Raw genomic sequence first — 112,077 nt, forward strand, 5'->3', positions numbered from 1 at the left:
ATGCCGCTCCGGTATGGGTGAGGCTCTCGGACGGCCGCTGGTGGCGCCCGACCGACATGGCCGGCCACTCCAATCCGGGCGTGATGACGCTGCGCGATGCGCTCATCCGCTCGCGCAACACGGTGACCACGCGCGTGATGCAGCAGGTGGGCCTGCCCAGCATCGTGGGATTGGCGCGCGGCCTTGGGGTGAAGCACAGTCCGCTGGCGGTCGTGCCTTCGCTTGCGCTGGGCACCAGTCCGGTGACCCTGTTCGAAATGGTGAGTGCGTATTCCAGCATTGCGAGGCAAGGCGTGTACAAACAGCCGATGCTCATCCGCCGCATCGTCGATCGAAACGGACAGGAGGTAGTACGTTTTGGTGCGCCGCCGCCGACGCAGGCGATGTCGCGCGACGCTGCCGTCGATCTCATCGACATCATGCGCGGCGTGGTGACGCAGGGCACCGGTTATGCCATCCGGGGGCGCTTCGGTATCACCGCCGATGTCGCCGGCAAGACCGGCACCACACAGAACAACACGGACGGCTGGTTCATCCTGATGCATCCTCAATTGGTGGTGGGGGCGTGGGTCGGCTTCAACGATGCGCGCGTGACCCTGCGCAGCAGCTATTGGGGGCAGGGTGGGCACAACGCCATCATGCTGGTCGGGGATTTCTTCTCGCAGGCGCTGGGGCGTGAATGGGTCGATGTGTCGGCACGCTTTCCGCGAGCCGTGCATGCGGCGCCGGCGCCTCCGCCGCCGCCTGCGTTCGATGATCCGCCAGCGGCGCCGATCGCCACGGATGTGCCCATCCAGACCAACAACGGCGGCGGGCACATCGTGCCGCTCGATATGGCGCCTTTGCAGCCTGCGGAGGTGCCAACGAGCGCAACGCCGACGGCGGCTGTGTCGCATCTGCTGGACCGGTCCGATCTGAGCGCAGGGCGCCCCGTGGAGGCGCTGCCCTGAGCGCGGCACGGGGTTTGCTCCACCAGGGGCTACATGCAACCACTGGAGGGCAAGGCCATGGACGCCCAGACATCTTTCCGACTGCAGCATCCCTCGTCACAGGAGGAGCCGCCTCCCGAACCGTCTACGCCGGACGAACTCGTCGGCGACGATGACGAAACGCTGGAACATCCAGACGACGAGCTCGACGTCGACGACGCTGACTGAGCGTTCCGTCGCTCCACCACGATCAGTAAACTGACGCGGCGCCCGAGGGCGCCGTTTGCGTGTCTACGTCGCCATGCGCGAATGCAGGGCGGGGCGAATGCGCGTTCGCCACGTACTGCGCGGCGTTTCCTCGACCCGTTTGCTGTCGCCTGCAACGCCATCTGCGCAGCGCCCCTGGCGTGGCTCCGATGCTCGCCGTGTAGAAACGCGCGGCCGTTTGAAAGAACCGACACGGGCGTGAGCGAACTCGATGGATTCTGACGATTTTTGCGAATTCCCCTTTCTGCTTTGTAAATGAATGTAACCAAATTGGCATGGTTCCGGTCACATTTCCAAATGGTGCCGGTCACATATTGTGCGATGCGGCACGGACCTGTTGGGGCTGTTGGCGGTCGCCGGGTATGGCGATGGCATGGCGCCCAGGAGTTGCCAGACTTTCCGAGCGGCGCGCGCTATCTGTCCGCGCGCGATCGAGACTCGCCCGCACGAGATTGTTCGACATGAGCGCGGGCGTTCGACGGCATTGCGTCGTCGAAGCGATGGTGTCATGCAAAAAATGCGGTTCGCATAGGCGACAGAATTTGTATCAATGCGAATAGTCTCATTTCATACCCTCCTGCCTTGCGAGTGCATGCCGGCTGACTAGATTGCAGAAGTCCTCATCCGGGGACGACCGGTCACATACGTTGTTTCCTATAGGCCGGCTCAAAGCGCTGTTCTCAGGACACCAGGAGGGAATACATGTTTCGCAAATTCATCATCGGCTTGCTTGTCGCGCTGGCGTTCACCGCCGCGCAGGCGGCCACCAACCGGCCTTCGGGCTACAAGACGATCTGTTCGATCGGTCAGACCTGCTACGTGGTCGGGTCGGTCAGCGTGGCATTCGGCGCTGCCGACAAGTTTGTCTACAAGACGCTGTCCGGCACGTTTACGTGCTCGGTGGCGACCTTCGGTTCGGACCCCAATCCGGACAAGTCGGTGAAGGAGTGCTCGATTCCGACCAGCGCCACGGGCGGTACAGGAACGGGGGGCGGTTCGTCGAGTTCGAGCTCAAGTTCGAGCAGCTCGAGTTCGTCGTCGTCCAGTTCGTCGTCGACCGGCGGTTCGTCGGCGTGCAAGGCCGGCAGCACGATCAGCGGCACGGTCGACTGCGGCGGCATCACGGTGGGCACGGCCTGCAACGGCCAATCGGAAAGCCAGCAGCCGGTATTCACGCTGGCCGACGGCGCCACGATCAAGAACGTGCGCATCAACGCCAACGCAGCCGACGGCATCCACTGCAAGGGCAACTGCACGTTGCAGAACGTGGTGTGGGAAGACGTGTGCGAAGACGCCGCCACCATGGAAGGCGGTTCGGGCAAGGTGATGAACATCACTGGCGGCTCGGCGGCCAACGCCGACGACAAGGTGTTCCAGCACAACGGCATCGGCTCGACGATGAACATCAGCAACTTCACCACCACGGGTTCGATCGGCAAGCTGTACCGTTCCTGCGGTGATTGCGATGGCAACGGCGGCCCGCGCAAGGTGAACATCACCAACGTCAAGATCGAGAAGGCCGGTTCGGTAGTGGGCATCAACACCAACTACGGCGACGTCGCCACGATCCGCAGCCTGCAGATCAAGGGCTACAAGTCGGGTAGTCCGTCGGTGTGCGTGGCCTACAAGGGCGTCACCGACCACAACGGCGAATCGAGCAAGATCGGCGAGCAGTGGAACACCGCCAACTGCAACGTCAGCCCGAGTGATGTGACGGCGTATTGATCGGGGGCGAGGACTCGTCATGCGCGTGTCCTCGCGCAGAAGGGTCGGGCGGGCGGATCGACGGTGCGCCATGCGCGCGCCGGCGGAGCGCTCCGCAACATGCGCGCGGCGAACTTCACATGGAGTTCGCCGCTTTTCTTTCGCGACGGCGAGACAAAAAAAACGGCGCCGGTGAAGGCGCCGTTCTTGGTCACGCAGCGTGGGCGATTACAGCTTGCCCGCGCCCGCGTTGGCCTTGACGTAAGCCGGGACCTGGTCGGTCGGCATCGGCTTGGAGCCATACAGCGTCGGCTTCCAGCCTACGTCCGGCTTGACCTGGTTCTTGGGGTTCGGCTTGTTGGCCGCGGCGACGAGGTCGACCGGCTTGCCGTTGAACCACGAACCGTCATCGAAGAACACCGTGCCGCCCTGGATGGCGACGGCATAGATCGGATCGCTATTCTTGATCTCGAAGTAGTTGTTCTCCGAGTAGATACGCGAATCCTTGCCGATGCCGAAACCGGAACGGAAGATGTTGTTGTCGCCGTGTTCCTTGATGGCCTTCTCGTGGTTCTGCGCGTCGGTCAGCTTCGGATCGGGCGCGCCGGACGAGTCGCCGGTGATGTAGTTGTTGTAGGTGTGGACCTTGCCGAAGCGCACGCGCGGCAGACGCTGGCCACTGTTGTCGAACCAGTTGTGGTGGTAGGTCGTCGACAGCTTGCCCGGGTCGAGCTTGTTGCTGTCGCTGCCACCGATCAGCGACGTCTTGTCGTGATCCTTGAACAGGTTGTACGACAGGGTGACGAAGTCGCCGCCGTTGGTGATGTCGACCAGGCCGTCGTGATGCTGGACCTTCTGTTCGACCTGGTTATGCGGGTACGGGAAGACCGGCGGATACAGCTTGTCCGGACGATCGCCGTCGTTGAACGTGCAGTGGTCGATCCACACACGCTTGCCGCCGTTGACCGAGATGAGGTCGTATTCCGAGTTCCAGCGGCCGCCCGGGCACATCTGCGGGCCGGTCTTGGCGTCGACGAAGGCTTCCTGGCAACCGGCGTAGCTCTTGTCGATCTTGAAGCTATCGCCCGGATCCCACTGCGGGAAGTAGTCGAAGGCGTCCTGGAACGTGATGTTGCGGATGATGACGTTCTCGGTGCCTTCACCGATCCACAGGTTGCCCTTGACGATCTTGGCATCGCTGCCGACGCCGATGATCGACGTATTGGACGGGATGTTGATCAGGATGCGCGCCTTCTGCGCCTTCTGGCCCTTCTCACGCAGCTCTTCCTGCGGACCCGTCAGGTCGCGCACGGGACGCCCCTTTTCGAGCTTGACGTTCCACTTGGCGGGCGCGTAGTCCTTCTTGTACTGCTCGAAGTCGTAGCCGGCGGGGGCGTAATCCTTTTCGAACAGTTCCTTGTTGTTGTCATCCACCGACAGGTTGACCGTGCCCTTGATGAACACGATCTTGGCCACGTTCGGATTGCCGCCGGCATTGAGCGCCTTGACCAGTTCAGCACGATTGGTCGCGGTGTAGACGTTCTCGGCCTTGGCCTTCGAACCACCGTCAGTGCCCGGGCCTTGTGCCGCCCAGCCGTCGTTGGCGGGCAGCGCTTGCCTCGCGATCTGCTCGGCAGTCAGGCCACCGGCGGGTTTGGATGCGTCCATGCCCGAGCAGCCGGCGAGAATGCCGACCGACACGAGCGCAGCGCTCAATGCGCAAAGTTTCATAGATGCGTCTCCTGGAATTTTCGGTCCTCCCCGCTTGCGCGGGCGGACGCTAGGGTAACCCCCGTCAGGCGATGCCGGCAACCGTCCTTCGGAAAGCCGCATCACAGCGGGGAGTTATCGGTCTCATGGCGCGGTGCACAATTTCGTGCAAAACAATTCCGGCCAGCCAGGCATTGTGATCTGTTCGGAAATTTGGAAAGACGGGTTTTATCAGAAAAATCGCTGAATTCGAGCGCGCTTCAGGCCGGGCATTGCCGATCAATGACTTGCCGAGTTTTCCCGTGAGTTACCCACAGGATCATTCACAAAAACTGTGAACAACCTGCCAACTCGTGCTCCGTGCCGATGCCGTCGCTCGTTGGGGCTGGCTTGCGCCGCGGACGGCAACTAGAGTTCATACGATCAGTGCAATGAGTGAACGGCGACGGGAGATATGCATATGGCAAGCGTGAACGTATTTCACGGCTGGGCGGCAAGCGGGCCTCACCAGCCCTTGGAGCCGCTGCAGTTCGATGCCGGCGAACTGGGCGACGAGGACGTCGAGATCGAAATCGACTATTGCGGCATCTGTCACTCGGACTTGTCCATGCTCGACAACGAATGGGGCATGACCACGTACCCGTTCGTGCCCGGGCATGAAGGCGTGGGGCGGGTAGTGCGGCTGGGCTCGCATGCCAAGGGCCTGAGCGTGGGACAGATGGTGGGCGTGGGCTGGAACCGCGGCAGTTGCATGCATTGCCATTCATGCATGAGCGGCGCGCATCATCTGTGTGATGGGGTCGAGGCCACCATCGTCGGGCGCCACGGCGCTTTCGCCGACCGCATCCGTTGCCATTGGGCGTGGGCCATTCCGCTGCCCGACGGGCTGGACCCGGCCGAGGCCGGGCCGCTGTTCTGTGGTGGCATCACGGTGTTCAGTCCGCTGGTCATTTACGACGTCAAGCCAACCCAGCGCGTGGGCGTGGTGGGCATCGGCGGGCTGGGTCATATGGCCATCCGCTTTCTGCATGCCTGGGGGTGCGACGTCACGGCATTCACTTCATCGGCGGCCAAGCGCGACGAGGCGTTGGCCTTGGGCGCCGACCATGTCGTGTCGAGCATCGACAGCGCAGCGCTGGCCAGCGTGGCCGGCACGCTCGATATGCTGCTGGTGACGACGAACCAGTCGCTGGACTGGGGCGCCTATGTCGCGGCGCTGGCGCCAAAGGGACACCTGCATATCGTCGGGGCGGTGCTCGAACCGATTCCGGTTTCGGTATTCGCCCTGATGGGCGGGCAAAAGAGCATGGGCAGTTCGCCGACAGGTTCGCCGTCGACGATGGCCGATATGCTGGCCTTCTGCGCACACCACGGCATCGTGCCGCAGGTCGAGCACTTCCCGGTCAGTCGAATCAACGACGCCATGCAGCATCTGCGCGACGGCAAGGCGCGCTATCGCGTCGTGCTGGACATGCGCGCCTGACCCATCGCGAGTATTCCTGGAGCATCCATGACGACTTCTCCTTCCATCCAGTTGAACGACGGACGCCTCATGCCGCAGCTTGGCCTCGGCGTGTGGCAGGCCAGCGTCGCACAGGCGCGCGAGGCGGTCAGGACGGCGCTTGAATGTGGCTACCGTTCGATCGACACGGCCGCCATCTACGAGAACGAAGAGGGCGTCGGGCAAGGATTGGGCGATGCGGGTGTACCGCGCGACGAGGTTTTCGTCACCACCAAGCTGTGGAACGAATCGCAGGGGTATGACGAGGCGATGCGCGCCTTGCCGGCGAGTCTCGATCGGCTCGGGCTCGACTATGTGGATCTGTTCCTCATCCACTGGCCGGCGCCGCAGCGGGGGCGCTATGTCGATAGCTGGCGCGCGCTCGCGCATCTACGCAATGAAGGGCGCGTGCGTTCCATCGGCGTTTCCAACTTCACGCCGGCGCATCTGCAAAGGTTGTTCGATGACACAGGGATCACCCCGGCCGTCAATCAGGTCGAGTTGCATCCGTACCTTCAGCAGCGTGAGTTGCGCCACTTTCACGCGCGCTTCGGCATCGTGACCGAGGCCTGGAGCCCACTGGGGCAGGGACAGGCGTTGAATGACGACGTCATCATCCGCGTCGCCCGCAAGCATGGCCGCACGCCGGCCCAGGTCGTCATCCGCTGGCATCTCGAATGCGGTCAGGTGGCCATTCCGAAATCGGTGACGCCGGAACGCATCCGCGAGAACTTCCGGGTCTTCGATTTTCGGCTCGATGCCGACGACATCGCGGCCATCGACGATCTCGATCGCAATCACCGCATCGGGCCGCATCCCGACAGGTTTTTCTGACGCCTCTGCCGCAGAGCCTGTCGGATACTGGGTGCCTGCCCAATTGGGCAGGTTCGGTAACGCATTGGCGTATTTCACTTTTGTTGATTAATAAGGGTTTCTCCTAGGTATTGTCGATTTTGGTCGAATGATATTTGTCGCCCTCGCGGCGATTGGGACCAGTAACATGCGCCGCGCGGAGACCTCCAAGGGCGTCGTCTCCGGACACATAGAGGCGTGCCAATGAGCATTGCCCACTACTGGCAACCAGGAGGAGACAAATGTCCGACCACACCATGTGGCGCCTCGGCGCTGCAAGCTTTTTCTCGATCGTGCTCGCCGCGTGCGGCGGGGGAGGGGGCGACGGCTCGCCCGATTCGCAGGGCCAGGGCTCTAGCAGCGTCAGCAGCTCGAACGGCTCCAGCAGCTCAAGCGCAGGATCGTCCGATTCTTCCAGCAGCGCGAATTCCTCGGGCAGCTCACAGTCGTCCAGTTCGTCGTCCGTCGCAGGCAATTGCACGGCGCCGTCGGCACCGCGCGACTACACCGTGCCTGCCGGTTACATCGACGCCAAGTCACTGACCGACACAAGTGCGGCGCTCTACTGGAGCGGCTTTAGCAAGATGGGCGTGCGGTCATACCTGCCGGCCAGCGATCCGATCAATACCGACGGTCACGTGCCCACCGCAACGCCGGCACCGGGTACGCCGACGGTATATCCAACCATAACGTCCGACCCGACCGGCGGTTGCCTGACGATCGAGCGCGAAGTCGCTCCGCTCAATGGCTGGCACAGCTTTTACCGCGGCAACAACACGGTCGACAACCACAAGCAGGTGTTGGTGACCGGTGGCGCTTCGGCCGCCGACAACCGCGTCTACACATGCGGCACGAAGCAGTGCATTTTCGATGCGATCCGCGAAGCCAAGAACGAACCGAAGATCATCCGCGTGTACGGCAACATCGACATGCGCGTCGAGACCGACGGGTTCAAGGACTTCACGAGCTGGGACGACCAGAAGGCTTCGTCGATCCTGCTGCCGTCCAACACGACGCTGGTCGGTATCAACGCGCCGGACGGCTCTCCCGCGCGCCTGATCTCCGCCCAGATCGAAATCGGCAAGGAGTTCCCCAGCACGGTCAATAACAAATTGGCCGACTACGAGTACTGGATCAAGACGCTGAACAAGCCGCAGGAAGACTACCCGGGCTGGACGCGCAACGTCATCGTGCGCAACCTGTGGATCCAGACCAACTGGGACGTGCAGCCCGAGGGCAGTGCTGACGCGTATTACGACGGCATGGCGATCGCAATGGCGCAGCAGGTGTGGGTCGACCATGTGACGATCACCGACGGCCAGTACAACGATGTGTTCGTCAAGGCCAACGGCGGCGGCACGCGTCATGACGGCGCGCTCGACATCATCCGCGGCTCGGACTACATCACCGTGTCGAACAGCTCGTTCATCGATCACGGCAAGACCACGCTGGTGTCCAACAGCGATTCGGGCCGCCAGTGGAGCGATGAAAACCGCTTCCACGTGACCTTCTACGCCAACCACTACAAGGACACCGGACAACGTGTTCCGCGTGTGCGTTGGGGCCAGGTGCACATCTTCAACAACTACGTTGAAGGCGATCGCGATGCCACCACCGTCACCGAATATGAAGGCGGCGTGGGCCTGGGCTATCGCGGCGACGTGCTGATGGAGAGCACGATGTGGGAAATCCAGCCGACCAAGCAGACCGAGGCGTGCAGCAAGATCATCGTCAATCACGGCAGCGGTACCAGCTTCCGCCAGAGCAACACCTGGCTGAAGAGCACCAAGTACCTGCCCAACGGCATCGACGTGACGGCGACCCTCAACACCTGTGGTTTGCCCACCGATGTGAAGTGGACGCCGCCGTATGGCTACACGCTCGAAGCCAATCCGCTGAACCTCGCGGGGATCGTCAAGGCCAACGCGGGCGCTGCGCGCATCGGGATGTTCGCGACCGACGGCGGTGGTAGTTCGTCGTCGAGCAGTTCGTCCTCGTCGAGCAGCACGTCGTCTTCGGCGGGCAGTTCGTCGTCGGCATCGTCGTCGTCGTCGTCGTCGTCCTCATCCTCATCCTCGTCGAGCAGTGTGCCGGCGGGCGTGACGGGTTCCTGGACGGAGAACTTCACTGCTGGCGATTCAGCCCAGTTCTTCACCGCCAACTATTTCCCGTTGCCGGGCGATTCGAGCAAGCCGATGTACATCAATACGGGTGGCGGCAGCGCCATCACCGTCAGCGGCGGAGTCATGACGATCAATGGCGGACGTTTCACCATCGGCGCGCTGGGCAACACGGGCACCACATCGACGAGCACGCCGGGCGGGGTGTTCACCATCGTCGGCAAGCAATGCACGATGACACTCGGTGTGGCGACTGCCGGCACGGGCGACAAACTGGTGCAGGTCTACGTGGACAACAACACCACGAGCGGGGGCAATTCTGTCCATGGGAGCAGCTCCAAGGTATGGGAGGCCAAGGCCTCTACGATCGGCGTGGGGCAGCAGTCGATCACCATCGACACCTCGAAGCTCAGCAGCAGCTTCACTGGCGGATCGTTCATCGCGCTCCGACTCGAATCCGGCGCGACCATCGGCCTGAATTCGGCATCGCTGACGTGTAACTGAGCCACAGCCCGATCCGGCGAACTTGTCGGATCGGATTGCAGCAAAAAGGGCAGACCTCGGTCTGCCTTTTTTTTGTCAGCCACCGCATGGTTTGCGGCCGTGTGTTGTCGCCATCGCGTTTGTCGTGCCGTCCGCCATCGCCGCTGCGATGATCAGGGGAGGTGCCATCTTCGTGATGTCTGTCAACAACGGCTCGTTGACAGTGCATCGTTTAAGTGACGTAATGGCCGCGAGTCCTTTTTTTTAAATCCCTGTATGTAAACGTTTGCATATGCAACGTCGCAATATGCAAACGTTTACATGGCGAAAAAACGAATATGGCCAGAGCGCCCAGAACGCCAACCAAGACTGCGACCATTCGAGATGTCGCACGCGTCGCCAAGACGTCCACGACCACGGTCTCTTACGTTCTCAGCAACGAAAAGCGCTATATCCGCCCCGAATTGCGCGAGCGGGTAATCCAGGCGGCAGAGCAGGTCGGCTACGTAAAGAACGCCGCGGCCAGCAGCATCAAGGGCAAGCAGAAGAAGGTGCTGGCGGTGGTGGTGGCGCAATTTGGCAATACGTTCTTCACGCGGATGTGCGTCGAGATCGTGTCGATCGCGCGCCAGGCGGGCTACGTCGTCATGCTGTGCAACAGCGACGAAGACCCGGAGCAAGAGAAGGAAATCATCCAGCGCCTGATCGCGCAGCGCATCGACGGCTGCATCGTCAGCCCGGCGTTGTCGCAGATCGACAACCTCGCGCTCCTGCAAAAGCAGCACATCCCCTACGTTGTCCTGGAACGTTCCGTCCCGGGCGCGATCACCGACCACAACTTTGTCAGCCACGACAACGTCCAGTCCGCGTATCTGGCGACCCGGCATCTGCTCGATGCCGGCCATCGCCACATTGCGTTCGTGGCCTGGGATTCGCCCATCCCCAACGTGCGGGAACGCGTGGAGGGATACCGCGCCGCGCTGCGTGAGTTCGGCGTCGTGCCGCGGGAGGACTACATCCTGAATGGGCCGCTGGCGGAGTCTGCCGGCGTCGAGATCGCCGAACGGCTGTCGACGCTGCCCGTCACCGCCATCGTCTTCGCCCAGCACGACCTCGCCAAAGGCGCGTTGCGCTACTTCCAGAACAACGGCATCCGCTGGCCGGACGACTACTCGTTCGTTGTCGTCGGCACGCCGGAATGGGCCGAGGTGATCGTGCCCCACGTCACATGCATTCAGCGCCCCGAGCAACAGATGGCAAGGGCGGCTGCGTCGTTACTTCTCCACGCCATCCAGGACCCGGATCGCCCGACCGAGCAGCACGTCTTTCCGAGCACCCTGGTGGAAAGCCAATCCGTTCGTTCAATAGAGACAGCCCATCATGAATGAGTATCCGAAGCTGCGGTTCGGCATCGTCGGAATCGACCACCGGCACATCTACGACCAGGTCAACAGCCTGTTCAATATCGGCGCTGAATGCGTGGGTTACTGGAGCCATGACGGCGATGTGCGCACGCGTGAGGGATTTGCCGAGCGTTTCCCGCATATCCCGCGCGTGGCGGATCGCCGGCAACTGCTCGAAGACGCGGACATCCATCTGATCGTGTGCGCCGGCATTCCGTGCGACCGCGCGGATTTTGCGGTCGAGGCCATGCTGCATGGCAAGGACTTCATGGTCGACAAGCCGGGTGTCATCACCTTCGAGCAACTCGACCGCGTCAAGCAGGTGCAGCGGCAGACGGGGCGCATCTGGTCGGTGAACTTCACCGAGCATTTTGAAGTGCGCGCCGTCACGACCGCGACAGAACTCATCCGGCAGGGCGCGATTGGCCGCGTCCTGCAGACCGTCGGGCTGGGGCCGCATCGCCTCAATCGCCACACGCGCGCGGACTGGTTCTTTGACCCCAAGCAGTACGGCGGCATCCTTGCGGACATCGCTTCGCACCAGATCGAGCAGTTTCTGCATTTCGCGGGGGCGAACGACGCGCGCATCGTCGTGTCGCGCGTGGGCAATCTCGGCCACCCCGAGTACCCGGACTGGCAGGACTTCGGTGAGCTCATCCTCACCAACGGGCCGGCCAGCGGCTACATCCGCCTCGACTGGTTCACGCCCGATGGTCTGGCGACCTGGGGTGACGGCCGTCTCACCATTCTCGGCACCGACGGTTACATCGAACTGCGCAAGTACATCGACATCGCCGGCCGTCCGGGCATCAACCACCTGTTCATCGTCAATCACGAAGGCACGCGATACATCGATTGCTCGGACGCCGAACTGCCGTACTACACCGACCTGCGCAGCGACATCTTCAATCGCACCGAAACCGCCATGACGCAGGCGCACTGCTTCAAGGTGTGCGAGCTCGCGCTGCAGGCCCAGGCACAAGCGGAAAGGGCCGGAGCATGATCGACGGGACAATGCCCATCGGGTTCGGTCTGGTTGGCGCCGGCATGATCGCCAACTACCACGCGCTCGCCATCCGCGCACTGGCCAGGCAGCACAACCTGCGCCTGATCGGCGTACTCGGGGTCACGCAGGACGAAGCCGTGCGCTTTGCGCAGAAGCATGACATCCCCTTCGCCACTGATGATCCGCAAGCCTTCTTCGCGCGGTCCGACATTCACGTCGTCTGCGTCGTCACCCCCAGCGGCGCGCACCTCGAACCGGCGCTGCAGGCGGCGCGTGCGGGCAAGCATCTGATCATCGAGAAGCCGCTGGAGATCACGGTCGAGCGCGTCGACGCGCTGCTCGACGCCGCCGCCAACGCCGGGGTGAAAGTCGCAGCGATTTTCCAGTCGCGCCTCACGCAGGGGGCGCAAGCCGTCAAGAAGGCCATCGACGAAGGGCGTTTCGGACGCCTCGTCCTGTGCAGCGCATATGTGAAGTGGCATCGCGCCGAGACCTACTACACGGGCTGGAAAGGCTCGCTCGCCCTCGACGGTGGCGGCGCGGTCATGAATCAGGCCATCCATGCCGTCGACCTGCTGCAGTGGTTTGCCGGCATGCCCGCCGAGATCGCCGCCTGGAAAACGCGCCGCGTGCATCTGGGCATCGAAGCCGAGGACACCGCTTGCGCGGCCATCAGGTTCGCCAATGGCGCGCTCGGCACGCTGGAAGCGACCACTGCGGCCTATCCCGGATGGGAACGTCGTATCGAAATCTGCGGCGAGCGGGGCTCGGCCGTCATCGAAGACGATCGCATCGTGCGCTGGGAATTCCGCGACGCGACACCGCAGGACGCGCAGCTCCTCGCCGAGGCATCCGGCAAGGGCGGCGCATCCGGCGCGAGTGCTCCCGATCAGATCAGTTTCGAGGGGCATCAGAAGCAGATCGAAAACATGATCCTGGCCCTGCGCGGCCAGTCCACGTTGCTGGTCGATGGTGCGCAGGCCCGCAACGCGGTCGCGTTCGTTCGCGCGCTCTATGAGTCGGCAGACAAGGGGGCGCCGGTCACGCTGGTTGCATCAAGCACGTAGTTGACTCGTTCCACACGCAAAGAGGCATCTCTAGGAGACAGACAATGAAACACCTCTTCAATCTCAAGTACGCCACGGCGATGGCGCTTGCCTGCGTCGTTGCGCTGCCGGCATCCGCCCAGCAATGGAAGCCCAGCCACCCGATTCACCTCATCGTGCCCTGGGCAGCCGGTGGTGCCACCGACCAGGTGTCGCGCATCGCCGCCGCCGAAATGGAAAAAGCGCTGGGCCAGACCATCGTCATCGTCAATCAGCCCGGCGCGTCCGGATCGATCGGCACCAAGAGCGCGCTGGATGCACCGAAGGACGGCTACACTTGGACCGCGGGCGCGGCACAGGATCTGGGCAGTTACGAGACGATGGGCACGCTCAAGACGCGCATCGCCGATTGGCACCTGTTCCTGACCGTCGCCAACATGCAGGTGTTGAGCGTCAACCCGGCCACGCCTTACCAGACGCCGAAGCAATTGCTCGACGCCATGAAGGCCAATCCCGGCAAGATCTCGGTCGCCACGGCCGGCATCGGCACCGCGGGCCACAGCGCGATCGACCTCGTCGCCAAGGCCGCCAACATCACCTACAAGCATGTGACGTATGACGGTGGCAACCCGGCCGTGATCGCAACCGTGGCTGGCGAAGCGCAAGTCACGTCGCAGTTGGCCGGCGAGCAGGCCGACATGATCCGCGGCAAGCGCCTGCGCGCACTCGCCACGATCAGCGACAAGCCGCTCAACCTGGAAGGGTACGGCACCATTCCGCCGCTGTCGGACACCATTCCCGGCTTCACCGCGCCATTGAACTACTTCGGGATCTTCATCCCAAAAGGCGTGCCGGATGAGGTCGTGAAGACCGTCGAGAAGATCTGGACCGACACCATCGCCAAGAGCGACGCCCTCAAGAAGTACGCCACGAGCCGGGGCGCCTTGTTCTCGCCGATGTATGGCGACGCCGCGCAGAAGGCCGTCATGCCCGCGGTGCAGGCCAACGCCTGGACGCTCTACAACAGCGGCAAGGCAAAGGTGTCGCCCGACACGGTGGGGATTCCGAAGCTCTGACTTCAAGCGATTCATCGATTCACTGACAGGGGCCGGCCAAGGGGGAGTGCCCGCCGGGGGTGCCGCTTGCAAGGGCGGCGCCTCCGGCCGGGGCGTGCTCCATATATCAGGTGCGTGCCCCGCACAGGCTTTCCGTTGCCACGTTCTCTAGCTCGTACAGGTGCACCATGACCGAACAGGTATCCGATCGGCCCGATCTCCCCGTCGTTGACCACGGAGGAGGCGAATTCAAGCCGACAGCGCGATCCGAAATGACAGAAGGATTAGGGTGGATGGTGCTCGGCATCGCGATCCTGATCGGATCCTTGCTCATGGATCGCCTCGAAGAGCAGGACATCAACCCCTACACGATTCCGGGCCTGCTTCCGGCGTTGCTGGGCATTGCCATGACCGCACTCGGCTTCCTGGTGTTCATCAGGAAGTGGACGCGCTTCAAGGGGGTCGTCGCTGCGCGTGCGCCGTTGTCGGTCGACAAGCGGACAGCGATGAACCGCATGCTGCTCGTGCTCGGCATCTGCGTCATCTTTTGCGCGGGACTGCTGGGACGTGGCTTGCCCTACTGGCTGACGGGCGGCGTCTTCGTCACGGCCTGCATCCTCTTGCTCGACAACCGGCGACGGGCCGCGGGGGAGGGGAGATTCACATCCGGGAAAATCGTGAGGGCTGCCGTCATCGGGTTCGTCGCCAGCATCGCCATCACGCTGGTGTTCGAGCAGATCTTCATGATCCGCCTGCCCTGATCGACATTGGAGATCATCATGTTTGAAGGTCTTTCTCATCTGGGCACGGCCTGGGCCGGCTTCATGAACATTCACTCGATCCTGTACGGGCTCGGGGGCGCTTTCATCGGCATCGTGGTCGGCGTCATTCCGGGTCTGTCGGCCACGCTGGTGGTGGCATTGCTCACGACGCTGACGCTTAAGGTCGACACCAACAACGCCATCCTGCTGCTGATGTGCTCCTACGTGGGCACGCTGTACGGCGGATCGCGCACGGCCATTCTGCTGAACATTCCGGGCACGGCGGCCAACGCGGCTTCGTGCGCGGACGGCTACGCGCTCGCCAAGCGCGGCGAAGCAGGGCGCGCGATCGGCATCGCCACATCGGGCGCTTTCACGGGGACGCTGTTCGGCGTGCTATGCCTGGCGACCTTTGCGCCGCTGCTGGCGGAGGTCGCGCTCAAGTTCGGCGCATTCGAATTCTTTTGGCTGGCACTGTTCGGCGTGGCCATGTCCGGCATGATCGTCGGCGACGATCCAGTCAAGGGCTGGCTCATGGGCGTGCTGGGTCTGTTCGTCTCGCAGATTGGCCAGGACGGCCTCTATGCGCACGACCGGTTCACCTTCGGCTGGGATCAACTTGCCGGCGGTATCGATCTGATCCCTGCGCTGGTGGGCGCATTCGGGCTGGCCGAAGTCATCACTTCGCTGGCCAATCCGCTTCAGCAGAAAGTCATCGACGTCAAGGATTCGGTGCTGCCGCGCTTCCGCGAGGTCGCGCAATACTGGCGTACGGTGTTGCGCTCGGGCGTCGTGGGCGTGTTCACGGGCCTGCTGCCCGGTGTGGGCGAAGATACCGGCGCGTGGATGTCATATGCCGCCGCCAAGGCCGCCAGCAAGGAGCGCGACCAGTTCGGCAAGGGCTCCATCGACGGCCTGATGGCGGCGGAAACGGGCGACATGTCGTCCATTCCGGCGCACCTGGTGCCGTGTCTGTCGCTCGGGATTCCAGGCTCGGCGCCTTCTGCCGTGCTGATGGCGGCCATGATCATCCATGGCGTGCAGCCTGGACCGATGTTGATGGTCACCCATCCGCAGTTCATCTATGACGTCGTTGCGATGACGACGCTGGCCACCATCACCATCCTGATCTTCGGCCTGTTCTTCATCCGACCGCTGATCTACGTGCTGCGCGTGCCGTACGTCATCCTGATGCCCATCATCTTCCTGCTCTGCGTGGTGGGTGCCTACGCGGGCGCGTCGCGGCTGTTCGACGTCTACGCCATGCTGTTCGTCGGCGTCGGCGCGTTCTTCCTGCGTCTGCGCGGTTACTCGATGGCGCCGTTCGTGCTCGGCATGGTGCTCGGCGGCATTCTCGACAAGAGTCTGCGGCGCGGACTGGTGCTGTCGGACGGCAGCCTTGGCCCGTTCTTCACGCGACCGATCTGCATGGTCTTCGCGACGGTGACCATCTTCACCATGCTGCTGTACATCCCGGTGTTCCGGTCGGCGGTGAACAAGATCGTCACGCTCTGCGTGTCGTCGGTGCGGGCGCTCTTCGCCAGGACGGCCTGAACCGGAGCGACGAATCGTTCGACCAACCCGGGATTGCAGCATTCACCTGCCCTGACTATAGTTAGCTGTATGGCTAACTATAGTGTCTCGGTCAGCGAGGTATTCCACGCACTCGCTGACCCCACCCGCTGCGCAATCGTCAGCTCGCTGGGCTACGGTGCGCAGACGGTGACCGCGCTGGCAGCGCCATTCGACATGGCGCTGCCTTCGTTCATGAAGCACCTGACCGTGCTCGAACGCAGCGGCCTGATCCGCACCAGCAAGCTCGGACGTACACGTACGTGCGAACTGGTGCCGGAGACACTCTCCCGAGCCGAAAAATGGATAGCCGGGCAACGTGCCATGTGGGAGGCAAGATCCGACCGCATGGTCGAGTTCGTCGAACGACTTCACCAACAGGAGCAACCCCATGTCACAAAACGCAGGAGAAAAGACTGATCCGCGCGACCTCGTGATCTCGCGCGTGTTGCGTGCACCGCGCGAAGCGCTGTGGCGCGCCTGGTCCGAGCCGGAACTGCTCAAGCAGTGGTGGTGCCCCCGTCCGTGGACGACCGACGTCCGGGCCTTCGATCTGCGGCCGGGCGGCGCTTTCCATACCTTCATGCAGGGGCCCGACGGCGGCACCAGCGACAATCCGGGCAGCTTTCTGGAAGTCGTACCCCAATCGCGCCTCGTGTTCACGTCGATGCTCACGGCGGGGTGGCGTCCGAACACGCCGTGGCTCGGCTTTACGGCCATCATCACGATGACCGACGAAGGCGATGGGTGCCGTTACGTGGCGCAAGTGATGCACCCGGATATCGCCTCGTGCGAGCAGCACGAGAAACTGGGCTTCTTCGACGGCTGGAACACCGCCATCACCCAACTGGAAGAGTCCGCCACCGCGCCGCGCTGACTGCGAGTGGAGGCGCGATTCCCACAACATGTGCGGAGCAATCCTCCGAGGCGTCTCCATTCTTCCCGCCCGGCACGCGCCGTGCGCTGAGATTCACCCAGCCTGATTCCCGCCGCGCTTTACCGCGACAGGACGGGTTCTCTCTAGCACTCCATTGCGATTGTGATGGACCCCGGGGTCAGAGCCTGGCGGGCGGTCCCTCTTTCCCGCTGGCCGCGCTGGCGGTGCCTTCCTTCAGTCGTCCACGCCGGCACGGGCGCTTACGACTGCCTGCAACTATTACGAGTTGCTTTCAAACAATTATGTTGACAATGATTGCTCAGGCAACCAAAATTTGAGCCGTGTCAAAACCAACCCCAACCCCTACAGAAAGTCACAACGGCGAAGACAGCGTCGGCATGCTGATGCACTACGTCCGCATGGGTCTCATCCGCCACCTCGAACGCGACCTCGGCGCCACGGGGTGCGATGTCAATTTCAGCCAGTTCCGTGTCCTCAAGGCGCTCGCCCACAGCGACGGCATGAATGCCACGGAGCTTGCCCGCCGCGTCGAGCATGACGCCGGCGCGCTCACGCGAATGCTCGATCGCCTGCAGGAGAAGGGCTACGTGATCCGCCGCCCGTGCGAAGGCGACCGCCGTGCGGTAGACGTGACGCTGACCGAAGCGGGCCGTGTGCTGTGGTCGTCGATGAACCGCGTGGCGAGCGAATTGAATGCCTACGCCGTGTCTGACTTGACTGAAGAAGAGCAGAAAACTCTGACGGGATTCCTCCAGCGCATTCGCGCCACCGTCGAGCGCTGAACCTTCAATTGCCGAAGCAAATACATGAAATCTCGTAACCTGTGGCCCGCCATGGCCATGCTGTTCCTGGCGGCTGGCTGCGCCAACATGCGCGGACTCGCGCCCGAAAATGAGCTGACGGATATCCATTCGCTGTCGGCCGACAAGAGCCTTGCCGGCGCCAGACTGTCGGCCACGGCTTGGCCAGCCACCGATTGGTGGCGTCAGCTCGGCGACGCGCAGATGGATGCCGTCATCAGCGAAGCGCTGCAAGGCAATCCGGACCTCGCCATCGCCGATGCGCGAGTGCGCCAGGCCGCCGCCGAATCGCTGGGTGCGGACGCCGCGCGTTACCCGAAGATCGACGCCAAGGGCAGCTTGCCTGGCGCCCAGATTCCCGAGGGCGTGATGCCCGAGCTGGGTGGCAATTACGCCACCATGAAAATGCTGTCCGTCGGCGGCAGCTACACCTTCGATCTGTGGGGCGGCGAGCGTGCCGCATGGGAGTCCGCACTGGGCGCCCAGCGCGCCACCGAAATCGATGCCCGGGCCGCGCGCCTGACCATTTCGACCAGTGTCGCCAGCGCCTACAGTGCGCTGGCCTACGCGTTCCAGTCGCACGATATCGCGCTGGCCGACCTGGATCGCGCCAACAAGCTGCTCGACCTGACTCGCCAGCGTGTCGACGCGGGCGTCGATAGCGTGGCGCAGTTGCGACAGGCCGAATCGGTATCGGCCAGTGCGGAACAGAAAGTGGCGCAGACCGAGCAGGAGATCGAATCCAGCCGCACGCAACTGTCGGTGCTGCTCGGCAAGGGGCCCGACCGCGGGCGCGATATCCAGCGTCCGCAGGCCCTGCACGCCAGCGAACTGGCGTTGCCCGACAACCTGCCTGCCGAATTGCTCGGCCGCCGGCCCGACATCGTGGCCGCGCGCTGGCGCGTGGAATCGGCCCGGCGCGGCATCGACGCCGCCAAGGCGCAGTTCTATCCCAACGTCAATCTGTCGGCCACGCTGGGGCTGCTGTCGGTACACACCGCCGATCTGTTCCAGGCATCCAGCCGCTTCGCGCTGGTGACGCCGGCAATTTCTCTGCCCTTGTTCGACGGTGGCCGCCTGCGCGCCAACCTCGCCGGACGCGACGCGCAATACGATCTGGCCGTCGCCCAATACAACAAGACGCTGGTCGGCGCGCTCAACCAGGTGGCCGATTCGCTGTCGCGCCTGCGTTCGCTGCAGACGCAGGAATCGGCCCAGCGACGCGCATTGTCGAGCGCGCAGCAAGCATTCGATCTGTCGATGCAGCGCTATCGCAACGGTGTGGGCGCGTACCTCGAAGTGCTCATCGTGCAGCAGTCGCTGCACCTGGCCGAGGACCGCATGGCCGACATCCAGACCCGGCAGATCGAAACCTCGATCGAACTGATCCGCGCACTGGGCGGCGGCTACCGCGCCGAACAGCCCGTTCCGACCGCCACTGCATCGACGAAATAACAGGAAGCCGCCATGAGCGCCAACCAAGACAACACCAACCTCCAGGCCTTTGCCGCCCCCGCCAATCGCCGCCGCCGCGTCATGCTCTCACTGCTGGCCGGCGTGATCCTCTTTGCCGCCATCGGCTACGGCTCGTACTACTATCTGCACGGCCGCTGGTTCGAGGAAACCGACGACGCCTATGCCAACGGCAACGTTGTGCAAGTCAGCCCCCAGATCGCCGGCACTGTCGTGACCATCGGCGCCGACGACAACGCGCTGGTGCACGCCGGCCAGTCGCTGGCCGCCCTCGACCCGACCGATGCATCCGTCGCGCTGGAACAGGCCGAAGCGAACCTTGCCCGCACCGTGCGGCAGGTGCGCGGTCTCTACACCAACGTCGGCAGCCAGGAGGCCGATCTGGCCGCGCGCCGCGCCGCACTCGAACGTGCCCGTGCCGACTTCGACCGCCGCCAGGGGCTCGCCGCCACAGGCGCGATTCCGGCCGAAGAACTGGCCCACGCCCGCGAGGCGCTGGCCACTGCACAGAGTGCGCTGGCCGCCGCCGAGCAGCAATTGGCCACCAGTCACGCCATGATCGAAAACACGGGCGTGCTGACGCACCCCGAAGTCAAGGCCGCCGCCGCCGCCGTGCGCCGCGCGTATCTCGATTACGTGCGCACCAGCATGGTCGCGCCGGTCACCGGCTACGTGGCGCAACGCAGCGTGCAGGTCGGCCAGCGCGTGCAGCCGGGTACGCCGTTGATGGCGGTCGTGCCGCTCGATCAGGTCTGGGTCGATGCCAACTTCAAGGAAACCCAGCTCCAGCACATGCGCATCGGGCAAGAGGTCGAACTGACTTCCGACCTGTACGGCAGCGACGTGACCTTCCACGGCAAGATCGCCGGTCTCGGCGTGGGCACGGGCAGCGCGTTTTCGCTGCTGCCGGCGCAGAACGCCACCGGCAACTGGATCAAGATCGTGCAGCGTGTGCCAGTACGCATCGCGCTCGATCCGAAGGAACTGTCCGCGCATCCGCTGCGCATCGGTCTGTCAATGCGCGTCGAAGTGAACATGCATGATCGTCGCGGCCCGATGCTGGCGCAGGCGCCGGTGAGCGCTCCGGTGTTCACCACCGATGTCTACGCGCGCCAACTGGATGAGGCCGAAGCGCGCATCGCCAGCGTGATCCAGGCCAATGCCGGGGGCCGTGTTGCCGCCGCGCCCGCAGCCAAGCCTGCGGCCCGCAAGATCGAAGCCGTCCAGGCCCGAAAGATCAGCTCATGAATCCGCCGTTCCGCCCCGCCAACCTGGGGCTGTGCACCGTCGGTCTGGCGCTGGCGACTTTCATGCAGGTGCTCGACACGACGATCGCCAACGTCTCGCTGCCGACCATCGCCGGCAACCTTGGCGTGAGCTCCAACCAGAGCACGTGGGTGATCACCGCCTTTGCGGTGAGCAACGCGATTGCCTTGCCGTTGACCGGCTGGCTCACGCGCCGCTTCGGCGAAGTGCGCCTGTTCGTTGCCGCAACGCTGCTGTTTACGCTGGCTTCGCTCCTGTGCGGCATCGCGCAGAGCATGGGCATGCTGGTGGGCTTTCGCGCGTTGCAGGGCTTCGTCGCCGGGCCGATGTATCCCATCACGCAGGCGCTGCTGATCTCGATCTACCCTGCGAACAAGCGGTCCCAGGCCTTGGCGCTGCTGGCCACGGTGACCGTGGTGGCGCCCATTGCCGGCCCGATCCTGGGCGGGTGGATCACCGACAACTACAGTTGGCCGTGGATCTTCTTCATCAACGTGCCGATCGGTATCTTCGCCGCCTCGGTGGTGTGGAGCCAGATGCGCGCCAAGCCGTTCCAGAACGAAAAGCCGCGCATGGATTACGTGGGGCTGATCACGCTCGTCGTCGGTGTCGGCGCGCTGCAACTGATGCTCGACAAGGGCAACGAGGAAGACTGGTTCAACTCGAGCTTCATCGTCGGCACCGCCATTGTCTCGGCCATTGCGCTGGCGATCTTCATCATCTGGGAGATCACCGACCGCGACCCGATCGTCAATCTGCGCCTGTTCCGTCACCGCAACTTTACGGCCGGCACATTGGCCCTGATGCTGGCGTATGGCGCGTTCTTCTCGGTCGGCCTGCTGGTGCCGCAATGGTTGCAGACCCAACTGCACTACACGGCCGTGTGGTCCGGGCTGGCCGCGGCACCGCTCGGGATATTCCCCGTGCTGCTCACGCCTTTCGTGGGCAAGTACGCCTCGAAGATGGACTTGCGCCTGCTGGCGTCGACGGCGTTCGTCGTGATGGCGGCCACCAGTTTCATCCGTTCGGAATTCATCACCACCATCGACTTCCAGCGTGTGGCCGAAGTGCAGCTCATGCAGGGCTTGGGCGTGGCGTTCTTCTTCATGCCGGTGCTGACCATCCTGCTGAGCGACCTGCAGCCGCACGAGATTGCCGCCGGCTCCGGTCTGGCGACGTTCCTGCGCACGCTGGCGGGGAGCTTCTCGGCATCGATCACCACGTACCTGTGGAGTCGTCGTGCCGTCGTGCATCACGCGCAGATGAGCGAGACGTTCTCGCCCTTCAACCCGCACACGCAAGGGGCCATCCAGCAGTTCGGGCACGGCGACCTGCACGTGGCTGCAGCCAACCTGGAGCGCATCATCACGCAGCAGGCCTACCAGATTTCGTTCAACGAGATCTTCCACGCGCTGGGGTGGTTGTTCCTCGCGCTGGTGGCCGTCGTGTGGCTCGCCAAGCCACCGTTCCACAAGAGTGCGCCGGGCGGTGCCAAGTCCGTCGGCGGCAACGAAGCCGCCGCTGCCGCCCACTGATCGCCGCCTCGCCACAAACAAAAAGCCCTGGTTCAAAACCAGGGCTTTTTGTTGGGTTCGCGGAAGACCGCGTCAGCTTTCCAGTCTTTCGCGTAGCGCGGTGCACGCTTCGCCGATCTTGGCTTCGATGCGGGCATTGAAGAATCGGTCCATCGAAGTCGGCGTGAGATTGATGATCGCCGCCGGAACGCCTGCATGTGCGGCTTCGGCCGGGATCAGGTTGACCGGGCCGACCTCGAGCGAAGACCCCATCACCAACAGGACGTCGGCGCGCGCCGCCAGCCGGAAGGCGCGCTCTACCAGCGGCACCGCCTCGCCATACAGCACCACGTCGGGTTTGATGATTTCGCCGCACTCGCGGCATTCGGGAATTTCATGGTCCTGCACATAGCCCACGTGGTAGACCTCGCCGCAGTTCAGGCAGTGTGCCGTCATCAGCGTGCCGTGCAGCTCCAGCACCTCGTGGCTGCCGGCCTGCGTGTGCAGGCCATCGATGTTCTGCGTGAGCACGCTGACGCGCTTGCCGCGCGACTCCAGCCAGGCGAGGAATTCGTGTCCCGCGTTCGGCTGGTAATGACCGGCGAGCTTGATGCGGAAGATGTCGCGAAAATCTTTCCAGAAACCGACCGGATCGGCCTGGAAATAGTCGATCGACACCACCTCGGCGAATGAGCGATTGACAGTGAACAGGCCCTTGGCCGAGCGAAAGTCCGGAATGCCCGACTCAGTGCTCATGCCGGCGCCCGTCAGCACGGCAATGTGCTGGGCGCCCTCGATCATGGCAGCGACGCGCTGGATGCTGGAATTCATGGTGCAGGCGGGTAATGCGAAGGCGCATGAGCATAGCAGAGCGGCCGGCCGCGTGTTTTTGCGCTGCGTCGGCCCGCCACGGTCAACGCCCGAGCTGTGCGACCACTTCGGCCGCTCTCATCGTGCGGGCGCCGCGCTGGCGCATGGCGCCGAAAAAGTCGCGCGCCTGGGACTCAAACCCACCCACCGGACTCATGCAGTCTTCGATCAGCACCAGCTTGCGCACGCTGGCGCCAAGCGCGTCGGCGACGTGTTCAACGGTGGCTTTTACGCAATGGCTGGCCGCCTCGCCGGCAACGAAAATCTCGTCGGCCGAAGCCAGCGAGGACAGCAGCACCATGTTGGCCTGCGTGGATACATCGTCGTTCGGCACTTCGGCGCGGATCGCGCTGTAGTGCTCGGTCCACGGATTGGTGCCCTTGATGACCTTGTCGACGTTGCGCAGCGCGCGCTCTTCCCACCGGTCGCACGCGGCCAGCACGGCGGCGTGGATGTTGTGGCCCCAACTGCCGATTTCACAGTGCACCGGCCACACCATGTGCGTGTAGCGGCCGGCGGCTTCGAGCGCGTCGAGATACGCGACAACCCGGCCGCGAGCATCCTCGCGTCGCGGCACGATGCGCCCGGCGCGTACGTCATCGGCAGTCACCTGGGTGAAGGGCGTCACTGCGCTGCCGTCGCCGCGTATCCAGAAAGTGGGGTGGCCGATATCGATGCGCTGGTGCGAATCGAGCGTGACGGTGATGGCATCGAACGCCTCGCCCGCTGCGTCGATGACTTCGGCCAGACGCAGCATGTCCGCGTGCGCGCCCGCCACTGGCAACGCCGGCGCGACGCCAGGCGGACGCCAGTCGGGCGGCAGGTCGCAGAAATCGTTTTGCGGATCGATGACGAGGAGGTGGCGGCGTGGAAGCGGCATGATCTAGACGAGGGGCGTGAACAAAATCATTGTAGCGCCGTCGCTCGCAAGCCGCGTCAGAGACCCGGCGCGCGCTGACGCGTCTGCGGTCCTGTGCGGGGGGCGATACGCCGCGTATCGAAAGATCCTCGCGCATCATCGACAGCATGCCTTGCGCGGCGACGGACAACGCCCGGTCCTTGCTCCACGCGATGTGAATCGATCGCGCAATACCCGGCGGCTCCAGCGGGATTGCATTGGACATTTGCCTGGTGCCACACCCGGCATGCCGAGCAGCTTTACAAGGCCGGCCATGTCGAGGACGCTCTGCTGGCACTTCGGCGTGCGTCTTGTCTGGCTGAAGAGTCCAAGAACATAAGCCGCCCGTACGCGACATGAAGCGTGCGAGCTTGTCGGGGCGGTGAATTTGCGGCGCTTCCGGCTTGGCGGCGACCGCGTGGGCGGTCAGCCTCAGCAGACCCAGTGGGTCGGATCAAGCCGCGGAGGCCAGCGCAACCGCGTCCGCCTGCGCGTGTGCCAGAGCGTGGCCGATCAGGATCACCGATGGACTGGCGAAGCCGAATGCATGCGCATCGGCGGCCAGTTGGTCCAGGCGCGTGACAAGCCGCCGCTCGTGCGCCGAGCCCGCCCATTGCACGACGGCGGCCGGCGTGCCGGCAGCGAGATGTTGCAGCAGGTTCCCCGCGATACTGTCGACGCGGCTCATGCCCATGTAGATGGCGAGTGTGGTGCCGGTAGCGGCCAGTGCCCGCCAGTCGGGTTCCGAATGGTCATGCGCGTGCGCCGTCACGAAGGTGACACCGCGGCAGTGATCGCGATGCGTGAGCGATGCGCCGAGCGAAGCAGCGGCCGCCAGCGCGGAAGTCACGCCGTTGATGATGTCGACTTCGATACCCGCCGCACGCAGAAAGTCGATCTCTTCGCCGGCGCGCCCGAACAGCAACGCTTCGCCGCCCTTGACGCGCACCACGTACCGGCCCGCCAGCGCATAGCGGCGCATGAGTCGCTGAATGAAGTCCTGCGGCGTGGAGCGGCAGCCGCCGCGCTTGCCCACGCGGACGACACGGGCCTGAGGCGCCAGCGTGACGATGTCTGGATTGGCAAGATCGTCGAGCATCAGCACGTCGGCGCGCGCAAGTGTTTTCACCGCGCGCACAGTGAGCAGGTCCAGATCGCCGGGGCCGGCGCCAAGAAGGGTGACTTTGCCGATCGTCATGAGGTGCTCTCCGGGGGATGTGTCATGCCGCCTGCGTGGCGGAGGCGCACATTTGTTTGAGTTCGGGCACGCACGATCCGCACACCGTGCCGCAGCCGAGCGTCGTTTTCAGTTCGTTGAATCCGGCGCCTTTCGCCAATTGCGCGCGAATGGTCGATTCCTTGACCTGCTTGCAGTTGCAGACCGTGCGATCGCGCGGTGCCGTCGCGCGCTGGGCGAAGACCGTCATGCGCGGGCCTTGCCATGGTTCGCCGTCGATGAGTCTAGCGAGCAGGGCGTCGGCGCCGGTAACGTCACCCGCGAAGACCAAGCCGTCGAGCCGATCGCCGCGCCAGCCCACCCGCTTGACGACACCGCGCCGCGCGTCGCTGTATTCGAGGACATCCGCGCCGGGTTGAAGGTCGAGTGCGGCGGAAAGTCGTTCGAGCCAGCCGGCGGGCGCCGCCACGCACGCCGCACGCACGACCAGCGCGTCTTGGCCTTGCAGACTGATGGCGGCGTATTCGCATTCGGCGAGCAACGGCTGCACCGCCGCATGTAGCGCATGCAGATCATCGCTGCGCCGCGCCGCTACCACTTGCCACGTGAGCGTTGCGCGCTCCACGCGCACGGCGGCGTGCTTCAGTTCCGGCTGCTGCGATTTGTCGTCGACGGCCGGCAAGCTGGTTTCGTTGACGCCACCCGAGTTCAGGAATTGACCGTTCCAGTGCATGGCGGCAAACACGCTGCCGCTGGCGACCTCGTCCGATACCTGCAGCGGCAGCACGAAGCTGCCGCGTTTGCTCGCCACCCGCACCAGATCACCGGCCTTGAACCCGCGCCGCTCGGCGTCGGCCGGATGCATGCTCAGCGAAGGTTCCGGCGCGTGCGCGAATAGCGCCGGCACGCGGCCAGTGCGACTCATGCCGTGCCATTGGTCGCGCAGACGCCCGGTCAGCAGATGAAAGGGAAAGCGCGCGTTGGTCGCTTCCGCCACCGGTCGATAGGGCAACGCATGAAAGCGGGCGCGGCCATCGATGGTGGCGAAAACGCCATCGGCATAACGACGAGCGAGGCCTTGCGACTGGCCCGCTGGCAGCGGCCATTGTTGCGGACCTTCCGCTTCGAGCCGTGCGTAATCCAATCCGCCGATGTCGAGATCGCGCCCCACGGTCAGCGCGCGGTGTTCATCGAAGATCGCTTCACTGTCGGCGTAGGGGAACAAGGTCGGTAGTGCTGGGCGCAGGCGCTCTTCAATGCGGCGCGCCACCTCCGCTGCGATCCACCAGTCCGCGCGTGCTTCGCCTGGTGCGTCGATGGCGGCACGCACCCGCGAGATGCGTCGCTCGGAGTTGGTGACGGTGCCGCTCTTTTCACCCCACGTGGTGGCGGGCAGCAGCACGTCGGCATAGGGCACGGTATCGGTGTTGGCGAAAGCCTCTTGCAACACGACGAACTCGGCGCGCGCCAGTGCTTCGCGCACGTGCGGGACGTCCGGCATCGAGTGCGCCGGGTTGGTGCACGCAATCCACACGGCCTTGACGGTTCCTTCGAGCAAGGCATCGAATAGCGCCACAGCAGGCAGGCCGGGGCGGGCAGAGAGGAATTCCGGTATGACGCCCCAGTGGGCGGCGACTTCGGCGCGGTGCGCTGCGTTGCCGATGTCACGGTGCGCGGCCAGCATGGTGGCCATGCCGCCGACTTCGCGGCCGCCCATGGCGTTGGGTTGGCCGGTGAGCGAAAACGGCCCCGCGCCGGGACGGCCGATCTGCGCCGTTGCCAGATGCAGGTTGATGAGGGCGAGGTTCTTGTCCGTGCCATGGGCCGACTGGTTCAGCCCCATGCAGTAGAGCGACAGCGATGCGCGGCTGCGGCCGAAGATCTCCGCCGCTTCGACCAGTTGCGATTCGTCGATGCCGCATAGTTCTGCGGCCATGCGCGGCGTGTAATCGCGCACCTGGGTCTTTAGCGCTTGGAAGCCTTCGGTGTGCGCGGCCACATAGTCCGCATCGACCAGGCCTTCCCAGATCAGGTGATGCAGCATGCCGTTGAACAGCGCTACGTCTGTGCCGGGCTGGATTTGCAGGTGCACGTCGGCCATCGCGGCGGTGTCGGTACGGCGCGGGTCGACCACGATCCAGCGCACGTCCGGGTTGGCCGCGCGTGTGGCTTCAAGGCGACGGAACAGCACCGGGTGGGCGTAGGCCATGTTGCTGCCGGCGAACAGCACGCATTCGGCGTGTTCCAGGTCGTCGTAGCAGGTGGGCGGGCCATCGGCGCCAAAGGCCATCTTGTAGGCCGTGACGGCACTCGACATGCACAGGCGCGAATTGGTGTCGATGTTATTGGTGCCGAGCAGCCCCTTGGCGAGCTTGTTGAAGACGTAGTAATCCTCGGTCAGCAACTGGCCGGACACATAGAACGCCACGGCGTCTGGCCCGTGTTGCTGGACGATGTCTGCAAATCGCGCGGCGACGGTGTCGAGCGCGGTGTCCCAATCGACGCGTGCGCGCTCGGCGTCGCGCGTAAGCCGCATTTCCGGGTGCAGCGCGCGGCCCGACAGGCTTGCCGCGCTGTTGGCGAGGTTCAGCCCCTTGGTGCACAGCCGGCCGAAGTTGGCGGGGTGATCGGGGTCGCCGCGCACGCCGGTGATGCGCGTGCCGTCGGATTCGATCAGCACGCCACAGCCCACACCGCAGTAGCAGCAGGTCGAACGGGTGATGGTGGTCGTGGCGTTGGTCATGGCTTGGGTCAATCGAGGTAAGGAGTCTCTAACACAATGAAACATCATGATCGTTGGTCTGTAAGGGGCGCTCGCAAGGCGCAAGCCGAAGCCAAGGCTGATGGCCTTCGCGAGGCGCTGCAACGCAGTGAGCGCCCCTTGCAGAGCCAACCCATCGGGCTCCGCCGCCATAGCCTCAGCTCAGCGTTGCACCTCCTTGCCTGGGCACCAGCCAAGCTGTGTCGGCGCGCCTTGATCCGAGGCTATTGCTGCGAGCGCTCATGACGTTTCATTGTGTTAGAGGCTCCAAGGAATACGTCGCCGCTATCGACCCGCACCGGGTAGCGACGCGCGCAACCAACGTCCGGCGCGCGTGCCTCACCCGTTGAAAGATCGATGTTCCAGCTATGCAGCGGGCAGGTCACGCTGTTGCCGTGGACGATGCCCTGCGACAGCGGGCCGGCCTTGTGCGGGCACCGGTCAAGCAGCGCGAAGACTTCCGAATCGGTGCGGAAGATCGCCACGTTGCCGCTGTCGCGCTCCACCACCCGGCTGCCCAGCAGCGGGATCTCGTCGACTGCGCAGATGCGCAGCCACAGTTTTTCAGACGGCTTGTTCATCGAGCTTTCTTTCCGTGATGAGCTTGATCGGGATGTACTCGCGGGCCTGCGTGCCCTTGATGCGCGCCGCCCATGGGTCGGGCAGGCCTTCGAGCGCGTAGAGCAGGCGCTCGTACAGGGCGCGGCGGTTGGCGGCGTCGTCCACCACGCGGCGCTTGGCGTGATCGAGCCCGACGCGTGCGAGGTAATGCACCGTGCGTTCGAGGTAGTGCGCCTCTTCGCGGTAGAGCTGGAGGAAGGCGCCGGCGTATTCCTTGACCTCTTCGGGCGTCTTCACCTTGACGAAGAACTCCGCAACTTCGGTCTTGATGCCACCGTTGCCACCCACGTAAAGCTCCCAGCCCGAATCGACGGCGATGACCCCGACATCCTTGATGCCGGCCTCGGCGCAGTTGCGCGGGCAGCCCGACACGGCCAGCTTTACCTTGTGCGGCGCCCACATGTTGGCGAGCATGGTTTCGAGGTCGATGCCCATCTGCGTGCTGTTCTGCGTGCCGAAGCGGCAGAATTCGCTGCCCACGCAAGTCTTCACCGTGCGGATCGACTTGCCATAGGCGTGACCCGATTGCATGCCCAGGTCGCGCCACACGCGGACCAGGTCTTCCTTCTTCACGCCGAGCAGGTCGATGCGTTGGCCGCCGGTCACCTTCACCATCGGGATGTGGTACTTGTCGGCCACGTCGGCAATGCGGCGCAGTTCGGACGGATTGGTCACGCCGCCTTTCATTTGCGGCACCACCGAGAATGTGCCGTCCTTCTGGATGTTGGCGTGCGCGCGCTCGTTGATGAAGCGGCTTTGCGGATCGTCGGTCGCTTCGTGCGGCCAGGTCGAGATCAGGTAGTAGTTCACCGCTGGCCGGCAGGTGGCGCAGCCGTTGGGCGTGCGCCATTCGAGGAAGTCGTATGCCGCGCGGTGCGTGAGCAGATGGTGTTCGCGGATTGCGCGGCGCACCTCTTCGTGCGTGCGATCGGTGCAGCCGCATACCGCCTTGGTCTTGGGTGTTTCCTGGAAGCTGCCGCCGAGCGTGTTCATCAGAATCTGCTCGACCAGCCCGGTGCAGGAGCCGCACGAGCTTGCCGCCTTGGTGTGCTTCTTTACGTCGTCGACGGTGAAGAGGCCTTTCTCCTTGATGGCCTTGACGATGGTGCCCTTGCATACGCCGTTGCAGCCGCATACCTCGTCGCTGTCCTGCATGGCGGCCGCGCGGCTCTGGCCTTGCACGCCGCTGTCGCCGATGGCCGATTCGCCGAACATGATGTGGTCGCGCAGGTCGTTGATGGTGCGGCCTTCGCGCAGCAGCTTGAAGTACCACGCACCGTCGGTGGTGTCGCCGTAGAGGCACGCGCCGACGAGCTTGTCGTCCTTGATCACGAGCTTCTTGTACACGCCGCCAGCGGGGTCGGACAGCACGATGTCTTCAGTGCCTTCGCCGCCCATGAAGTCGCCCGCCGAAAACAGGTCGATGCCGGTCACCTTGAGCTTGGTCGACAGCACTGACCCCTTGTATTGGCCGATACCCATTTGCGCCAGGTGATTGGCGCACACCTTGGCCTGCTCGAACAGCGGTGCGACCAGACCATACGCGATGCCGCGATGGCTGACGCATTCGCCCACGGCATAGATGCGCGGATCGAAGGTCTGCAGGACATCGCTGACCACGATGCCGCGATTGCAGTGCAGGCCGGCCGATTCGGCCAGCGCCGTGTTGGGGCGGATGCCGACGGCCATCACCACCAGATCGGCCGGGACTTCGTCGCCGTCCTTGAAACGCACGCTGCTGACGTGACCCGCCTCGTTGGCGACGAGTTCTGCCGTCTGCTTGGCGAGCAGGAACGTCAGCCCGCGTTCTTCGAGCGAACGACGCAGCAGGCCGCCTGCCGTCGGATCGAGCTGGCGGTCGAGCAGCCAGTCGCCCAGGTGCACCACCGACACATCCATGCCGCGCAGCTTGAGACCGTTGGCCGCTTCCAGCCCGAGCAGGCCACCGCCGATGACGACGGCATGCTGCTTGGTCTTGGCCGCATCGATCATCCGTTCGGTGTCGCGGATGTCGCGATAGGTGACCACACCGTCCAGATCCTTACCGGGGATCGGCAGGATGAAAGGCTGCGAACCGGTCGCCAGCAGCAGGCGGTCGTACGGTTCTTCGGTGCCGTCGTCAGCCATTACGACGCGACGGGCGCGATCGATGCGCGTGATCGTCTTGCCCATGTGCAGACGGATGCCGTTGTCCTCGTACCACGACACCGGGTTGAGCACGATCTCGTTGAACGACTGCTCACCGGCCAGCACCGGTGAGAGCAGGATGCGGTTGTAGTTCGGGTGCGGCTCCGAACCGAATACGGTGATCTCGTACATGTCCGGGGCCAGGGCCAGCAGTTCTTCAACGGTGCGGATGCCCGCCATGCCGTTGCCGACGACGACCAGTCTGGGTTTTTTCATGATGCGCGACTCCACGATATTGCTTTGGTATGCGAGCTTCAGACGCGGGCCGCGACAGCCGACCAGTCGGCGCGCCAGCGCTGCTTGACGGTCGACAGGCTGGCCCAGCCCAGCGCCGCGAGGCAGGCGAACAGCCACAGGCCGGTGGCGTAGTCGCCGGTGTGTTGTTTGATCGCGCCCAGGCTGGCGGTGAGCGCGAAGCCGCCGATGCCGCCGGCCATTCCGATGAGGCCGGTCATGATGCCGATGTCCTTGCCAAAGCGTTGCGGCACCAACTGGAACACCGCACCGTTGCCGGCACCAAGGCACAGCATTGCAGCGATGAACAGCACCACCTGCACGCCCGCGCCACCGATCGAGAAACCGGCCAGCCCGATCAGCACCGCGACCGAGGCGTACACCGTGAGCAGCGAGCGGGTGCCGCCGATGCGGTCGGCCAGCACGCCGCCGAGCGGGCGCATCACCGAGCCTGCGAACACGCACGCGGCGGTGGCCCAGCCGGCCATCTTGGGGTCGAAGGCGAACTGGTCGGCGAAGTAGCCGGGCAGGGCGCTGGCGAAGCCCGAGAAGCCGCCGAAGGTGAGCGCATAGAAGAACATGAACCACCACGCGTCACGGCTGGCGAGCATGCGGCCGTAATCGGAGAACTGCTTCTTGTGCACCTGGCCGGGGGCGTCCTTTGCACAGCGCGCGTAGATCACCAGCACAGCCAGTAGCGGGATGCAGGCAAAGCCGAACACGTTCTGCCAGCCGAAGGCCACCGCCAGTACCGGTGCGAACAAGGCGGCCAGCACCGTGCCCGAATTGCCCGCGCCAGCGATGCCCATCGCTGTGCCCTGGTGTTGCGGCGGATACCAGCGCGAGGCCAGCGGCAACGCCACGGCGAACGAGGCACCCGCCACGCCAAGGAACACACCAAGCAGCAGCGCTTCGTGCAGCGAGCGAATGCCCAGTTTCCAGGCGGCCAGCAGGGCTGCGATGACGATCACCTGACCGATCAGGCCAGTGCGCCTGGCGCCGATGCGGTCGGCCAGCATGCCCATGAAGAGACGCAGGATCGCGCCGGCCAGAATCGGGGTGGCCACCATCAGCGCGCGGTCTTGCGTGCTCAGTTCGAGTGCCTTGGCCATCTGGATCTGAAGCGGGCCGAGCAGATACCACACCATGAAACTCAGATCGAAATACAAAAAGGCCGACAGCAGGGTCGGGGTATGGCCTGAACGCCAGAAGGAACGGTCCATGTGCGTGCTCTCCGTGGTCTTGCGGTGCCCGTGCTCTTCGGCACAGGCGAAAAAAACGGCGTCCGTCTCGCAACCTCGCGGTTGGAGAGGGACGCCGTTGTCCGTTCGTCCCGCCGCCGTTGGCGGGACTGAAAGCTGTTGGCTGTGCGCCGTTGCACGAGCCGATCACCCTGATGCAAGCGGTATGCCACTCCGCAAGGCGAACTTAACGTATTGATCTACAAGGAATGGTCGGCTCGTTCGAGGCCGGCGATGCGGCACCGCGACAGTGCGTGCTGCACCGCCATGAGGCGCCACCACCGTGCGCCGACGCGCCAAAAGCGTAGCGCCTGACTAGACTGCGTGGATTCCTTCACCGCGACAGAGGTGCTCAGATGACAGACGATATTTCCGCGCGCGCGCTGACCACCTCGCGCCTCATCGATGCCCCGCGGGAACGTGTTTTTGCCGCGCTGTCGGACCCGGCATTGCTGGCACGATGGTGGGGCCCGGCGGGCTTTACCAACACGTTCCGCGAATTCGATTTTCGACCCGGTGGTTACTGGCGCTTTGTCATGCACGGGCCGGACGGGCGCGACTATCCGAACGAGAGCCGCTTTGAGCAAATCGTCGCACCCGAGCGCGTGGTGTTCCGGCATCTGTCCGATCACTTCTTCGAGATGACCATCACGTTGCGCGACGAAGGCGGCAAGACACGGCTGGACTGGTGCCAGGCGTTCGATACGGTCCAGGAATGCGAACGCGTACGGTCGATTGCCGAACCGTCGAACGAACAGAACCTGGATCGCCTGGAGGCGGTGTTCGCTTCGACGTGACGCGTGCGCGCGCAGTGCCGACGCGCTACGCTTACCGGTTTGCCTGCTACCGTACTTGCCATGACTGAGACGCCCACGCTCATCGGCCGCTGTGTCGAACTTCTGCCGCTGCGCCGCGACCACGCCCCTGCACTACTGGACGCCGCGGCAGACGGCGAACTCTGGAACCTGTCGGTCACCGTCGTGCCGGGCGCGCAGACCGTCGAGGCGTACATCGACAACGCGCTGGCCGGGCAGGCGGCGGGCAGTGTCATGCCATTCGCGGTGGTCGACCGTATCCGCCAGCGCATCGTCGGTTCGACGCGCTTCTGGAAGATCGACCGCGACAACCGCAAGCTCGAAATCGGCCACACGTGGCTGGCCGCTTCGGCGCAGCGCACGGGGATCAATACCGAAGCCAAGTTCCTCTTGCTCACGCACGCTTTCGAAGCGCTGGATTGCGTGCGCGTGCAGTTCACCACCGACGAACTGAACGCTCGCTCGCGCGCCGCCATATTGCGGCTGGGCGCCATGCAGGAAGGCATCGTGCGGCACGAACGCATCATGCCGGACGGCCGCAAGCGTAATTCGGTGCGGTTCTCGATCATCGATACCGAATGGCCGGCGGTGAAAGCGGGGCTGCAGGACAGGCTCCAGCGCGCCGCATCCTAGCGCTTCGGGTCGATCTGCTACACAAGTCGCGCCACGATCACACCCGCACCCAGCATGAAGAGCACCACGCCCGTGGCGCGCTCCAGCCAGGGCAGGGCGCGGGCAAAGCGTGCGCGTATCGCTGCGTTGCCGATACTTGCCGCGACGACGAGGTCCCATAGCAGCACGACCGCGAACATCCACACGCCATAGAACACGCGCACGCCGACCTTGTCGTGCGCGGTGCCGAGCATGACGGCCAGCGTGGCGTAGAACAGCGCATTCTTCGGGTTGAGGACGGCTGAGAGCAGGCCCATCAGGCCGGTCTGCCACGCCGACGCGCGAGGCATGTGAGCGCGCGCCACGCGGGTGGTCGATATGTTCAATGGCGTCGATCCTGCATAGCGGGCGAAGCGATAGCCCAGCCACAACAGGTAAACGCAGCCTGCGGTTTCCAGGGCGATGAAGGCGGGCGCATCGCGCTGCAGTGCGGCCATGCCGGCAAAGGCGGCGACGATGAAGATACCGTTTCCCAGTGCAATCCCGAGACACGCTGCGCTGGCTTGTCGCCAGCCTTGCGCGAGTGCGGTACGCGTGATGAGGAAGAAGTCCGGCCCCGGCGACAGGAGCGCCAGGAAATGGGCTGTTGCGACGATGATGAACTGCTGCATGCGGGCACCGCGTGAAAGGCACGGCGCCAGTGTGCGCAGCGCAGTCCGCGCTGTCTTGGACGAAATTGCGTCAGCGCCGGTACTGTCCCGGGGCTGACGCGGTCAGCGATTTGAAGACGCGATTGAAATGGCTCTGGTCGGCGAAACCGAGCCGATAGGCGAGTTCAGCCAGCGGCTCGCCCGCCCGCAGGCCGGCGCGTGCAAGGTTGACGCGCTCATTCAACTGCCAGGCGTGCGGCGTGAGCCCCGTCGCCGCGCGAAAGGCGCGGATCGTCTGATATTGGCTCAGGCCGATGCGCTCGGCCATGTCGGCGAGCGATAGCCGGAGCGCGGGAGGAGTTTCGTCCGTTGCATCGAGGAGCGGTGCAATGCGTTGCCGATGGGGTGCCGCATCCGACGGCTGATCGATGGTCTGGCCGACGTCGTGATCGCGGTCGCCGAGGAATTCGATCAGCGCCGGGTCTTTCTCGTCGACCTCGGCGTCGGAGAACAGCAGCGCATTGAGCTTGCAGAATGCGCCATAGGCCGTCTGCTCGCGGATCAGACGCACCGGAGCGTCCTCCCCGCAGATGTGCGATGTGCGTGTGTCGTCGTGCAGTGCGGCGCGCATCCACTGCGCGTCGATGTGCAGCATCTGGTAGCTCCACGCGCAATCGGGCGCCGGATTGCAGGCGTGAACGCGATGTGGCGGCACGAACACCAGCGTGCCCGGCTGCAGGGCGACCGGGCCGCCCGGCGCGCCGGTGAATACGCTTGTGCCTGCGTCGACCGCGCCGATCGAAAAGGTGGGATGGGCGTGCGGCCGATAGCAGGCGCGGCTGTCGCAGGCGCGTCTGCTTTCGACGTGGGGCATGGCGGGGTCGCGCCAGAACCGGGCGATGGCGTTCATGGGCAGCAAGTGTACGCCTCTGCCGTCGACGCGTGAGCGATGGCGTGTTACGCAGGCAGCGGCATCGGCAGGTCGTCGGCCGCGGTTTCGCGCACCGCGGGCATGTCGTTGCGTGCCTTGCCGACGCTCCAGTGCAGCGCGAGGTCGGCCACCGCCTGCCAGCCCGTTTCGTTGCACAGCCAGTGCGAGCGATCGGCGAATTCGTGAAAAGCCGTCGGGGTGCCTGCGCGGTATTGCTTGCGAAAGTTGGCGCGCACCATGCTCGGCGTCACCGTGCGGTCGTATTCGGCGCCAATCAGCAGCAGCGGCGGTCGAACCGGATTGTCGAAGGCGACGGCGGTGTGCACGCCGAGGGCGGCTTCGAAGAAAATGCGGCCGGGCGCGGGAACGATATGAGCGTAGTAGGCAGCCGGCTTGTCGGGCTCGGGCAGTGTCTGCGCGAAATCCTGCGCGAAGCTCCAGTAGCCCATGGTCGCCGCGCGATGCCAGCCATTCAGGTGCGCGAATACGCAGCGGCTGCTCCATACGGCGCGTGGCGCGGGCAATACGCCAAAGGGCGGCGCCGGCGATATGGCCACGCCCGCCGCGCCCAGACCACGATCCAGCAATAGCTGCACGAACAGGCCGCCGAAGGAATGGCCGATGAGGATCGGTGCCTCCGCCTGCATCCGGACGAGTCGCTCGTAGCGGGCGACGATGTCGTTGATGCCCAGCGATGCGAGCCCTGCGTCGGGCATCGATCGCAGTTGCGTGACGGGGCGCTCCATCAGCGGCCATGCCGGCGCCAGCACGCGGTAACCCTGTGCTTCGTAGCGCTCCCGAAAACGCGTCCACGACGCGGGCGTGAGCCACGCACCGTGGATCAGGATGATTGTCTTCGACATTGTTGTTCTCTCCGTCGGTGCCGCGGACGCGCTATTCCCTCATGAATGCCAACAGGTCCGCGTTGATTTCGTGCTTGTGGGTGGAACACATGCCGTGGTCGTAGCCCGGGTACACCTTGAGCGTGGCCTTCGGAATGAGCTTGGCGGTGAGCATCGCGGAATTGCCGATCGGCACGATCTGGTCGTCATCGCCATGCATGACGAGCGTTGGCACTTCGATGCGCTTGAGGTCTTCGGTGAAGTCGGTCGCGGAGAAAGCGGCGATGCAGTCGTATTCGCTCTTGAGCCCGCCCAGCATGCCCTGCATCCAGAAACTGTCGCGCAGGCCCTGGCTGACGTTGGCGCCGGGACGGTTGGCGCCATAGAAGGGCGTGGTCAGGTCCTTGAAGAACTGCGAGCGGTCGTTGAGCACGCCGGCGCGGATGTCGTCGAACACCTTGATCGGCAGGCCGCCCGGGTAGGCATCCGTCTGCAGCATGATCGGCGGCACCGCGCCGATCAGGACCAGCTTGGTGACGCGACCCCTGCCGTAGCGGGCGACATAGCGCGCCGCTTCGCCGCCGCCGGTGGAGTGGCCGATGTGGATGGTGTTCTTCAGGTCCAGCGCGGTCACGAGTTCATCGAGATCGGCGGCGTAGGTGTCCATCTCGTTGCCGTCCCAGGGCTGATCGGACCGCCCATGGCCGCGCCGGTCATGCGCGATGCAACGATAGCCGTGGCCGGCGAGAAACTGCATCTGGTCTTCCCACGCGTCGGCGGTCAATGGCCAGCCGTGGCTGAAGACGACCGGCTGGCCGCTGCCCCAGTCCTTGTAATAGATCTGCGTGCCATCCTTGGTGGTGATCGTCGGCATCTCTTGAACTCCTGTCGGGGGAAGTGCAGGTGGAAGGGATGTTGCGATGCAGCGGAAAGACCGCATCTTGTGTAATAGGTGAGATTCGCGATAAAGCCAGTGCCCCGAGGTCGCGCGCGGGTGTCGGGGAGGCGGCTATGCTTGGCGCGCCGCCGTTCAGCCTTGGGAGAAGAATCTTGCACTGCGAAGCGATACGTCCCCTGAAGATCGTCATCGTCGGCGCCACCGGCATGCTCGGGCAGGGCGCGCTGCGCGAATGCCTGCTGGCGGACGACGTGATGGAGGTGGTGACGATCGGGCGCAGCAGGAGCGATCAGCGACACGCCAAACTGCACGACGTGGTGGTGCCCGACCTCACTGACCTGCACGCCGTCGAGGGCGCATTGCGCGATGTCGATGCCTGCTTTTTCTGCCTTGGCGTGACGTCTTCCGGCATGTCCGAGGCGGCGTACACGCACATCACGTTCGATCTGACGCTATATGTGGCGCGCACGCTGCTGCGGCTCAATCCGGGCATGCGCTTCGTGTATGTCTCCGGCGCGGGGGCGGATGCCAGCGAGCGCGGCAAGGTGATGTGGGCCCGCGTGCGCGGCAGGACGGAAAACGCGCTGCGCGCGTTGCCCTTCGCCGCCGTGCATGTTCTGCGCCCGGGCATCATCCAGCCGTTGCATGGCACACGCTCGAAAACGCGCGCCTATCGGGTGTTCTATGCGCTTGCGGCACCCGTCCTGCCTTTGGCGCGCCGTCTGTGGCCCGGGGCCGTGCTGACGACCGAAGTGATCGGTCGGGCGATGCTGAATCTGGTGCGACGTGGAGCCCCCGGCGGCGTGCTGGAGAGCGCCGCCATCGACGCTGCCGCCCGCGACCCTGCCCCCACGCCCTAGGGGGCGGTGCTTTCCTGCAACACGATGTGGTAATTTCGCGGGAACAGGTTGCACGCGCTGCGCGTCCACCTGTTGTTCACTCCACGGGAAATCGACGTGCCCAAATTCATTGCGGCGATCCTGCCGAATTTCATCCTGCGCCATGCGCAAGGCCTGCGCTTTCCGCAGTTGTTCCTGCTGTTTGCATGCCTGTTCGTTTTCGACCTGCTGATCCCGGACTTCATCCCGTTCATCGACGAGTTGCTGTTTGCCATGCTGGCGCTTGTCTTTTCGCGCATCAAGCGGCGCCCTACGCAGCCCATGCAGGTGGTGCATGACTGAGCAGGACGAATTCTTCATGCGCGCAGCACTTGAACTCGCGCGCGAGGCCGGCAGCGTCGACGAAGTGCCTGTCGGAGCCGTGATCGTTTGCGAGGGAAAAATCGTCGGACGCGGCTTCAACCAGCCGATCGGCCGTCATGACCCCACGGCGCATGCCGAAGTGATGGCCCTGCGCGATGCTGCCCGTACGCTGTCGAACTACCGCATGCCCGGCTGCGAGCTCTATGTGACACTGGAGCCCTGCATGATGTGCACGGGCGCCATCATCCATGCGCGCATCGGTCGCGTGGTGTTCGGGGCGCGCGATCCCAAAACCGGCGTGGCCGGCAGCGTGCTCGACCTTTTCGGCGAGCCGCGACTCAATCATCACGCGCAGGCCGAAGGCGGGGTGCTGGCCGACGAATGCGGTCAGCTTCTGTCGAGCTTCTTTGCTGCGCGTCGCAACCGGACGATGACTGCCTGATGCGCGCGCGCGTGAGCATCGGCGATCAGTCGCTCGATCTGTTCGACGAACAGGGCGTGCGTATTCGCCGGTATCGCGTATCGACAGCCACCCATGGCGCGGGGGAACTGGCAGGTAGCCAGCGCACGCCGCGCGGCCACCATATCGTGCGGGCGCGGGTCGGTGCGGGGCAGCCGCGCAATGCGGTATTCCGGGCGCGGCGGCCAACCGGCGAAATCTGGACGCGTGAAGCGGCGCTGGCCGAGCCGACGCGCGACTGGATTCTGTCGCGCATCCTGTGGTTGTCTGGAACCGAGGTCGGCTTCAACCGGCTCGGCAACGTCGACACCATGCGCCGTTACATCTACATCCACGGCACCCCCGACACCGAGCCGATGGGCGTGCCGGGCTCGCATGGCTGCATCCGCATGCGCAATGTCGATGTCATCGAGCTGTTTGAACTCCTGCCCGCTTTTTCCGTTGTGGATATCGAAGAATGAAACTGACGCTGCGAAGCGGCGATTGGACAACGCTCGGCAAACAGGCCTATGCCATCCGGCACGAGGTCTTCGTAGTGGAGCAGGGCGTGCCTGAAGAAGTCGAGCTGGACGAGCATGACCCGGTGAGTCTGCATGTTCTGGCGCTCGGAGACGAAACGCCCGTTGGCACGGGGCGTTTGCTGGACGATGGGCACATCGGGCGCCTGGCTGTGCGTCAGGCGGCGCGCGGCACCGGTGTGGGCCGCGCGATGATGCTGCATCTGATGGAGCAGGCCATGCATCGCGGCATGGCCGAGATTGTGCTGCACGCCCAGGTGCAGGCACAGCCGTTCTACGTGTCGCTCGGGTTCGAGCCGGAAGGCGATGTGTTCAACGAGGCCGGCATCGACCACGTCCTGATGCGCAAGCGTTTGCGCTGAGCGCCGCAGCCCTTCCAGGGTGGGCGAGGATGCTCGCCGCCGTGCTCAGCGCCCGTCGTGCGGGACGAACTGCTCAGCGTGGCGCCGCGTGCCCGGCAGCAGGTAGTCCATGACGCCGGCGTCGCGCACAGCCTCGTCGATGGTGTCGAGCAATCGCCCGGCATTGTCGACGGGGTCGTAGACCTCCATCCATGTGTTGCAGTCTTCCATCCTGCACAGCAATCGCCCCTGCACGCCGGAGGCGGATTTCACCGCTTCGAGCATGGCCAATACTGCGCTGCGCGCTTCGCGCGTTTTTTCCGGTGCGATGCAATAGTAGATATAGAGTCCGGAAATCATGTCTGGCTCCTCCAAGGCCGGTTCTCGGTCATCGTGCCGCATTGCACGGGCCGGTGCTGCCGCGGCCCGTACGACTGGGCCCATGCCGGGGGGCTCCCGGCGATGGGCGCATCACGATTCCATGCGCAGCCTGCCTTCGCGTCAACTGACCGTGTAGGGCAGGGTGCCGAACGTCAGGCGCGGGCCGCCCGGCGTACCGACGCTGACGTCGTCGCTCTCGCGGCTCGAAATCTGCACGACCGCCAGCAGATCGTACCCGCCCTGCGGTGACGGTGCGACCGACAACACCTTGCCGCAGGATTGTTCCCCGAAGCCCGCCGAGTACAGATCGTCCCCCGCGGCGGCCGAACCTTCGGCCAGATGCGCGAAGAACATGCGCTTCTTGAGCTTGCCCAGGTACTGCGTGCGGGCGACGATTTCCTGTCCCGGGTAGCAACCTTTCTGGAAGCTCACGCCGCCGATGAGTTCGAAATTCACCATCTGTGCGACGAATTCTTCCTGCGTTGCGCTGGTGATCCAAGGAACTCCGGCACGAATGTCGAGCCAATTCCACGCTACCGAGCCGACCGGGCGCGCGCCCTGACTGGCGAGTTTCTTCCAGATGTCGGCGGCTTGTGCGACGGGCACGACGATCTGTGCGCGGGCACCGTCGAGTCGGATGACCTGCACCTGTCCTTGCGTCACGCTCATCGATTCGGGCGGCAGCGCCAGCCCGGCCGCGTCCAGCGCGTGGGCGGTGCCGGCGCCGGCCAGGCCGATCACGGCATAGTCGTGCGTCGGATTGGTCAGACGCACCTTTGAGCGCAGTACGTACATCGAGAGCTTCTTGTGCATGGCCGCCAGCAGGTCGGTGGAGGTCTGCAGAAAGATGCCCGCCTGGTCGCGCCACACCAGGAATGTCGCCAGCATGCGGCCCTTGGGGCTGTTGAAGCTGTCGTAGTGGGCGCGATGCAGCGCCAGGTTCTTGACGTCGTTGGACGTCAGGTTGTGCAGAAATGCTGCGGCATCCTCGCCTTCCGCGCGCATCAGGCCGCGATGGGTGAGGGGGGCGATGACGGTCGTGGTGGCCGCCGCCTGCACTTCGTCTTCGATGGCGCCAAAGTGCATGATGCCCGCCTGACCTTCTTCGAAGCGGGCGCCGATTTCGTCGAGAAATACCAACCAGGGTGACTGCATGCTTGCTTCCGATACTGATTCGTGGGGTGTGCCGGCGAGCGCCGGGCGGCTTTCCGCTATTATAGGGCGCTTGGCTCGGCGGCCCGATTGGCGCCGGCCGTGTGTGCCCCGTGCGTTCTGTTCGTCATCTTATTCCTGCTTCGGTTCCAATGCTGCGCTTGTTTTCCGCATTGCTTAAAACGGTCATTGCACTGGTCATCGTTGCGGCAGGTGCCCTCGCGTATTACGCGATGCGTCCGCTGCCGCAAACGCAACCTGTCGTCGACGTCGAGGTGCTGCGTGGCAGCACCATGCGCGAAGTGTCGCGTCAGGTCGCAAACGCCGGTATCGGCGTGGAGCCGACCGTCCTGACGTGGATCGCGCGCCTGTCCGGCCACGCCAATCGCGTCAAGGCCGGCAACTACCAGATCGCGGCCGGCATTTCGCCGTGGGAGCTGATCGAATTGCTGACTGCCGGTTCGACCTCGTACGCGGAAGTCGCCATCATCGAAGGCTGGAACGTCCGTCGCATGCGGGCCGCGATAGACGGCAGCCCCGACCTGCGGCACGATTCGATGGGCCTGCCGGACGCAGAAGTCCTGGCTCGGCTCGATATTCCCGAAGCGCACCCTGAAGGCCTGTTCTTCCCCGATACCTACTTTGTGTCACGGGGATCGAGCGATTTCGAAGTGCTGCGGCGCGCGCACCAGCAGATGGAAAAGCTCCTCCAGCGCGAATGGGAGCGCCGCGCGGCCAACCTGCCGCTGGCTACGCCCTATGAGGCCCTGATCCTCGCTTCGGTCGTCGAGAAGGAAACCGGCGTGCCGCAGGATCGCGAAAACGTCGCCTCGGTCTTCATCAATCGCCTTCGCGCCGGCATGCCGCTGCAGAGCGATCCGACGGTCATCTATGGCATGGGCGAAACCTACGCCGGCAACCTGCGCAAGCAGGATCTGCAGACCGACACGCCGTACAACAGTTACACGCGGCGCGGCCTGCCGCCCACCCCGGTGGCGATGCCTGGGCTCGCGGCATTGCGGGCCGTGCTCAATCCGCCGACCACGCCGTATTACTACTTTGTCTCACGCGGAGACGGCACGAGCGAGTTCTCGCGCACGCTCGAGGAACACAACCGCGCCGTGGCGCGATACCAGAGAGGACGCGGATGAGCGCGCAGCAGGGACGTTTCGTCACTTTCGAAGGCATCGACGGCGCGGGCAAGAGCACGCAGATTGCCGCCGTGGTCGATGCCATCCGCGCACGCGGCCTCGAAGTCGTACAGACGCGCGAGCCCGGCGGTACGCCGCTGGGAGAGAAGCTGCGCGAACTCGTGCTGCACGAACCCATGAACCTGGAAACCGAAGCGCTGCTGATGTTCGCCGCGCGTCGTGAGCATCTTGCAGCGCTGATCGAGCCCGCGCTGGCGCGTGGGGCATGGGTGGTGAGCGATCGCTTCACGGATGCCACCTACGCCTACCAGGTCGGCGGGCGAGGGCTGGCGGAAGACAAATTCCGCACCCTGGAACATTGGGTGCACGCGCATCTGCAGCCTGACCTCACGTTCGTGTTCGATGTCGATCCGGCTGTCGCCGCTCAGCGTCTGGCCAGCGGGCGCGACCAGGCCGATCGTTTCGAGCGCGAGCAGCGGGACTTTTTCGTCCGCGTGCGCGAAGCGTATCTCGCACGAGCCAGAGCCTTTCCCGCACGTGTGGCGGTCGTGGATGCGGCGCGAGCGCCCGAGGCCGTCACGACCGACGTGCTGGCCCGCCTGGAACGGCTGGCATGAGCGAGCGCACCTTGCCACCGTGGCTGCTGCCCTTGTGGCAGCGCGTGACGGCCGACATCGGCCGACTCCACCACGCATTGCTGCTGGCGGGGCCGCGTGGCAGCGGCAAACGGCAGTTCGCCGAAGCGCTGGCGCAGCGCCTGTTGTGTAATAGGCCGCGTGCCGACGGATTCGCGTGCGGCGCGTGCCCATCCTGCCACTGGTTCGCCGACGGCAATCATCCGGACATGCATCGCATGGTGCCGGAGAGCGCTGAAGAGGACGAAGGCGAAGCCGACGCCGAGGGCAAGAAGGAAAAAAAGAAATCCGATCAGATCCGCATCGAACAGGTGCGCGACATGCAGGGCCTGCTCGAAGTCGGCGGTCACCAGGGCGGACGGCGTGTCGTACTGGTCGATCCGGCCGAGGCCATGAATCCGCCCACGGCCAACGCGCTGCTCAAATCGTTGGAAGAGCCACAGACCGACGTCGTGTTCCTGCTCGTGTGCCACGCGCCGGGACAATTGCTGCCGACCATCCGCAGTCGCTGCCAGAGTTGGGTGTTCCCGAAGCCGGCGGCCGACGAGGCGGCCAAGTGGTTGCGTGAAGCCGGGGTCACGGACGCCGATGCATTGCTCGGATTCGCGTCCGGCTTGCCGCTGGCCGCGCAGGAACTTGCCACGGGGCCGCTGGCCGATGCGCGCGCGCGCTTTGCGCGCGACATGCTTGCCTTGTCTTCGGGCGATCCGCTCAAGCTGGCGGGTGAATGGGAGTCCTGGCTCAAGAGCAAGGCGGCCGTGGAAGGCGGAGTGACGCTCACGCTGCTGGTGTCATGGTTGCAGCGTTGGCTGGCGGACGGGGCCCGCGTGGCGCGTGGCCAGTCGCCGCGCTTTTTCGCCGATCACGGCAAAGCGCTGGTGCAACAGGCCGGTGCGCACGCTGAAGGGTGGCTGGCCGCGTATCACGAGCTGACGGCGTTTCGTAAGGTGTCGCAGCATCCGCTGAACCAACGCCTGTTCCTCGAGGACGTTCTCATGCGCGTGCGGCGCGGCATGGCGCGCTGACCGTTCGTCGCGCGTCCGGTGCGGCGTTCAAGTTGGCACTGGCCTTGCCGATGATGACGAGATACGCTCAACGGAACAGCGTTTCGCGCCCAGACTAGACATGGAACCTGCCCGACCCACCGCTGCCAGTACCGCCCGCCCGAGTGTTCTGTCGCTCAACATCAACTCGCGTTCGGGGCTCTACGCGGCGTATATGCCGTTCATCAAGAACGGCGGCCTGTTCGTGCCCACGCCCAAGACGTATATGCCGGGCGACGAAGTCTTCATGCTGCTGCAACTGATGGATGACCCGGCCAAGCTCGCCGTCAAGGGCAAGGTGGCATGGGTCACGCCGGCCAACGCGCAGAACGGCAAGGTGCAGGGCATGGGGGTGCAGTTTGCGGCCGATGAAGGCGGCGTGGCGGCCAAGGTCAAGATCGAACAGATCCTGGGCAGCGCGCTGGGCTCCAACCGCCCGACGCATACGCTCTAGATCCTCGTCCCCGCTGACCGCCAGAGGCCGGCCCGAGCGCCGGCCTTTTTCGTTGCTGCACGATCCGCGGCGGTACAATCGCCGACCGTGTTTCATTCCGTACCTGCGCCATGTTTGTCGACTCCCACTGCCACATCGATTTCCCCGACCTCGCCGCGCAAGGGGAGGCGCTGTTCGAGCGGATGGCGGCGGCACAGGTCACGCACGCCATGTGCATCGGCGTCAGTTTCGAAAATCTGCCGCGCGTGATGGGAACCGCGCAAGCACACGACAACATCTTTGCGTCGGTCGGGGTGCACCCGGAGAACACCGACTGCGAAGAGGCGACCGTCGACAAGCTGCTTGGCTTTGCGCGTCACCCGAAAGTCGTCGCCATTGGTGAGACCGGCCTGGATTACTACTGGCACAAGGACAAGCCGGAATGGCAGCGCGAGCGCTTTCGCGCCCACATCCGCGCCGCCACGGCCTGCGACAAGCCGTTGGTGATCCACACCCGCGATGCGGCGGAAGACACACTGCGGATCATGCGCGAAGAGCGCGCGGATGTGCCGCGCGGCGTCATGCACTGCTTTACCGAGACGCAGGCCGTGGCGGATGCGGCATTGGAAATGGGCTTCTACATTTCGTTTTCGGGCATCGTTACCTTCAAGAATGCGACGACGATCAAGGATGTGGCGCGCACCGTGCCGCTGGAGCGCATGTTGATCGAGACCGATTCGCCTTATCTGGCGCCCGTGCCTTATCGCGGCAAGCAGAACGAACCGTCGTACGTGCCGCACGTAGCGGTCGAGATCGCACGCCTACGCGGCATCAGCGTTGACGAGGTGGCGGAGGCGACGACGCGCAATTTCTTCGCGCTGTTCAAGGATGCCCATCCGGTGGCGTGAGGCGTACGCAGGGCGAAAAAAAGGCCGCTGATGCGGCCTTCTTCATTTTGTGCGGCGCCAATCAGGCGCGGATGTCACCGCGATGCTGCTGGATGATCGGCAGGATCTGGCCGAAAACCTTCGGCGAGCCCGCGACGACGTTGCCCGTCGACAGGTAATCGGATTCGCCGGCGAAGTCGCTCACCAGACCACCGGCTTCGGAAATCATCAGCGTGCCGGCCGCCATGTCCCAGGGCTGCAGGCCCATTTCGAAGAAGCCGTCGGCGCGGCCACAGGCGACATAGGCCAGGTCGAGTGCTGCAGCGCCCGGACGGCGCAGGCCAGCGGTTTTTTCAGCCAGTTCGCGGAACATGCCGAGGTAGGCGTCCATGTGCGTCATCGACTTGAACGGGAAGCCCGTGAAGATGAGCGATTCGGACAGCCGGGCACGCTTGGAGACGCGCACGCGGCGGTCATTCAGGAAGGCGCCGCGTCCGCGCGATGCGGTGAAGAGTTCGTTACGCGTCGGGTCGTAGATGACGGCTTGCTGCACCACGCCCTTTTCGGCCAGTGCGATGGAAACCGCATATTGCGGGAAGCCGTGGATGAAGTTGGTCGTGCCGTCGAGCGGATCGATGATCCATTGGAAATCGCTGTTGGTGGCGGGGCCGGTCTGGCCGGACTCCTCTGCTAGAATCGCGTGCTCCGGATATGCCTCGCGGATCACTTCGATGATCGCCTGTTCGGCGGCGGCATCCACTTCCGTTACGAAGTCATTGGGCGACTTGGCGCGCACTTGGAGCAGATCGAGGTCCAGCGTGGCGCGGTTGATGATGGTGCCGGCGCGGCGGGCGGCCTTGACGGCAATGTTCAGAGTCGGATGCATGGGCGTCGAACCAGTTCGGGCGTGGCGACCCACAAAAAAGCCGCCGCTGCGTATTCGGAAAACCGGCAATTATAACGTATGACCGATCAAACCCCGATCCCTTCGACCGTAAACACCTTGGACCGCGTGCGCGTCGTGCTGTCGCGACCGAGCCATCCTGGCAATATCGGTGCCGCGGCGCGCGCCCTCAAGACGATGGGCCTGTCGCGCCTGTATCTGGTGCAGCCCAAATCGTTTCCCCATCCGGAAGCCGAGTCACGAGCCTCCGGTGCCACCGACGTGCTGGCGTCCGCCGTGGTGTGCGATTCGCTGGAAGAAGCCCTGACGGGCGTGACGATGGCGGCGGCGCTGACTTCACGTCGGCGCGAACTGGCCGTGCCGATGCAATGGTCGCGCCAGGCGGCGACTACTTTGTCCTCGCAGGCCGGGCAGGGCGCCGAAGTTGCCATGGTGTTCGGCAACGAGACCTACGGCCTGTCCAACGACGAATTGGCCTTATGCCAGTTGCCGGTGATGATCCCGGCCAATCCGGCCTATGCCTCGCTCAACCTCGCGGCAGCCGTACAGTTGATGTGCTACGAACTGCGCATGGCGAGCACCGACCCGGGCGTTGCGCCGGCGGGCATGGAAGGCGAACCGGCGACGGTCGACGAAGTCGAGCAGTTGTACGAGCACTTCCAGCAGGCCATGACGGCCAGCGGTTTTTTCGATCCGGCGAATCCCAAACGGCTCATGCCGCGCTTGCGGCGCATGTTCGGACGCATCCGACTGGAGAAGGACGAGGTCAACATACTGCGCGGAATGCTCAATTTTTTCGAGAAACCGTTCCGCGAGCGCTCTTGACGCCATTTCACGACATTCCTGCCCCGACTTTGCCGTTTTATGGCACTAATAGTTGACCGAAAAAGTCGGGAATCCTACGATAAATTCCCTTTCTGATATCAAGCCGAGTCCGCTAGATGTTTGCCCGTTTACGTGAAGATGCCGCCAGCGTGTTGGCACGCGATCCCGCAGCCCGCAGCATGCTCGAGGTGATCTCGTGTTATCCGGGCTTTCACGCCGTGGCGATGCATCGGGTCGGCAACTGGTTCTGGCGCCACGAATGGCGCCTGCTGGCGCGTTGGGTGTCGCAGTTCTCGCGCTTCATGACCGGCATCGAGATCCACCCGGCCGCACGCATCGGCCGCCGCGTGTTCATCGATCACGGCATGGGTGTCGTGATTGGCGAGACCGCCGAGGTGGGCGACGATTGCACGATCTATCAGGGCGTCACGCTGGGCGGTACCTCGCTGTATCGGGGCGTCAAGCGCCATCCGACGCTGGAGGCCGGCGTGGTGGTGGGCGCCGGCGCGAAAGTGCTCGGCGGTTTCACGGTCGGGCGTGGCGCCAAGATCGGCTCCAACGCTGTTGTGGTCAAGCCGGTGCCCTCCGAGGCGACGGCCGTCGGCAACCCGGCGCGCATCATCGAGCCCGATGCCAAGACGCGCGAGCACAGTCCGGAAGTGCAGGGTTTTTCGGCCTATGGCGTCACGCGCAACATGGACGACCCGCTGGTAAAGGCCGTGCACGCATTGCTCGACCATGCCACGCAACAGGACAAGCGGATCGATACCCTGATGGCACGCCTGAAGGCCGCCGGCCTGTGCGCAGAGTCTGACGACCCCCGCGAAGGCAAGCCATTCGACCATGACTACCTCTCCAAGATCGTTGATTGACGGGCCTTATCAATCCGCTTAATGGCGGCGATTGCTTGACTGTTTTTCTCGGGTATTTTAATCTTGAGAAAATTAATCAGGTATTGACCAGATTCGGAGCTGCAGATGCGACTGACCACTAAAGGGCGATTTGCCGTCACGGCCATGATCGACCTTGGCTTGCGCCAAGGCGACGGCCCGGTGACCCTGGCCGGCATCAGCGAACGGCAGGGCATTTCGCTGTCGTACCTCGAACAACTGTTTGGCAAATTGCGCCGTTACGAACTTGTCACGAGCGTGCGGGGCCCCGGCGGCGGCTATTGCCTGGCACGACCGCTGGAAGAAATCTCGGTGGCGGACATCATCATCGCCGTTGATGAGCCGCTCGACGCCACCCAGTGTGGCGGCAAGGAAAACTGCCACGACGACCGTCGCTGCATGACGCACGATCTGTGGACGAACCTCAACCGCCACATGTTCGACTACCTGCAATCGGTCAATCTGGGCGGCCTGGTCGCGGATCAGAAAAAGCGGGCCGAGCGCGGCATGAGTGTTCTGCACGACGAGCGCAGCCAGTTCCACGAGCCGAGGGAGTCGGCTGCGGCCTGATCGAACGCGATGTTCGCGCCGGCCTATTTCGATGCCAATGCCACCACGCCGCTGGATGCGCGCGTGCTGGATGCGATGCTGCCGTACCTGGGCGCTCGTTTTGGCAATGCGTCGAGCCGGCACGAATACGGCCGGCAGGCGCGTGCGGCGATCGATACGGCGCGCCAACAAGTGGCCGTGGCGGTGGGGGCGCATCCGACCGAACTGGTATTCACCAGCGGCGGGTCCGAAGCCAACAACCTTTTCATCAAGGGGGCTGCAGCCAGCCGCAAACCCGGTGTGATGGCGATTGGCGCAACCGAGCACCCCTGTGTGCGGCTGCCTGCGCTGCATGTGCAGCAGCATGGCTGGCGCGTGGTGCAGTTGATGCCGGATGCTGACGGGCAGGTCAACGTGGATGCCGCGGTGGCGTTGATCGTGCAGGACCGGCCGGCGGTGGTGTCGGTGATGCTGGCCAACAACGAGACCGGCGCGATCAACGACATCGCGCCGATTGCGGCGGCAACGCGACAAGCGGGTGGATGGTTCCACACCGATGCGGTGCAGGCGCTGGGCAAGATGCCGGTCGATTTTCGCGGTCTTGGCGTACACGCGATGACACTGTCGTCGCACAAGATTTATGGCCCCATCGGGGCAGGCGCGCTGGTGATGGACAAGCGCGTCGATGTGCCGGCGCTCATCGCGGGCGGCGGACAGGAACGTGGCCTGCGGGCGGGTACCGAAAACCTCGCGGCGATCGTCGGCTTCGGCGTCGCGGCCGAGCTGGCGGTGGCCGAAATGTCTGAGCGCACCGCACGACAACGCGCGGCGCGCGATGTGTTCGAAAACGGCTTGGGCGCCATCGGCGCACAAGTGTTCGGGGCGGCGGCAGATCGTTTGCCCAACACGAGCTTTTTCGCTTTCGAGCACATCGATGGCGAAACGCTGGTCGCCAAGCTGGATCGAGCCGGATTTGCGGTAGCAAGCGGCTCGGCGTGTTCGAGCGCCGATGCCGAGCCTTCGCGAACGTTGCTGGCGATGGGGGTGGAGCCCGGACTGGCGCGTGGTGCGGTGCGAGTGAGCATGCCGCACGATGTAGAACTGAACGATGTGGACCGGTTGCTGCGGGCGTTGAAGCAGACGGTCGATGAGTTGAAACACCTGGCTGCGGTAGCCATCTAAATAGATAGCTAGGCAGCAGAAGCCCTGGAGCGAGAGATGTCGAAGTTTCCGATTTATCTGGATTATTCCGCCACCACGCCGGTCGACCCGCGCGTGGCGCAGAAGATGATCCCGTACCTGACCGAAATGTACGGTAACCCGGCAAGCCGTTCGCATTCGCTGGGCTGGGCCGCGGAAGAGGCGGTCGAGTGGTCGCGCGAGCAGGTCGCCGCCCTCGTCAATGCCGACCCGAAGGAGATCATCTGGACTTCCGGTGCGACTGAGTCGGACAACCTCGCCATCAAGGGCGCGGCGAATTTCTACGCCTCCAAGGGCAAGCACATCATCACCGTCAAGACCGAACACAAGGCGGTGCTCGATACCTTCCGCGAACTTGAACGCGTCGGTTTCGAAGCGACCTACCTCGATGTGCAGGAAAACGGTCTGCTTGACCTCGAAGTGCTCAAGGCGGCCATCCGCCCGGACACCACGCTGGTGTCGGTAATGATGGTGAACAACGAGATCGGCGTGGTGCAGGACATCGAAGCCATCGGCGAAATCTGCCGCGCCAAGGGCATCATCTTCCACGTCGACGCGGCGCAGGCGACCGGCAAGGTAGAGATCGACCTGCAAAAGCTGAAGGTCGATCTGATGTCGTTCTCGGCCCACAAGACCTATGGCCCGAAGGGTATTGGCGCACTGTACGTCCGTCGCAAGCCGCGCGTGCGCCTCGAAGCACAGATGCACGGCGGCGGCCACGAGCGCGGTCTGCGTTCGGGCACGCTCGCCACGCACCAGATCGTCGGCATGGGTGAAGCCTTCCGCATCGCGAAGGAGGAAATGGCCTCCGAAAACGAACGCATCGGCAAACTGCGCGACAAACTGCTGGCTGGCCTGTCCGATATGGACGAGGTGTACGTCAACGGCGACCTGCAGCACCGTGTGCCGCACAACCTGAACGTGAGCTTCAACTTCGTCGAAGGCGAATCGCTGATCATGGCAGTCAAGGAACTGGCCGTATCGTCGGGTTCGGCCTGCACGTCGGCCTCGCTGGAACCGTCGTACGTACTGCGCGCCCTGGGCCGCAACGACGAGCTGGCGCACAGCTCGATCCGCTTTACCATCGGCCGCTTCACGACCGAAGAAGAAATCGACTACACGGTCGACCTGCTGCACAAGAAGATCGGCAAATTGCGCGAACTCTCGCCCCTGTGGGAGATGCACCAGGATGGCGTCGATCTGAACACCGTCCAGTGGGCGGCACACTGATTTAACGAGCAATGCGCGGCCTGCGGGCACGCGCGTTGCGACGAAGGAGCAATACCATGGCATACAGCGAAAAAGTTCTGGACCACTACGAAAACCCGCGTAACGTCGGCTCGTTCGCCAAGGACGACGGCGCAGTGGGCACCGGCATGGTCGGCGCCCCGGCGTGCGGTGACGTGATGAAGTTGCAGATCAAGGTCAATCCCCAAACCGGCGTGATCGAGGATGCCAAGTTCAAGACCTACGGCTGCGGCTCGGCCATTGCGTCGAGTTCGCTGGTGACCGAATGGGTCAAGGGCAAGACGCTCGACGAAGCGGTCAACATCAAGAACACGGCAATCGCCGAAGAGCTGGCCCTGCCGCCGGTGAAGATCCACTGCTCGATCCTCGCCGAAGACGCCATCAAGGCGGCTGTCGAGGATTACCGCAAGAAGCACGGTCAGGCCGACGACAAGGCCGAAGCAGCGTAAGCAGGAGATTTGCAACAATGGCAGTCACTCTTTCGGAAGCGGCAGCACGCCACATCAATAACTTCCTGACCCGTCGCGGCAAGGGCGTGGGCATTCGCCTGGGCGTGAAGACATCCGGCTGCTCGGGCATGGCCTACAAGCTCGAATACGCCGACGAAGTGGCCGGCGAAGACCTCGTCTTCGAGAGCTTCGGCGTCAAGGTGCTGGTCGATCCGAAAAGCCTGCCGTACATCGACGGCACCGAACTCGACTTCGCGCGCGAGGGCTTGAACGAAGGGTTCAAGTTCAATAACCCGAACGTCAAGAACGAGTGCGGCTGCGGCGAGAGCTTCCACGTCTGACGGGCTGCCGCCAATGCTACGCGCGGGCCCGGCTCGCGCTAGAATTGCGCCCTTGTGACTTTTGACTGTGCGGCAGGCTGTCGCGCAGTAATCGCCCGGACATTTCCCTCGCCCCGCCGGTGGACCGACCCCGGCGGGGCGTTTGACTATGCAAGACTATTTCTCTTTGTTTGGCTTGCCGGAACGCTACGCGCTGGACTCAGGCCAGCTCGAAGCCGCCTATCGCAAGGTGCAGGCGCAAGTGCACCCGGACCGCTTCGCGCATCGTCCCGAAGGCGAGCGTCGCGTGGCCATGCAGTGGGCTACGCTGGCCAACGAGGCGTACCGGGCGTTGCGCAATCCGCTCACGCGCGGGCGCTACCTGCTATCGCGGCGTGGTACCGAAATCGATGCCGAGCGCAATACGGCGATGTCGCCGGCGTTCCTGATGCAGCAGATGGAATGGCGCGAGGCAGTCGAAGACGCGCAGGGCGATGCCGTCGCATTGGCCGATCTGCTCGACCGCATGCAGGAAGAAGAACAGGCGATGTTCCAACAGCTTGGCCGCCAGCTCGATGTGTCCGACGACTCGGCGGGCGCAGCCGAAACCGTGCGCCGCCTGATGTTCATCGAGCGGCTGCGCAGCGAGATCGAAGACGCCATGGCGGTCTGATCACCGCATATTCAAGACGAAACGATAGAGATGGCACTGTTACAACTGTCCGAACCGGGCGAGACGCCCGAACCACACCAGCATCGTCGCGCGGTCGGTATCGACCTGGGCACGACCAATTCGCTGGTGGCGACCGTGCGTCATTCTCTGCCTGAATGCCTCGTGGGCGATGAGTGCGGCATCCTGCTGCCTTCCGTGGTGCGTTATCTGTCCGGTGGCGAGGTCATCGTCGGCAGTCGCGCCGCGGCCGAGCAGGCGGCTGATTCACGCAACACGATCGCCTCGGTCAAGCGCCTCATGGGGCGTGGGCTGGCCGATACCGAACCGGCGCTGCGCGCCCGCTACGATCTGGTCGACACGGGCGGCATGGTACGTATCAACACCGTGGCGGGACAGGTCACGCCGGTCGAAGTGTCGGCGGAAATCCTGCGCGTGCTGCGCGAACGTGCCGAAGCTTCGCTGGGCGGCGATCTGGTCGGTGCGGTGATCACCGTGCCGGCGTATTTCGACGACGCGCAACGCCAGGCCACCAAGGACGCCGCGCGTCTGGCCGGCATCAACGTGCTGCGCCTGCTCAACGAGCCGACCGCGGCGGCCATCGCCTATGGGCTGGATAACGCCGCCGAAGGCGTCTATGCCGTGTATGACCTCGGCGGCGGCACGCTCGATTGCTCGATCCTGAAGCTCTCGCGCGGTGTGTTTGAAGTCATGGCCACCAGCGGCGACTCCGCGCTGGGCGGGGATGACTTCGACCAGGCCCTGGCCGACTGGCTGGCGCATGAAGTGGGGGAGGGCGACGTCGCCTCGCGCGGCATCATGGTCGAAGCGCGCCGCGTCAAGGAAGTGCTCACGCGCGAATCAGAAACGGTCGCCCGCGTACCGCTGGCAGGCGGTGGCGTGCGTGAATTGCCGGTGTCCGCTGCTTTCTTCCAGGCGCTGACCCGCTCGCTGGTGGAGCGCACGCTCAATCCGATCCGCAAGGCGCTGCGCGACGCCAGCGTGAAGACCGACGACGTGCAGGCTGTCGTGATGGTGGGCGGTGCGACGCGCATGCCGCACGTGCGTGCCGCCGTCGAAGAATTCTTCAAGCGCGAACCGTTCACCGACATCGACCCGGATAAGGTCGTTGCCATTGGCGCCGCAATCCAGGCCAACATACTCGCCGGCAATCGCCGCGCAGGCGAAGACTGGCTGTTGCTCGACGTGACGCCGCTGTCGCTCGGGCTCGAAACCATGGGCGGCCTGGTCGAGAAGATCATTCCGCGCAATTCCACCATCCCCACCGCCAAGGCGCAGGAATTCACCACCTATCGCGACGGCCAGACCGCCATGGCGATTCACGTGGTGCAGGGCGAGCGCGAACTGGTGAGCGATTGTCGTTCGCTGGCGCGTTTCGAGTTGCGCGACATCCCTCCGCTGGTGGCGGGTGCCGCGCGCATCCGGGTGACTTTCCAGGTCGACGCCGACGGACTCCTGTCGGTGTCGGCGCGCGAACAATCGACCGGCATCGAAGCCGGTGTCACCGTCAAGCCCAGCTATGGGCTGTCAGATGACGAAGTCACGGCAATGCTCAAGGCCGGTTTCGAACATGCCGGCGAGGATATGCACGCGCGTGCACTGCGCGAGCAACAGGTCGAAGCCGAACGCCTGATCGAAGCCACGCACGTGGCAATGCGTGAAGATGCCGATCTGCTCGATGCCAACGAGAAGACCGCAATCGAATCGAGCATCGCGGCCCTCCAGGCGCTTGCCGCCGGCAACGACGCGCAGGCCGTAAAGGCTGGTGTCGAAGCGCTCTCGCAAGCCACCGCCGACTTTGCCGCGCGTCGCATGGACAAGGCGATCCGCCAGGCGCTGGCGGGCAACCGCATCGACAATTTGCCCGTGTAAGGGAAACGGATTCATGACACAAATCGTTGTACTGCCGCACGTTGAACTGTGCCCCGAAGGTGCTGTGATCGAAGGCCGCGAAGGCCAGTCGATCTGCGACGCGCTGCTCGATGCCGGTATCGAAATCGAACACGCATGCGAGAAATCCTGCGCCTGCACGACGTGCCACGTCATCGTGCGCGAAGGCTTCAACTCGCTCGAACCGGCCGAAGACATCGAAGAAGACCTGCTCGACAAAGCCTGGGGCCTGGAAGCCAACTCGCGCCTGTCATGCCAGGCCCTCGTCGACACCACCCCGCTGGTCGTCGAAATTCCGCGCTATACCATCAACATGGTGAGCGAAGGAGGCAAGAAGAAATGAAGTGGACCGATTCCCTGGAGATCGCCATCGCACTGTCCGAAGCCAGGCCGGACGTTGACCCGACGCGGGTGAACTTTGTCGATCTGATGAAGTGGGTGATGGAATTGCCCGAGTTCGATGATGATCCCAAGCATTGCGGCGAGCGTATCCTCGAGGCCATTCAGGCAGCCTGGATCGAAGAAGTCGAATGATCACAAAGGCGCCCGAGGGCGCCTTTTTCACGGGTGTCGCGCGGCCTTACAACTGCTGGTAGGCGCGATGCCGCAGCGCGTATTCGAGTGCGACCGACGAGCCGATCAAGGCGGGGTATTTGGCGGTGATGACGAAGGTCGGAATGCGCGCGAGGTACTGCGAAAAACGCCCCTTGGTCTCGAACCGGCTGCGGAAGGGGGATTGCAGGAAGAAGTCCCCCAGCTTCGGTACGATGCCGCCGCCGATGTAGATGCCGCCGAAAGCGCCGAGCGTCAACGCCAGATCGGCTGCAGCGGTGGCAAGCAGCGCACAGAACATGTTGACCGTGTCGACGCATAGCTTGTCGCTGCCATTGACGGCCTTCTCGCGGATGGCTGGCGCGTCGAGCGGTTCGACCTTCTGACTGCGGGTTTCGGCCAATGCGAGGTACAACGCCGCCATGCCGGGGCCCGAGACGGCACGCTCTGCCGACACGTGCGGATAGCGCCGCATGAGCGCCTGCAGAACGGCCAGTTCCTCGTCGGTCTGGCCCGATAGCGTGACGTGCCCGCCTTCGCCCTGCAGTGGCGTGTAGTGGCCGCCGGGGTAGGGAATCAGGCCCGAAACGCCCAGCCCCGTGCCCGGGCCGATGACACCGATGGGCGCACCCTTGACGGCCTCGCCGCCGCCGACCGCGTAGCGTTCGTCCTCTCCGAGGTGGGGGAGCGACAGCGCCAGTGCGGTGAAGTCATTGATGAAGATGAGTTCTTTCAGCCCGATCGCCTTGCGTTCGGCCTCGATCGAAAACGCCCACGTGTGGTTGGTCATGCGAATGGCATCGCCCGTCACCGGGTTGGCAATGCCGATCGCCCCTGAGTGCGGCGTGGGCAGCCCATGGCGGGCCAGGTAGGCCTTGATGGCGTCGGCCGGACCGCTGTAATCGGCGCAGGGCAGCGTGTCGATGTTCTCGATGGTGGCGCCGGGGCCGGCGATGACGGCAAAGCGTGCGTTGGTGCCGCCCACGTCGCCGACGAGTCTGGGGTAGGTGTCGAGGTCGGAAGCGCTCATGGTCGTCTCTCTCGTTGGTGCGGTCTCATGCGATGCCCGAGGATGGCTCGCGGGTCTCCGAAGTATAGGGTGTTGCTTGATCTCTCTGCGTCGTCCGTACTGGCTGCGCGTTGTCGCACGCTTGCCGAATGTCATGGTGACCGGGATTCGCATGTGCCGCGCTGAGCGAATCACAGTGAATCTGTCGCCGCCGGTGGCGTCGGACGGCTATCGTGTACGGATCGCGCGATGCGCAGGGTCTGGCGAGTATAGGGAGTAAAACTACACGTCCGCAATCTGGGTTGCGGGTAAACCGTTAGCAAAGCATGCCGGTTGATCGCCCCGGAAAGCGCCGCCAAGTGCGACATAACTGCACGGTTTTGTTCCAAAACATGGCTTTGTACGCATGCAGGGCCAGCCGTTTCATCGAGTATTCATAGAACTGTTTCGTCCATAAATTTGTGTTGCGGCCCGTTTGTAGTGATACTACACTTCGATCGGGCTAATTGATATCAGTCAACTAGCGAGCGAGTGCCAGCATGAGCAACCACAGCAAAATCCAGGAAGTCACCGAACGTATCGTTGAACGCAGCCGGGAGCGGCGCCAGCGCTATCTGGCCCGTCTGGATGCGGCGATTCCGCATTCGCCGTATCGCGGCCAGCTTTCGTGCACGAACCTCGCCCATGGTTTTGCCGCCAGCCCGCAGGAAGACAAGCTGCGCATCATGGCGCTGCGTGCTCCCAACGTCGGCATCGTCACGGCCTACAACGACATGCTGTCGGCGCACCAGCCCTTCGGCGCCTATCCCGAGATCATCAAGAGCGCAGCGCGCGAAGTCGGCGCCACGGCGCAGGTGGCCGGCGGCGTGCCGGCGATGTGCGACGGCATCACGCAGGGCCAGCCCGGCATGGAGCTGTCGCTGTTCTCGCGCGACGTCATCGCCATGGGGACGGCGGTCGCGCTGTCGCACAACATGTTCGACGCGGCGCTGTGCCTGGGCATCTGCGACAAGATCGTGCCGGGCCTCTTGATCGGCGCGCTGCGCTTTGGGCACTTGCCATTCATATTCGTGCCGGGCGGGCCGATGCCTTCCGGCATTCCGAATGAAATGAAAGCCAAGGTCCGCCAGCGTTACGCGGCGGGCGAGGTCGGCAAGGATGCGCTGCTCGAATCCGAATCGCAGTCCTACCACGCGCCGGGCACGTGTACTTTCTACGGCACCGCCAACAGCAACCAGATGCTCATGGAAATCATGGGCCTGCACATGCCGGGTGCGGCTTTCGTGCATCCGAACACGCCGTTGCGCGAAGCCTTGACCCGCGCCGCTACGCAGCGTGCCGTGGCGATCGCCAAGGACGGCAACGAATTCACCCCCATCGGCCGCGTCATCGACGAGCGGGCCATCGTCAATGGCATCGTCGGCCTGCTGGCCACGGGCGGTTCGACCAATCACACGCTGCATCTGGTCGCCATCGCACGCGCGGCGGGCATCGTCATCGACTGGAGCGATTTTGAAGCGCTGTCGCACGTCGTGCCGCTGCTGGCAAAGGTGTATCCGAACGGCTCGGCCGACGTGAATCAGTTCCACGAAGCGGGCGGCATGGGCTTCCTGATCCGTGAACTGCTGTCTGCGGAATTGCTGCATGCCGACGTCACCACCGTGGCCGGAAAAGGGCTGGCCGCCTATGCGCAGGCGCCGCAACTGGACGCCACCGGCAAGCTCGGCTGGCATGCGGCACCCGCCACCAGCGGCGACCCGGCGGTGCTCGCCACGCATGCGCAGCCATTCAGTGCGGACGGCGGCCTGCGCCTGCTGCAGGGCAACCTTGGTCGCGCAGTCATCAAGGTTTCCGCCGTCAAGCCGCAGCACCGCCTGGTACGCGCACCGGCCCGGGTATTCGACGGGCAGGAGCAACTCATTGCCGCCTACAAGGCCGGTGAGCTCAATCACGATTTCGTCGCGGTGATCCGCTTCCAGGGCCCGCAGGCCAATGGCATGCCGGAACTGCACCAGCTCACGCCGACGCTGGCCAACATCCTGGATAAGGGCTTCATGACCGCACTGGTGACCGATGGCCGCATGTCGGGTGCTTCCGGCAAGGTGCCGGCCGCGATCCACGTGACGCCCGAAGCGGCCGCCGGCGGGCCGCTGGCGCGTGTGAAGGATGGCGACATCGTGGTAGTCGACGCTGAAGCCGGCCAGTTGTACGTGGAAGTGCCGGCGGCCGATTTCGATGCGCGCGCCGCCGCCACCTTCGACGTGAGTGCTCCGCAATACGGCCTGGGGCGCGATCTGTTCGGCAACTTCCGCCGCACCGTGGGCGGGGCCGAGGCGGGCGCTTCGGTATTGACGCTGGAGGACTGATATACCCCGGGGCGGCCGGTCACGGGACAGTCCGCCCTTTCAAAAAAAACACCGGCCCGAGCCGGGGGCAACACGATTCTTGAATCACCCGTCGCATGTCGCGGCGGGCGTTGAGCGTGTAGTGCGGTGGCAACAAGCCGCGCAAACCCAAAGGAGCGACAGAGATGACACGAATGAAGCTGGCGGCCATCGCCGTGGCCGGCCTGGGGCTGAGCGCCGCCCAGGCCGCCGATATCGAAGTGCTGCACTGGTGGACTTCCGGTGGCGAGGCCAAGTCGGCGGCCGAACTCAAGAAGATGCTCGAAGCCAAGGGCGACAAGTGGAAGGACTTTGCCGTGGCCGGTGGCGGTGGCGAAAACGCCATGACCGTGCTGAAGAGCCGCGTGGTGTCGGGCAAGGCCCCGACCGCGGCGCAGGTGAAGGGCCCGAGCATCCAGGAGTGGGGCGCCGAGGGCGTGCTCGCCAATCTCGATCCGATCGCCAAGGCGGGCAACTGGGACAGCCTGTTGCCCGGCGTGGTTGCCAACGTCATGAAGTACAAGGGCAACTACGTGGCGGTGCCGGTCAATGTGCACCGCGTGAACTGGATGTGGGTGAATCCCGAAGTATTCAAGAAGGCCGGCGCGACGGTGCCGAAGACCTGGGCGGATTTTCCCGCAGCGGCCGAGAAGCTCCAGAAGGCCGGTTTCATCCCCGTGGCGCACGGCGGCCAGCCGTGGCAGGACTTCACCGTGTTTGAATCCGTCGTGCTGGGCGTGGGCGGGCCGAAGTTCTACCAGGACGCCTTGGTCAAACTCGACCAGAAGGCCCTGACCAGTCCGACCATGGAAAAGTCCTTCGATACGCTGCGCCAGGTGCACAAGTACATCGACAAGGACGCCGCCAACCGCGACTGGAACCTTGCCACGGCGATGGTCATCAACGGCAAGGCCGGCATGCAGTTCATGGGTGACTGGGCCAAGGGCGAATTCACCGCCGCCGGCAAGGTGCCGGGCAAGGATTATCTGTGCATGCCCGCGCCGGGCACCGAGCACGCATTCACCTTCAACATCGACAGCTTCATCATCTTCAAGCAGTCGGGCGCCGACGCGCAGAAGGCACAGAGCGACTTTGCCACGGCTGTGATGAGCCCGGAGTTCCAGGAGGTGTTCAACCTCAACAAGGGGTCGATCCCGGTGCGTAGCGGTGTGTCGATGGCCAAGTTCGACGATTGCGCCAAGATGTCGGCAAAGGATTTCGCCGACGACGCCAAGGCCGGTTCGCTCGTGCCGTCGATCGCTCACCAGATGGCGGTTCCCGCGGCCACCACCGGCGCCATGCAGGACGTTGTGACCGCGTTCTTCAACTCCAACCAGTCGTCCAAGGACGCCGTCGCCAAGCTGGCGGCAGCCGCCAAGACGAAGTAATCGCGCAGATGGAAGGGCGTCGGCGGTGCCGGCGCCCGTCACACTGGTGGGGATCGACGAGATGAGTTCCAGATCAATGGCCATGTCGCAGCCGGTCGCGCGCGAGCGCGCGGGGCTGATGGACATGGTCGAGAGTGCGCTGCCGAAGATCGTGCTGGCGCCGACCTTCGCGATCTGCGTGGTGTTTTTCTACGGCTACATCATCTGGACAGCGGTGCTGTCGATGACGCCCTCGCGCATGCTGCCCAACTATGAATTCGTGGGTCTGGAGCGCTACGTAGAGCTGTTTTCCAATGATCGCTGGTGGCTGGCGCTCAAGAACCTGGCCATCTTCGGCAGCCTGTTCATCTTCCTGTGCCTGGCGATGGGGTTGTTCCTGGCGATCCTGCTGGATCAGAAGATTCGCGCCGAAGGCGCCATCCGCTCGGTGTTTCTGTACCCGATGGCCTTGTCGTTCATCGTGACCGGCACGGCGTGGAAGTGGATTCTCGACCCCAGCATCGGGCTGGAAAAAGTCATCCACGACCTGGGCTGGACGGCGTTCTCGTTCAACTGGATCAAGGATCCGGACATGGCGATCTATACGGTTGTCATCGCCGGGATCTGGCAGTCATCAGGCTTCGTGATGGCGCTGTTCCTCGCTGGCCTGCGCGGCATCGACGACAGCATCATCAAGGCCGCACTCGTCGATGGCGCACCCATGCCGACGATCTACCGCCGCATCATTCTGCCCAGCCTGCGGCCGGTGTTTTTCTCGTCGTTCATGATCCTCGCGCACATCGCCATCAAGAGCTTCGACCTGGTGATGGCACTGACCGGCGGTGGACCGGGCTTTGCCACCGATCTGCCGGCGACGTTCATGTACGCGTTCTCCTTCACGCGCAACCAGATTGGCCTGGGCGCGGCCTCGTCGATCATCATGCTGATGATCGTGGTGTCGGTCGTCGTGCCGTTCATGTATTCCGAATTGCGGAGATCCGACCGTGGCTAGCCGACATCTCACGCTCGGGCGCATCGTGCTCTACGCGGTGCTGGCCTATTGCGTCCTGTACTACCTGCTGCCGCTGACGGTGATGCTGTTCAACTCGATCAAGCCGCTGGACGATCTGAAGGCCGGCAACGTGATGAGTTTTCCGCGGAGCGTCACGTTCGCGCCCTGGGTGAAGGCATGGAATACCGCTTGCACCGGCGTGCAGTGCGAAGGCATGAAGGGATACTTCTGGAACTCCGTTTCGTTTGTCGTGCCCGCTGTGCTGATCTCGACGCTGGTCGGCGCGTTCAATGGCTACGTGCTGACGATGTGGCGCTTCCGGGGATCGAATGCGCTGTTCATGGCGCTGATGCTGGGCTGCTTCATCCCGTTCCAGTCGATCCTGCTGCCGATGGCGCGCACGCTCGGCGCATTGGGTATTTCGCAATCCGTAGCGGGGCTGATCTTTGTGCACGTGGTGTATGGCATCGCCTTCACGACGCTGTTTTTCCGCAACTACTACGTGACGCTTCCCGAAGAATTGGTGAAAGCCGCACGCATCGACGGCGCGGGTTTCATGCGCATCTTTCATCGCATCATCCTGCCGCTGTCGGGGCCAATCATCGTGGTGACGGTCATCTGGCAGTTCACGCAGATCTGGAATGACTTCCTCTTCGGCGTGGTGTTCTCGTCGGGCGATTCGCAGCCCATCACGGTGGCGCTCAACAACCTGGTGAACACCTCGACCGGGGTGAAGGAATACAACGTCGACATGGCTGCGGCCGTCATCGCCGCCTTGCCGACGCTGTTCGTGTACGTGGTGGCGGGCAAGTATTTCGTGCGCGGGCTCACGGCCGGCGCGGTCAAGGGATAGCAAACATGGGTGCTCTGTCGATTCGCAAAGTGCGCAAGAGCTACGGCTCCACTGAAATCCTCAAGGGGATCGATCTGGAAATCGCCGACGGCGAATTTCTCATCCTCGTCGGCCCATCGGGCTGCGGCAAGTCGACCTTGCTGTCGATGATCGCCGGACTGGACAGCATCACTTCCGGCGACATCCACATCGCCGGGCGGCGCGTGAATGATCTGTCGCCCAAGGATCGCGACATCGCCATGGTGTTCCAGTCGTATGCGCTGTACCCGTCGATGACGGTGCGCGAGAACATCTCTTTCGGGCTGGAAATCCGCAAGGTGCCTGTCGCTGAGCGCGAGGCGGCCGTCAAGCGCGTGGCGCAGATTCTCCAGATCGAACATCTTCTCGATCGCCGTCCTTCGCAGCTGTCGGGCGGGCAGCGCCAGCGGGTGGCGATGGGCCGTGCGATTGCGCGCGACCCGGCCTTGTTCCTGTTCGATGAACCGCTGTCGAACCTCGACGCCAAGCTGCGCGTCGAGATGCGCACCGAAATCAAGCTGCTGCACCAGCGGCTGGGCACGACCATCGTCTATGTCACCCACGATCAGATCGAGGCCATGACACTCGGCGACAAGATCGCGGTGATGAAGCTGGGCGAGGTGCAGCAATTCGGTACGCCGCGCGAGATCTACGACAATCCGGCGAACCTGTTCGTCGCGGGTTTCATGGGCTCGCCCTCGATGAACTTCATCTCGGCGCGTGTCGACGAAATGGGCAGCGGCTACGGACTGGCGCTGGAGAACAACGGCGAGCGCTTTGTGTTTCCCGCCGTGAATGCCAATGGAGAGATGAAGAACTGGCTGGGCAAAGAGATTGTCTTCGGCATCCGTCCCGAGCAGATCACCCAGGTGGGCGAGGGGGCAACCAACGGCCATGTCGTGCGCCAGGCGCTGAAGATCGACATCACCGAACCGACCGGGCCGGATACGCTGGTATTGGCCCACGTCAACGGCGCCAAGCTCACGTGTCGCGTGCATCCCTCCTTTGCAGTCGCGCCGGGTGAGAAAATGCCGCTGCAATTCGACCTGTCCAAATCGGTCTACTTTGATCCGGCCACCGAACAGAGAATCCTTTGATGCCTGCTGCTGCAGTACCCCACGCCGACGGACCCCGCCTGCTGGCCGACATCGGCGCGACCTTTGCACGCTTCACCATCGAGACCGCGCCTGGCGAGTTCGAACGGATCGAGGTCTTCAATACCGCCGATTTTTCGGGGCTGGAGCAGATCGTGCAGGCGTACTGCTCGCGCGTGAAGGTGGGCGGCTTCAATCATGCGGCCATCGCGATTGCCAATCCCATCGACGGCGATCATGTACGCATGACCAATCGCGACTGGTCATTCTCGATCGAAGAAACACGCCGCGCGCTTGATCTGACGACCTTGCTGGTGGTGAACGATTTCACCGCGCTGGCGATGGCAATCCCCAAGCTGGCGCCCGCGCACCGCATGCAGATCGGTACCGGCGAGCCGCGCGAGAACGCCGTCATCGGCCTGATCGGGCCCGGCACGGGGCTGGGCATTTCGGGGCTCATCCCGACCGAGGATCGCTGGATCACGCTGGGCAGCGAAGGCGGGCATGCGAGCTTTGCGCCGGGCGACGAGCGCGAGCTGTACGTGCTGCAATACCTATGGCATCGCTTTCCGCATGTGTCGGCGGAGCGGCTCGTGTCCGGCCCGGGCATCGAATTGTGCTACGAGGCGCTGGCTGCCCGTGCAGGCGTGGCGGCGCGACCGCTGCGTACGCCGGCAATCGTCGACGCCGCGCTGGCCGGCACCGATCCGGTCTGCGTGGAAACCATCGAGTGCTTTTGCGCCATGCTTGGGACAGTGGCGGCGGACGTGGCGCTCACGCTTGGCGCGTTCGGCGGCATCTACATCGGCGGCGGCATCGTGCCGCGCATGGGCGAGTTGTTTCGCAACTCGACCTTCCGTCAGCGCTTCGAGGCCAAGGGACGCTTCTCCGAATACCTCGCCCAGGTGCCGAGCTATCTCATCACGGCGCCGTATCCGGCATTCCTGGGTGTATCGGCCATCCTGTCCGAAACACTGCGCGGGAAAGACGGCGAAGCGCCGCTGATCGAAACCGTGCGCGCGGCACGCCTGCGCCTGTCGCGCGCCGAGCAGCAGGTGGCGGACCTGGTCATTTCGCGGCCGCGCTCCGTGCTGGCCGATCCGGTGGCGGAAATCGCGCGGCAGGCGGCCGTCAGCCAGCCGACGGTGATCCGCTTCTGTCGCTCGCTGGGTTTCCAGGGACTGTCTGACTTCAAGCTCAAGCTCGCCTCGGGGCTGACTGGGACGGTACCCGTCCGGCATAGTCAGGTGCATCATGGCGACACGGCGCCCGACATCAGCGCCAAGGTGCTGGACAACACCATTTCAGCGATCCTCCATCTGCGCGACAACCTCAACACGGCGGCCGTCGCGCAGGCGATCGATCTGCTGCGCAATGCACGGCGCATCGAGTTGTACGGCATTGGCAATTCGGGCGTGGTGGCGCAGGACGGGCAACACAAGTTCTTCCGGTTTCGTATCCCGACGGCGGCCTATCCCGACCCGTACATCCAGCAGATGGCCGCGCAATTGCTCGGACCCGAAGACGTGGTGGTGGCCGTATCGAGCAGCGGGCGCTTGCCCGGCCTGCTGGCAGCGGTGGATGCAGCCACGGCGGCGGGGGCCAAGGTGATTGCGATCACGGCGAGTCAGTCGCCCTTGGCGCGCAAGGCCAGCCTGTGCATTGCGGTCGACCACTCGGAAGGCAGCGCCAACTTCATCGCGATGATCTCGCGCATCCTGCATCTGCTCGTCATCGACGTGCTGGCCGTGGGCGTGGCCCTGTCGCGTGCAGACGTGGCGCAACTCCAGCAATGGGCCCGCATGGCGGACGACGAGGCGCTCGCGGCCTCGGTGCCGCATCGCATCTCGCACATCGCCTGAAGCCGTTCGGGTCGCGTTGCGTGCCCGGCGGGCTTAGGATGCGCGTTTCGGCTTGATTCAATCAGAAAGGACGGAACAGATGGATCTTGGTCTGAAAGGCAAGGTCGCGCTCATCACTGGCGCGAGCGAAGGCATCGGCAAGGCGACCGCTCAGGTGTTGGCGGCAGAAGGCGTGTCGGTGGCGATCGTGGCGCGCCGGCCCGACGTCCTGGCCGCCGCGGCCGACGAAATCCGCGCGGCTGGTGGCAAGGTGCTGCCGATCGCGGCCGACGTTTCGCTCGCCAGCGAAGCACAGCGGATCGTGGCGGAAACGGCGGCACGCTTCGGGCGCCTGGATATCGTCGTCAACAACGCAGGCACATCGGCGGCCCAGGCGTTCGAGTCCGTGACGGACGAGGCGTGGCAGCACGATCTGGATCTCAAGCTCTTCGCCGCCATTCGCGTGGCGCGCCATGCCGTCCCGCACCTGCGTCACCAGGGCGGCGGACGCATCGTCAATGTTACCGCCATCGGCGGCAAGCATCCGGGCGCGAAATCCATGCCGAGTTCAGTCAGTCGCGCGGCAGGGCTGGCCATGACGAAGGCATTGTCGAAAGAACTCGCGCCGGACCACATCCTGGTGAACACCGTCTGCATTGGCCTGGTGAAAAGCGGCCAGCAGGCAGCGGCCGCGGCGCGCCACGGCCGGACACCCGATGAGCACTACCAGCAATTGGGGCAGGGCGTGCCGCTGGGGCGCGTCGGTGAGCCGGAGGAGGTGGCCCGTGTGATCGCGTTCCTCGCGTCGGATGCGGCGAGCTACGTGACGGGTACGAGCATCAATCTGGACGGCGGTTTGTCCAGCGCGCTCTGAGCCGCATGGCGCATCGTCCGTTCGCACAGCGGGCGGCGATGCGTGCGTCGGCGCAATATCGGTGAGTCGGGATATTGGCTTATTGGCTCAATCGAGCCGATTCCGGGGCCGCAACGCCGCCGAAATGAAAACAGCCCGGGCCGCATGCGCAACCCGGGCTGTATGTGCTGCCTGGTGGCTGTGTCGATTACATGCGCGTTGCGTAGTATTCGACGACCAGCTGCATTTCGACCGGGAACGGAATGTCCGTGATGCCCGGCAGGTGCGAAACGGTGGCCTTGGCAGCGGCTTCGTCCCATTGCAGCCATTCAGCGCGGGTCAGCGCCGGAGCAGCAATGGTTTCCTTGATCAGGCCAAGGTTCTTGCTCTTTTCACGCACGGTGATGACGTCACCGATACGCACGCGGTACGACGGGATGTTGACCGGCTTGCCGTTGACCAGGAAGTGGCCGTGGTTGACCAGTTGGCGAGCCGACGGGATCGTCGGAGCAAAGCCGGCGCGGAAGACCACGTTGTCCAGGCGGCGTTCCAGCAGCTGAGCCAGCTTGTCGCCGGTCGCGCCACGGTCGCTCTTGGCTTCGGCCATCAGGCGACGGATCTGGGTTTCCGTCAGGCCGTAGTTCATGCGCAGCTTCTGCTTTTCCATCAGCTGGTTGCCGAAACCCGACTTGCGGCGGGGGCGGGCACCATGCTGGCCCGGGGGATTCGGGCGGTTTTCGATCGACTTGCGCGACAGGCCCGGCAGTTCAATGCCGAGTGCACGCATCACCTTCAGGCGGGGGCCAGTGAAACGAGACATTCAGTTACTCCAGTGTTGTTCAACGTCGGTCTTCCCCGTGAAGTCCGACGTTGCGGGCTCTGAGCCCGCTACTTTGTCAATATGAGCTTACCGCTGCGGGTAGCCCGAAGAGTATACAACATTCCGGAGTGTTCTATCAGTACCAAACTGCCTCCGCCGAGCAGCGCACGACTCGACACAGTCTGGACGGTGGCCGGCGTGGTCGGCGGCAGGCCATTGCCGGGAGGTTCTGCAGCGGGGGCGGGAATCGGGTTCATGGCAGGTATTGATAATCGTTCGCGTTCATGAATTAAAGCTGCTCGGTCGAACCGGGTCAAGGCCTCCTGGTGAAGAACCTGGCCTTTCAGTTGGCAACTGCCGCAGGTCCGTTTCTCATCGAGCGCCGCAACCACGTGGGTCCATGTGGGCGTGCAGCTCGGCGCATGTGTGGGGTAGGGCCGGTGACATGTCGGGTGAACCGGCCAGACGTCTCAGATGCTGGAGCAGCGCTCAACGGTGCTGTGCGCTGGTGCCGCAATAAGCAGTCAATACGAGTACGTCTTTCCGCCGTGCGATTGATGATTCCCCACCGGAGTATAGTGGAGCGTTCGACTTGTCTGACCAATAATTCCTTGATAATCAATGAGCCCGGTAACAATTCGATAAATACGGGATATTTGCGCGTCAAAAAACGGTTTGACAACTTGTATGCAGGGGCGGAACATTCTGACCGCTGTCAGAAAAGATAACGGTAACAATGATTACCGATCGCTCCACGCAACCCCCTTCCAGTGCGTGGCTTCTGGTTTCAAGGAGACTCATTACATGCGGAGAATTTCTCGCCAGCGCGGCTTTGTCGCCGCGTTCGGTCTATCCATTGCCGCTGCCGCACTGCTTGCAGCCTGCGGCGGCAACGACGATAACGGCTCGTCATCCAGCAGTTCCGGCAATTCCAGCTCGAACTCATCGCTGAGTTCCAGTTCCTCGTCCAGCGACAGTTCGTCGTCGAGCTCGCTCACGACGACGATTCCGCTGGTAGCCCACGCGACCGGTTGGGCCACCATGCAAGGGGGCGTGAGCGGGGGCAAGGACGCCAAGCCGACGAACATCTACGTGGTCCACAATCGCGCCGAGCTGCTCAATGCGCTGAACAACGCCAATAGCCCGACGTACAAGACCGATCCGGCCGCGGCCAAGCTCGAACCGAAGATCATCTATGTCGACGGCACCATCTACGGTACCGACCTGGGCGACGGCACCTTTGCCGATCTTGCGTACTACAACAGCAAGATGACGAAGAAGTGGGACTTCGATGCCTACGTGCATCTGGTCGATGCAGACCAGACATATGTGAACAACCTCAAGACGAAGAGCGCCGCAGGCGACGCAGCCGCCACCGCCGAGCTCACCACCATCAACAACCAGACCTCGGCCCGCACGGCCGGCGCCCAGTTGCAGAAGGCGCAGATCCAGTTCGTGCTACCTGCCAACACGACGGTGCTGGGCGTTGGTAACAACGGCAAGCTGGTGGATGGCTATTTCGCCATCAATGGCAGCAACAACATCATCGTCCGCAACATGACGTTCGAGGCGCCGGTAGATCTCTTCCCGGCCTGGGACGGTTCGGACGGCGCCACCGGCAACTGGAACTCGCGCTACGACGCGTTCTCGGTCGTGACCGGCAAGTACATCTGGATCGACCACTGCACGTTCAGCGACGGCCAGCATCTGGACAGCGCCGAGCCGGTGATCTTCGGCAAGCACGTGCAACGCCATGACGGCCTGCTCGACTTTGAAGACGGCTCAGACTTCGTCACCGTGTCGCACAGTATTTTCCGCAATCATGACAAGACGAACATGATCGGTTCGGGTGACTCGCAAGCGGCCAAGGATCGCGGCAAGTTTCACATGACGTGGTCCGGCAACCTCTGGGACAACTCGCAGGAACGTGCGCCGCGCGTGCGCTTCGGCCAAGTGCACCTGTACAACAACTACGGGCGCGGCAACAGCGATGACCTCGACTATCCGATGATCAGCCGCGATTCGGGCAACGCGCATTACTTCATCGGCATGGGCATCGAGTCGTCGATCCTCTCGGAGACCAACGTCTTCGAGCAGAAGGGCTCGAAGGTGAATGTGGACGTCGTGGTCGATAACTTCTACGGCTACATGTTCAAGGACAAAGGCTCGTGGTTCAACGACGCGCCATTGCAGATCGACGCTGTCGCCAGGCGCAAGTACGACGACAACAAGAGCAAGGAAATCGCCGCTGCGGCCGCCGCCACCCCCGCCCGTGCCGTTGCCGATTGGGCGACTCACGAGTACACCAACGAACTGGGCTGGGCTCCGGCCTATCCGTATCAGCTTGGTACCAGCGCTGCGGACGTGCGCAACTATGTGCTCGCCAACGCGGGTGCCGGCAAGCTGGCGGTCGTGGCTGACATGCAATCGTCGGATCCGGCATTCAACGGCGGTTACGCGGACCCGAATTCGTCCAGCTCGTCGAGTTCGTCCAGTTCCAGTTCTTCCAGCTCGAGTTCTTCCAGCCTGCCGCCGGGTATGGAAATCTCGCTGCCGGGCGCAACGCTGGGCACGGCGCGCGCGATCGGCAACGTTGGCGCTACCGCGGCATATGACGTCGCCACCGCCACCTACACGCTGACGGGCGCGGGCCTGACCGGTTCGGTGACGGCGCCGACCTACGCGGATACGTTCGAGTACGCCTACGCGCAGATAACGGGCGACTTCGTCATCACCGCACGCCTGACGTCCATGGAATTGCCTGCGGGGCAATCGACGGCCAACGTTCGCGCGGGTCTCATGCTTCGCAACAGTCTGGATGCTGGTTCGCGCTACTACGGCGTCCTGTACCGTGGCGTGCCGCGCGTTCAGTGGGAACAGCGCAAGATCGACAACGACACGGCCGCGCCATCCAGCTCGCAAATTACCGCGCCGTCCGGCGTGACATCGATTCCGGTGGCGTCGTCGACCAGCCCGATCTATCTCAAGTTGCAGCGGGTGGGGCAGGTGGTCTCGGTGTGGTTCTCGATCGATGGGTCGAACTGGACGACGGAAAAGAAGCAGGACTTCTCGGCCTCTGGCTACACACCGCTCGACAGCACCGTCTACATCGGCCTGGCCGGCATGTCGGGCAAGGCAGACATCACTTCGCGAAGCGTGTTCGATCAGGTCACCATCGGCACGCCGTAATCAGCATTCTCGCTGTCAGCAAAAGCCCCGTCCGCACCTGCGGCCGGGGCTTTTTTGTTGGTGCGACGACGATCGGCTACCGCCCGGTAATCGCACGACTAGCACCGCCACTGACCCAAAAATAGCAATTTCGATCAGGTTGGTTACCGGTCGCCGGCTTATGCTCGCGAGAGCGGTAAAGCCCGCCTGCAACAAAAAAATAAAGACATTTCGAGAAGCACTCTCTAGGAGGAGATTCATGAGACATCTGCGTCTCGCGCGTAGCGCCATGCTCGTCGCGACCGTCCTGCCGTTCCTTTTTGCCTGTGGTAACGACGACGGCGACAACAATTCCGGCAGTTCATCGTCGAGTTCGGTCAGCTCTTCGAGTTCCGTGAGCTCTTCGAGCTCGAGCTCGAGTTCAAGCGTCGACATGTGTCCGAACCCGGCCGCATCGAGCAGCTCCAGCAGTTCCAGTTCGAGCGTCGCGAGTTCGGTTGCATCTGCTCCCGTGTTCATGTGCTCCAGCGGCAGCTACTGGTTCTGCGACGACTTCCAGGCGGGCAACGCGGACAAGTGGGATCTCATACCCTCGGGCTCGACAGCGGACGGCAAGTTTGCCGTGAACGCGGAGTCCGAAGGCGCCAACAACAGCGTCCTGCAATACACGGCCGCCGCCAAGGGTGGCGTACTGGCGCTGGTCAAGAGTGCCTCATTCACCGGCGTGACCAGCGGCGACTACTACGTCGAAGCCCGCTTCAAGCCGCAAGCCAACAGTACGACGAGCAACAAGCGGCTCGTGCTGATGGGGCGCTATGTCGATGCCAACAATTGGTACGGCATTCTGCTCAACGTGCAGAACTCCACCGGATCGACACAGGTCGAGCTGGTGAAGATGATCAACGGCACGCTGACGCGCACGATCCAGATGAAGCAGGCGATCGCGATGGACAGCGAGTGGTACACCGTTCGTCTCGAAATGATCGGCTCCTCCGTGAAGGGCTACTTCAACGGCACGCCGGTGTCGAACGCCACGTATCCGGATGGCAAGGTGACCTACACCGAGCTGACGGCCAAGGGGCTCACCGGCATCTATACCGACAACAAGTCCTTCCAGGTCGACGACATCAAGGCGGGTGACCCGAGCGTGAAGCCGGTTCTCCTGTCGATCGATGGCGCATCCACGTGGACGGCAGAAGCGGGCGATGCGGCCAGAACGGTCAACGTTACGGCGCTCAAGAGCGACGGCACGACCGCCGACACCTACACGGTCAAGTCGTCGGACACTTCGGTCGTCACCGTCTCGCAAAGCGGCAACGTTGTGACGCTCAAACCCGTCGGGGCCGGCTCGGCGGCGATCACGTTTACCAGCGGGTCGGATTCGGCGGTCACCCGTACGATCACGGCAACCATCGGCGCGCAGTTCGTCATGCCGACGGCGACCTACAATCTCTCAGGCAAGGTCCTGCCGGTCGCCGGCGACAGTGCTGCATATGCAGACACACCGCTCCAGCTCACGTTCGACTGCCCGCCGGTGGTGGGTACGAACGGCTCGATCCGCATCTTCAAGAAGAGCGACGACACGCTGGTCGACACCATCAAGCTCACTGGTGAAATCGACAACATCGGCTATTCGGGCCAGACGGCGGTTCGCAGCGCTTACTCGAATCCCGTACGCGTCAATGGCAACACGCTGACGATCAATCCGCACAACAGCAAGCTCTCGTACGGCACCGAGTACTACGTGGCCATCTCCAATGGGGCCGTGACCGGCACCATCAACAAGGTGAACTTCGTGGGTATCGGCAAGACGGCCAACTGGTCGTTCAAGACCAAGGCGGCCGGCCCGACGGGCACGACCGTGACCGTCGACGATGATGGCTCCACCGCCGACTTCCGTACCGTGCAGGGCGCGCTGAACTACGCCATGCAGAACTACTCGGGTACGGCCGAAGCGCCAGTCACCATCAACGTCAAGAACGGCACGTACGAAGAACTGCTCTACCTGCGTGGCAAGAACAACGTCACGATCAAGGGCGAGAGCCGCGACGGTACGATCATCCAGTACAAGAACTACGAAGGCCTGAACAGCGGTTCGGGCGCCAGCCAGGCTCCGGGTTCCGGTACGCCGGCCGGTGGCCGTGCCGTGCTGCTGATCGAGCAGGCCGACCTGCTGACGCTGGATACGCTGACGTTGAAGAACACCATGCTGCGTTCGACCACGGTTTCCAGCCAGGCCGAAACGCTGTACTTCAACGCCCGCGACACGGATCGCCTGATCGCCAAGAACGCCGCGTTCTACAGCGAGCAGGACACCATCCAGGTCAAGGGTTACGCATGGTTCTACAACACGCTGATCGCCGGTAACGTCGACTTCATCTGGGGTGCGAACCGCGCAGCACTGTTCGAGAACAGCGAAATCCGTTCGGTGGGTGATACCGCCAAGTCGCCCTCGGGTAACTACGTCCTGCAGGCTCGCACGGTTGGCGCCACCGATCCGGGCTTCGTGTTCCTGAACAGCAAGCTGACGCAAGGCGTCGGCCCTGGCGGCGAGCCGCTGGCGGACAAGGCCACGTACCTAGCCCGTGCCGCAGCAGGCACCTGGTATGACAACATCGTGTTCGTCAATACCAAGATGGATTCGCACGTCAATGAAGTCGGTTGGGCTGCCAACCTCTTCAGCAACCCGAATCCGAACCCGGCGGCCGCCTCGGCGACCAGTGGATGGCGTGAGTACAACAGCATGGATCTGGCTGGCAACAAGCTCGATACGAGCAAGCGCAGCACCACGGCCAAGATCCTGACCGACGCCGAAGCCGCCCCGTACCTGTCTCGCGACAAGGTGTTCAGCGGCTACAACTCGGGCGCAGGCTGGGTCCCGACGCCGTAACGCGTTCGTTCAGCGGGTGGTCTTCGGGCCACCCGATCTCCGCGTGAATTGAGGGCAGCCTTGGCTGCCCTTTTTTTCGTCCGGTGTTTGGCCGGGCTGAGATGGTCCGTTCGTGCCGGCAGTGCGACACGCGAGACTTGCCGTGCGCGCTGGCGCAGCGACGTTACGCAGCCACTCACGGGCGCGCTCGGGACGAAAAAAAGGCCGATCCGGAGATCGGCCCGATGCCTCGGGGGCATCCCGAGGGGGAGGAGACACTAGCGCGTGACGGTGATCGCCACGTCACGCGTTTCGGGGATCACGCCGTCGTCCACCACGAACTGCACGGTGTATTGCCCGGCCTGCGCGCTGCCGGGTGTCCAACTGAAGGCGCGCGTGTTGGCGTTGAAGCTCGCGCCGGCGGGCAGATTCTTCGCCGAGTACGTCAGCGTCACGCCGCTCGCGGGCGTTTTGGCGTTCACCGTGAACTGCAGCGCCTGTCCGACGACGACGTTCTGTGCCGCGATGGCATCGAAGTGCGGACGATGCACCGTGAGCGGCACCGGGTAGCTCGCATCCGGCACGGCGTAGCTGTACGGATACGTCGTGCTTGGGGCCGTCGGTAGCGTATAGAGCGAATCCGGCGGCGTGCCTGGAGCGGGACGGTCGACGGCGACGTCCTGCACCTGCGTGCCGGACGGCAGTACGACGTTGCTGACGGTGGTCGTCTTGTACGGTTGCTCCTTGACGTACTCGCGATCGACCTCGCGTTTCTTCGTATTGGTGACTCGCACGAAGGTGGGCACGCCGGTTGCCGCCGGGGCGCTGAATCCAGCGAACGTTGCGCCGGATACATCGTCGAGAACAACAGCGGGGCGCTCATCCGTCACCTTGGTCGTCAGCTTTACGTCAGCGACCGTCAGCCCCGTTACGTGGCGCGCGTAGATGCCATAGGCCGGCAAGATGCCGAACAAGCTGGGCTCCGGGTACTCGCGCGGCATTTCCGGCACGTTGTACGGATCGTCCACCCAGCCGCCCGCGCCACCATTGGCCGACGTGCTCCAACCGATGCGCGGCAGCAGCGCCTCATTCTTCGAGAAAAATGTGTTGGCCAGCCACGGCAGGGACTGACTCGCCGCCGCTGACTCGTAGGCCGTGTATGCCCACGTCTGGTTGAGTTGGCGCTGCTCGACCGCATGCTCCATCTTCAGGCCGCCGCGATACTCGATCGACACATTGCTGATCTTCACGTTTTCGACCGGATGATCGACCAGGCCCGCGATCAGGATCGGATAGCGCGGATCGACGTCGGTGATGGTGACGTTGCTGATGCTGATGTTGCGTGCCGTCGCAAAGCCTACGCCCACCGCATTGGCGAAGAGCGGATCGGTCGGTTGCGCCGAATATGGATTGAGCTTGGTCGGCGCCGCAGCGTTGACAATGGTGAAGGGCGTGCTCGCTCCACCGATCGGCGCAGCGGCCGTCTTGTCGTACGACGGGATGTACCTCACCGCCGGCCAACTGCCGTACTTGGCGACGATGTTGGGCAGCACCCAGCCGCGATCGTCCAGCCGCACGGTGTTGGTCGGGCTGGTGGCCTCGTCCGGGCCGATGCCGGTGACGGGGGCGCGTCCGCGGTCGCCGATGCGGATGAAGATCGGCGAACTGCTGACGTTCTTCATCACTGCGTCGGTCAGCACGATGTCCTTCAACTCCGCGCCATCGACGGATTCGAGCGCGAAGCCGCGCGAACGATCGAAGGTGACGTGCCGGATGGTCACGCGCTCGAAGCCCGTCGTGCCCTCGGTGCCCAGCTTGATGCGCGCGGTGGGGCCATCGCGGTCGGTGGCGACCAGCTTCTGGGTGGAATACGTCCCCGCCAGGACCGAGCCTGCATCGTAGCCGCTGACCGTGCAGTTCTCGATGAGCACGTTCCGGGTCGCAAAGTACTTGCCCAGCCCGAACGATCCTTTCAGCACGATGGCATCGTCGGTCAGCGAATTGAATACCGAGTTGCGGATGGTGACGTCCTGCGAAGAATCGACATCCAGCGCGTCGCGATTGGTGTCGACCACCATGTTGTCCATCGTCCAGCCGACCACGCCGGTGCCGATGATGGCGAAGTGGCCGCCGTTCTTGATGCGGAAGTCGCGGAATACCACGTTCGTGGCGTTCTTGAGCGCGATGGCCTTGTTGGCGCCGGCCGCGGTGCCCGATGCCGTGCGCGTGGAGACCTCCGACGGATCGTTGCCCGACAGCACATTCACGATCGTGCCATTGTTGAGGTAACTCCCATCGATGAGCCCAGGCCCGGAGATGGTTACGTCCTGCACGTCGATGCCGTAGATCAGACTGTTCGCCCAATGGCTGTGGCCTTGGTCCTGCAGGCCGACGAACAGGTTCACTTCCGGCGCGTCATAGAAGCCGCCGTCCTGCCCCGCGCCCGTTCCCTGCACGGCGGCGCGGATGATCGAATCCGCGCTCTCCAGGTGAAGGCCGACCTTGCTCTTCAGGCGGATGCTGTAGCTGCGGTAATCGCCCGAAGGCACGATGACCGTGCCGCCACCCGCTGCGGCGGCCGCATCGATGGCGTCGTTGATCGCCTTCTGGTTGATGAGCGCAGCGCCGCCGGAAACCGCACCGAAGTCCTTGATGTTGAAAAAGGGCGCGCGAATTGCCGGCAGCGCGATCATGCCGCTGCCCGTGGCGAGCGGAATGCCATCGATACTGGTTGCGCTCGAATTGCTCGATGACGAAGCCGCACTGCTTGACGTACTCGAAGTCGTCGAGCTGGCGCTGCTGGAACTGCGTGAACTGGTGGAACTGCTCGAAGAACTGCCGTTGTCGCCGTTGTTGTCGTCGCCGCAGGCCGAAAGCAGGGCAACAAAAAGGGCAAGCGCGATGCCTCTCGCACGTCGCGTCATGATGTCTTCCTCTGATGAGTGATGGACGACGCCATGCGGGGTGCAAGGAACAGAACAGCAGCGCATGGCGCAACAGATCTGTGCGGGATGGCGCTCTGTGCGGCGCTAGGCCCGTCTCCTCATGCATCGCGTCTGTGCGCGAGCCGACGCATCTTCGCGATATGTAATACTTTTGAGCAATAGGTATAACCACCGACAGCGAGAGTCACACTATCGCCGCCGGGATTGGCCAAGAATGTTCAGCCCTTGGCGGCGGCGCTGATGTTGGCCTGAGTGATGTGGATCGTCCGCGGCAGGGCCTGTACGACGCAGTTGTTGCCCGGTCCGCGACGGTCGATGATGAGGTAATCGCTTGTTTCGTATAGTCCAATGAGCGGATGGTGCCACACGCCCGGTGCGTAGTTGACGCCCTGATCCGGGCGCGCCAGAAATACCCGCAACGATTCAGGCGCCGGAGGCGGGCCCTTCGGCGCGACGACCACCAGGTACGGCAAGCCTGACAAAGGATAGAAAGCCTGACTGCCGAGCGGGTGGTATTCCATCTCCTGCAAAGTGAAGGGCAGGGCGCGTGGCGTTGCCCGGAATACGCTGATGATCGCCTCGCCACCTTCCAGCACTTCGGCCCGTGCCAATGCATGGAAGCGCTCCGTGCTCCCGCCGTTGATGGGAAAGTGCTCCGCCCCTTCGGTCTGGATGACCTCTCCGAAAGGGGCGAAGGCCGCGCGCGTGAGTGGCTCGATGCGCATTTCAGACTTGAGCCGGACGGCCGAACAGGCGCAGGCGCGACACGCCACCGTCCGGGAAGATATTGAAGCGCACGTGCGTAACCACGCCCACCGCCGCCAACTCATCCGCGAACCCGTGCTCGGCATCCATCTGCAACTTTTGCGGCGCAAGCAGTTCGGGCCAGAACATGCTTTGCGTGACGATGGATGGGGCCGTACCGCCGTCGACGCACGCCGCCTGGAGCGAGCAGCGGTCCGGGTAATTGCCCTTGAAGTGCGCGGTATCGACGATCACGCGCTCGATGATCGATGGCGTGGCCAGCGCGACGATGCACCAGTCGTTGCCCGGTTCGCGGCGGCGGCGCGTTTCCCAGCCATCCCCCATGTTTGCGCCGCGCCCCGGCAGCAACAACGTGGCAGCCAGCCCGAAGTGTTCGTTGTTGGTCGCGACGATGTATGCGCCGTTGGCGGCTGCCGCCATGTCGCTGGCGGCGTCCATCGTCTGCCAATCAATGCTCGGCCGGCCATACACGCGCAGGCGCGCCACGCCGCCGTCGGGAAAGATCGACAGGCGCACGTGCGTCCAGGTGCCGTCGCGTGCCACGTCGAGGTAGTGATGCGAATTGCCCTGCAGCGCCACGCCGTCGAGCAGCGGCGTCCACTGCACCTTGTCGTCCGGGTCGCCATTGGGGCAATAGCAAGCGGCGAGTGACGCACCGGGCGGATAGTTGCCGGTGAAGTGGCGCGTATCGATATCCACGCCGACGATACGCCCCGGCCGCGCCAGGCGTATGACGGCGTAATCATGTCCGCCATTGCGTCGGCGGCGCGTCTCCCAGCCATCCATCCACTTGCCGTGATCGTCGTACTTGCCGGGGATGAATACCGGCTCGTCCGGTGACAGCATGCGCGACAGCGGTGCGAAGAATTCATCGGTGGCAAAGACGCCGGCCGCGCCCAGACGCGGGTCGGCCAGGTTGACGTAGCGCTGCGTGAAAACGGGCGCGTGGGGGTCGAGTTGCGGGGCGGCCATGTTGTCGTTGTCCTTGAGGGTCAGGGCGCTGGATGGCGGTTCTGCCAATGGCGCGCGATGTCGATGCGGCGGCATACCCACACCTTGTCGTGCGCCTCGATGTAATCCAGAAAGCGTTGCAGCGCGCGGATGCGGCCGGGGCGGCCGAGCAGGCGGCAGTGCATGCCGATGCTCATCATGCGCGGCGTCTCTTCGCCTTCCGAGTAGAGCACGTCGAACGAATCCTTCAGGTACTGATAGAAATGCTCGCTGGTGTTGAAGCCCTGCGGCGATGCAAATCGCATGTCGTTGGCATCGAGCGTATACGGCACGATGAGTTGTTGATGCGTTGAACCATCGCCGCAGGCGACCGGCATCCAGAAGGGCAGATCGTCCCCGTAGTAATCGGCGTCGTATTCAAAGCCGCCGTGTTCCACCACCAGGCGGCGCGTGTTCGGGCTGTCGCGGCCGGTGTACCAGCCCAGCGGCCACTGGCCGCCGGTCAGTTCGCGGATGATCTGCGTGCCGACGCGGATGTGTTCGCGCTCTGTCGCTTCGTCCACGTTCTGGTAATGAATCCATCGCCAGCCGTGGCAGGCGATCTCGTGCCCGAGGTCGAGAAAAGCGGCGGTGACTTCGGGATTGCGCTGCAACGCCATCGACACGCCGAACACCGTCAGCGGCAGGCCGCGCGACTCGAACTCACGCAGGATGCGCCATACGCCGACGCGCGAGCCGTATTCGTAGATGGACTCCATCGACATGTGACGATTGGGGTAGGCCGCGGCGCCGATGATCTCCGACAGGAATTGCTCGGAGCCTGCGTCACCATGCAGCACGCAGTTCTCGCCGCCTTCTTCGAAATTGAGCACGAACTGCACCGCCACGCGCGCGCCGTCCGGCCAGTCGGCCGGAGGCGGATGCTCACCGTAACCGATGAGGTCGCGAGGATAGTCGGGAGTCATCATGCGTGGCGCCCTCCAGATTGACCGTGGGGCCATTATAAGGAGCGGGGCGGGCGGTCCGGCGAATACCCACTATGGGCTGCGCGCGATAACGGCAGCGACCGCCGGCGGAGTCAGTCCGGGCGCGGGTCGGCGGGCTCGTTGAGTGTGAGCCAGTATTGCCCGAGCTGGCCGACGGTATTGAGAAACCGTTCGAAATCTACCGGCTTGCGCACATAACTGTTGGCACCCAGGCGGTAGGCTTCCTGGATGTCCTGCAGCTCGCGCGAAGTCGTCAGTACGACTACCGGCAACAGGCTCGTGCGCTGGTCCGCGCGCAGGCGGCGCAGCACTTCGAGTCCGTCGATGCGCGGCAGCTTGAGATCCAGGAGGACCAGCGCCGGCATGATCGACATGTCCCGCCCGGCGTGGCGCCCCGTGCCGAACAGGTAGTCGAGCGCATCGACGCCGTCGCGCGCGACGATGATCTCATTGCCGATCTTGTTCTTGGAAAACGCGCGCAGTGTCAGCGCCTCGTCGTCCGGATTGTCTTCCACCAGCAGTATGGGGTGTTCGGCTGTCATGGGCCTTCCTGGCCTCGTCTTGGGCGGAGGTTCTGTTTGCAGACTATGTCGCAGTTACGGACTTGGCACTCAAAACTGTAGCGGATGCGAGCCGGCGCTGCCCCTTGGTCTGGCATTGCCGATGGCGCCGGAGCGCTGTGACAGTTGGTGGCGCAGCCGTTGCCCGGCTCAAGTTGTGCGTCCTGCATGCCGTAGGTGCCCTCATGCTGCAAAGAATCATGTGGGCCACCTGACAAGATGAACAAACCGATCCCCAATCGCCGCCCGCCCGCGAGCCCGCCGACGCCCGCCACGACGACTGCGGCGCCTCGCCCGGACGCGCTGGCCCGCGCCGCCATCATGCAGACGCTGGCCCGCATCGAGCCGGGCAGCCGTGAATTCGAATTCACCGAGGCCGACTTCGAGCGGGTTCGCCGGCTGATCTACAAGCGGGCCGGCATCTCGCTTTCGCCCGTCAAGCAGGACATGGTCTACAGCCGCCTTGCACGCCGCTTGCGCCTGGGTGGGCACAAGCGCTTCGTCGACTATCTCGACAAGCTCGAAAACAGCCACGACGCGGCCGAATGGGAAGCCTTCGTCAACGCGCTCACCACCAACCTGACTTCGTTCTTCCGCGAGGCGCATCACTTCGACATCCTGTCCGAACACCTGCGTCGCGTAGCGGAAAAACGCACCCTGCGCATCTGGTGCTGCGCGTCCTCGACAGGGGAGGAAGCCTACTCGCTGGCGATCACCGCGTGCGAGATGTTTGCGGGAATGAATCCGCCGGTCGAAATCGTCGCCTCCGACCTCGATACCAACGTGCTCGCCCACGGGCAAAAGGGCGTCTACGGCGCAGACCGGCTCGCGCGCATGGAGGAGGCTCGCATCAATCGCTTCTTCGTGCGCGAGGCCAGCGGCGACTACCGTGTGCGGCCGGAGCTGCAACGCATGATCAACTTCCGTCGCATCAATCTGCTGGAATCCAACTGGCCGTTGCAGGGCCCGTTCGACGCGATCTTCTGTCGCAACGTCATGATCTACTTCGACAAGCCGACGCAGTACCGCATCCTCGAACGCTTCGTGCCGCTGTTGCGGCCGGACGGCCTGTTGTTCGCCGGCCATTCCGAGAACTTCATCCACGCCGCCAACCTGTTCCGCTCGATGGGCCGTACCGTCTACGCGCGTACGCCGGCCGCCCGTTGACCAGGGCGACCCCATCGATGACCCCGCGCCCGCCACCCATCCAGCGTCCGCAGGATGACCGCCTCGTCCTGATCGGAGCGTCCACCGGGGGGACCGAAGCCATCAAGGAAGTACTGGCCGATCTGCCCGTGGACATCCCGGGCGTGGTGATCGTGCAGCACATGCCTGAGATGTTCACGGCCTCGTTCGCGCGCCGGCTCGACGCGCAGTGCGCACTGCACGTCAAGGAAGCGGAAGACGGCGAGAAGGTGGAAGCCGGCTGCGCCTACGTCGCGCCCGGGCATTCGCACTTGCTCGTGCGCCGTCGCAACGGGGCGTACTACTGCGAACTGTCGCGGGCCGAGCCGATCAACCGGCACAGACCGGCGGTCGACGCGCTGTTCCATTCGGCGGCCCGCAATGTGGGCGCACGGGCCATTGGCGTTATCCTTACGGGTATGGGCAAGGATGGCGCCGAAGGGTTGCTGGCGATGAAGGCAGCAGGCGCCTACACCGTGGCCCAGGATCAACACAGTTCGGTCGTTTGGGGAATGCCGCGCGAAGCTGTTGCCATCGGGGCTGCACATGCGGTGATTCCTCTTCGCGAGATCGGCGCGCATATCGTCGAAAAGTTGCGCCAGAGCGCGACGGCAGGACCTGTGGCAGGGTGAACAAGGCACGTTCCCGGGGCGACCGGGCGGGCCGGCATAACGATACCAACGGAGATTCTTGATGGACGCCAATGTAACCGTAAGCCCCGATCTCGCGACGCTGCGCCTGGTTGGCCGCTTCGATTTCAGGGCGCACCGCGAATTTCGCGAAGCTGTGGAAGAACTCCTCGAACAAGCGCCCGGCAAGGCCGTGCACGTGGACCTGTCGGAGGTCTCGTACCTGGACAGCTCGGCGCTGGGCATGCTGCTCATGCTGCGCGACAAGGCGCGCACCGCCAGCCGCGACGTACAGCTCGTCGGCGTCAAGGGCAGCGTGCGGCAGGTGCTGGACATCGCCAACTTCTCCAAGCTGTTCTCGATCGCGTAAAACGCCGACGTGGCGGCGTTCAAGCTGTTCTTCTTGTTCGCGCTGACCGCCGTCTGCGAAATCCTCGGCTGCTACTTGCCGTACCTGTGGCTGCGCCAAGGCCGCAGCGTCTGGCTGCTGCTGCCGGCAGCAGCGTTCCTGTGCCTGTTCGTGTGGTTGCTGTCGCTGCATCCCACGGCAGCGGGGCGCGTCTACGCGGCCTACGGCGGCATCTACATCTGCATGGCCATCACGTGGCTGTGGGCCGTCGACGGCATTCGCCCGAGTACCTCCGACTGGATCGGCGTTCTGGTGTGCCTGGTCGGCGCCGGCATCATCATGCTCGGGCCGCGTAGCGGCTGAGCGCGCACGAACCAAAAAAAGGCCCGCACGGTGATCATCCCGTGCGGGCCTTTGTTCTTGCGGCTGCAGAGGAGCGTTATTCGCGCTCGATCGCCACCGCGCCCTGCCAGGTGAAACTGCGGCCATCGATATCGACCGCGTGCGATTCATTGCCACTGTCTCGATGAGCCATGCCGACCAGCCAGTTGCGGTCGTTGCCGGTCAGGCGCAGCACGGTGCAGGTGTCGTCTTCGTGCAGCACGCTGACGGCCCGCACTTGGCCGCGCGCGTTGCGCGAGGTCTCGGTGCTTTCTTCGAAGTAGCCGTGCGTTTCAACGACCGTCGCGTAGCTCACATTCTGGCCACGTGTGCGGATGGCCATGCCTGACTCGGCACGCAGGTTGAAGTTGGGGTCGTTGGCCCCGATGCGTGTGAAGATGAACTCCGTCGGTACGTTCGCGCTGAAAATGACGCTGTAATAGCTCTGGCCCTGCAACCAACTGAACAGGCCCTGGCCGGCGTCGATCTTGCCCGAGCCCAGGCGCCACAGGTGCTTGTAGCCGGCACCGTCGCCCAGCGTCGAAAGCTCGCTGTCGAGTGCGTACGGGAAGTCGGTGCGGATGATCTGGCCGGTGTAGTAGAGCGCATAGTCGTATTGGTGTTCGGCATCCGCCTGGATGCGGAAAGCGTCGACCACCAGCGGGTAGGCGAAGTCTTCATGGCGCACCAGCGCGGCGCTGCGGCGCATGGTCACGCCCGGCGTGTAGTCGCAGATCTGGCCCGTCATCATTTGATGATCGGCGTTGTCGCCGGAGAACTGCAGGCGCTGGCCGTGGTACTGCACGGCGCGTTCCGCGTTGCCGTCGTGCTGGCAACGTTCGTCGACCGTCACCGTATTGTGGGCGATGGTCTGCTTGGCCCAGGTCACGTTTTCCGGCAGATAGGCGCCGCCGTGCTTGGGTTCGACGTTGATCCAGCGAACGCAGCCGTAGTCGCGCAGCACTTCTTGCCCGCGATCGAAAAAGCCCAGCGTCAGGCCGTCGAAGTGCGCGTGTTCCGCGAGTCCGTGCGTACCGTAGTCCATCGTCAGCACGGCCTGATCGCCGGCAGCATCGTCGGCGCGCAGGATGCCCACGGCGCCCTTGTCGCCCTGCGGCCCGCACGACAGTTCGATGCTCGGGAATTCGCAATGGATTTCTTCGGTGGCGTGCGGCGCGTAGGCGTCGGACAGCATCAGGCCCGCACCGTCCAGCCACACCTGCTGGTGCTGCTGTGCCAACCACAGCAGGCGCTGGTCCATCTCGTAGCGGCGGAAGATCAGGCTCGCGCCGATCACGTAGCCCAGGCTCTTGATGTTCATCGGCTTGACCGCGTCGTTCAGCGGCACCAGGGCACCGTTGGGGAACGACGGGTACAGTGCCGCGTAGAAGCCGCGCTGGACGACCTGGTTGTGGTACTGGTAGATGCCCAGTTCCGGCCACGCGCGTTCGATCGCTTCGGCGAACATCAACATCGGCTGGATGGCAAAGCGCTGGTAATACGGGCCTTCTTCGTAGTAGCCGGCGGGCGAGAACAGTTGCGAAATCTGCGCCAGGAAGCCGGCCGTCTTGCTGTCGCCGAACTGGCCGCGCACGGCAAGCTCCAGCCATTCGCGTCGTTGCGTGGCGATGCCGCAGATGCCCACCGCCGCGCACGCCCACATGCCGTGGTTGTGCACGATGTCGAAGTGGTGGTGGTAGGTCTTGGTGAACATCTCGACCATCGGCTCGAACACGTTGGTCTCGATGGTGGCGCGGTCGGCGGCGGACAGCGTGTCGCGCACGCAACTGTAGCCGACCGACGTGAACAGCAGCCACATGTGTTCATTGAGAATCTGGTGGAACAGCTTGGCCGGCGGATTGTGCGAGTACGGCTTGGCGTAGGGCAGGCCGGGGTAGATCGCGGCATAGGCCAGCAGGATGTCGCGGATGCGTTCGGCGTAGCGCGCTTCGCCGAAGATCATGTATTGCGTGCCGGCAGAGAAGATCGTGCTGTAGTTGAGCTTGTGCTGCTCATGTTCGACGCCTCCCCCCGGTCCGCTGCCAGGCACCCACACCGGGTGCTGCAGCATCTCTTCGAGCTGCGCGCGGGCGCTGCGGATGCTCTGACCAATCAGCGAATCCTGCTCGGCCGCGGCCCGCATGCGGGTGGCTTCGTCCTGGGTCAGAAAAACGGGTGCAACGGCGAACGACATTCTGTAACTCCCTAAGATCGATCCGGCGCGCAGGCCGATTGCGCGCGGCGGATCCAGTGCGTGCAACGCACGCCGACCGGTCTTCCGGTCCTTGTTATTGGAACTGCGAGCCCCGGCGCGGGGCCGGGGCGTACAACCGTGTGGTGCTTACTTCACCGGCCACAGCAGCCAGCTCGGATCGCTCTTGAGCGAAGCCGGGATGTACTGCAGCAGCTCGACGTACTTCTCCTTGTCCTTCGGATAGGCACGCGCCGCTTGCAGCAGCAGGTTCAGCGCAGCGTCGAATTCAACGCCCTTCATGTCCTTGAACGGCCACGACTTCGGGTCCTTCACGTAGCCGACCGCAAAGTCGATGCCGCCCTTGATCGAGCGCTCGTCCTGCACCAGGTTCCAGGTGTTCGGCTCGATGCCGGTCTGTTCCGAATAGCGTGCCAGACGGGTTTGCGCTTCGAGGTTGAAGACCTGGTAGTGGTACGGTTGGGTGCGTTCCAGTTCGTACCAGATCTTGCCGTCGCGGGCGATCTGGGCGGCCATGCGCAACGTCTGCGCGTCCTTCACGGTCTGCGCGGCGAGCTTGGCATCGCCGTAGAACAGTGCGTAGTTGGCAACCTGTGCATCGAAGAACGTGCCATGGTTGTTGCCCCAGGCGAATTCTTCGCGGCCGGTCGGGCTGGTCGTCATCCACGTCGTGAAATCGGCAAACCACTTCTTCAGTGCATCGACTTCAGCCGGCTTGAGCGCGCCGGAATCCTGGATCAGGCCGACAGCGTCGATCACCATCCAGAAATTGCGTGTGTCGATCAGGCCGATGCCGCGACCGTCGACCACGCCCGGCACGGCTTGGCCGAAGCGCAGGTTCGGGTTCATGCGGGTAGCCGGATCGAGGAACCACGTGCGGATGAAGCTGGCGGCCTGCTCGGCGTACTTCTTGTCGCCCGAGAAGAAATAGGCCAGCGACAGATCGCGCGTGCCGTTGCACATGAACTGGATGCGCACCGAGTCGGTATCGCTGTTCTTGGACGACGGGTTGGTCTGGCCGTCCTTGCGGATGTAGGGCAGGCCGTCCTTGGTGTCGGGGTTGGGCCACCAGTACGGCCCCATGCTGATGTAGTCGTGCTTGTCGCCGGACGGCGGGGTCAGGCCCTTCTTGGTCACGGCTTCGGGTTGTGCCTTGAGCGCGGCGTCAGCCTTGACGATCAGTGCGTCGTAGGCCGGCTTCACGCTGGCGTCGTTGGTGGCGAGGCGCTGCTTGGCGATTTCCAGATACGTGCCGTCCAGCGTATAGACCTTGGGGGCTGCGGCCATAGCGGTTCCCGCTGCGGTGAGAGATACGATTGCGGCCGCGGCGATGCGGGCTCCGATTCGATTCAACATCCTTTGCTTCCTCCAATGCGCGGCCGGTTGTGCGGAATGCGCACGCGCGCATCGACGACTGCGTCCCCGGCCACGACGCAGTCCCCATTCTGGTGAGGCGCCCGTGGTCCGCATTGCGGCCCACGGTGGCGGCGATCAGATGCCGGCGACCCGCTGACCGCTGGCGCGGTCGAACAGGTGGATGCCGTCCAGATCGGCGGTCAGGTGGATGGTGTCGCCTGCTTCGATCTTGATGCGATCCTTGAACGCCGAAGTCATGCGGCCGCCTGCGGTTTCGCAGAACACCTGCATGTCGGAGCCGGTGTTTTCCACCGACGTCACCTTGGCCGGAACCGAGTGTTCAAGGCTTTCGGTCACGCGGACCTGTTCCGGACGGATGCCGAACACGACCTCCTGGCCTTCGGTCACTTGCGCGCCGGCCGGTACAGGCAGGGTCGCGCCGTCGGGCAGCTTCACGTACAGCTTTTCGTTCTGGCGCACGATCTTGCCGTCGATCAGGTTGATCGTCGGCGAGCCGATGAAGCCGGCCACGAACACGTTGGCGGGGCGGTCGTACAGTTCGAGCGGCGAGCCCATCTGTTCGACGCGGCCGTCGCGCAGCACGACGATCTTCTGGCCCATGGTCATGGCTTCGATCTGGTCGTGGGTCACGTACACCGACGTGGTGCCCAGGCGCTGGTGCAGTTCGCGGATTTCAGCGCGCACTTGCGTACGCAGCTTGGCGTCGAGGTTCGACAGCGGCTCGTCGAACAGGAACACCTGCGGATTGCGCACGATGGCGCGGCCCATGGCCACGCGCTGGCGCTGGCCGCCAGACAGTGCCTTGGGCAGGCGGTCGAGCAGGGCTTCGAGGCCGAGCATCTTGGCGACGTCGTCGACCTTGCGCGCGATTTCCTCTTTCGACACCTTGGCCAGCTTGAGCGCGAAGCCCATGTTCTCGCGCACCGTCATCTGCGGATACAGCGCATAGCTCTGGAACACCATCGCGATGTCGCGCTGCTTGGGTTCCATCTTGGTGACGTTCTTGTTGGCGATGTGGACCTCGCCACCGGTGACTTCTTCCAGGCCGGCAATGATCCGCAGCAGGGTCGACTTGCCGCAGCCGGACGGGCCGACCAGCACGCAGAATTCCCCGTCGGGGATGTCGATCGAGACGTCACGGATGACATCGGTCTTGCCGAACGACTTATAAACGTTCTTGAGGACTACGCTTCCCATATCAATCTTCCTGTGTCGGGATCGCGGCGGTCCGCCGCGATCCTGGTTTGTATTCGTTGTGCCTCAGCCCTTGACCGCGCCGGACATGATCCCGCGGTTGAAGTGCTTCTGCAGTGCCAGGTACACCAGGATGCTGGGCAGCATGGCCAGCAAGGTGATGGCGATGAAAATGTTCGGAGTGATCGTCTCGTCCGAGCGCAAGGTGCCCAGGATGACCGGCATCGTGTAGAGCACTTCGCGGTTAACCACGATCAGCGGCAACAGGTACTGGTCCCAGATCATGATGAAACCGAAGATCATCGTCGTACCCAGCGCCGGCTTCACCAGCGGCAGGATCACCTTGAAGAAGATCTGCCACTCCGAAGCGCCATCCACGCGCGCTGCTTCTTCGAGTTCCTTCGGGATCGCCTTCATGAACTCGGTCAGCAGGAAGATCGAGAACGCCCAGCCCACCACCGGCAGGATCATCCCCAAGTGCGTGTTGTACAGGCTGTTCGACGTCGGGATGCGATAGTTGAACGCCCACAGCAGGAAAGACTGGATCTGGCTGGTGAGCCATTCGAAACCCGGGATGTGGTAGTTCACCACCAGGTACAACGGAATGGCGATCACTTCTTCGGGCAGCATCATCGTCGACAGGATCAGCAGACCGACGAAGGCCATGCCCATGAACTGCTTGCGGGCCAGCGCATAGGCGGCCAGCGCGCTCACCGACACTTGCAGCGCGGTGCCGATGACCACGACGATCATCGAGTTCAGCAGGAAGCGCCACACCTTCACTTCCGCCCAGGCGAAGCGGAAGTTCTCCATCGTCGGCAGGTGCGGCATGGCCAGCAGCTCGCCCGGCTTGACCGGCGCGCCCGACAGGGCCGTCATCAGGATGCCCCAGTACGGGCCGACGAACACGACCAGAACCAGTGCATAAATGATGAAGCGGCCGACTTTGTTCCAAACGTTATCCATATATCGGCTCTCAATACTTGGCGATACGGTCCTTGACCGACAGGTGGACGATGGTCATCACCACCGTGAAGGCAAACAGCAGGAAGGACACCGCTGACGCGTAGCCGTAGTCGATCTGCTCGAAGCCGATCTTGTACACGTGCGTCATGATCATCTCGGTCGCGCCGGCGGGGCCGCCACCGGTCGTCGCATACACTTCGGCGAACACGCGGAAGCCGCGGATGAACGACAGCATCAGCACCACCGAGATCGCCGGGATCAGGCCGGGCAGGGTGACGTGCCACATGCGGCGGAACCAGTTCGCGCCATCGACGTTGGCCGCGTCGTAGAGCTCGCGGTTGATGCCTGCCAGACCGGCGATGAAGATCACCATGTTGTACGGCACGGCCTTCCAGATGTGCAGCAGCATCAACGTCCACAGCGCTTGTGCCTGATCGGACAGGAAGCCCTGCGGCGCAATGCCGAACCAGCCGACGAAGGTGTTCATCACGCCCGTCGGTGTCGGATTGAAGAGAATGCGCCAGACTTCCGCCACGATCGCCGCACTGGTGATGGCGGGCAGGAAGATGGCCGTACGGATGAAGTGCAGGTGACGGGCCGGTCCTTCCAGCGCGATGGCCAGGAAGAACGCGATGAAAGCCGCCACCACCGAAGTGACGATCACATACAGCGTCGTGTTGATGACGGCGTGGCCAAGCACGGCGTCGCTGAACACGCGGGCAAAGTTGCCCATGCCGACCCACGTATTGGGGCCGTCGAAATTCACCTTATAGAAGCTGAGGATCAAGCCCTCGAGCATCGGGACAAACTTGAACCACGTGAAAATGATCAGCGCGGGGGCAAGGAATATCCAGGGGATGAGGTTGCGCCGCGCATGCGGGCTCAGTACTGACATGTTGAAACCTTTCTGACGGCTTGAATACGGCCGCCGCGGGGATGCGGCGGCCGTGCCGGTTGCTTCTGGATGCGTGCCTTACTTGGCCAGCACGTTCTGCTTGGCCAGTTCGGCGTCGACGGCGACGTCGACTTCCTTCAGGCCGGAAATAATGTCGCTCGAGCAGTTCGCCATGATCTTGTTGAAACCGTCGGCAGTGATCTGACGGATCGGCGTCCAGTTAGGCACGTTCGGCACGTAGCGGCCTTCCTTGGAGTACAGGTCCTGGAAGAGCTGCCAGCGGGCGTCGTTGTCATAGGTTGCCTTGACGTCGACCCGCTTGTTGACCGACAGGCGCACGATCGGCTGGTTTTCACCGGCCTTCATGCCCATCTGCTGGCCTTCGGGCGAGATCATGAATTCGATGAACTGCTTGGCGGCAGCCTTGTTCTGGCTCTTCTTCATCAGGTACACGCTGGTACCTTCAGCCAGGGTCGCGGCGCTCTTCGGGCCGTGGATCGACACGACTTCATAGGTGCCCTTGCCCGGGTCCTTGTCCATCAGCGGCAGGTGGTACGGACCGGTGAAGAACATGCCGGTCTGGCCCGAACGGAACGACGGGATCGCGTCGGCCGTGGTGGCGTTGATCGCGCCCGGCTGCGAAACCTTCGAGCAGATCATGCCGCGCAGGAAGTCCACCGCCTGAGCGGTTTCCTTGGTGGCCAGGCTCGACTTGAAGGCATTGCCGACCGGCTTCAGGAAGTCGCCACCGGCTTGCCAGATGAACGACGACAGGAACCAGCTCGTGTAACCGCGGGTGGTCGAACCCGGGATGATGAAGCCGAACGTGTCGTTCTTGCCGTTGCCATCAGGGTCCTTCTCGGTGAAGGCCTTGGCCAGGTTCTGCACGTCGGCCCAGGTCTTGGGCGAGGGCAGGCCGAGCTTGATGCGCCAGTCCTTGCGCACGAACAGGGCGAACGATTGCGCCGACGTCGGCACGGCGTAGTACTTGCCGTCGAACGAGCGGGCCGATGCCCAGGCTGCCGGGAAGACGTCTTCGCTACCCTTGATGGTCTTCGGGTCAATCTGCTCCAGAATGCCCATCTGGACGCCCTGGCCGATGAAGGTGGCGTCATTGAACATCAGGTCGGGCAGGGTGTTGCCGGCGGCGGCGCGGGCCAGACGCTGTTCGAAGTCGGTGAGCGTGTTGAAGTACTCGACGTGGATGCCGGTTTTCTTCTCGAAAGCCTGCGCGACGCGGTCGTACACAGCCTTCGAGTCGTTCGTGGCGCGGATCCAGACCTGCAGTTCCTTGTCGGCCGCTTGTGCCGACATGGCGCCAGCCAGCATGCCCACTGCGATGGCAAGCTTGGTCATTTTGCGATTCATAGCATTCATCTCCGTCGTTTCATTAAACAGGGCTGGATTGCCCTTGCACTCATCACCCAACTCGGCCGGATGGCCAAGAACGAAAACACCGATCAACTCGCCTCATCGCGGCCCGGGAAAGGCGCCGGAGAAGTCAGACCCCGTCAAATACCGTTTCAGAAGAGGAATTTATGGGGGTATGAGTTAAACGTTTAACTGGATTCTAGGTACAGCCAAATCCACTGTCAAGCGGACAAACCCGGTTATGCGATGCAGCAAGAAGAAAGGCTTTAAAAGCTTGATGTGCCTTCGTTTCGGCCCAATGGCAGGCGCCATTCGGAGCCGAATGGTATGACGCGGCACTCGCAGTAAAGCCTATGTCGATGTGTTTTTCCAGAAACGCGTAACGGATGAACGTTCGCCGGCTTTACGAAAATTCACGTTCTTACCCTGGATCAGAAACTGGCCGAAAAGTCTTAGGTTGCCGTTCCCAAAAAGAGAGGCCGCGTGCCAGTCGCCCTCCAGCAAAGGCTCCGGCGCTTCACGGCGCTCTCGAACCCACTCATGTCGCCATGACAGGCCGGCACTGTTTCATTTTGTTTCGGACCTCAAGCCGTGGAGTCGCGCAGCCGTCGTCAGTGCAACGCCCGGCCCTGCATCCTGTCGGTTCCCGGAATTGTCTGCGGGACTGCTCAAGTTTGAGCAGGGGCGGTCGTAAATCCAATCGAGTGCGCACGACCGCGTGCGGCGCAGCAATGAGTGGGAGAGGCAAAACACATGTCCGAGCTGTTGAAGAACGTTGACGCCAGAACACGCCTGGCGGGCACCAACAAGCTCGAGATTCTGCTGTTCGCGCTCGGTACGGACGACCGTACGGGCCGGCGGGAGAGTTTCGGGATAAACGTTTTCAAGGTCCGCGAAGTCATGCGTACCCCCCAGATCACCGCAGCGCCCGACATGCCCGACGGCGTCGAAGGCATGGTCTCGCTGCGCGGACAGCTCGTGCCGGTGGTCGACCTGGCCAAGTACTGTGGCATCGCCACTACGGCCCGCCGCGACATCATGATCGTCACCGAATACAACGGGCATACCCAGGGTTTCCTGGTCGAAGGCGTCGACACGATCCTGCGGCTGGACTGGTCGCACATGAAAGTGCCGCCCGAAATGCTCACCTCGCGCCTGGGCGGTCTGGTGACCGCCGTCACCGAGCTCGAAGACAAGCGCCTGGTCATGATGCTCGACGTCGAACGCGTGCTCTCGGAGACCACGCACTACGACGACGAATACCTCTTCAAGGACATCAAGCCGCTCGGCCGTGAGCTGACCGTGCTGTTCGCCGACGACTCCTCGGTGGCCCGCAAGCAGATCGAACGCACGCTCGACGCACTGGGCGTGCGCCACATCGGTGCCGTCAATGGCCGCACCGCGTGGGAAGAACTCGACAAGATCGCCCGCCACGCCGAACTCACCGAACAGCGCGTGCGCGACGTGCTCAACGTGGTGCTGACCGACGTCGAAATGCCCGAAATGGACGGCTACATCCTGACCCGCCGCATCAAGAGCGACCCGCGCTTTGCCGGCGTGCCGGTGCTCATGCATTCGTCCTTGTCGAGTCTGTCGAACCAGTCGCTGGGCAAATCGGTGGGCGTGGATGGCTACGTGTCGAAGTTCGAGCCCCACCGCCTGGCCGACGCGCTGCGCGCCTTGCTCGAAACCGGTCAGGCCCAGGCGGCCTGAGTGTCGTTGTCAAACATAGAGGTCCCAATGGAAGGCGCCGCCATCAACCTGTTCGACACCGTCGATGCCCGTACCAAGCTGGCGGGTTCGAACCGGATGGAAATCCTGCTGTTCTCGCTGGGCACGAGCGAGATCTTCGGCATCAACGTATTCAAGGTGCGCGAGGTCTCCAAGACCCCGTTCATCACCCGTGCGCCCAACATGCCCCACGGCGTGGAAGGGCTGATTTCCCTGCGCGGCAACGTCATACCCGTGCTGTCGTTGGGCAAGATCCTGGGGCTGTCGCGGCCCGATCAGGCGCTGGGCGCCTCGATGATGGTCACCGAATACAGCAAGCGCACGCTGGGTTTCCTGGTCCATGAAGTCGACCGCATCATTCGCGTCGAATGGGACAAGGTCCGCCAGCCCGAAAACATGACGCTGGCCTCATCGCAGAGCTACATCACGGCCATCACCGAACTGGACGACGGCAAGCTGGTGTCGATCCTCGACGTCGAAACCATCCTCGCGCAGACCTTCGGCGAAGCGCCGGTCGGTGCCATCGCGCCGCTGCAGCGCGACGACGAGCGCGACACCAACGTCTTCTTCGCCGATGACTCGATGGTCGCCCGCAAGAAGATCGTCGAAGTCCTCGACAAGCTGGGCGTGCGTCACAAGCACGCGCTCAACGGGCAAGAAGCCTGGACCCGCCTGGACGCACTGGCCAAGCACGCCGAACAACGCAAGCGTCCGCTGACCGAAGAACTCGACCTCATCCTGGTCGATGCTGAAATGCCAGAGATGGACGGCTACGTGCTGACCCGTCATATCAAGAGCGACAACCGCTTCGACGGCATTCCGGTTGTCATGCATTCCTCGCTGTCGTCAGAAGCCAACCGCTCGATGGGCAAGGCGGTGGGCGTGGATGCATATGTCGCCAAGTTCGATGCAGAGGTGCTCTCCGAAACGCTGCGTCCGTACCTCATGAAATCCAATAGAGATTGATCGGAGTAACAACATGTCGGATCCGAAAATGAAATTTCTGGTGGTTGATGACTTCTCGACGATGCGCCGCATCGTTCGCAACCTGCTCAAAGAACTGGGCTACACCAACGTGGACGAGGCCGAAGACGGCGTCGTCGCCATGCAAAAGCTGGCCGCCGGCGGCATCGACTTTGTCGTGACCGACTGGAACATGCCCAACATGACCGGCATCGAGCTGCTGCGCGCCATTCGCGCCAACGCCCAGATGGCGCACCTGCCCGTGCTCATGATCACGGCCGAAGCCAAGAAGGAAAACATCATCGAAGCCGCGCAGGCGGGCGCATCCGGCTACATCGTCAAGCCGTTCACGGCCGTCACGCTGTCCGAAAAGCTCGGCAAGATCTTCGAAAAGATGAAGGCGGCTGCGTAAGCAATGCCTCGCGGCACCGCGGCGCGCGTCATCGACGCAGCGCGCATGTCCCCGCGACCTTCCACGCACGCAGACGCAGCACGACCGGGCTCCGACAGCCGCGGTCACCCGGAATACAGGAGCCAGACATGGCAAAGCGACAAAAAGTGACACCCCCGGCAGCCGCTGCCGACAGTGACGAGTTGCAGGCACTCTTCGATTCAATCGCCAGCCAGGCCGTTGCGCCCACGCCGGCCCCCGAGGCCCCCGAACCGGTGGTCGAAGCCGTGGCCGCGCCGGCCAACGACGACGTTGCCGACGACGGCGACAACGACGAACTGCAAGCACTGTTCGACAGCGTCTCTGCCCTGGGCGTGGTCGCTGCTGCCATCGAGCGCGGCGAAGTCGCCGAAGCCCCCGCTGCCGTGCCGGCCCAGCCGCAGACCGCCGAAGAGCGCCAGGAACACGTCTTCAACCGCATCGGGCAGATGACGCGCGTCCTGCACGACACCATCCGCGAGCTCGGCTACGACCGCATGCTCGAAGAAACCGCGCAGCGCCTGCCTGACGCACGCGAACGCCTGTCGTACATCTCGCAGATGACCGAGCAGGCCGCCAGCCGCGTGCTCAATGCCACCGACATCGTCAAGCCGATCCAGGACCGCGTCGAGGAAACCGCCTCCGAGCTCAACGACCGTTGGGAACAGCTCTACGACAAGAAGCTGTCGGTCGACGAATTCAAATCGCTGGCCGGCCAGACGCGCACCTTCCTCGGCCAGGTCGCCAACGACAGCAGGGTGGTGAACGAGCAACTGCTCGAAATCATGATGGCGCAGGACTTCCAGGATCTCACCGGCCAGGTCATCAAAAAGATCGTCGACATGGCGCAGACGCTCGAATCCGAACTGCTGCGCGTGCTGATCGAAGTCATGCCCGAAAACCGCCGCCACGTCGGCAACGAAGGCCTGCTCAATGGCCCGGTCGTCAACGCCGAAGGCCGCGACGACGTCGTCACCGACCAGGGCCAGGTCGACGACCTGCTGGAAAGTCTGGGTTTCTGAGAAACGGGTTGGGCGGCCGAAGCTGGCCGCCACAAGGAGCACACAATGAGCGATTTTGCTGGGATGGAAGATCTGCTGCAGGATTTCCTGGTCGAAGCGGGCGATCTTCTATCGGGCGTCGACAACAAGCTCGTCGACCTGGAGCGCGCACCGCACGACCGGGGCCTGCTCAACGAGATCTTCCGGGGCTTTCACACCATCAAGGGCGGCGCGGGCTTCCTGGCCGCGCACGAACTGGTCACGCTGTGCCACCTCACCGAAAACCTCTTCGACAAGCTGCGCAACGGTGAACTGCTCGTCACGCCCGAGTGCCTCGACGTCATCCTCGCCGCCACCGCCACGGTGCGCGAGATGTTCGGCAACCTCGAACGCGGCATGCAGCCGCGCGCGGCCGAGCCTTCGCTGATCGAAGAACTCAAGCTCGCCATTGCCGGCACGCTGCCGGCCGCCAACAAGGCCGCCGTCGCCGCGCCCGCCGCACCGGTTGCTGCCGCACCGGCCGCCGCCGCACCGGCCGTCGAAGGCGACGACCTGGACTGGAACGCGCTGTACGCCGCTGTCACGGGTGGCGCGCCGCACGTGGCGACCTCGCTGGCCGAAGTACCGGTCGAACAGATCATCCAGGCCGCTGTCGGCCGCCGCGCCACCGACAAGCCCGGCGCGCAGAACGCCCCGACCGGCAGGAGGATGGACGAGCGCACGCGCGACAACTCCATCCGCGTGGATACCTCGCGTCTGGACCAGGTGCTCAACCTGTCGGGCGAAATAGGCCTGACCAAGAACCGCCTCAACGCACTGCGCAGCGACATTCTCAACGGCAAGAACGACACCGAAACACTGCAAGCGCTGGATCAGGCTGTCAGCCAGCTCGACCTGCTGGTCTCCGACCTGCAGAACGCTGTCATGAAAACGCGCATGCAGCCCGTCGGCCGCCTGTTCCAGAAGTACCCGCGTATCGCCCGCGACCTCGCCCGTTCGCTGGGCAAGGACGTGGAACTGGTGCTCGAAGGCGAGGACACCGAGATCGACAAGACCATGATCGAAGATCTGGCCGACCCGATCATTCACCTCATCCGCAACGCCGTTGACCACGGCATCGAACAACCGCACGAGCGCATCGAAGCCGGCAAGCCCGAAAAATCCATCGTCCGCCTCGAAGCGCGGCAAGAGGGCGACCACATCGTCATCCTCGTCGCCGACGACGGCCGTGGCATGAACGCCGAACGCCTGCGCGCCAAGGCCGTGGAAAAAGGCCTGATTTCGGACGAAGAAGCCAACACCATGGACGAGCGCCAGAGCTACAACCTGGTGTTCCTGCCCGGCTTCTCGACCGCCTCGCAAGTGTCGGACGTCTCCGGCCGCGGCGTGGGCATGGACGTGGTGCGCACCAACATCCAAAAGCTCAACGGCACCATCGACATCCGCTCCACGCTGGGCGCTGGCACCACGTTCGAGATTTCGCTGCCGCTCACGCTCGCGATCCTGCCCGTGCTGCTCGTGTGCCTGCGCGACCAACCCTTCGCCGTGCCGCTGTCGATGGTGCGCGAAATCCTGCCCATCGTCCCGAACGAAGTGCAGGAACTCGGTGGCCGTGCCACCATGGTCGTGCGCGGCGAAGTGCTGCCCATCTACACGCTCGCCGGGCTGCTCGGCTGGCCGCAAAGCCAGATTCCGGAATATGGCGTGCTCATGCAGACGGCAGAGCAGAGCTTTGTTCTGGCCATCGACAGCTTCGCTGGCCGCGAAGACGCCGTCATCAAGTCGCTGGACGACTTCCGCCCCAAGGGCGTGGCTGGCGTCACCACACTGTCCAACGGCCAGATCGTGCTCATCCTCGACATGAAGGAACTGCTCGGCAACCTCACCGACCAGCGCCCCGTCACCCGTCGTCAGTTGTTGCTGGAAGAAGGCGTCACGCTGCTCGCCGCTGCCTGACCGGCCATAGTGCTAAACAAAAAGCCCGCCAATTGGCGGGCTTCTTGTTTGCGGAGAAGGGCAAAACTACAGGCGCCTACATCCACTCTCTCGGGATGTACTGTTCAGTCAGGCAGCCTTTCTCGCCCACCTCTTTAACCCCTTTTACTACGATCTTTCGGGGCTTCACGTTCTGATTGGTTACGCCGACATGGTTGTGTGCCTTAGTGATGGCGTCATCCTGATCTGCTGCTGCGACGGTCGTAACCGCTAGCCCCCGATCATTTCCCTCTATATCTAGGCACACCTTAAACAGCTTGGACATGAAAAGTCTCCTGTCATAACTGGCTGCATCCAGAGATGTTTGGCTATGACTCCGTGAGAAGCACTTGCCGCACACGGCCATGGCCATTCTGCAGAGTTCTGACTTTCGAGCAATTCGGAACGCGAACGTTGACGCATATCTGTTCACATTGAAATGTCATGAAACTCCGCCCCTTTGGACACGCCTGTCATTTGGTGGCACCAATGCGTGGGCCGATCAAAAGAGCCGGCTAACTCGTCTATGGGATGTGCGATGCCTTCCGCAATGCACATGCAGCGTCAGGCGCTAGCCGATCGTATCGACCAGAAGTACAAAGGCTGCCCCGGAATCCAACGCTTGAATGTCAAAACAGTTTGCCAACTTGATATCTCGCGTTTTATTTGTTTCCCTATTTTGAGGTTCTCATTTCGCATCGACTGGACGGCTGCAATATAGATTGGGTGTCGAATGACGATAGAAGCAGAATTGGCTGGGCATGCCAGTAGGTCGCGGGTTCAACATCGCATCCGTTCACGTTGCTGTGCCAACATCTTCCGCCGCTTCCCCCAATCCGCCCCCGACCGAGCATCCGCCGGCATTCTCAATTGCTTTTCCGCCTGACCAATCAGCGCATCGATATTCGCGCAGGTAATTTCGTCATCCGATGGAGAAGAGCCGGGCAAATCATCCTTGTTTGATTCAACGGACGCGTTGCGGCGCATATCCGCAAGCTGATCGGTAAACGCGCGCTCGGGCGCGAGTCCGCCGCTGGTGGGGCGGGTGTCGACGATGCTGGTTTGGGCGCCCTTGGCGCAGGGCGTGGCGGTGTATTCGATGCGGCCATCAACCATGCAGCGGTAGAGCGTGGGTGTGGTGGTATTCGGGGTGAATTCGTGGCGGAAGCGCTTGAGTGCGTCGTTGAGCGGGGCGGGCAGCAGGCTCATGCCAAAGCCGAGGCAGCCGAGTCCGAACGCGGTGAGGCTGAGCAGTACGACAGCGGTGATCCAGCGAGTCACAGGCAAGCGCGGCGTCTAGGTGAAGACGCCATTAGGTATCAAATTTGTCGATTTCAGGCGATTTTGCCCCAAAGGGCGTATGCGAGCGGAATCGCCACGTCGCCAAAGCCGGGGCGATGTCGGTCGATTTTTTTTAGAGGCTAGGCGGCCGGCGCGGTGCCAAGGCCGCGACGGCGTGCCTAGAACATGAGCCCGAACAGTCTTTTCAGGATGTCGTCCAGCGACATCATGGTCAGTGCGAGCGGTGCGATGGGGATGAGCACCGAGCCGGCCAGGCTGACGACGGCGTCGCGCGTGATGGGGGCGAGGCGCATGGTGCGCACGATGTCGTAGCTGTTGGCGAGGTCGGCCAGCGACTGGATGTCGCCGCTGCCAACCAGGGGTTCGTCGGCGGGCGCGCCGCCGCGAAGCCATTTGTCATCGAATTCCTGCACGTAGCGTTCGGCCAGCGTGCCGTATTCCCGCAGCCCGGTGCGCTTGGCCTGCGCGAGTTGGGATGCAAAGACGAGCAGCGGACCAAACACAAGGCACAGCAGAAAGAGCACGGTGGATGCGGTCTCGATCTTGAAGTCGGTGAGCTTGGCGCCGGCAAAGAAAATGCGGTTGGCGAACTGCGCCGCGAGCATGGCCCCGTGCGCGATCAACAGCGGCATGAACGCGTAGACGGTGTTGGCGAGAAAGCCGAGGCCGCCGACGCGGTCCGGGTGCGTGGGCACGAGGTTGAGCGGGATGCACGATACCTGCCAGAGGAAGCGCGTCCAGATGAACATGCGGAAGTACCAGCGGATGAGCAGGAACTGGAATATCGGCACGCTCACGTAGCCGTACCAGTAACCGGCCGGCGACAGCGCCAGTCCGCCGGGCGCGGGCGCGCCGTACCACGTTGCTGTCGTTTGCAGTGCGATGTACTGGCGCCAGATGACGATGATGCCTACGCCATACACGAGCGCGATCAGTAACAATTCGGCGACGACGGAATTGCGCAGGCGGAATGCCGTGCGGATGGCTTCGTCGAAGCGCACGACGGCGGCTTCGGGGATGATCTGACGGTCGAGAAAGGTCCGCGCGATGGGGCGCAGGCGCTGGTGTACGACAAGCTCGGCCATGATCAGCACCGGCATGGCGACGAGAAAGCGGATGTGCACTTCCAGATCGAACACGAATGGCAGGGCCACGGCGTGACCGAACAGATGCCCTTCGATGGCGGAGAGCACCAGCAGCGGCAGCCATGCAATCAGCGAGATGACGAGAATCCGCTGGCGCAGGAGCGCCAGCGCGTCGTCGGTCATGTGGGCGCGGCGCAGGAGCTGGTAGAGCGGGCCGCCCAGCACGAGCGAGAAGTTCTGTACGTCCAGAAGAATGTCGTCCGCGGACGGAGGCGTGTGGTCGGCCCCCTTTGTGCGCCTGCGCAGATCGCCATCCATATCCGGTGCCTCCTTCCGGTTTGCCAGGCGGACCCGTCCATTCGAAGATCGCAGCGGCATTGTGGCGGAGGCGCGCGCTGCGTGTGGGCTGCGATGACGGCGGACGAGTCCTGTTGGTGTTGACTCAATATAGAGTCGGTGCGGGTAGGCGCCAAGGCGACCAAACGGGGCGACGCCGTCGCTCAGTAAGGCGTGCCGTCCTTGTGCTCGAATCGCCAGTTGCCGTTGTCATCGAGCGCGGCTTGCAGATCGTCGTCCGGGTAGACGATGGCGTCGTCCGGCGTACGGTCGCCGATTTCCAGGTACACCACGTCCGCGCTCGATCTGTTGATGAGCTGGTGGGCGTTGCCCGACCCCGCTGCGAAGCCCGCGCACATGCCGGGGGCAAGCACGGTTTCGCCTTCATCGGTCATCAGGGTGGGGTGCCCTTCGAGGATGTAGATGAACTCGTCCTGCCGCGAGTGCGCGTGACGCAGCGACGAGTTGGCGCCGGGAATCATCCGCGTGAGGTTCACACCAAAGTTGCGCAGGCCGAACAGCTCGCCCAGCCGGCGTTTTTCTCGCCCCGCCATGCGCGATGCAAATGGTTCCGGGTAGTTCGATGGCTTTGCTCTCACAGGAGCTTCGCTGGCGATGACGGCGACCGATTTTTCTTTTTCGGATTGAGACATCGGGGACACCTCGCGGACATTCGTGCACGCAACGGTACCGGATTCCCCAGGCGGCGCGATGCGGTGCGTGCGTGCGGGTGCGACTTATGACGCCTTCAAGTCAGTCGAATTTCCGGGCGGCGTGGCGATGAATTGCGTACGCATCCGGTACGCATGTGCGCGCTGCCGATGCGAACAGGTAGACGGAAACTGCATGGAAACTTCTGACATTTCCCACGGTTGTGGCTGACACGGTGTTGCACATTCACAAAAGATTGGTGCAAATGTACCGATGCACAATATTTATCGAGTTTCGACAAAACATGCTGTGTGAAGGTTTTGGCGCACCTTGCTGTGGAGGTGCCGCGCGGAGCAGGGCAGTGCGCTCCGCGCGCAAGCCAAAAGAGGAGATTTACACGTGCAAAGGAAACTCATCGCTCTGGCCATTGCAGGTATGGCCGCCGCTCCGGCATTCGCACAATCGGATGTGACGATCTATGGTCGTGTCGACATGGGCTATCGCACCTTTACCAATGACGGAAAGGCCACGCTGGAAGATGCAGAGTCATCCAACCGCTGGGGGCTTCAGGGAACGGAAAATCTGGGGGGCGGCCTGACGGCGTTCTTCCAGCTCGAAAGCCGTTTCTTCCTCGACAACGGTAATCAGGACAGCAACCGTCAGTGGAAGGACAAGGCATTCGTCGGCTTGCGCAGCAAGCAGCTCGGCGCCGTGTCGTTCGGTCGGCTGGCGTCGGCGGGCTACACCTTGTACGGCGGCACGTACGAAGCCTTCGGCGGCGACACGATCGGCGCTGCGCCGAATCGTCGCGGCAAGATCACCAACAACTGGGACAACGCGGCCAAGTACGAATCGCCGAACTTCGGCGGCGTCTTCAAGGCTGTCGCGACCATCGGCCTGGGCGAGAACAACGCGGCCAACAACAAGACGCGCTGGGGTCTGGGCGGACAATTGACGCTGGGCGACTTCAAGGCCGATGTGGTCTACCAGAAGGACACGCTCAACGACAACGCGCAGGTGGCGGGCGGTTCGGGCTCCATCGCCGGGGCCAGCCCGTGGAAGACGTGGTTCCTCACGGCGAACTACAACTTCAAGGTGGCGGAGATCTTCGGCGGCTACACCGAATCGAAGGGCTACGACGTGCCTTCGCTGAAGAATGACGGCGCCAAGTACAAGGTGTACCAGGTCGGCTTCCGCGTGCCGATGGGTGCGGGTTCCTTCCGCGGAAACGTTGGCCAGCGCAAGGAACGTACCGCCGCTGGCGTGGACCGCGAAACGCTGACGCACTACGCGCTGGGCTACTGGTACAACCTGTCCAAGCGGACCACGCTCATGGCCAACCTGAGCTACGAGCGCCAGAAGGGCGGCTTCACCGACGTGAATGACGCGCAGAAGAAGGACAACCAGTTCGGCACCGAACTGGCGATCCGCCATACGTTCTGATCTCTTGGAAGAGCGTGAGGGAGCGGCGCTCGTGAGGGTACCGCTCAAGCGACGACGGCGTTATCCAGTGGCAAAGTCGCCGCAATCGGATGTGTAGCCCCGCATCCAAAAAAGAAGAACCCGATCGCTTGCGCGGTCGGGTTCTTTTTATTGCGCGTCGGCGTTCGGTGCCGACGCGTCGAGTCCGGATGCTCGAAAGGGCTTGTAGCGCTTGCCGCCCGCTTGCATACGGCATCGGTAGACCGATTTGCTCAGGCGAGCATTGGCGGCCGACATGTCTTTCATCGCCGCCGTGGCACGGCGTATGGCTGTTACGGTGCAGACATGTCGCCGTACAACATGCTGCGCTTACGGCAGATGTGGCATAGCGGTGCCGTCTGGCGGCTTTGCCAATTGAAGAACGTACGGCCGCACCGCGGGCACTCGCCGGAGGACAAGGGGTGGATGTCGGGGGCGGCGGCGCATGGTACGTCGACGATGTCGATGGCGCTCTCCAGGCAGCTATCGCGGCAGAGCGTGCACCCGGTGCAGCGTTGATGATCGGTGACGAAACTGAGGGCTTCGATGCTCAGCGCCGCGTGTGGGCAGATGCGCGTGCAGGCGCCGCACAAGGTGCAGGCATCGAGCGACAGGTCGATGCGCCGCAGACTAACGTCGTGAAAGGCCGAACACAGTGCTTGCGATGCCGGTTCGGCGGATGTGGCCGCAACGATATGCGCAATCCGGTCTGAGCCGCGCCGCAGAAATGCTCGTCGCGAAGGCGAGGGCGCTGCGCTTGTCTGAGGCAATTTCCAGTCGATTGGCGAGCGGCCGAGCGCGTTGAGTGTTTTGTTGGCCGCGTCGACGGACGCTCGCCACGGGCTGGCAGCGTCGCCCAACACCGCGCGCAGTCGGTGTGCCGCATGGAGCAGCAGGAGTTCTTGCGCGGTTGGCGGCGGGCCGTCGACCGCTTCGATGGTGCCATCGACGATATGGCGAAGCGGAGCCGGTCCTTCGATGGCATCGGTGGGGCAGACAAAAAGACAATTGCCACAACGGATGCAGTCTCGGGCGTTCAGCGATACGCCGCTGCTATCGGCTCTGATGGCTTGCGTGGGACACGCGCGAACGCAGGCGTCGCAGGCGTTGTGGCGGCACTTCGCACGGGCGCACCGGGCCCGCACCACGGTGATCGTGGATTGTGGCCCGGTGAGGAGTGCGCCAAGCAAAGCGGGTGGGAGGCTGCGTTGGGCTCAGCCGTAAACTGCGTAGAAGAGATAGCGGCCAACGAGTTCGCCGCATGCGAGCAGTGCTGCTGCACTGACGATTGTGCCCATTGGTTTGCGGGTGTCATCGCGCAGACGCCACATCGCCAGGCAGAACAGGGCGCCTCCGACGATGCTCAACGCCCAACGTACGCAACGCATGTCGCCGAGCTGTGCGTAGGCGGTGAGCGAACGCAGCGGGAAGGTGACGACCGGATTTGCGGCGACCTGGTTCAGCTCACTGATGAACAGCGGCAACGCCAGCAACTGCAGCAGGATGGCCGCCACTACGCATAGCATGGCGACGATGCCGAACTGCCGCGCGTCCTGCTGCGATGCTGCAGGCGCGACGCATAGCCATGCGACCAGCGATCCGCCTGTCAATGCGGTGCCAATGAAGGCGAAGTGCGTATTTACCGGCAGCCACGTGGCGACGCTGGTGTGGCGGTAAATTTCCGCCATGACCAAAAGGTTGGCGATCCCCAGTGCAGCACATACGATCAGGTGAAGGTTCGCAACCCGCCGTTGGCGCATCGCGAGAAAGGTCGTCAGACAGGTGGCGCCGATGAAGGCGCTGGTCAGGACGATCTCACGCGCCATCCACGATGTTGAGATATTGCGGATCGCGTTGATTGCATTGAGTGGATATCCCAGGTGCAAAAATGAGAGCGCCAGGCCGAGTACCGATAGCCCGCTCGCTGCGAGCAGCGGCCGGCGCATCAGATGAAAGCGTTCATCCGCTCCGCTATTGCGGCCGAGCATGAGCCCGAACACCGTCGCCACGCACAGCGTGCCGATGGCGGTTTGCGTCAGGACGGTGAAGAACACCAGAGGCCAATCGTGCATCATGTCATTTGTCCTCCACGGTTTCGGCACCCGGATGCAACCGGATGACGAGGTTGGGTTGGGTGATCTCCGAGCTGGGCAAGCCGCGTGCATCGCATACATCGCCGTACTTGGCACGCAATTCATCGATCGGCCCGTACTGGATGGCGTGCAGCGGACAGGCCGCGACGCAGGCCGGGTCTTGACCCTGCTCGCGCAGGTCGAGGCATAGGTCGCACTTGGACATGCGGCCGATTTCTTCATTCATCTGTGGCGCGCCGTACGGGCAGGACCACGCGCAATAGCCGCAGCCGATGCACTTTTCGATGTCGACGACCACGACGCCGTCTTCTTCGCGTTTGTGCATGGCTGTTGTCGGGCAGTTGCGCGTGCAGATGGGGTCACTGCAGTGGTTGCATGAGATCGATAGCGTGTATGCGAACACGTTGTTGATGTAGCCGCCGCTGCCGTTGGGGGCAAAACCGCCGCCTCGCACTTCAGACACGCGACGGAACAGACGGCCGACTTCCAGCCCGTTCTTGTCCTTGCAGGACACCTGACAGGCTTTGCAGCCGCTGCACAGGCTTGAGTCGATGAAAAAGCCGAGTTGAGTTCCCATATTGAATATCCCCATCAAGCCTTGGCGACCTGCACCAGGATGGTCTGGTGCGCATTACCTTTGGCCAGCGGTGTGATGCGCGTGCTGCTCAGCACGTTGGCGCAGCCGCCGCGATCGATGCCATTGGCGTCCGGTTGCCACCAGGCGGCCGATTGCAGGGCTACCACGCCGGGCATGATCCGCGTGGTGACTTCCGCAACGATGACCGTCGTTCCGCGTTTGTTGAAGGCACGAACCATGTCGCCCTGCTTGACGCCGCGAGCACGAGCGTCGATGGGGTTGATCCACATTTTTTGTGTTTGTGCCTCTTTCAGCCACGGGTTGGCGAAGAAGGTCGAGTTGGCCCGGTTCTTGCCCTTCCAGGTAATGAGCTGAAGCGGGTATTCGCTCGTGGCTTCGTCCTGCGGTCCTTCCACCGCTGGCACGTAGTGGCTAAGCGCTGGAATATCGGGGTCGTTCATGTCGTACAGTCGCTTGGAGAAGAGTTCGATCTTTCCAGACGGCGTCTTGAACGGATGTGCGGCGGGGTCGTCGATTTCCTTCTTGAATGCCACGTACGGCTCGGGGTTCTTGAAATATGCGATGCGCTGGGTCTGCAGCGTATTGAAGTCCGGGAGTTCTTCTGACGGCTGCGTCAGGCGCGTTGCCTCCCAGATCGCTTCGATCCAGTCTTTCTGGCTGCGGCCGAGGGTGAATTCTTGCTCCACGCCGAGCTTGCGTGCGACGTCGGTGAGCCAGTCGTAGTCGTTGCGCGCTTCGTGCAAAGGTTCGATGACTTGCTCGGACAGCATCAGGTAATTGCCCGAACCCCATGTCTTGCCGATGTTCCAGCGCTCCATGAATGAGGTTTCGGGCAGCAGGACGTCGGCGAACTTTGCCGAAGGCGTCAAGTACAGGTCGCTGCAGACGATGAACTCGACCTTGCTTTCGTCTGCCAGAAGCCTGGCCGCCGCGTTGACGTCGGGATTCTGGCTCGCGAGGTAATTGCCCGCGAGGCAAAAGATCATCTTGATGTTGGTGGAGAGCTGGTCGACTTCTTTCAGGCCGTCTTCGGGGCGGACCTTGCTGGCGTCTTCGACGGCCTGCATCCAGTTCATGATCGAAATCTTGCCCTTGACCGCGTTGGTGCCGATGTCGGTCGGCACTGTCCCCTTGCGTGTGCCAATGCCGCCGTAGCCGCCCGCCCAGCCGCCTTTGACACCCACGTTGCCGGTGATGCAGGCGAGCATGGCGCTGCCGCGCGCGGTGCGCTCACCGCAGATGTGGCGTTGAGGCCCCCAACCCTGGATCAGTGCGGCGGGCTTGGTGGTGGCGTACTCGCGTGCGAGGCGGCGGATGGTGAGTGCCGGCACCTTGCAGATCCGTTCGGCCCATTCCGGCGTTTTTGCCACACCGTCTTTCTTGCCGGTGAGGTAAGCCATGAGCGACTCATTGGCGGGCACGCCCTCGGGCATATGTGCTTCGTCGAAGCCCACGCAGTAGGTGGAGAGGAATTTCGCGTCGTGCAGGTTCTCGGTGACGATGACGTAGGCCATCGCGTCCATGAGCGCATTGTCGGTCGTCGGCAGAATTGGAATCCACTCGCTGCCGTATGCCGCCGTGCTATCGGAATATCGCGGATCGACGACGATGAACTTTGTCCCTCGCCGCTTCATTTCCTGGAAGTAGTGATTGGTGTGCCCGAATACGGTTTCGGTGGGGTTGTGTCCCCACAGGATGACGAGCTTGGTGTCGAGCAGCGAATCGAGGCCGCTGCCACTGGCCGGTGTCCCATAGGTGTAGGGCGTGGCAGCCAGCGTGTTGCCCATGCTGACGGAGTGGTAGTAGTCGAGAAAGCCCCCGGTCAGATTGAGCAGGCGGCGCGCCATGACGTCGCCCGAAATGGCGCCACTGCTGCCGGCCGTGTTGACCGTACAGAAACGCGAAGCGGGGCCATACGCATCGGTAATGCGCTTCATCTGCTGGGCGATGAGCGTGGTGGCCTCGTCCCAGCTCACGCGTTTGAACTTGCCTTCGCCGCGTTTGCCCACGCGCACCATCGGGTACTTCAGGCGGTCTGGGTTATAGACGAAACGCCGGTAACTGCGGCCGCGCACACAAGCGCGCATGACCGGCATGTCGGGATTGATTTCGGCGTCGGCGATGGTGCTGATGCGTACGACGGCGCCGTCTTTGATGTGCGTGCGAATGACGCACTTTCCGCCGCAGTCGAAGGTGCTGCACGTCTGCACGACTTTTTCGGCGGCCGCGGCGGGCGCACCGGCGGACTGTGTCGCCTTGACGCCGCCTGCGATGAAGGGCGTGGCGGAAAGCAGGCCAGCCAACTTAAAGAAGTCGCGGCGACTTTCTGTTTTTGAAGCGGAGCGATGGTCGTCCATACAGCGGTTCACCTTTCCGACAAAGCGTCGTTGAATCGATACAGAGCCTGTCGATGGTGACGTTGTATTGTGCAAATGTATTTGAATTAAATTAAACCCATGTTTTTGATGTGGTTATTGCGGCACGCAGAACAACCAGTCCTTGATCCACGTCTGCCGGAGCGCGCAGCTAAATGTAGATCGGCCGTGCGTTGGGTTGGAGTTGCGCGCGCGCGGCAATGTCGGTCAGTGTGAGCCGGGCCAGCCGTGCCAAAGCGCCGAAATGCCCGGGCGGCGCGGCGCTTTCAAGCAATTCCAGATACCGGTCAGACCACGGAAGCAGGTGCGCTTGCAACAGTTCGTGCAATGCGTCGGCGTCCTCGCTGACCTGCGCCATGGCCAGGCACATCAGCCCAAAGTGATCATCGGGATCGTGTTGGTCAGCCGCCCGTGTCAGTCCATTGCGGCGCAGGAAGTCGCGCCACTCCAGCGTCGACGCGCCGAACAGGACACGTTCCTCATCCAGATACACCGAGCCCCAGGGCGGGGCTTCGAGATGTGCCGGCCCGACGAACAAGGTTTGGTGCGCGTCGTCAGCGCCATCCATTGAATGCAGTTCGTACTGGATGGCGTTGAGTTCCTCGGGCCGTCCATAGGGCCATTGCGAGGGCAGGTCCGTCAGCAAGGCGAGGCATTCGTCATGGGCGGGATGCGACGGCGGATAGTAGAACAGCGTGCCCAGCACCTTGCCGCATGCAGCGATCGCGGCACGCTCTTCGCTGAAGGCGTCCGTGGCGACTTCATTCATGCCATTCAACCTTGTTGTGCGTGGATCGCGCGTTCGATCAGCGCTTGCGTGGACGAATCGTAGGCCGATGCATCGGTCTCGCCGGCCAGCACTTTTTCGATGCCGGAGGCCAGTTGCTTGCCCAATTCCACACCCCATTGGTCGAACGAATTCAGGCCCCAGATCGCGCCTTGCACGAACACCTTGTGTTCGTAGAGCGCCAGCAGCGCGCCGAGCGTGCGCGGGTTGAGTTCGTCGAGCACCAGCGTGTTGCTTGGGCGATTGCCGCCGAATACGCGATGCGGAATGGCGGCTTCGAGTTCGTCGCCGCTCATGCCGCGGGCGCTCAGTTCGGCGCGCACCTCGTCGGCCGTCTTGCCGCGCGCGAGTGCGGCGGATTGGGCGAAGCAGCTCGCCATGAGCGTGCGGTGGTGGCCCGGTAGTACGTTCGGCTGGCGCAGAGCGAGGATGAAGTCCACCGGAATCAGCGCAGTGCCTTGGTGCAGGAGCTGGAAGTAAGCGTGCTGACCGTTGATGCCGGGCTCGCCCCAGATCACCGGGCCGGTCGCGTATTCAACGCGCGCACCGTCGCGGCGTACTGATTTGCCGTTGGATTCCATGTCCAGTTGCTGGAGGAAGGCGGGCAGGCGATGCAGCACGTTGTTGTACGGCGCGATCACGTGCGAGCGCGAGCCGAGAAAATCCACGTACCACACGCCGAGCAGCGCCAGGATGACGGGCAGGTTTTCGGCCAGCGGCGTGGTGCGGAAGTGCTGGTCCATGTCGTAGGCGCCGGCCAGCAGTTCATCGAAACGGTCCGGCCCGAGCGACAGCACGATGGGCAGCCCGATGGCCGACCACAGTGAATAGCGGCCGCCTACCCAGTCCCAGAATCCGAACATGTTGTCGGCGTCGATGCCGAATTCGGTCACCTTGTCGCGATTGGTAGACACGGCCACGAAATGCCTGGCCACGGCGGATTCGTTGCCGGCAGCATCCACCAGCCATTGGCGCGCGGTGCGCGCGTTGGTGAGCGTTTCGATGGTGGTGAAGGTCTTCGACGCGATCACGAACAGCGTGCGTGCCGGGTCCAGCCCACGCAGCGCCTGCTGGATGGCGGCGCCGTCCACGTTCGAGACGAAGTGTACGCGTGGGCCATCGGCCACCGGCTTGAGCGCTTCGCACACCATGAGCGGACCGAGGTCCGAGCCGCCGATGCCGATGTTCACCACGTCGGTGATGGTCTGCCCGGTGTGGCCGAGCCATTGGCCGTCGCGCACGCGGCGCGCGAAGGCGTAGAGGCGGGCGCGCTCGGATCGGATTTCGGGCAGCACGTCGCGGCCGTCGACCAGCACGGGCGCGTCGCCCAGGTTGCGCAGCGCGGTGTGCAGCACGGCGCGGTGTTCGGTGTTGTTGATGGCCTCGCCCGAGAACATCGCATCGCGCTGCGCTTCGACGCCCGTCTGCTTGGCGAGCGCCACGAGCTGCGCCATGGTGACGTCGTTGACGCGGTTCTTCGAGTAGTCCAGATGAATACCCGCGCCGTCCGCCGAATAGCGCTGCACGCGTTGCGGGTCTTCGCGGAACAGTTCGCGCAGGTGCGTGCCACGGGCGTGGTCGGCGTGGCGAAGGAGCTCTGCCCAGGCGGGCGCTTGAATCGGGTTCATGATGAGTTTCGGTGACGAAGTCAGGGCGCCATCATCGCCGATCCGCGCCCGTTTGTGGCGCCGTGTCGGCGTTCGACTGACGCAACCCGGATGGTGGCTCGGCGCCTACTGGGCAAGCCGGTGCGCCAGCGCCGCCGATATGCCCGAATAGGCTACGCCGTCCGTCCCGGCAGGCTGCGGCGCGGGTGTGCCGAGCAGGCCGGACGCCGCCCGCATGCCGGCCGACACGCTGTCGATGACGGGCAACCCGAGGCGGTTCGCCAGCACGTCGCCCCAACCGGCGAGCGCCGCGCCGCCGAGGATCAGGCCGTCCGCCTGCCAGCGTTCGCGCGCCCGCAGGCAGGCTTCGCCCAACAGCGCGATGGCCGCTTCGCCGCCGGCCTGCAGATCCAGGCCCGACTGCGGGAGGATTTCGATGCCCGCCAAGGCCCCGGCGAAGCCTTCCACGACGGCCAGCCGTTCCAGCATGGCCTGCCAGCGCTGTCCGCCCGTGATGATGGCAAAACGCCCGCGTGCGGCGGCCTCACTCATCGATGCGCTCGCCAGCCCCACCACGTGCGCGGGGCAGACTTCGCGCAGGGCGTGGAGCCCGGGGTCGCCGAAGCAGCCGATCAGCACCACGTGCGCTGGCGCCGCCACGGCCCAGGCGTCGAGTACCGCGTGACCGGCCACGGTGTAGGCGACTTCGCTCGATATGTACTGCGCGCCGAAAGGCGCCGTGATGGTGTCGATGTCCGCGTTCGGCAGCGCTGCGCGCGCATGGCGCGCCAGCAGGTCGGTGACGGTGGCGGTGGTATTGGGATTGATGACGAGAACGCGGCCGGTGGACATGAGTTGCTTGGCGTTTTCCGTGGATGCGAATGTCGTCAGGCCGCGCCCCTGCGCCGGCGGGCCAGCAGCGCCATGGCGAGGATCGCCACGCCCATCACCACAAAGGAGACCAGCGTGGTGACGGTGCCCAGTGCGTAGATCACCGGCGAGGTGGCCGTGGTGGTGAGGCCCTGCAATTCCAGCGGCAGCGTGTTGAGGTCGCCGATGGCCTGCGATGAGCGGGCGATTTCGTCCCAGGACAGCGTAAAGCCGAACATGCCCACGCCCACCACCGAAGGTCCGATCAAGGGCAGCACCACGTGGCGGAACGTCTGCCACGGCGTGGCGCCGAGGTCGCTCGCGGCTTCTTCGTACGCGGGGTTGAAGCGGTTGAATACGGCGAACATGACCAGCAGCCCGAAAGGCAGCGTCCACGTGAGCTGCGCGCCGAGCGCCGACGTAAACAGGCCCATGGTGGTGTTGAACTCGGCTGCCAGGTTGTCCCAGCCGACCGCGCCGAACAACCATTTGAGCGCGGTATCCAGCAGGCGGAACTCCAGCCCGATGCCGAGTGACACCACAATCGACGGCATGATCAGGCTTGCCACGGTAATGAAGAACAGCGCCGTGCCGCCGCGCAGGTTCTTGCGGAAGGCAAGGCTTGCCATCACGGATAGCAGCACGGTGAGCACTGTCACGGCCGCACCCAGTTTGACCGAGCGCCACAACGCCGCGCCGATGTCGACCACGCCGATGCCTTCGAAGAGTTTGTGGAACCAATGCAGCGACACGCCGCGCATGGGGAACACAAGGCCACCCTCCGGCCCCTGCAGGCTGAGCACGAAAATGCAGATCACCGGCCCGTAGAGGAACAGCACGAACAGTGCGAAGAACAGCGCCAGTCCATAAAAGCCGAAGCCGCGTGAATCGCGCATGTCACAACTCCCGGCGCAGGTCGACCATGCGCGTCAGTGCCCAGATGATCATCAGCACCACGGCCAGCAGAATCACCGCGTTGGCCGCTGCCATGGGAAATTGCAGATACGAGGTCTGCACCTGGATGATCTTGCCGACCGAAGCGATCTGCTGCCCGCCCATGACGCCGATGGTGACGAAGTCGCCCATCACGATGGTGATGACGAAGATCGAGCCGATGATGATGCCCGTGCGCGACAGCGGCACGATCACGTTCCACAGCGTCTGCCACGCGCTGGCGCCGCCGTCGCGGGCGGCTTCGATGAGCGCGCGGTCGATGCGCATCATCGAGTTGAAGATCGGCACGATCATGAAGAACGTGAACAGGTGCACAAAGGCCAGCACCACCGAGAAAGGCGAATACAACAGCCATTCCTGCGGCGAGTCGACGATGCCTGCCGAAATGAGAAAGTGATTCACCACGCCGTTGCGCCCCAGCAGCGGAATCCACGAAATCATGCGGATGACGTTCGACGTCCAGAACGGGATCGTGCACAGCACGAACAGCAGCGTCTGCATGGTGGTGGTGCGCACATGAAAGGCGAGAAAGTACGCCACCGTGAAGCCGATCGCCAGCGTAAAGAACCACGTCAGCGCGCAATAGGTGAGCGTGGACAGGTAAGTCTTGAATGTGACGCACAACTCGGCCGTATTGGCACAGCCTTCGAAAATGCCTACGTAATTCTTGGGTGTGAAGGCGGGGATGAGTTCGTATTCGCTGGCGTCCCAGAAGCTGACGACCACCACCAGCAACAGCGGGATGATGAAGAACAGTGCGAACACGAGAGCGAAGGGTGCCGCCTGCGCCCACGCGGGCAACGCGCGCGCAAGCAAGGGCGTTCGCACGGGGGCCGACGCGTCGGCGGCGGGGGCGAGCAGGGTGGCGCTGTCGGTCTTCATCGTCGATGCGGCGGTGGAGTTGGAACGCGCCTGCCGCAGCCGTGCCACGGCAGGCGAGTGGGTCATCAGGCGGCCACGAACTCGTTCCACTTCTGGACCATGTAGGCGTTCTCGTCCATCACCGAATTCCAGCAGGCGATGGAACCCATGCGTTTTTCATACGAGCCGCCGTCGCGCACGCTGCCGGCCTTTTCGATCACCGTGCCGTCGGGCGCCTTGATGTCCTTGGCGGCGGGCTTGCCTTCCATCCAGTAGGCCCACTCGTAGGCTTCCATATGGCTCTTGGCGGTTTCCAGCACGGCCGAGTAGTAGCCCTGGCGGTTCAGATAGGCGCCGGCCCAGCCGTCGAGGAACCAGTTGATGAATTCGTACGCGGCGTCCAGTTTCTTGCCCTGCAGGGTGGCGGGCAGGCCGAAGCCCGATGCCCACGCGCGATAGCCTTCCTTGAGCGGCTGGAACGTGCAGGCGATGCCCTGCGAGCGTACCTTGGTGACAGCGGGCGACCACATCGACTGGATGACGACTTCACCCGATGACATGAGGTTCACGCTCTCGTTGAAGTCCTTCCACAGCGCGCGGAACTGGCCGTTCTTCTTGGCCTCGATCAGCGCCTTGATGGTGAGGTCGATTTCCTTCTTGGTCATGTTCCCCTTGTCCGGGTACTTGTAGAGGCCCATGGCCTCGACGACCATCGCGGCGTCCATGATGCCGATCGAAGGAATGTTCAGGATCGCCGCCTTGCCCTTGAATTGCGGGTTGAGCAATTCGGCCCACGATTCGATGGGGCGCTTGATGAGGTCGGGGCGGATGCCCAGCGTGTCGGCGTTGTACGTGGTGGGGATCAGCGTGACGAACTGCGTCGGCGTCTTCGCAAAATTCTTCGATTTCTCGCCGTCGAGGAACATCACTTTCTTCGGCGCAGTGCCTTGATCGCCCACCTTCTTGCCGCCGACTTCACCGCGCGTGAAGAGTGAGGTGATCTTGTCGAAGTTCTTCACGCGGCGCGCATCGATGCCTTTGATGTTGCCCGTGGGCACGATCTTCTTGAGCGAAAAATACTCGGTGTCGAGCAGGTCGAACGAGTTCGGCGCGGTGACCGCGCGCTTGCTCACGTCGTCGGTCGTGACGGGGATGTACTGGATTTCGATGCCGGTGTCGGCCTTGAATTTGTCGGCGATGGCTTTGTCCTGGTTCACCGCCGTGCCCAGGTAGCGCAGCACGATCTTCTCTTGTGCCTTGACGTACGGAAAGCCTGTGATCGCCGCGGTCGCGGCCGCGCCTTTGAGTAGGGTGCGGCGCATGTTGCTGGCGGGTTCGGTCACGACGGCTTCCTTCTTGGTGTGGCTCATTTCGATCTCCGGTTGAAAGTCAGGTGGGCGATGCGGCTTTGTTTGAACGCATATGTCATGACGCAGGCAGCGGGCGCGCGTCGGCTGTCGCCCACGACACGAAGACGGCTTCACCGGGCGCGATGGGCGCGGCGTAGTAATCGGCTTCGGGCAGTGTGGCGGTCAGGTCGGGGATGTGTTCGTGATGCAGGGCCAGTTGCACGTAAGTGCCCTGGTATTCCACGGCACGCACGCGCGCCGCGATGGGCTCGCCCGTGGGCTGCGCGCGCGACAGACGCGTGCGGTCTGCGCGCAGGGCGATCTTGCCGGTCGGGGTGGCGATCACGTTGTGGCCGCCGAGAAAGCGGGCGACGAATTCGGTGGCGGGGGTGTCGAAGATTTCGTGCGGCGAGCCCACCTGTTCGATGCGGCCATGGTTCATCACCACCACTTGGTCGGACAGCGCCATGGCTTCTTCCTGCGAGTGGGTGACGTGGATGAAGGTAAAACCGAGTTCGAGTTGCCAGCGCTTGAGTTCCGCCCGCATGCGGATGCGCAGGAACGGGTCGAGCGCGGAGAGCGGTTCGTCCAGCAGCAGCACGCGCGGTTCGACGATCAGCGCACGCGCGAGCGCCACGCGCTGCTGCTGCCCACCGGACAGTTGCCCTGGCTTGCGGTCGGCATACGGCGTCATGTCGACCAGTTCCAGCAACTGGTGCGCACGCTTGTGGCGCGTGGCCTTGTCGACGCCGGCCATCTTGAGGCTGAAGGCAACGT

Annotated in this window: 106 protein-coding genes (1 of these 106 only partly in view); 61 read left to right on the forward strand and 45 right to left on the reverse strand. The window is 63.6% G+C overall.

The window, feature by feature from the left end; all coding sequences use genetic code 11:
* The 3 genes from ACDA63_RS11320 to ACDA63_RS11330 all read left to right on the forward strand — a co-directional run.
* The coding region (locus tag ACDA63_RS11320) for a penicillin-binding transpeptidase domain-containing protein (RefSeq protein WP_373663350.1) at positions 1–950 on the forward strand (950 nt) is incomplete at its 5' end.
* A gap of 33 nt (positions 951–983) precedes the next feature.
* Positions 984–1,157 (forward strand): hypothetical protein, encoded by a 174-nt coding sequence (locus ACDA63_RS11325; RefSeq protein ID WP_373663351.1) that lies wholly within the window; start codon positions 984–986, stop codon positions 1,155–1,157.
* A gap of 741 nt (positions 1,158–1,898) precedes the next feature.
* A complete protein-coding gene (locus ACDA63_RS11330) occupies positions 1,899–2,921 on the forward strand; it encodes a pectate lyase (protein ID WP_373663352.1) in 1,023 nt (340 codons plus the stop codon).
* Between the two features lie 207 nt (positions 2,922–3,128).
* Here ACDA63_RS11330 and ACDA63_RS11335 read toward each other — a convergent pair whose 3' ends face one another.
* Positions 3,129–4,631, reverse strand: coding sequence for a polysaccharide lyase family 1 protein (locus tag ACDA63_RS11335; RefSeq protein ID WP_373663353.1), 1,503 nt, complete (start codon positions 4,629–4,631; stop codon positions 3,129–3,131).
* A gap of 439 nt (positions 4,632–5,070) precedes the next feature.
* Between ACDA63_RS11335 and ACDA63_RS11340 the strand changes: the two genes are divergently transcribed.
* From ACDA63_RS11340 to ACDA63_RS11410, 15 genes are all read left to right on the forward strand, one after another.
* Entirely contained in the window at positions 5,071–6,093 is a 1,023-nt protein-coding gene (locus ACDA63_RS11340; protein ID WP_373663354.1) for an NAD(P)-dependent alcohol dehydrogenase, read from the forward strand.
* Positions 6,094–6,120: 27 nt separating this feature from the next.
* Positions 6,121–6,945, forward strand: coding sequence for an aldo/keto reductase (locus tag ACDA63_RS11345; protein WP_373663355.1), 825 nt, complete (start codon positions 6,121–6,123; stop codon positions 6,943–6,945).
* A 260-nt stretch (positions 6,946–7,205) separates the two neighbouring features.
* Complete coding sequence (locus ACDA63_RS11350; protein ID WP_373663356.1) at positions 7,206–9,587, forward strand: hypothetical protein; 2,382 nt, start codon at positions 7,206–7,208, stop codon at positions 9,585–9,587.
* Positions 9,588–9,904: 317 nt separating this feature from the next.
* Positions 9,905–10,954, forward strand: coding sequence for a LacI family DNA-binding transcriptional regulator (locus tag ACDA63_RS11355; protein ID WP_373663357.1), 1,050 nt, complete (start codon positions 9,905–9,907; stop codon positions 10,952–10,954).
* Complete coding sequence (locus ACDA63_RS11360; protein WP_373663358.1) at positions 10,947–11,972, forward strand: Gfo/Idh/MocA family protein; 1,026 nt, start codon at positions 10,947–10,949, stop codon at positions 11,970–11,972. Before ACDA63_RS11355 ends, ACDA63_RS11360 begins: the two co-directional genes overlap by 8 nt.
* Entirely contained in the window at positions 11,969–13,042 is a 1,074-nt protein-coding gene (locus ACDA63_RS11365) for a Gfo/Idh/MocA family protein (protein ID WP_373663359.1), read from the forward strand. Before ACDA63_RS11360 ends, ACDA63_RS11365 begins: the two co-directional genes overlap by 4 nt.
* A gap of 44 nt (positions 13,043–13,086) precedes the next feature.
* Positions 13,087–14,097 (forward strand): Bug family tripartite tricarboxylate transporter substrate binding protein, encoded by a 1,011-nt coding sequence (locus ACDA63_RS11370; RefSeq protein ID WP_373663360.1) that lies wholly within the window; start codon positions 13,087–13,089, stop codon positions 14,095–14,097.
* Between the two features lie 251 nt (positions 14,098–14,348).
* A complete protein-coding gene (locus ACDA63_RS11375; RefSeq protein WP_373663361.1) occupies positions 14,349–14,837 on the forward strand; it encodes a tripartite tricarboxylate transporter TctB family protein in 489 nt (162 codons plus the stop codon).
* 18 nt (positions 14,838–14,855) lie between these two features.
* On the forward strand, positions 14,856–16,391 hold the full coding sequence (locus tag ACDA63_RS11380; RefSeq protein ID WP_373663362.1) for a tripartite tricarboxylate transporter permease: 1,536 nt from the start codon (positions 14,856–14,858) through the stop codon (positions 16,389–16,391).
* Between the two features lie 69 nt (positions 16,392–16,460).
* On the forward strand, positions 16,461–16,829 hold the full coding sequence (locus ACDA63_RS11385) for an ArsR/SmtB family transcription factor (protein ID WP_373663363.1): 369 nt from the start codon (positions 16,461–16,463) through the stop codon (positions 16,827–16,829).
* Entirely contained in the window at positions 16,801–17,286 is a 486-nt protein-coding gene (locus ACDA63_RS11390) for an SRPBCC family protein (RefSeq protein ID WP_373663364.1), read from the forward strand. The genes ACDA63_RS11385 and ACDA63_RS11390 overlap by 29 nt, the downstream gene beginning before the upstream one ends.
* A gap of 398 nt (positions 17,287–17,684) precedes the next feature.
* The gene (locus ACDA63_RS11395; protein ID WP_373663365.1) at positions 17,685–18,089 is read left to right on the forward strand and encodes a MarR family winged helix-turn-helix transcriptional regulator; all 405 of its coding nucleotides are present in this window, start codon (positions 17,685–17,687) and stop codon (positions 18,087–18,089) included.
* Positions 18,090–18,113: 24 nt separating this feature from the next.
* Positions 18,114–19,562: an efflux transporter outer membrane subunit gene (locus tag ACDA63_RS11400; protein WP_373663366.1), complete on the forward strand. Its 1,449-nt coding sequence runs from the start codon at positions 18,114–18,116 to the stop codon at positions 19,560–19,562.
* Positions 19,563–19,574: 12 nt separating this feature from the next.
* Positions 19,575–20,828: an efflux RND transporter periplasmic adaptor subunit gene (locus tag ACDA63_RS11405; protein ID WP_373663367.1), complete on the forward strand. Its 1,254-nt coding sequence runs from the start codon at positions 19,575–19,577 to the stop codon at positions 20,826–20,828.
* Positions 20,825–22,381: a DHA2 family efflux MFS transporter permease subunit gene (locus ACDA63_RS11410; protein WP_373663368.1), complete on the forward strand. Its 1,557-nt coding sequence runs from the start codon at positions 20,825–20,827 to the stop codon at positions 22,379–22,381. Before ACDA63_RS11405 ends, ACDA63_RS11410 begins: the two co-directional genes overlap by 4 nt.
* 72 nt (positions 22,382–22,453) lie before the next feature.
* Here ACDA63_RS11410 and ACDA63_RS11415 read toward each other — a convergent pair whose 3' ends face one another.
* The 7 genes from ACDA63_RS11415 to ACDA63_RS11445 form a co-directional block, all read right to left on the reverse strand.
* Positions 22,454–23,191: an NAD-dependent protein deacylase gene (locus ACDA63_RS11415; protein ID WP_373663369.1), complete on the reverse strand. Its 738-nt coding sequence runs from the start codon at positions 23,189–23,191 to the stop codon at positions 22,454–22,456.
* Between the two features lie 82 nt (positions 23,192–23,273).
* Positions 23,274–24,110: a cysteine hydrolase gene (locus ACDA63_RS11420; protein WP_373663370.1), complete on the reverse strand. Its 837-nt coding sequence runs from the start codon at positions 24,108–24,110 to the stop codon at positions 23,274–23,276.
* Positions 24,111–24,582: 472 nt separating this feature from the next.
* Positions 24,583–25,326 (reverse strand): uroporphyrinogen-III C-methyltransferase, encoded by a 744-nt coding sequence (cobA, locus tag ACDA63_RS11425; RefSeq protein WP_373663371.1) that lies wholly within the window; start codon positions 25,324–25,326, stop codon positions 24,583–24,585.
* A gap of 22 nt (positions 25,327–25,348) precedes the next feature.
* Positions 25,349–28,048: a molybdopterin-dependent oxidoreductase gene (locus tag ACDA63_RS11430; RefSeq protein WP_373663372.1), complete on the reverse strand. Its 2,700-nt coding sequence runs from the start codon at positions 28,046–28,048 to the stop codon at positions 25,349–25,351.
* Between the two features lie 242 nt (positions 28,049–28,290).
* A complete protein-coding gene (gene nirD, locus ACDA63_RS11435) occupies positions 28,291–28,647 on the reverse strand; it encodes a nitrite reductase small subunit NirD (RefSeq protein WP_373663373.1) in 357 nt (118 codons plus the stop codon).
* On the reverse strand, positions 28,631–31,090 hold the full coding sequence (gene nirB, locus ACDA63_RS11440; protein WP_373663374.1) for a nitrite reductase large subunit NirB: 2,460 nt from the start codon (positions 31,088–31,090) through the stop codon (positions 28,631–28,633). Before nirB ends, nirD begins: the two co-directional genes overlap by 17 nt.
* Positions 31,091–31,128: 38 nt before the next feature.
* Positions 31,129–32,331: a nitrate/nitrite transporter gene (locus ACDA63_RS11445; RefSeq protein ID WP_373663375.1), complete on the reverse strand. Its 1,203-nt coding sequence runs from the start codon at positions 32,329–32,331 to the stop codon at positions 31,129–31,131.
* Positions 32,332–32,705: 374 nt separating this feature from the next.
* Between ACDA63_RS11445 and ACDA63_RS11450 the strand changes: the two genes are divergently transcribed.
* A complete protein-coding gene (locus tag ACDA63_RS11450; protein ID WP_373663376.1) occupies positions 32,706–33,146 on the forward strand; it encodes an SRPBCC family protein in 441 nt (146 codons plus the stop codon).
* A 60-nt stretch (positions 33,147–33,206) separates the two neighbouring features.
* The gene (locus ACDA63_RS11455) at positions 33,207–33,797 is read left to right on the forward strand and encodes a GNAT family N-acetyltransferase (protein WP_373663377.1); all 591 of its coding nucleotides are present in this window, start codon (positions 33,207–33,209) and stop codon (positions 33,795–33,797) included.
* 17 nt (positions 33,798–33,814) lie between these two features.
* On the opposite strand, the gene ACDA63_RS11460 is transcribed toward ACDA63_RS11455, so the two are convergent.
* From ACDA63_RS11460 to ACDA63_RS11475, 4 genes are all read right to left on the reverse strand, one after another.
* Complete coding sequence (locus ACDA63_RS11460; RefSeq protein WP_373663378.1) at positions 33,815–34,447, reverse strand: LysE family translocator; 633 nt, start codon at positions 34,445–34,447, stop codon at positions 33,815–33,817.
* A 70-nt stretch (positions 34,448–34,517) separates the two neighbouring features.
* Complete coding sequence (locus tag ACDA63_RS11465; protein ID WP_373663379.1) at positions 34,518–35,336, reverse strand: AraC family transcriptional regulator; 819 nt, start codon at positions 35,334–35,336, stop codon at positions 34,518–34,520.
* A 47-nt stretch (positions 35,337–35,383) separates the two neighbouring features.
* Positions 35,384–36,220 carry an alpha/beta hydrolase gene (locus tag ACDA63_RS11470; protein ID WP_373663380.1) on the reverse strand — a complete coding sequence of 279 codons (837 nt, stop codon included), beginning with the start codon at positions 36,218–36,220 and terminating at the stop codon, positions 35,384–35,386.
* Positions 36,221–36,251: 31 nt separating this feature from the next.
* Positions 36,252–37,073, reverse strand: coding sequence for an alpha/beta fold hydrolase (locus ACDA63_RS11475; RefSeq protein WP_373663381.1), 822 nt, complete (start codon positions 37,071–37,073; stop codon positions 36,252–36,254).
* A 176-nt stretch (positions 37,074–37,249) separates the two neighbouring features.
* Between ACDA63_RS11475 and ACDA63_RS11480 the strand changes: the two genes are divergently transcribed.
* The 5 genes from ACDA63_RS11480 (at position 37,250) to ACDA63_RS11500 (ending at position 39,639) form a co-directional block, all read left to right on the forward strand.
* Positions 37,250–37,957, forward strand: coding sequence for an NAD-dependent epimerase/dehydratase family protein (locus ACDA63_RS11480; protein WP_373663382.1), 708 nt, complete (start codon positions 37,250–37,252; stop codon positions 37,955–37,957).
* 96 nt (positions 37,958–38,053) lie between these two features.
* A complete protein-coding gene (locus ACDA63_RS11485; protein WP_373663383.1) occupies positions 38,054–38,278 on the forward strand; it encodes a DUF6116 family protein in 225 nt (74 codons plus the stop codon).
* Positions 38,271–38,741, forward strand: a complete 471-nt coding sequence (gene tadA, locus ACDA63_RS11490; protein ID WP_373663384.1) for a tRNA adenosine(34) deaminase TadA — start codon at positions 38,271–38,273, stop codon at positions 38,739–38,741. Before ACDA63_RS11485 ends, tadA begins: the two co-directional genes overlap by 8 nt.
* Positions 38,741–39,220: a L,D-transpeptidase family protein gene (locus ACDA63_RS11495; RefSeq protein WP_373663385.1), complete on the forward strand. Its 480-nt coding sequence runs from the start codon at positions 38,741–38,743 to the stop codon at positions 39,218–39,220. The genes tadA and ACDA63_RS11495 overlap by 1 nt, the downstream gene beginning before the upstream one ends.
* Complete coding sequence (locus ACDA63_RS11500) at positions 39,217–39,639, forward strand: GNAT family N-acetyltransferase (protein WP_373663386.1); 423 nt, start codon at positions 39,217–39,219, stop codon at positions 39,637–39,639. The genes ACDA63_RS11495 and ACDA63_RS11500 overlap by 4 nt, the downstream gene beginning before the upstream one ends.
* Before the next feature lie 45 nt (positions 39,640–39,684).
* On the opposite strand, the gene ACDA63_RS11505 is transcribed toward ACDA63_RS11500, so the two are convergent.
* Complete coding sequence (locus ACDA63_RS11505; RefSeq protein WP_373663387.1) at positions 39,685–39,978, reverse strand: DUF4936 family protein; 294 nt, start codon at positions 39,976–39,978, stop codon at positions 39,685–39,687.
* Positions 39,979–40,119: 141 nt separating this feature from the next.
* Complete coding sequence (locus ACDA63_RS11510) at positions 40,120–41,154, reverse strand: folate-binding protein YgfZ (RefSeq protein WP_373663388.1); 1,035 nt, start codon at positions 41,152–41,154, stop codon at positions 40,120–40,122.
* A 149-nt stretch (positions 41,155–41,303) separates the two neighbouring features.
* Between ACDA63_RS11510 and mltG the strand changes: the two genes are divergently transcribed.
* The 5 genes from mltG (at position 41,304) to ACDA63_RS11535 (ending at position 45,321) form a co-directional block, all read left to right on the forward strand.
* Positions 41,304–42,302: an endolytic transglycosylase MltG gene (gene mltG / locus ACDA63_RS11515; RefSeq protein WP_373663389.1), complete on the forward strand. Its 999-nt coding sequence runs from the start codon at positions 41,304–41,306 to the stop codon at positions 42,300–42,302.
* Positions 42,299–42,919: a dTMP kinase gene (tmk, locus tag ACDA63_RS11520; RefSeq protein ID WP_373663390.1), complete on the forward strand. Its 621-nt coding sequence runs from the start codon at positions 42,299–42,301 to the stop codon at positions 42,917–42,919. Before mltG ends, tmk begins: the two co-directional genes overlap by 4 nt.
* Positions 42,916–43,962 (forward strand): DNA polymerase III subunit delta', encoded by a 1,047-nt coding sequence (gene holB, locus ACDA63_RS11525; protein WP_373663391.1) that lies wholly within the window; start codon positions 42,916–42,918, stop codon positions 43,960–43,962. Before tmk ends, holB begins: the two co-directional genes overlap by 4 nt.
* 100 nt (positions 43,963–44,062) lie before the next feature.
* Positions 44,063–44,434 (forward strand): PilZ domain-containing protein, encoded by a 372-nt coding sequence (locus tag ACDA63_RS11530; protein WP_373663392.1) that lies wholly within the window; start codon positions 44,063–44,065, stop codon positions 44,432–44,434.
* A gap of 110 nt (positions 44,435–44,544) precedes the next feature.
* On the forward strand, positions 44,545–45,321 hold the full coding sequence (locus tag ACDA63_RS11535) for a TatD family hydrolase (protein ID WP_373663393.1): 777 nt from the start codon (positions 44,545–44,547) through the stop codon (positions 45,319–45,321).
* Between the two features lie 61 nt (positions 45,322–45,382).
* Here the strand turns inward: ACDA63_RS11535 and ACDA63_RS11540 are convergent, their stop codons facing one another.
* Positions 45,383–46,186 (reverse strand): inositol monophosphatase family protein, encoded by an 804-nt coding sequence (locus ACDA63_RS11540; protein WP_373663394.1) that lies wholly within the window; start codon positions 46,184–46,186, stop codon positions 45,383–45,385.
* Between the two features lie 78 nt (positions 46,187–46,264).
* On the opposite strand from ACDA63_RS11540, the gene ACDA63_RS11545 reads away from it, so the two are divergent.
* The 11 genes from ACDA63_RS11545 to iscX all read left to right on the forward strand — a co-directional run bounded on the left by ACDA63_RS11545 (position 46,265) and on the right by iscX (position 54,800).
* A complete protein-coding gene (locus tag ACDA63_RS11545; protein ID WP_373663395.1) occupies positions 46,265–47,029 on the forward strand; it encodes an RNA methyltransferase in 765 nt (254 codons plus the stop codon).
* A gap of 116 nt (positions 47,030–47,145) precedes the next feature.
* Entirely contained in the window at positions 47,146–47,901 is a 756-nt protein-coding gene (gene cysE, locus ACDA63_RS11550; protein ID WP_373663396.1) for a serine O-acetyltransferase, read from the forward strand.
* Positions 47,902–48,006: 105 nt separating this feature from the next.
* On the forward strand, positions 48,007–48,489 hold the full coding sequence (iscR, locus tag ACDA63_RS11555; RefSeq protein WP_373663397.1) for a Fe-S cluster assembly transcriptional regulator IscR: 483 nt from the start codon (positions 48,007–48,009) through the stop codon (positions 48,487–48,489).
* 9 nt (positions 48,490–48,498) lie between these two features.
* Entirely contained in the window at positions 48,499–49,650 is a 1,152-nt protein-coding gene (locus ACDA63_RS11560) for a cysteine desulfurase family protein (RefSeq protein ID WP_373663398.1), read from the forward strand.
* Positions 49,651–49,686: 36 nt separating this feature from the next.
* Positions 49,687–50,898 (forward strand): IscS subfamily cysteine desulfurase, encoded by a 1,212-nt coding sequence (locus ACDA63_RS11565; RefSeq protein ID WP_373663399.1) that lies wholly within the window; start codon positions 49,687–49,689, stop codon positions 50,896–50,898.
* Positions 50,899–50,954: 56 nt separating this feature from the next.
* Positions 50,955–51,365, forward strand: a complete 411-nt coding sequence (gene iscU, locus ACDA63_RS11570; RefSeq protein WP_373663400.1) for a Fe-S cluster assembly scaffold IscU — start codon at positions 50,955–50,957, stop codon at positions 51,363–51,365.
* Positions 51,366–51,382: 17 nt separating this feature from the next.
* On the forward strand, positions 51,383–51,706 hold the full coding sequence (iscA, locus tag ACDA63_RS11575; protein WP_373663401.1) for an iron-sulfur cluster assembly protein IscA: 324 nt from the start codon (positions 51,383–51,385) through the stop codon (positions 51,704–51,706).
* 148 nt (positions 51,707–51,854) lie between these two features.
* On the forward strand, positions 51,855–52,358 hold the full coding sequence (hscB, locus tag ACDA63_RS11580; RefSeq protein WP_373663402.1) for a Fe-S protein assembly co-chaperone HscB: 504 nt from the start codon (positions 51,855–51,857) through the stop codon (positions 52,356–52,358).
* A 30-nt stretch (positions 52,359–52,388) separates the two neighbouring features.
* Positions 52,389–54,248 (forward strand): Fe-S protein assembly chaperone HscA, encoded by a 1,860-nt coding sequence (gene hscA / locus ACDA63_RS11585; protein ID WP_373663403.1) that lies wholly within the window; start codon positions 52,389–52,391, stop codon positions 54,246–54,248.
* A 13-nt stretch (positions 54,249–54,261) separates the two neighbouring features.
* Positions 54,262–54,609 carry an ISC system 2Fe-2S type ferredoxin gene (gene fdx / locus ACDA63_RS11590; protein WP_373663404.1) on the forward strand — a complete coding sequence of 116 codons (348 nt, stop codon included), beginning with the start codon at positions 54,262–54,264 and terminating at the stop codon, positions 54,607–54,609.
* Positions 54,606–54,800 carry a Fe-S cluster assembly protein IscX gene (gene iscX / locus ACDA63_RS11595; RefSeq protein ID WP_373663405.1) on the forward strand — a complete coding sequence of 65 codons (195 nt, stop codon included), beginning with the start codon at positions 54,606–54,608 and terminating at the stop codon, positions 54,798–54,800. Before fdx ends, iscX begins: the two co-directional genes overlap by 4 nt.
* 46 nt (positions 54,801–54,846) lie before the next feature.
* Here the strand turns inward: iscX and ACDA63_RS11600 are convergent, their stop codons facing one another.
* On the reverse strand, positions 54,847–55,848 hold the full coding sequence (locus tag ACDA63_RS11600) for a glucokinase (RefSeq protein WP_373663406.1): 1,002 nt from the start codon (positions 55,846–55,848) through the stop codon (positions 54,847–54,849).
* Between the two features lie 518 nt (positions 55,849–56,366).
* Between ACDA63_RS11600 and edd the strand changes: the two genes are divergently transcribed.
* From edd to ACDA63_RS11635, 7 genes are all read left to right on the forward strand, one after another.
* Positions 56,367–58,193 (forward strand): phosphogluconate dehydratase, encoded by a 1,827-nt coding sequence (edd, locus tag ACDA63_RS11605; protein WP_373663407.1) that lies wholly within the window; start codon positions 56,367–56,369, stop codon positions 58,191–58,193.
* A gap of 164 nt (positions 58,194–58,357) precedes the next feature.
* Positions 58,358–59,599, forward strand: coding sequence for an ABC transporter substrate-binding protein (locus ACDA63_RS11610; RefSeq protein ID WP_373663408.1), 1,242 nt, complete (start codon positions 58,358–58,360; stop codon positions 59,597–59,599).
* 61 nt (positions 59,600–59,660) lie between these two features.
* Entirely contained in the window at positions 59,661–60,590 is a 930-nt protein-coding gene (locus ACDA63_RS11615; protein WP_373663409.1) for a carbohydrate ABC transporter permease, read from the forward strand.
* Positions 60,583–61,443, forward strand: coding sequence for a carbohydrate ABC transporter permease (locus tag ACDA63_RS11620; RefSeq protein WP_373663410.1), 861 nt, complete (start codon positions 60,583–60,585; stop codon positions 61,441–61,443). Before ACDA63_RS11615 ends, ACDA63_RS11620 begins: the two co-directional genes overlap by 8 nt.
* Before the next feature lie 5 nt (positions 61,444–61,448).
* Positions 61,449–62,558, forward strand: a complete 1,110-nt coding sequence (locus tag ACDA63_RS11625) for an ABC transporter ATP-binding protein (protein WP_373663411.1) — start codon at positions 61,449–61,451, stop codon at positions 62,556–62,558.
* Positions 62,558–64,417, forward strand: a complete 1,860-nt coding sequence (locus tag ACDA63_RS11630; protein ID WP_373663412.1) for a glucokinase — start codon at positions 62,558–62,560, stop codon at positions 64,415–64,417. Before ACDA63_RS11625 ends, ACDA63_RS11630 begins: the two co-directional genes overlap by 1 nt.
* 79 nt (positions 64,418–64,496) lie before the next feature.
* Positions 64,497–65,270, forward strand: coding sequence for an SDR family NAD(P)-dependent oxidoreductase (locus ACDA63_RS11635; protein ID WP_373663413.1), 774 nt, complete (start codon positions 64,497–64,499; stop codon positions 65,268–65,270).
* A 187-nt stretch (positions 65,271–65,457) separates the two neighbouring features.
* Here ACDA63_RS11635 and rpsD read toward each other — a convergent pair whose 3' ends face one another.
* Both rpsD and hemP read right to left on the reverse strand, forming a co-directional pair.
* Positions 65,458–66,069, reverse strand: coding sequence for a 30S ribosomal protein S4 (gene rpsD, locus ACDA63_RS11640; protein ID WP_373663414.1), 612 nt, complete (start codon positions 66,067–66,069; stop codon positions 65,458–65,460).
* 68 nt (positions 66,070–66,137) lie between these two features.
* Positions 66,138–66,326, reverse strand: a complete 189-nt coding sequence (gene hemP / locus ACDA63_RS11645) for a hemin uptake protein HemP (RefSeq protein ID WP_373663415.1) — start codon at positions 66,324–66,326, stop codon at positions 66,138–66,140.
* Between the two features lie 547 nt (positions 66,327–66,873).
* Between hemP and ACDA63_RS11650 the strand changes: the two genes are divergently transcribed.
* The gene (locus tag ACDA63_RS11650; RefSeq protein ID WP_373663416.1) at positions 66,874–69,258 is read left to right on the forward strand and encodes a polysaccharide lyase family 1 protein; all 2,385 of its coding nucleotides are present in this window, start codon (positions 66,874–66,876) and stop codon (positions 69,256–69,258) included.
* Positions 69,259–69,273: 15 nt separating this feature from the next.
* On the opposite strand, the gene ACDA63_RS11655 is transcribed toward ACDA63_RS11650, so the two are convergent.
* Positions 69,274–69,756, reverse strand: a complete 483-nt coding sequence (locus ACDA63_RS11655) for a hypothetical protein (RefSeq protein ID WP_373663417.1) — start codon at positions 69,754–69,756, stop codon at positions 69,274–69,276.
* On the opposite strand from ACDA63_RS11655, the gene ACDA63_RS11660 reads away from it, so the two are divergent.
* Positions 69,749–72,127 carry a hypothetical protein gene (locus tag ACDA63_RS11660; protein WP_373663418.1) on the forward strand — a complete coding sequence of 793 codons (2,379 nt, stop codon included), beginning with the start codon at positions 69,749–69,751 and terminating at the stop codon, positions 72,125–72,127. The two genes, ACDA63_RS11655 and ACDA63_RS11660, sit on opposite strands and share 8 nt — an antisense overlap.
* Before the next feature lie 257 nt (positions 72,128–72,384).
* On the opposite strand, the gene ACDA63_RS11665 is transcribed toward ACDA63_RS11660, so the two are convergent.
* Positions 72,385–74,799, reverse strand: coding sequence for a putative Ig domain-containing protein (locus tag ACDA63_RS11665; protein WP_373663420.1), 2,415 nt, complete (start codon positions 74,797–74,799; stop codon positions 72,385–72,387).
* 22 nt (positions 74,800–74,821) lie between these two features.
* Here ACDA63_RS11665 and ACDA63_RS11670 point away from each other — a divergent pair, with 22 nt between their 5' ends.
* Positions 74,822–75,052, forward strand: coding sequence for a hypothetical protein (locus tag ACDA63_RS11670; RefSeq protein ID WP_373663421.1), 231 nt, complete (start codon positions 74,822–74,824; stop codon positions 75,050–75,052).
* A 217-nt stretch (positions 75,053–75,269) separates the two neighbouring features.
* Here the strand turns inward: ACDA63_RS11670 and ACDA63_RS11675 are convergent, their stop codons facing one another.
* From ACDA63_RS11675 to ACDA63_RS11690, 4 genes are all read right to left on the reverse strand, one after another.
* Positions 75,270–75,776: an ureidoglycolate lyase gene (locus ACDA63_RS11675; RefSeq protein WP_373663422.1), complete on the reverse strand. Its 507-nt coding sequence runs from the start codon at positions 75,774–75,776 to the stop codon at positions 75,270–75,272.
* 1 nt (position 75,777) lies between these two features.
* Positions 75,778–76,788 carry an allantoicase gene (gene alc, locus ACDA63_RS11680; RefSeq protein WP_373663423.1) on the reverse strand — a complete coding sequence of 337 codons (1,011 nt, stop codon included), beginning with the start codon at positions 76,786–76,788 and terminating at the stop codon, positions 75,778–75,780.
* Between the two features lie 20 nt (positions 76,789–76,808).
* On the reverse strand, positions 76,809–77,735 hold the full coding sequence (gene puuE / locus ACDA63_RS11685; RefSeq protein WP_373663424.1) for an allantoinase PuuE: 927 nt from the start codon (positions 77,733–77,735) through the stop codon (positions 76,809–76,811).
* Between the two features lie 110 nt (positions 77,736–77,845).
* Positions 77,846–78,295 (reverse strand): response regulator, encoded by a 450-nt coding sequence (locus ACDA63_RS11690; RefSeq protein WP_373663425.1) that lies wholly within the window; start codon positions 78,293–78,295, stop codon positions 77,846–77,848.
* 237 nt (positions 78,296–78,532) lie between these two features.
* On the opposite strand from ACDA63_RS11690, the gene ACDA63_RS11695 reads away from it, so the two are divergent.
* The 4 genes from ACDA63_RS11695 to ACDA63_RS11710 all read left to right on the forward strand — a co-directional run bounded on the left by ACDA63_RS11695 (position 78,533) and on the right by ACDA63_RS11710 (position 80,839).
* Positions 78,533–79,480: a CheR family methyltransferase gene (locus ACDA63_RS11695; RefSeq protein ID WP_373663426.1), complete on the forward strand. Its 948-nt coding sequence runs from the start codon at positions 78,533–78,535 to the stop codon at positions 79,478–79,480.
* A 17-nt stretch (positions 79,481–79,497) separates the two neighbouring features.
* Positions 79,498–80,130 carry a CheB methylesterase domain-containing protein gene (locus ACDA63_RS11700; RefSeq protein ID WP_373663427.1) on the forward strand — a complete coding sequence of 211 codons (633 nt, stop codon included), beginning with the start codon at positions 79,498–79,500 and terminating at the stop codon, positions 80,128–80,130.
* Positions 80,131–80,191: 61 nt separating this feature from the next.
* Positions 80,192–80,497, forward strand: coding sequence for an STAS domain-containing protein (locus ACDA63_RS11705; protein ID WP_373663428.1), 306 nt, complete (start codon positions 80,192–80,194; stop codon positions 80,495–80,497).
* A 9-nt stretch (positions 80,498–80,506) separates the two neighbouring features.
* Positions 80,507–80,839: a YnfA family protein gene (locus tag ACDA63_RS11710; RefSeq protein WP_373663429.1), complete on the forward strand. Its 333-nt coding sequence runs from the start codon at positions 80,507–80,509 to the stop codon at positions 80,837–80,839.
* Between the two features lie 76 nt (positions 80,840–80,915).
* Here the strand turns inward: ACDA63_RS11710 and ACDA63_RS11715 are convergent, their stop codons facing one another.
* The 6 genes from ACDA63_RS11715 to ACDA63_RS11740 all read right to left on the reverse strand — a co-directional run bounded on the left by ACDA63_RS11715 (position 80,916) and on the right by ACDA63_RS11740 (position 88,869).
* A complete protein-coding gene (locus tag ACDA63_RS11715; protein WP_373663430.1) occupies positions 80,916–83,051 on the reverse strand; it encodes a heparinase II/III family protein in 2,136 nt (711 codons plus the stop codon).
* Positions 83,052–83,198: 147 nt separating this feature from the next.
* Entirely contained in the window at positions 83,199–84,356 is a 1,158-nt protein-coding gene (locus tag ACDA63_RS11720) for an alginate lyase family protein (protein ID WP_373663431.1), read from the reverse strand.
* A gap of 204 nt (positions 84,357–84,560) precedes the next feature.
* Positions 84,561–85,643 carry an ABC transporter ATP-binding protein gene (locus ACDA63_RS11725; RefSeq protein WP_373663432.1) on the reverse strand — a complete coding sequence of 361 codons (1,083 nt, stop codon included), beginning with the start codon at positions 85,641–85,643 and terminating at the stop codon, positions 84,561–84,563.
* A gap of 63 nt (positions 85,644–85,706) precedes the next feature.
* A complete protein-coding gene (locus ACDA63_RS11730) occupies positions 85,707–86,606 on the reverse strand; it encodes a carbohydrate ABC transporter permease (protein WP_373663433.1) in 900 nt (299 codons plus the stop codon).
* 10 nt (positions 86,607–86,616) lie between these two features.
* Positions 86,617–87,501 (reverse strand): carbohydrate ABC transporter permease, encoded by an 885-nt coding sequence (locus ACDA63_RS11735; RefSeq protein WP_373663434.1) that lies wholly within the window; start codon positions 87,499–87,501, stop codon positions 86,617–86,619.
* Positions 87,502–87,579: 78 nt separating this feature from the next.
* On the reverse strand, positions 87,580–88,869 hold the full coding sequence (locus tag ACDA63_RS11740) for a sugar ABC transporter substrate-binding protein (RefSeq protein ID WP_373663435.1): 1,290 nt from the start codon (positions 88,867–88,869) through the stop codon (positions 87,580–87,582).
* 756 nt (positions 88,870–89,625) lie between these two features.
* Between ACDA63_RS11740 and ACDA63_RS11745 the strand changes: the two genes are divergently transcribed.
* The 5 genes from ACDA63_RS11745 (at position 89,626) to ACDA63_RS11765 (ending at position 94,953) form a co-directional block, all read left to right on the forward strand.
* A complete protein-coding gene (locus ACDA63_RS11745; protein ID WP_373663436.1) occupies positions 89,626–90,585 on the forward strand; it encodes a chemotaxis protein in 960 nt (319 codons plus the stop codon).
* A 27-nt stretch (positions 90,586–90,612) separates the two neighbouring features.
* Positions 90,613–91,569, forward strand: coding sequence for a chemotaxis protein (locus tag ACDA63_RS11750; RefSeq protein ID WP_373663437.1), 957 nt, complete (start codon positions 90,613–90,615; stop codon positions 91,567–91,569).
* Positions 91,570–91,582: 13 nt separating this feature from the next.
* The gene (cheY, locus tag ACDA63_RS11755; protein WP_373663438.1) at positions 91,583–91,978 is read left to right on the forward strand and encodes a chemotaxis response regulator CheY; all 396 of its coding nucleotides are present in this window, start codon (positions 91,583–91,585) and stop codon (positions 91,976–91,978) included.
* Between the two features lie 128 nt (positions 91,979–92,106).
* Positions 92,107–93,018: a protein phosphatase CheZ gene (cheZ, locus tag ACDA63_RS11760; protein ID WP_373663439.1), complete on the forward strand. Its 912-nt coding sequence runs from the start codon at positions 92,107–92,109 to the stop codon at positions 93,016–93,018.
* A gap of 45 nt (positions 93,019–93,063) precedes the next feature.
* Positions 93,064–94,953 carry a chemotaxis protein CheA gene (locus tag ACDA63_RS11765; protein WP_373663440.1) on the forward strand — a complete coding sequence of 630 codons (1,890 nt, stop codon included), beginning with the start codon at positions 93,064–93,066 and terminating at the stop codon, positions 94,951–94,953.
* A gap of 76 nt (positions 94,954–95,029) precedes the next feature.
* Here the strand turns inward: ACDA63_RS11765 and ACDA63_RS11770 are convergent, their stop codons facing one another.
* The 4 genes from ACDA63_RS11770 to ACDA63_RS11785 all read right to left on the reverse strand — a co-directional run bounded on the left by ACDA63_RS11770 (position 95,030) and on the right by ACDA63_RS11785 (position 98,347).
* Positions 95,030–95,257, reverse strand: coding sequence for a hypothetical protein (locus ACDA63_RS11770; RefSeq protein ID WP_373663441.1), 228 nt, complete (start codon positions 95,255–95,257; stop codon positions 95,030–95,032).
* 494 nt (positions 95,258–95,751) lie between these two features.
* Positions 95,752–96,180 carry a hypothetical protein gene (locus ACDA63_RS11775; protein ID WP_373663442.1) on the reverse strand — a complete coding sequence of 143 codons (429 nt, stop codon included), beginning with the start codon at positions 96,178–96,180 and terminating at the stop codon, positions 95,752–95,754.
* A gap of 251 nt (positions 96,181–96,431) precedes the next feature.
* A complete protein-coding gene (locus ACDA63_RS11780) occupies positions 96,432–97,676 on the reverse strand; it encodes a hypothetical protein (RefSeq protein ID WP_373663443.1) in 1,245 nt (414 codons plus the stop codon).
* Positions 97,677–97,858: 182 nt separating this feature from the next.
* Entirely contained in the window at positions 97,859–98,347 is a 489-nt protein-coding gene (locus ACDA63_RS11785) for a cupin domain-containing protein (RefSeq protein ID WP_373663444.1), read from the reverse strand.
* 397 nt (positions 98,348–98,744) lie between these two features.
* On the opposite strand from ACDA63_RS11785, the gene ACDA63_RS11790 reads away from it, so the two are divergent.
* Positions 98,745–99,788 (forward strand): porin, encoded by a 1,044-nt coding sequence (locus ACDA63_RS11790; protein ID WP_373663445.1) that lies wholly within the window; start codon positions 98,745–98,747, stop codon positions 99,786–99,788.
* Positions 99,789–100,099: 311 nt separating this feature from the next.
* On the opposite strand, the gene ACDA63_RS11795 is transcribed toward ACDA63_RS11790, so the two are convergent.
* From ACDA63_RS11795 to ACDA63_RS11845, 11 genes are all read right to left on the reverse strand, one after another.
* A complete protein-coding gene (locus ACDA63_RS11795) occupies positions 100,100–100,951 on the reverse strand; it encodes a 4Fe-4S binding protein (RefSeq protein WP_373663446.1) in 852 nt (283 codons plus the stop codon).
* Positions 100,952–101,020: 69 nt separating this feature from the next.
* Complete coding sequence (locus tag ACDA63_RS11800) at positions 101,021–101,881, reverse strand: dimethyl sulfoxide reductase anchor subunit family protein (protein ID WP_373663447.1); 861 nt, start codon at positions 101,879–101,881, stop codon at positions 101,021–101,023.
* A 1-nt stretch (position 101,882) separates the two neighbouring features.
* Positions 101,883–102,476 carry a DMSO/selenate family reductase complex B subunit gene (locus ACDA63_RS11805; protein WP_373663448.1) on the reverse strand — a complete coding sequence of 198 codons (594 nt, stop codon included), beginning with the start codon at positions 102,474–102,476 and terminating at the stop codon, positions 101,883–101,885.
* Positions 102,477–102,490: 14 nt separating this feature from the next.
* Positions 102,491–104,854 (reverse strand): DMSO/selenate family reductase complex A subunit, encoded by a 2,364-nt coding sequence (locus ACDA63_RS11810; protein WP_373663449.1) that lies wholly within the window; start codon positions 104,852–104,854, stop codon positions 102,491–102,493.
* Between the two features lie 169 nt (positions 104,855–105,023).
* A complete protein-coding gene (dmsD, locus tag ACDA63_RS11815; RefSeq protein ID WP_373663450.1) occupies positions 105,024–105,641 on the reverse strand; it encodes a Tat proofreading chaperone DmsD in 618 nt (205 codons plus the stop codon).
* 5 nt (positions 105,642–105,646) lie between these two features.
* Positions 105,647–107,287, reverse strand: coding sequence for a glucose-6-phosphate isomerase (pgi, locus tag ACDA63_RS11820; protein ID WP_373663451.1), 1,641 nt, complete (start codon positions 107,285–107,287; stop codon positions 105,647–105,649).
* 105 nt (positions 107,288–107,392) lie between these two features.
* A complete protein-coding gene (locus tag ACDA63_RS11825; protein WP_373663452.1) occupies positions 107,393–108,118 on the reverse strand; it encodes an aspartate/glutamate racemase family protein in 726 nt (241 codons plus the stop codon).
* A 35-nt stretch (positions 108,119–108,153) separates the two neighbouring features.
* The gene (locus tag ACDA63_RS11830) at positions 108,154–109,032 is read right to left on the reverse strand and encodes an ABC transporter permease (protein WP_373663453.1); all 879 of its coding nucleotides are present in this window, start codon (positions 109,030–109,032) and stop codon (positions 108,154–108,156) included.
* Between the two features lies 1 nt (position 109,033).
* Positions 109,034–110,038 (reverse strand): ABC transporter permease, encoded by a 1,005-nt coding sequence (locus tag ACDA63_RS11835; RefSeq protein WP_373663454.1) that lies wholly within the window; start codon positions 110,036–110,038, stop codon positions 109,034–109,036.
* The gene (locus tag ACDA63_RS11840) at positions 110,038–111,321 is read right to left on the reverse strand and encodes a PotD/PotF family extracellular solute-binding protein (RefSeq protein ID WP_373663455.1); all 1,284 of its coding nucleotides are present in this window, start codon (positions 111,319–111,321) and stop codon (positions 110,038–110,040) included. The genes ACDA63_RS11835 and ACDA63_RS11840 overlap by 1 nt, the downstream gene beginning before the upstream one ends.
* Before the next feature lie 55 nt (positions 111,322–111,376).
* Positions 111,377–112,077, reverse strand: partial view of an ABC transporter ATP-binding protein gene (locus ACDA63_RS11845; protein ID WP_373663456.1) — the 3' portion only. It continues 313 nt past the right edge of the window; the window shows 701 of its 1,014 coding nt (coding positions 314–1,014); its start codon lies beyond the right edge, outside the window; its stop codon occupies positions 111,377–111,379.

The organism is Uliginosibacterium sp. sgz301328 (assembly GCF_041807905.1).
Lineage (GTDB): Bacteria > Pseudomonadota > Gammaproteobacteria > Burkholderiales > Rhodocyclaceae > JBGVSA01.

What these genes read in the sequence shown, in the direction of transcription:
- ACDA63_RS11325 (WP_373663351.1), top strand. Translation starts at nt 984, where the DNA reads ATGCAACCACTGGAGGGCAAGGCCATGGACGCCCAGACATCTTTCCGA.
- ACDA63_RS11330 (WP_373663352.1), top strand. Translation starts at nt 1,899, where the DNA reads ATGTTTCGCAAATTCATCATCGGCTTGCTTGTCGCGCTGGCGTTCACC.
- ACDA63_RS11335 (WP_373663353.1), bottom strand. Translation starts at nt 4,631, where the DNA reads ATGAAACTTTGCGCATTGAGCGCTGCGCTCGTGTCGGTCGGCATTCTC.
- ACDA63_RS11340 (WP_373663354.1), top strand. Translation starts at nt 5,071, where the DNA reads ATGGCAAGCGTGAACGTATTTCACGGCTGGGCGGCAAGCGGGCCTCAC.
- ACDA63_RS11345 (WP_373663355.1), top strand. Translation starts at nt 6,121, where the DNA reads ATGACGACTTCTCCTTCCATCCAGTTGAACGACGGACGCCTCATGCCG.
- ACDA63_RS11350 (WP_373663356.1), top strand. Translation starts at nt 7,206, where the DNA reads ATGTCCGACCACACCATGTGGCGCCTCGGCGCTGCAAGCTTTTTCTCG.
- ACDA63_RS11355 (WP_373663357.1), top strand. Translation starts at nt 9,905, where the DNA reads ATGGCCAGAGCGCCCAGAACGCCAACCAAGACTGCGACCATTCGAGAT.
- ACDA63_RS11360 (WP_373663358.1), top strand. Translation starts at nt 10,947, where the DNA reads ATGAATGAGTATCCGAAGCTGCGGTTCGGCATCGTCGGAATCGACCAC.
- ACDA63_RS11365 (WP_373663359.1), top strand. Translation starts at nt 11,969, where the DNA reads ATGATCGACGGGACAATGCCCATCGGGTTCGGTCTGGTTGGCGCCGGC.
- ACDA63_RS11370 (WP_373663360.1), top strand. Translation starts at nt 13,087, where the DNA reads ATGAAACACCTCTTCAATCTCAAGTACGCCACGGCGATGGCGCTTGCC.
- ACDA63_RS11375 (WP_373663361.1), top strand. Translation starts at nt 14,349, where the DNA reads ATGACAGAAGGATTAGGGTGGATGGTGCTCGGCATCGCGATCCTGATC.
- ACDA63_RS11380 (WP_373663362.1), top strand. Translation starts at nt 14,856, where the DNA reads ATGTTTGAAGGTCTTTCTCATCTGGGCACGGCCTGGGCCGGCTTCATG.
- ACDA63_RS11385 (WP_373663363.1), top strand. Translation starts at nt 16,461, where the DNA reads ATGGCTAACTATAGTGTCTCGGTCAGCGAGGTATTCCACGCACTCGCT.
- ACDA63_RS11390 (WP_373663364.1), top strand. Translation starts at nt 16,801, where the DNA reads ATGTCACAAAACGCAGGAGAAAAGACTGATCCGCGCGACCTCGTGATC.
- ACDA63_RS11395 (WP_373663365.1), top strand. Translation starts at nt 17,685, where the DNA reads ATGCTGATGCACTACGTCCGCATGGGTCTCATCCGCCACCTCGAACGC.
- ACDA63_RS11400 (WP_373663366.1), top strand. Translation starts at nt 18,114, where the DNA reads ATGAAATCTCGTAACCTGTGGCCCGCCATGGCCATGCTGTTCCTGGCG.
- ACDA63_RS11405 (WP_373663367.1), top strand. Translation starts at nt 19,575, where the DNA reads ATGAGCGCCAACCAAGACAACACCAACCTCCAGGCCTTTGCCGCCCCC.
- ACDA63_RS11410 (WP_373663368.1), top strand. Translation starts at nt 20,825, where the DNA reads ATGAATCCGCCGTTCCGCCCCGCCAACCTGGGGCTGTGCACCGTCGGT.
- ACDA63_RS11415 (WP_373663369.1), bottom strand. Translation starts at nt 23,191, where the DNA reads ATGAATTCCAGCATCCAGCGCGTCGCTGCCATGATCGAGGGCGCCCAG.
- ACDA63_RS11420 (WP_373663370.1), bottom strand. Translation starts at nt 24,110, where the DNA reads ATGCCGCTTCCACGCCGCCACCTCCTCGTCATCGATCCGCAAAACGAT.
- cobA (WP_373663371.1), bottom strand. Translation starts at nt 25,326, where the DNA reads ATGACGATCGGCAAAGTCACCCTTCTTGGCGCCGGCCCCGGCGATCTG.
- ACDA63_RS11430 (WP_373663372.1), bottom strand. Translation starts at nt 28,048, where the DNA reads ATGACCAACGCCACGACCACCATCACCCGTTCGACCTGCTGCTACTGC.
- nirD (WP_373663373.1), bottom strand. Translation starts at nt 28,647, where the DNA reads ATGAACAAGCCGTCTGAAAAACTGTGGCTGCGCATCTGCGCAGTCGAC.
- nirB (WP_373663374.1), bottom strand. Translation starts at nt 31,090, where the DNA reads ATGAAAAAACCCAGACTGGTCGTCGTCGGCAACGGCATGGCGGGCATC.
- ACDA63_RS11445 (WP_373663375.1), bottom strand. Translation starts at nt 32,331, where the DNA reads ATGGACCGTTCCTTCTGGCGTTCAGGCCATACCCCGACCCTGCTGTCG.
- ACDA63_RS11450 (WP_373663376.1), top strand. Translation starts at nt 32,706, where the DNA reads ATGACAGACGATATTTCCGCGCGCGCGCTGACCACCTCGCGCCTCATC.
- ACDA63_RS11455 (WP_373663377.1), top strand. Translation starts at nt 33,207, where the DNA reads ATGACTGAGACGCCCACGCTCATCGGCCGCTGTGTCGAACTTCTGCCG.
- ACDA63_RS11460 (WP_373663378.1), bottom strand. Translation starts at nt 34,447, where the DNA reads ATGCAGCAGTTCATCATCGTCGCAACAGCCCATTTCCTGGCGCTCCTG.
- ACDA63_RS11465 (WP_373663379.1), bottom strand. Translation starts at nt 35,336, where the DNA reads ATGAACGCCATCGCCCGGTTCTGGCGCGACCCCGCCATGCCCCACGTC.
- ACDA63_RS11470 (WP_373663380.1), bottom strand. Translation starts at nt 36,220, where the DNA reads ATGTCGAAGACAATCATCCTGATCCACGGTGCGTGGCTCACGCCCGCG.
- ACDA63_RS11475 (WP_373663381.1), bottom strand. Translation starts at nt 37,073, where the DNA reads ATGCCGACGATCACCACCAAGGATGGCACGCAGATCTATTACAAGGAC.
- tadA (WP_373663384.1), top strand. Translation starts at nt 38,271, where the DNA reads ATGACTGAGCAGGACGAATTCTTCATGCGCGCAGCACTTGAACTCGCG.
- ACDA63_RS11495 (WP_373663385.1), top strand. Translation starts at nt 38,741, where the DNA reads ATGCGCGCGCGCGTGAGCATCGGCGATCAGTCGCTCGATCTGTTCGAC.
- ACDA63_RS11500 (WP_373663386.1), top strand. Translation starts at nt 39,217, where the DNA reads ATGAAACTGACGCTGCGAAGCGGCGATTGGACAACGCTCGGCAAACAG.
- ACDA63_RS11505 (WP_373663387.1), bottom strand. Translation starts at nt 39,978, where the DNA reads ATGATTTCCGGACTCTATATCTACTATTGCATCGCACCGGAAAAAACG.
- ACDA63_RS11510 (WP_373663388.1), bottom strand. Translation starts at nt 41,154, where the DNA reads ATGCAGTCACCCTGGTTGGTATTTCTCGACGAAATCGGCGCCCGCTTC.
- mltG (WP_373663389.1), top strand. Translation starts at nt 41,304, where the DNA reads ATGCTGCGCTTGTTTTCCGCATTGCTTAAAACGGTCATTGCACTGGTC.
- tmk (WP_373663390.1), top strand. Translation starts at nt 42,299, where the DNA reads ATGAGCGCGCAGCAGGGACGTTTCGTCACTTTCGAAGGCATCGACGGC.
- holB (WP_373663391.1), top strand. Translation starts at nt 42,916, where the DNA reads ATGAGCGAGCGCACCTTGCCACCGTGGCTGCTGCCCTTGTGGCAGCGC.
- ACDA63_RS11530 (WP_373663392.1), top strand. Translation starts at nt 44,063, where the DNA reads ATGGAACCTGCCCGACCCACCGCTGCCAGTACCGCCCGCCCGAGTGTT.
- ACDA63_RS11535 (WP_373663393.1), top strand. Translation starts at nt 44,545, where the DNA reads ATGTTTGTCGACTCCCACTGCCACATCGATTTCCCCGACCTCGCCGCG.
- ACDA63_RS11540 (WP_373663394.1), bottom strand. Translation starts at nt 46,186, where the DNA reads ATGCATCCGACTCTGAACATTGCCGTCAAGGCCGCCCGCCGCGCCGGC.
- ACDA63_RS11545 (WP_373663395.1), top strand. Translation starts at nt 46,265, where the DNA reads ATGACCGATCAAACCCCGATCCCTTCGACCGTAAACACCTTGGACCGC.
- cysE (WP_373663396.1), top strand. Translation starts at nt 47,146, where the DNA reads ATGTTTGCCCGTTTACGTGAAGATGCCGCCAGCGTGTTGGCACGCGAT.
- iscR (WP_373663397.1), top strand. Translation starts at nt 48,007, where the DNA reads ATGCGACTGACCACTAAAGGGCGATTTGCCGTCACGGCCATGATCGAC.
- ACDA63_RS11560 (WP_373663398.1), top strand. Translation starts at nt 48,499, where the DNA reads ATGTTCGCGCCGGCCTATTTCGATGCCAATGCCACCACGCCGCTGGAT.
- ACDA63_RS11565 (WP_373663399.1), top strand. Translation starts at nt 49,687, where the DNA reads ATGTCGAAGTTTCCGATTTATCTGGATTATTCCGCCACCACGCCGGTC.
- iscU (WP_373663400.1), top strand. Translation starts at nt 50,955, where the DNA reads ATGGCATACAGCGAAAAAGTTCTGGACCACTACGAAAACCCGCGTAAC.
- iscA (WP_373663401.1), top strand. Translation starts at nt 51,383, where the DNA reads ATGGCAGTCACTCTTTCGGAAGCGGCAGCACGCCACATCAATAACTTC.
- hscB (WP_373663402.1), top strand. Translation starts at nt 51,855, where the DNA reads ATGCAAGACTATTTCTCTTTGTTTGGCTTGCCGGAACGCTACGCGCTG.
- hscA (WP_373663403.1), top strand. Translation starts at nt 52,389, where the DNA reads ATGGCACTGTTACAACTGTCCGAACCGGGCGAGACGCCCGAACCACAC.
- fdx (WP_373663404.1), top strand. Translation starts at nt 54,262, where the DNA reads ATGACACAAATCGTTGTACTGCCGCACGTTGAACTGTGCCCCGAAGGT.
- iscX (WP_373663405.1), top strand. Translation starts at nt 54,606, where the DNA reads ATGAAGTGGACCGATTCCCTGGAGATCGCCATCGCACTGTCCGAAGCC.
- ACDA63_RS11600 (WP_373663406.1), bottom strand. Translation starts at nt 55,848, where the DNA reads ATGAGCGCTTCCGACCTCGACACCTACCCCAGACTCGTCGGCGACGTG.
- edd (WP_373663407.1), top strand. Translation starts at nt 56,367, where the DNA reads ATGAGCAACCACAGCAAAATCCAGGAAGTCACCGAACGTATCGTTGAA.
- ACDA63_RS11610 (WP_373663408.1), top strand. Translation starts at nt 58,358, where the DNA reads ATGACACGAATGAAGCTGGCGGCCATCGCCGTGGCCGGCCTGGGGCTG.
- ACDA63_RS11615 (WP_373663409.1), top strand. Translation starts at nt 59,661, where the DNA reads ATGAGTTCCAGATCAATGGCCATGTCGCAGCCGGTCGCGCGCGAGCGC.
- ACDA63_RS11625 (WP_373663411.1), top strand. Translation starts at nt 61,449, where the DNA reads ATGGGTGCTCTGTCGATTCGCAAAGTGCGCAAGAGCTACGGCTCCACT.
- ACDA63_RS11630 (WP_373663412.1), top strand. Translation starts at nt 62,558, where the DNA reads ATGCCTGCTGCTGCAGTACCCCACGCCGACGGACCCCGCCTGCTGGCC.
- ACDA63_RS11635 (WP_373663413.1), top strand. Translation starts at nt 64,497, where the DNA reads ATGGATCTTGGTCTGAAAGGCAAGGTCGCGCTCATCACTGGCGCGAGC.
- rpsD (WP_373663414.1), bottom strand. Translation starts at nt 66,069, where the DNA reads ATGTCTCGTTTCACTGGCCCCCGCCTGAAGGTGATGCGTGCACTCGGC.
- hemP (WP_373663415.1), bottom strand. Translation starts at nt 66,326, where the DNA reads ATGAACCCGATTCCCGCCCCCGCTGCAGAACCTCCCGGCAATGGCCTG.
- ACDA63_RS11650 (WP_373663416.1), top strand. Translation starts at nt 66,874, where the DNA reads ATGCGGAGAATTTCTCGCCAGCGCGGCTTTGTCGCCGCGTTCGGTCTA.
- ACDA63_RS11655 (WP_373663417.1), bottom strand. Translation starts at nt 69,756, where the DNA reads ATGAACACGGGAGCAGATGCAACCGAACTCGCGACGCTCGAACTGGAA.
- ACDA63_RS11665 (WP_373663420.1), bottom strand. Translation starts at nt 74,799, where the DNA reads ATGATCGCGCTGCCGGCAATTCGCGCGCCCTTTTTCAACATCAAGGAC.
- ACDA63_RS11670 (WP_373663421.1), top strand. Translation starts at nt 74,822, where the DNA reads ATGCCATCGATACTGGTTGCGCTCGAATTGCTCGATGACGAAGCCGCA.
- ACDA63_RS11675 (WP_373663422.1), bottom strand. Translation starts at nt 75,776, where the DNA reads ATGCGCATCGAGCCACTCACGCGCGCGGCCTTCGCCCCTTTCGGAGAG.
- alc (WP_373663423.1), bottom strand. Translation starts at nt 76,788, where the DNA reads ATGGCCGCCCCGCAACTCGACCCCCACGCGCCCGTTTTCACGCAGCGC.
- puuE (WP_373663424.1), bottom strand. Translation starts at nt 77,735, where the DNA reads ATGATGACTCCCGACTATCCTCGCGACCTCATCGGTTACGGTGAGCAT.
- ACDA63_RS11690 (WP_373663425.1), bottom strand. Translation starts at nt 78,295, where the DNA reads ATGACAGCCGAACACCCCATACTGCTGGTGGAAGACAATCCGGACGAC.
- ACDA63_RS11695 (WP_373663426.1), top strand. Translation starts at nt 78,533, where the DNA reads ATGAACAAACCGATCCCCAATCGCCGCCCGCCCGCGAGCCCGCCGACG.
- ACDA63_RS11700 (WP_373663427.1), top strand. Translation starts at nt 79,498, where the DNA reads ATGACCCCGCGCCCGCCACCCATCCAGCGTCCGCAGGATGACCGCCTC.
- ACDA63_RS11705 (WP_373663428.1), top strand. Translation starts at nt 80,192, where the DNA reads ATGGACGCCAATGTAACCGTAAGCCCCGATCTCGCGACGCTGCGCCTG.
- ACDA63_RS11715 (WP_373663430.1), bottom strand. Translation starts at nt 83,051, where the DNA reads ATGTCGTTCGCCGTTGCACCCGTTTTTCTGACCCAGGACGAAGCCACC.
- ACDA63_RS11720 (WP_373663431.1), bottom strand. Translation starts at nt 84,356, where the DNA reads ATGGCCGCAGCCCCCAAGGTCTATACGCTGGACGGCACGTATCTGGAA.
- ACDA63_RS11725 (WP_373663432.1), bottom strand. Translation starts at nt 85,643, where the DNA reads ATGGGAAGCGTAGTCCTCAAGAACGTTTATAAGTCGTTCGGCAAGACC.
- ACDA63_RS11730 (WP_373663433.1), bottom strand. Translation starts at nt 86,606, where the DNA reads ATGGATAACGTTTGGAACAAAGTCGGCCGCTTCATCATTTATGCACTG.
- ACDA63_RS11735 (WP_373663434.1), bottom strand. Translation starts at nt 87,501, where the DNA reads ATGTCAGTACTGAGCCCGCATGCGCGGCGCAACCTCATCCCCTGGATA.
- ACDA63_RS11740 (WP_373663435.1), bottom strand. Translation starts at nt 88,869, where the DNA reads ATGAATCGCAAAATGACCAAGCTTGCCATCGCAGTGGGCATGCTGGCT.
- ACDA63_RS11745 (WP_373663436.1), top strand. Translation starts at nt 89,626, where the DNA reads ATGTCCGAGCTGTTGAAGAACGTTGACGCCAGAACACGCCTGGCGGGC.
- ACDA63_RS11750 (WP_373663437.1), top strand. Translation starts at nt 90,613, where the DNA reads ATGGAAGGCGCCGCCATCAACCTGTTCGACACCGTCGATGCCCGTACC.
- cheY (WP_373663438.1), top strand. Translation starts at nt 91,583, where the DNA reads ATGTCGGATCCGAAAATGAAATTTCTGGTGGTTGATGACTTCTCGACG.
- cheZ (WP_373663439.1), top strand. Translation starts at nt 92,107, where the DNA reads ATGGCAAAGCGACAAAAAGTGACACCCCCGGCAGCCGCTGCCGACAGT.
- ACDA63_RS11765 (WP_373663440.1), top strand. Translation starts at nt 93,064, where the DNA reads ATGAGCGATTTTGCTGGGATGGAAGATCTGCTGCAGGATTTCCTGGTC.
- ACDA63_RS11770 (WP_373663441.1), bottom strand. Translation starts at nt 95,257, where the DNA reads ATGTCCAAGCTGTTTAAGGTGTGCCTAGATATAGAGGGAAATGATCGG.
- ACDA63_RS11775 (WP_373663442.1), bottom strand. Translation starts at nt 96,180, where the DNA reads ATGAGCCTGCTGCCCGCCCCGCTCAACGACGCACTCAAGCGCTTCCGC.
- ACDA63_RS11780 (WP_373663443.1), bottom strand. Translation starts at nt 97,676, where the DNA reads ATGGATGGCGATCTGCGCAGGCGCACAAAGGGGGCCGACCACACGCCT.
- ACDA63_RS11785 (WP_373663444.1), bottom strand. Translation starts at nt 98,347, where the DNA reads ATGTCTCAATCCGAAAAAGAAAAATCGGTCGCCGTCATCGCCAGCGAA.
- ACDA63_RS11800 (WP_373663447.1), bottom strand. Translation starts at nt 101,881, where the DNA reads ATGATGCACGATTGGCCTCTGGTGTTCTTCACCGTCCTGACGCAAACC.
- ACDA63_RS11805 (WP_373663448.1), bottom strand. Translation starts at nt 102,476, where the DNA reads ATGGGAACTCAACTCGGCTTTTTCATCGACTCAAGCCTGTGCAGCGGC.
- ACDA63_RS11810 (WP_373663449.1), bottom strand. Translation starts at nt 104,854, where the DNA reads ATGGACGACCATCGCTCCGCTTCAAAAACAGAAAGTCGCCGCGACTTC.
- dmsD (WP_373663450.1), bottom strand. Translation starts at nt 105,641, where the DNA reads ATGAATGAAGTCGCCACGGACGCCTTCAGCGAAGAGCGTGCCGCGATC.
- pgi (WP_373663451.1), bottom strand. Translation starts at nt 107,287, where the DNA reads ATGAACCCGATTCAAGCGCCCGCCTGGGCAGAGCTCCTTCGCCACGCC.
- ACDA63_RS11825 (WP_373663452.1), bottom strand. Translation starts at nt 108,118, where the DNA reads ATGTCCACCGGCCGCGTTCTCGTCATCAATCCCAATACCACCGCCACC.
- ACDA63_RS11830 (WP_373663453.1), bottom strand. Translation starts at nt 109,032, where the DNA reads ATGCGCGATTCACGCGGCTTCGGCTTTTATGGACTGGCGCTGTTCTTC.
- ACDA63_RS11835 (WP_373663454.1), bottom strand. Translation starts at nt 110,038, where the DNA reads ATGACCCACTCGCCTGCCGTGGCACGGCTGCGGCAGGCGCGTTCCAAC.
- ACDA63_RS11840 (WP_373663455.1), bottom strand. Translation starts at nt 111,321, where the DNA reads ATGAGCCACACCAAGAAGGAAGCCGTCGTGACCGAACCCGCCAGCAAC.